This is a genomic window from Brevibacillus migulae, from assembly GCF_004521915.1.
GTDB lineage: Bacteria > Bacillota > Bacilli > Brevibacillales > Brevibacillaceae > Brevibacillus_F > Brevibacillus_F migulae.
In genome coordinates this window covers 1-114,537 of record NZ_SDKD01000015.1, presented here as the reverse complement: position 1 = coordinate 114,537, position 114,537 = coordinate 1, and the positions used below count along the sequence as shown (strand labels likewise).

General features: G+C 50.8%; 112 protein-coding genes, 1 other RNA gene and 1 riboswitch. Of the genes, 74 read left to right on the top strand and 39 right to left on the bottom strand.

What is annotated here, in order from left to right:
• Window positions 1-54: 54 nt before the first annotated feature.
• Entirely contained in the window at window positions 55-285 is a 231-nt protein-coding gene (locus EIZ37_RS17310) for a DUF1128 domain-containing protein (protein ID WP_134686015.1), read from the bottom strand.
• Window positions 286-311: 26 nt separating this feature from the next.
• Complete coding sequence (locus tag EIZ37_RS17305) at window positions 312-2,810, bottom strand: DUF3656 domain-containing U32 family peptidase (RefSeq protein ID WP_134686014.1); 2,499 nt, start codon at window positions 2,808-2,810, stop codon at window positions 312-314.
• A 496-nt stretch (window positions 2,811-3,306) separates the two neighbouring features.
• Between EIZ37_RS17305 and EIZ37_RS17300 the strand changes: the two genes are divergently transcribed.
• Window positions 3,307-4,107, top strand: a complete 801-nt coding sequence (locus EIZ37_RS17300) for an ATP-binding protein (protein ID WP_167568967.1) — start codon at window positions 3,307-3,309, stop codon at window positions 4,105-4,107.
• Window positions 4,108-4,138: 31 nt separating this feature from the next.
• Here the strand turns inward: EIZ37_RS17300 and EIZ37_RS17295 are convergent, their stop codons facing one another.
• Window positions 4,139-4,726: a TetR/AcrR family transcriptional regulator gene (locus EIZ37_RS17295; protein ID WP_134686047.1), complete on the bottom strand. Its 588-nt coding sequence runs from the start codon at window positions 4,724-4,726 to the stop codon at window positions 4,139-4,141.
• A gap of 147 nt (window positions 4,727-4,873) precedes the next feature.
• Between EIZ37_RS17295 and EIZ37_RS17290 the strand changes: the two genes are divergently transcribed.
• From EIZ37_RS17290 to EIZ37_RS17255, 8 genes are all read left to right on the top strand, one after another.
• Window positions 4,874-5,347, top strand: a complete 474-nt coding sequence (locus EIZ37_RS17290) for an N-acetyltransferase (protein ID WP_134686012.1) — start codon at window positions 4,874-4,876, stop codon at window positions 5,345-5,347.
• Window positions 5,348-6,132: 785 nt separating this feature from the next.
• The gene (locus tag EIZ37_RS17285; protein ID WP_134686011.1) at window positions 6,133-6,855 is read left to right on the top strand and encodes an ABC transporter ATP-binding protein; all 723 of its coding nucleotides are present in this window, start codon (window positions 6,133-6,135) and stop codon (window positions 6,853-6,855) included.
• A complete protein-coding gene (locus EIZ37_RS17280; RefSeq protein WP_134686010.1) occupies window positions 6,852-8,309 on the top strand; it encodes an ABC transporter permease in 1,458 nt (485 codons plus the stop codon). The genes EIZ37_RS17285 and EIZ37_RS17280 overlap by 4 nt, the downstream gene beginning before the upstream one ends.
• Before the next feature lie 37 nt (window positions 8,310-8,346).
• A complete protein-coding gene (locus EIZ37_RS17275) occupies window positions 8,347-9,921 on the top strand; it encodes an HlyD family efflux transporter periplasmic adaptor subunit (RefSeq protein WP_134686009.1) in 1,575 nt (524 codons plus the stop codon).
• A gap of 216 nt (window positions 9,922-10,137) precedes the next feature.
• A complete protein-coding gene (locus tag EIZ37_RS17270; protein ID WP_134686008.1) occupies window positions 10,138-10,860 on the top strand; it encodes a GTP pyrophosphokinase in 723 nt (240 codons plus the stop codon).
• Window positions 10,861-10,870: 10 nt separating this feature from the next.
• Window positions 10,871-12,304 carry a dipeptidase PepV gene (gene pepV / locus EIZ37_RS17265; RefSeq protein ID WP_134686046.1) on the top strand — a complete coding sequence of 478 codons (1,434 nt, stop codon included), beginning with the start codon at window positions 10,871-10,873 and terminating at the stop codon, window positions 12,302-12,304.
• Window positions 12,305-12,447: 143 nt separating this feature from the next.
• On the top strand, window positions 12,448-13,869 hold the full coding sequence (locus tag EIZ37_RS17260) for a DEAD/DEAH box helicase (RefSeq protein WP_134686045.1): 1,422 nt from the start codon (window positions 12,448-12,450) through the stop codon (window positions 13,867-13,869).
• A gap of 59 nt (window positions 13,870-13,928) precedes the next feature.
• Complete coding sequence (locus EIZ37_RS17255) at window positions 13,929-14,198, top strand: NAD/NADP transhydrogenase alpha subunit (RefSeq protein ID WP_134686044.1); 270 nt, start codon at window positions 13,929-13,931, stop codon at window positions 14,196-14,198.
• 67 nt (window positions 14,199-14,265) lie between these two features.
• Here EIZ37_RS17255 and EIZ37_RS17250 read toward each other — a convergent pair whose 3' ends face one another.
• The 4 genes from EIZ37_RS17250 to EIZ37_RS17235 form a co-directional block, all read right to left on the bottom strand.
• Window positions 14,266-15,747 (bottom strand): S-layer homology domain-containing protein, encoded by a 1,482-nt coding sequence (locus EIZ37_RS17250; protein WP_134686007.1) that lies wholly within the window; start codon window positions 15,745-15,747, stop codon window positions 14,266-14,268.
• Window positions 15,748-15,885: 138 nt separating this feature from the next.
• On the bottom strand, window positions 15,886-16,578 hold the full coding sequence (locus EIZ37_RS17245) for a response regulator transcription factor (RefSeq protein ID WP_134686006.1): 693 nt from the start codon (window positions 16,576-16,578) through the stop codon (window positions 15,886-15,888).
• On the bottom strand, window positions 16,556-18,055 hold the full coding sequence (locus EIZ37_RS17240; RefSeq protein ID WP_134686005.1) for a sensor histidine kinase: 1,500 nt from the start codon (window positions 18,053-18,055) through the stop codon (window positions 16,556-16,558). Before EIZ37_RS17240 ends, EIZ37_RS17245 begins: the two co-directional genes overlap by 23 nt.
• 666 nt (window positions 18,056-18,721) lie before the next feature.
• A complete protein-coding gene (locus tag EIZ37_RS17235) occupies window positions 18,722-19,981 on the bottom strand; it encodes an MFS transporter (protein ID WP_235828082.1) in 1,260 nt (419 codons plus the stop codon).
• Between the two features lie 288 nt (window positions 19,982-20,269).
• Between EIZ37_RS17235 and EIZ37_RS17230 the strand changes: the two genes are divergently transcribed.
• The gene (locus EIZ37_RS17230) at window positions 20,270-20,761 is read left to right on the top strand and encodes a GNAT family N-acetyltransferase (RefSeq protein ID WP_134686043.1); all 492 of its coding nucleotides are present in this window, start codon (window positions 20,270-20,272) and stop codon (window positions 20,759-20,761) included.
• Window positions 20,762-20,919: 158 nt separating this feature from the next.
• On the top strand, window positions 20,920-21,162 hold the full coding sequence (locus EIZ37_RS17225; RefSeq protein WP_134686003.1) for a zinc ribbon domain-containing protein: 243 nt from the start codon (window positions 20,920-20,922) through the stop codon (window positions 21,160-21,162).
• Window positions 21,163-21,230: 68 nt separating this feature from the next.
• Here the strand turns inward: EIZ37_RS17225 and EIZ37_RS17220 are convergent, their stop codons facing one another.
• Complete coding sequence (locus EIZ37_RS17220; protein ID WP_134686002.1) at window positions 21,231-22,661, bottom strand: RsmF rRNA methyltransferase first C-terminal domain-containing protein; 1,431 nt, start codon at window positions 22,659-22,661, stop codon at window positions 21,231-21,233.
• Between the two features lie 82 nt (window positions 22,662-22,743).
• Between EIZ37_RS17220 and EIZ37_RS17215 the strand changes: the two genes are divergently transcribed.
• Window positions 22,744-23,508 (top strand): hypothetical protein, encoded by a 765-nt coding sequence (locus EIZ37_RS17215; protein ID WP_407921149.1) that lies wholly within the window; start codon window positions 22,744-22,746, stop codon window positions 23,506-23,508.
• Between the two features lie 21 nt (window positions 23,509-23,529).
• Complete coding sequence (locus EIZ37_RS17210; RefSeq protein ID WP_134686001.1) at window positions 23,530-24,483, top strand: methyl-accepting chemotaxis protein; 954 nt, start codon at window positions 23,530-23,532, stop codon at window positions 24,481-24,483.
• Between the two features lie 189 nt (window positions 24,484-24,672).
• Here the strand turns inward: EIZ37_RS17210 and EIZ37_RS17205 are convergent, their stop codons facing one another.
• Complete coding sequence (locus EIZ37_RS17205; protein WP_134686000.1) at window positions 24,673-25,362, bottom strand: class I SAM-dependent methyltransferase; 690 nt, start codon at window positions 25,360-25,362, stop codon at window positions 24,673-24,675.
• A 100-nt stretch (window positions 25,363-25,462) separates the two neighbouring features.
• A complete protein-coding gene (locus EIZ37_RS17200; protein ID WP_134685999.1) occupies window positions 25,463-25,852 on the bottom strand; it encodes a hypothetical protein in 390 nt (129 codons plus the stop codon).
• Window positions 25,853-26,065: 213 nt separating this feature from the next.
• Here EIZ37_RS17200 and hppD point away from each other — a divergent pair, with 213 nt between their 5' ends.
• The 5 genes from hppD to EIZ37_RS17175 all read left to right on the top strand — a co-directional run bounded on the left by hppD (window position 26,066) and on the right by EIZ37_RS17175 (window position 32,245).
• Window positions 26,066-27,154, top strand: a complete 1,089-nt coding sequence (gene hppD, locus EIZ37_RS17195; protein ID WP_134685998.1) for a 4-hydroxyphenylpyruvate dioxygenase — start codon at window positions 26,066-26,068, stop codon at window positions 27,152-27,154.
• 142 nt (window positions 27,155-27,296) lie between these two features.
• On the top strand, window positions 27,297-29,030 hold the full coding sequence (locus EIZ37_RS17190) for a sensor histidine kinase (RefSeq protein ID WP_134685997.1): 1,734 nt from the start codon (window positions 27,297-27,299) through the stop codon (window positions 29,028-29,030).
• Window positions 29,005-29,787: a LytR/AlgR family response regulator transcription factor gene (locus EIZ37_RS17185; protein ID WP_134685996.1), complete on the top strand. Its 783-nt coding sequence runs from the start codon at window positions 29,005-29,007 to the stop codon at window positions 29,785-29,787. The genes EIZ37_RS17190 and EIZ37_RS17185 overlap by 26 nt, the downstream gene beginning before the upstream one ends.
• Window positions 29,788-29,939: 152 nt before the next feature.
• Complete coding sequence (locus EIZ37_RS17180) at window positions 29,940-32,036, top strand: carbon starvation CstA family protein (RefSeq protein WP_134685995.1); 2,097 nt, start codon at window positions 29,940-29,942, stop codon at window positions 32,034-32,036.
• Window positions 32,033-32,245 (top strand): CstA-like transporter-associated (seleno)protein, encoded by a 213-nt coding sequence (locus EIZ37_RS17175; RefSeq protein WP_134685994.1) that lies wholly within the window; start codon window positions 32,033-32,035, stop codon window positions 32,243-32,245. The genes EIZ37_RS17180 and EIZ37_RS17175 overlap by 4 nt, the downstream gene beginning before the upstream one ends.
• A gap of 618 nt (window positions 32,246-32,863) precedes the next feature.
• Here EIZ37_RS17175 and EIZ37_RS17170 read toward each other — a convergent pair.
• A complete protein-coding gene (locus EIZ37_RS17170) occupies window positions 32,864-34,471 on the bottom strand; it encodes an MDR family MFS transporter (RefSeq protein WP_134685993.1) in 1,608 nt (535 codons plus the stop codon).
• Between the two features lie 194 nt (window positions 34,472-34,665).
• Between EIZ37_RS17170 and EIZ37_RS17165 the strand changes: the two genes are divergently transcribed.
• The gene (locus EIZ37_RS17165; RefSeq protein ID WP_134686041.1) at window positions 34,666-35,439 is read left to right on the top strand and encodes an inositol monophosphatase family protein; all 774 of its coding nucleotides are present in this window, start codon (window positions 34,666-34,668) and stop codon (window positions 35,437-35,439) included.
• Window positions 35,440-35,890: 451 nt separating this feature from the next.
• On the opposite strand, the gene EIZ37_RS17160 is transcribed toward EIZ37_RS17165, so the two are convergent.
• The gene (locus tag EIZ37_RS17160; protein WP_134685992.1) at window positions 35,891-37,846 is read right to left on the bottom strand and encodes a glycoside hydrolase family 15 protein; all 1,956 of its coding nucleotides are present in this window, start codon (window positions 37,844-37,846) and stop codon (window positions 35,891-35,893) included.
• Between the two features lie 23 nt (window positions 37,847-37,869).
• A complete protein-coding gene (locus EIZ37_RS17155; RefSeq protein WP_134685991.1) occupies window positions 37,870-38,889 on the bottom strand; it encodes a LacI family DNA-binding transcriptional regulator in 1,020 nt (339 codons plus the stop codon).
• Between the two features lie 379 nt (window positions 38,890-39,268).
• Between EIZ37_RS17155 and EIZ37_RS17150 the strand changes: the two genes are divergently transcribed.
• The 3 genes from EIZ37_RS17150 (at window position 39,269) to EIZ37_RS17140 (ending at window position 42,450) form a co-directional block, all read left to right on the top strand.
• Window positions 39,269-40,546, top strand: a complete 1,278-nt coding sequence (locus tag EIZ37_RS17150) for an extracellular solute-binding protein (protein WP_134685990.1) — start codon at window positions 39,269-39,271, stop codon at window positions 40,544-40,546.
• A 154-nt stretch (window positions 40,547-40,700) separates the two neighbouring features.
• On the top strand, window positions 40,701-41,621 hold the full coding sequence (locus tag EIZ37_RS17145; protein ID WP_235828078.1) for a carbohydrate ABC transporter permease: 921 nt from the start codon (window positions 40,701-40,703) through the stop codon (window positions 41,619-41,621).
• Between the two features lies 1 nt (window position 41,622).
• Window positions 41,623-42,450 carry a carbohydrate ABC transporter permease gene (locus tag EIZ37_RS17140; RefSeq protein ID WP_235828076.1) on the top strand — a complete coding sequence of 276 codons (828 nt, stop codon included), beginning with the start codon at window positions 41,623-41,625 and terminating at the stop codon, window positions 42,448-42,450.
• 486 nt (window positions 42,451-42,936) lie between these two features.
• Here the strand turns inward: EIZ37_RS17140 and EIZ37_RS17135 are convergent, their stop codons facing one another.
• From EIZ37_RS17135 to EIZ37_RS17125, 3 genes are read right to left on the bottom strand one after another with little or no spacing between them, the layout of a single operon-like run.
• Window positions 42,937-43,674 carry an amino acid ABC transporter ATP-binding protein gene (locus EIZ37_RS17135; RefSeq protein ID WP_134685988.1) on the bottom strand — a complete coding sequence of 246 codons (738 nt, stop codon included), beginning with the start codon at window positions 43,672-43,674 and terminating at the stop codon, window positions 42,937-42,939.
• Between the two features lie 11 nt (window positions 43,675-43,685).
• Window positions 43,686-44,387 (bottom strand): amino acid ABC transporter permease, encoded by a 702-nt coding sequence (locus tag EIZ37_RS17130; RefSeq protein WP_134685987.1) that lies wholly within the window; start codon window positions 44,385-44,387, stop codon window positions 43,686-43,688.
• Window positions 44,374-45,210 carry an amino acid ABC transporter substrate-binding protein gene (locus EIZ37_RS17125; protein WP_134685986.1) on the bottom strand — a complete coding sequence of 279 codons (837 nt, stop codon included), beginning with the start codon at window positions 45,208-45,210 and terminating at the stop codon, window positions 44,374-44,376. The genes EIZ37_RS17130 and EIZ37_RS17125 overlap by 14 nt, the downstream gene beginning before the upstream one ends.
• Window positions 45,211-45,496: 286 nt before the next feature.
• On the opposite strand from EIZ37_RS17125, the gene queF reads away from it, so the two are divergent.
• From queF to abc-f, 6 genes are all read left to right on the top strand, one after another.
• Entirely contained in the window at window positions 45,497-45,919 is a 423-nt protein-coding gene (queF, locus tag EIZ37_RS17120; RefSeq protein WP_134685985.1) for a preQ(1) synthase, read from the top strand.
• A 91-nt stretch (window positions 45,920-46,010) separates the two neighbouring features.
• Window positions 46,011-46,409 carry a hypothetical protein gene (locus EIZ37_RS17115; RefSeq protein ID WP_134685984.1) on the top strand — a complete coding sequence of 133 codons (399 nt, stop codon included), beginning with the start codon at window positions 46,011-46,013 and terminating at the stop codon, window positions 46,407-46,409.
• Window positions 46,410-46,502: 93 nt separating this feature from the next.
• Window positions 46,503-47,444 carry an AEC family transporter gene (locus EIZ37_RS17110; RefSeq protein WP_134686039.1) on the top strand — a complete coding sequence of 314 codons (942 nt, stop codon included), beginning with the start codon at window positions 46,503-46,505 and terminating at the stop codon, window positions 47,442-47,444.
• A 79-nt stretch (window positions 47,445-47,523) separates the two neighbouring features.
• Complete coding sequence (locus EIZ37_RS17105) at window positions 47,524-48,273, top strand: stalk domain-containing protein (RefSeq protein ID WP_167568963.1); 750 nt, start codon at window positions 47,524-47,526, stop codon at window positions 48,271-48,273.
• A gap of 76 nt (window positions 48,274-48,349) precedes the next feature.
• Entirely contained in the window at window positions 48,350-48,487 is a 138-nt protein-coding gene (locus tag EIZ37_RS26040; protein ID WP_167568961.1) for a hypothetical protein, read from the top strand.
• Window positions 48,488-48,584: 97 nt separating this feature from the next.
• Window positions 48,585-50,510: a ribosomal protection-like ABC-F family protein gene (abc-f, locus tag EIZ37_RS17100; protein WP_134685982.1), complete on the top strand. Its 1,926-nt coding sequence runs from the start codon at window positions 48,585-48,587 to the stop codon at window positions 50,508-50,510.
• Window positions 50,511-50,561: 51 nt separating this feature from the next.
• Here the strand turns inward: abc-f and EIZ37_RS17095 are convergent, their stop codons facing one another.
• Window positions 50,562-51,632: a branched-chain amino acid aminotransferase gene (locus EIZ37_RS17095; RefSeq protein ID WP_134685981.1), complete on the bottom strand. Its 1,071-nt coding sequence runs from the start codon at window positions 51,630-51,632 to the stop codon at window positions 50,562-50,564.
• A gap of 706 nt (window positions 51,633-52,338) precedes the next feature.
• Window positions 52,339-53,508 carry an MFS transporter gene (locus EIZ37_RS17090; RefSeq protein WP_134685980.1) on the bottom strand — a complete coding sequence of 390 codons (1,170 nt, stop codon included), beginning with the start codon at window positions 53,506-53,508 and terminating at the stop codon, window positions 52,339-52,341.
• Window positions 53,509-53,710: 202 nt separating this feature from the next.
• On the opposite strand from EIZ37_RS17090, the gene EIZ37_RS17085 reads away from it, so the two are divergent.
• The 7 genes from EIZ37_RS17085 (at window position 53,711) to EIZ37_RS17055 (ending at window position 60,890) form a co-directional block, all read left to right on the top strand.
• Window positions 53,711-54,106, top strand: a complete 396-nt coding sequence (locus EIZ37_RS17085) for a hypothetical protein (protein ID WP_134685979.1) — start codon at window positions 53,711-53,713, stop codon at window positions 54,104-54,106.
• Window positions 54,107-54,322, top strand: a complete 216-nt coding sequence (locus EIZ37_RS17080) for a YqgQ family protein (RefSeq protein ID WP_134685978.1) — start codon at window positions 54,107-54,109, stop codon at window positions 54,320-54,322.
• Between the two features lie 105 nt (window positions 54,323-54,427).
• Window positions 54,428-56,437, top strand: a complete 2,010-nt coding sequence (gene tkt / locus EIZ37_RS17075) for a transketolase (protein WP_134685977.1) — start codon at window positions 54,428-54,430, stop codon at window positions 56,435-56,437.
• 146 nt (window positions 56,438-56,583) lie between these two features.
• Window positions 56,584-57,039: a ferritin family protein gene (locus EIZ37_RS17070; RefSeq protein WP_134685976.1), complete on the top strand. Its 456-nt coding sequence runs from the start codon at window positions 56,584-56,586 to the stop codon at window positions 57,037-57,039.
• A 175-nt stretch (window positions 57,040-57,214) separates the two neighbouring features.
• Window positions 57,215-59,806 (top strand): PBP1A family penicillin-binding protein, encoded by a 2,592-nt coding sequence (locus EIZ37_RS17065; RefSeq protein ID WP_167568959.1) that lies wholly within the window; start codon window positions 57,215-57,217, stop codon window positions 59,804-59,806.
• A 126-nt stretch (window positions 59,807-59,932) separates the two neighbouring features.
• Window positions 59,933-60,283: a hypothetical protein gene (locus EIZ37_RS17060; protein WP_134685974.1), complete on the top strand. Its 351-nt coding sequence runs from the start codon at window positions 59,933-59,935 to the stop codon at window positions 60,281-60,283.
• Between the two features lie 238 nt (window positions 60,284-60,521).
• Window positions 60,522-60,890, top strand: a complete 369-nt coding sequence (locus EIZ37_RS17055; RefSeq protein WP_134685973.1) for a winged helix-turn-helix transcriptional regulator — start codon at window positions 60,522-60,524, stop codon at window positions 60,888-60,890.
• Window positions 60,891-60,950: 60 nt separating this feature from the next.
• Here EIZ37_RS17055 and EIZ37_RS17050 read toward each other — a convergent pair whose 3' ends face one another.
• Window positions 60,951-61,511 (bottom strand): NAD(P)H-dependent oxidoreductase, encoded by a 561-nt coding sequence (locus EIZ37_RS17050; protein ID WP_134685972.1) that lies wholly within the window; start codon window positions 61,509-61,511, stop codon window positions 60,951-60,953.
• A gap of 299 nt (window positions 61,512-61,810) precedes the next feature.
• Here EIZ37_RS17050 and rnpB point away from each other — a divergent pair.
• Window positions 61,811-62,192: RNase P RNA component class B (rnpB, locus tag EIZ37_RS17045), an RNA gene on the top strand.
• 498 nt (window positions 62,193-62,690) lie between these two features.
• Here the strand turns inward: rnpB and EIZ37_RS17040 are convergent.
• Window positions 62,691-64,109, bottom strand: a complete 1,419-nt coding sequence (locus EIZ37_RS17040) for a L,D-transpeptidase family protein (protein WP_134685971.1) — start codon at window positions 64,107-64,109, stop codon at window positions 62,691-62,693.
• Window positions 64,110-64,192: 83 nt separating this feature from the next.
• Between EIZ37_RS17040 and EIZ37_RS17035 the strand changes: the two genes are divergently transcribed.
• Complete coding sequence (locus EIZ37_RS17035; RefSeq protein WP_134685970.1) at window positions 64,193-64,675, top strand: YbaK/EbsC family protein; 483 nt, start codon at window positions 64,193-64,195, stop codon at window positions 64,673-64,675.
• Between the two features lie 72 nt (window positions 64,676-64,747).
• Here the strand turns inward: EIZ37_RS17035 and trmB are convergent, their stop codons facing one another.
• Window positions 64,748-65,395: a tRNA (guanosine(46)-N7)-methyltransferase TrmB gene (trmB, locus tag EIZ37_RS17030; RefSeq protein WP_134685969.1), complete on the bottom strand. Its 648-nt coding sequence runs from the start codon at window positions 65,393-65,395 to the stop codon at window positions 64,748-64,750.
• Window positions 65,396-65,809: 414 nt separating this feature from the next.
• Here trmB and EIZ37_RS17025 point away from each other — a divergent pair, with 414 nt between their 5' ends.
• On the top strand, window positions 65,810-66,295 hold the full coding sequence (locus EIZ37_RS17025) for a C40 family peptidase (RefSeq protein WP_134685968.1): 486 nt from the start codon (window positions 65,810-65,812) through the stop codon (window positions 66,293-66,295).
• Between the two features lie 113 nt (window positions 66,296-66,408).
• Here EIZ37_RS17025 and ilvD read toward each other — a convergent pair whose 3' ends face one another.
• Window positions 66,409-68,085: a dihydroxy-acid dehydratase gene (ilvD, locus tag EIZ37_RS17020; protein ID WP_134685967.1), complete on the bottom strand. Its 1,677-nt coding sequence runs from the start codon at window positions 68,083-68,085 to the stop codon at window positions 66,409-66,411.
• 174 nt (window positions 68,086-68,259) lie between these two features.
• On the opposite strand from ilvD, the gene EIZ37_RS17015 reads away from it, so the two are divergent.
• A complete protein-coding gene (locus EIZ37_RS17015; RefSeq protein ID WP_134685966.1) occupies window positions 68,260-68,730 on the top strand; it encodes a PaaI family thioesterase in 471 nt (156 codons plus the stop codon).
• Between the two features lie 57 nt (window positions 68,731-68,787).
• Here the strand turns inward: EIZ37_RS17015 and EIZ37_RS17010 are convergent, their stop codons facing one another.
• Window positions 68,788-69,165, bottom strand: a complete 378-nt coding sequence (locus EIZ37_RS17010; RefSeq protein WP_134685965.1) for a hypothetical protein — start codon at window positions 69,163-69,165, stop codon at window positions 68,788-68,790.
• Window positions 69,166-69,337: 172 nt separating this feature from the next.
• Between EIZ37_RS17010 and EIZ37_RS17005 the strand changes: the two genes are divergently transcribed.
• The 6 genes from EIZ37_RS17005 to EIZ37_RS16980 all read left to right on the top strand — a co-directional run bounded on the left by EIZ37_RS17005 (window position 69,338) and on the right by EIZ37_RS16980 (window position 73,493).
• Window positions 69,338-70,111 carry an inositol monophosphatase family protein gene (locus EIZ37_RS17005; RefSeq protein WP_134685964.1) on the top strand — a complete coding sequence of 258 codons (774 nt, stop codon included), beginning with the start codon at window positions 69,338-69,340 and terminating at the stop codon, window positions 70,109-70,111.
• Window positions 70,112-70,184: 73 nt separating this feature from the next.
• The gene (locus EIZ37_RS17000; RefSeq protein ID WP_134685963.1) at window positions 70,185-70,634 is read left to right on the top strand and encodes a hypothetical protein; all 450 of its coding nucleotides are present in this window, start codon (window positions 70,185-70,187) and stop codon (window positions 70,632-70,634) included.
• A gap of 12 nt (window positions 70,635-70,646) precedes the next feature.
• On the top strand, window positions 70,647-70,883 hold the full coding sequence (locus EIZ37_RS16995; RefSeq protein ID WP_235828075.1) for a hypothetical protein: 237 nt from the start codon (window positions 70,647-70,649) through the stop codon (window positions 70,881-70,883).
• Window positions 70,883-72,133, top strand: a complete 1,251-nt coding sequence (locus tag EIZ37_RS16990; protein ID WP_407921150.1) for a glutathionylspermidine synthase family protein — start codon at window positions 70,883-70,885, stop codon at window positions 72,131-72,133. Before EIZ37_RS16995 ends, EIZ37_RS16990 begins: the two co-directional genes overlap by 1 nt.
• A gap of 15 nt (window positions 72,134-72,148) precedes the next feature.
• Complete coding sequence (locus tag EIZ37_RS16985; protein WP_134685961.1) at window positions 72,149-72,586, top strand: DUF350 domain-containing protein; 438 nt, start codon at window positions 72,149-72,151, stop codon at window positions 72,584-72,586.
• A 127-nt stretch (window positions 72,587-72,713) separates the two neighbouring features.
• Window positions 72,714-73,493 (top strand): ion transporter, encoded by a 780-nt coding sequence (locus tag EIZ37_RS16980; protein ID WP_134685960.1) that lies wholly within the window; start codon window positions 72,714-72,716, stop codon window positions 73,491-73,493.
• A 71-nt stretch (window positions 73,494-73,564) separates the two neighbouring features.
• Here EIZ37_RS16980 and EIZ37_RS16975 read toward each other — a convergent pair whose 3' ends face one another.
• Window positions 73,565-74,782 (bottom strand): hypothetical protein, encoded by a 1,218-nt coding sequence (locus tag EIZ37_RS16975; RefSeq protein ID WP_134685959.1) that lies wholly within the window; start codon window positions 74,780-74,782, stop codon window positions 73,565-73,567.
• Between the two features lie 183 nt (window positions 74,783-74,965).
• Between EIZ37_RS16975 and EIZ37_RS16970 the strand changes: the two genes are divergently transcribed.
• The 3 genes from EIZ37_RS16970 to EIZ37_RS16960 all read left to right on the top strand — a co-directional run bounded on the left by EIZ37_RS16970 (window position 74,966) and on the right by EIZ37_RS16960 (window position 78,986).
• Window positions 74,966-77,683, top strand: a complete 2,718-nt coding sequence (locus tag EIZ37_RS16970; RefSeq protein ID WP_134685958.1) for a DNA translocase FtsK — start codon at window positions 74,966-74,968, stop codon at window positions 77,681-77,683.
• A gap of 14 nt (window positions 77,684-77,697) precedes the next feature.
• Window positions 77,698-78,093, top strand: a complete 396-nt coding sequence (locus EIZ37_RS16965) for a hypothetical protein (RefSeq protein ID WP_134685957.1) — start codon at window positions 77,698-77,700, stop codon at window positions 78,091-78,093.
• A gap of 149 nt (window positions 78,094-78,242) precedes the next feature.
• The gene (locus EIZ37_RS16960) at window positions 78,243-78,986 is read left to right on the top strand and encodes an IclR family transcriptional regulator (protein ID WP_134685956.1); all 744 of its coding nucleotides are present in this window, start codon (window positions 78,243-78,245) and stop codon (window positions 78,984-78,986) included.
• Between the two features lie 175 nt (window positions 78,987-79,161).
• Here EIZ37_RS16960 and EIZ37_RS16955 read toward each other — a convergent pair whose 3' ends face one another.
• Complete coding sequence (locus EIZ37_RS16955) at window positions 79,162-79,620, bottom strand: hypothetical protein (protein ID WP_134685955.1); 459 nt, start codon at window positions 79,618-79,620, stop codon at window positions 79,162-79,164.
• Window positions 79,621-80,038: 418 nt separating this feature from the next.
• Here EIZ37_RS16955 and EIZ37_RS16950 point away from each other — a divergent pair, with 418 nt between their 5' ends.
• Window positions 80,039-80,233, top strand: coding sequence for a GNAT family N-acetyltransferase (locus EIZ37_RS16950; protein WP_134685954.1), 195 nt, complete (start codon window positions 80,039-80,041; stop codon window positions 80,231-80,233).
• 463 nt (window positions 80,234-80,696) lie between these two features.
• Here EIZ37_RS16950 and acnA read toward each other — a convergent pair whose 3' ends face one another.
• Both acnA and EIZ37_RS16940 read right to left on the bottom strand, forming a co-directional pair.
• Window positions 80,697-83,426 (bottom strand): aconitate hydratase AcnA, encoded by a 2,730-nt coding sequence (acnA, locus tag EIZ37_RS16945; protein WP_134685953.1) that lies wholly within the window; start codon window positions 83,424-83,426, stop codon window positions 80,697-80,699.
• 163 nt (window positions 83,427-83,589) lie between these two features.
• Window positions 83,590-84,615 carry a ThiF family adenylyltransferase gene (locus EIZ37_RS16940; RefSeq protein ID WP_134685952.1) on the bottom strand — a complete coding sequence of 342 codons (1,026 nt, stop codon included), beginning with the start codon at window positions 84,613-84,615 and terminating at the stop codon, window positions 83,590-83,592.
• A gap of 171 nt (window positions 84,616-84,786) precedes the next feature.
• Here EIZ37_RS16940 and moaC point away from each other — a divergent pair, with 171 nt between their 5' ends.
• From moaC to EIZ37_RS16925, 3 genes are all read left to right on the top strand, one after another.
• A complete protein-coding gene (moaC, locus tag EIZ37_RS16935) occupies window positions 84,787-85,266 on the top strand; it encodes a cyclic pyranopterin monophosphate synthase MoaC (RefSeq protein WP_134685951.1) in 480 nt (159 codons plus the stop codon).
• A 57-nt stretch (window positions 85,267-85,323) separates the two neighbouring features.
• Window positions 85,324-86,571 (top strand): MDR family MFS transporter, encoded by a 1,248-nt coding sequence (locus EIZ37_RS16930; RefSeq protein ID WP_134685950.1) that lies wholly within the window; start codon window positions 85,324-85,326, stop codon window positions 86,569-86,571.
• A gap of 36 nt (window positions 86,572-86,607) precedes the next feature.
• A riboswitch (SAM riboswitch) is annotated at window positions 86,608-86,735 on the top strand.
• A 68-nt stretch (window positions 86,736-86,803) separates the two neighbouring features.
• Window positions 86,804-87,979: a pyridoxal phosphate-dependent aminotransferase gene (locus tag EIZ37_RS16925; RefSeq protein ID WP_134685949.1), complete on the top strand. Its 1,176-nt coding sequence runs from the start codon at window positions 86,804-86,806 to the stop codon at window positions 87,977-87,979.
• Window positions 87,980-88,166: 187 nt separating this feature from the next.
• On the opposite strand, the gene EIZ37_RS16920 is transcribed toward EIZ37_RS16925, so the two are convergent.
• Window positions 88,167-88,376 (bottom strand): hypothetical protein, encoded by a 210-nt coding sequence (locus EIZ37_RS16920; RefSeq protein ID WP_134685948.1) that lies wholly within the window; start codon window positions 88,374-88,376, stop codon window positions 88,167-88,169.
• A 287-nt stretch (window positions 88,377-88,663) separates the two neighbouring features.
• On the opposite strand from EIZ37_RS16920, the gene EIZ37_RS16915 reads away from it, so the two are divergent.
• Window positions 88,664-88,945 (top strand): DUF2325 domain-containing protein, encoded by a 282-nt coding sequence (locus EIZ37_RS16915; protein ID WP_134686037.1) that lies wholly within the window; start codon window positions 88,664-88,666, stop codon window positions 88,943-88,945.
• Between the two features lie 67 nt (window positions 88,946-89,012).
• Window positions 89,013-89,156 (top strand): hypothetical protein, encoded by a 144-nt coding sequence (locus EIZ37_RS26035; protein ID WP_167568957.1) that lies wholly within the window; start codon window positions 89,013-89,015, stop codon window positions 89,154-89,156.
• Window positions 89,157-89,219: 63 nt separating this feature from the next.
• Here EIZ37_RS26035 and EIZ37_RS26580 read toward each other — a convergent pair whose 3' ends face one another.
• The gene (locus EIZ37_RS26580; protein ID WP_134685947.1) at window positions 89,220-89,507 is read right to left on the bottom strand and encodes a S1C family serine protease; all 288 of its coding nucleotides are present in this window, start codon (window positions 89,505-89,507) and stop codon (window positions 89,220-89,222) included.
• Window positions 89,508-91,064: a recombinase family protein gene (locus tag EIZ37_RS16905; protein ID WP_134685946.1), complete on the bottom strand. Its 1,557-nt coding sequence runs from the start codon at window positions 91,062-91,064 to the stop codon at window positions 89,508-89,510.
• A 142-nt stretch (window positions 91,065-91,206) separates the two neighbouring features.
• Between EIZ37_RS16905 and EIZ37_RS16900 the strand changes: the two genes are divergently transcribed.
• The 7 genes from EIZ37_RS16900 to spoVAE all read left to right on the top strand — a co-directional run bounded on the left by EIZ37_RS16900 (window position 91,207) and on the right by spoVAE (window position 95,308).
• On the top strand, window positions 91,207-91,893 hold the full coding sequence (locus tag EIZ37_RS16900; RefSeq protein ID WP_134686036.1) for an ArsR/SmtB family transcription factor: 687 nt from the start codon (window positions 91,207-91,209) through the stop codon (window positions 91,891-91,893).
• Window positions 91,894-91,947: 54 nt separating this feature from the next.
• The gene (locus tag EIZ37_RS26030) at window positions 91,948-92,112 is read left to right on the top strand and encodes a hypothetical protein (RefSeq protein ID WP_167568955.1); all 165 of its coding nucleotides are present in this window, start codon (window positions 91,948-91,950) and stop codon (window positions 92,110-92,112) included.
• A 158-nt stretch (window positions 92,113-92,270) separates the two neighbouring features.
• A complete protein-coding gene (locus EIZ37_RS16895) occupies window positions 92,271-92,477 on the top strand; it encodes a DUF1657 domain-containing protein (protein WP_134685945.1) in 207 nt (68 codons plus the stop codon).
• A gap of 109 nt (window positions 92,478-92,586) precedes the next feature.
• Complete coding sequence (locus EIZ37_RS16890; RefSeq protein ID WP_134685944.1) at window positions 92,587-93,447, top strand: DUF421 domain-containing protein; 861 nt, start codon at window positions 92,587-92,589, stop codon at window positions 93,445-93,447.
• A gap of 14 nt (window positions 93,448-93,461) precedes the next feature.
• Window positions 93,462-93,935, top strand: a complete 474-nt coding sequence (gene spoVAC / locus EIZ37_RS16885) for a stage V sporulation protein AC (RefSeq protein WP_134685943.1) — start codon at window positions 93,462-93,464, stop codon at window positions 93,933-93,935.
• A gap of 3 nt (window positions 93,936-93,938) precedes the next feature.
• On the top strand, window positions 93,939-94,943 hold the full coding sequence (spoVAD, locus tag EIZ37_RS16880) for a stage V sporulation protein AD (RefSeq protein WP_134685942.1): 1,005 nt from the start codon (window positions 93,939-93,941) through the stop codon (window positions 94,941-94,943).
• A 14-nt stretch (window positions 94,944-94,957) separates the two neighbouring features.
• Entirely contained in the window at window positions 94,958-95,308 is a 351-nt protein-coding gene (gene spoVAE / locus EIZ37_RS16875; protein ID WP_134685941.1) for a stage V sporulation protein AE, read from the top strand.
• 88 nt (window positions 95,309-95,396) lie between these two features.
• Here the strand turns inward: spoVAE and EIZ37_RS16870 are convergent, their stop codons facing one another.
• Both EIZ37_RS16870 and EIZ37_RS16865 read right to left on the bottom strand, forming a co-directional pair.
• A complete protein-coding gene (locus tag EIZ37_RS16870; RefSeq protein WP_134685940.1) occupies window positions 95,397-96,653 on the bottom strand; it encodes a recombinase family protein in 1,257 nt (418 codons plus the stop codon).
• A 137-nt stretch (window positions 96,654-96,790) separates the two neighbouring features.
• Entirely contained in the window at window positions 96,791-97,141 is a 351-nt protein-coding gene (locus EIZ37_RS16865) for a winged helix-turn-helix transcriptional regulator (RefSeq protein WP_134685939.1), read from the bottom strand.
• Window positions 97,142-97,304: 163 nt separating this feature from the next.
• Here EIZ37_RS16865 and EIZ37_RS16860 point away from each other — a divergent pair, with 163 nt between their 5' ends.
• Window positions 97,305-98,408, top strand: coding sequence for a YheC/YheD family endospore coat-associated protein (locus tag EIZ37_RS16860; RefSeq protein WP_134685938.1), 1,104 nt, complete (start codon window positions 97,305-97,307; stop codon window positions 98,406-98,408).
• Here the strand turns inward: EIZ37_RS16860 and EIZ37_RS16855 are convergent.
• Entirely contained in the window at window positions 98,361-98,897 is a 537-nt protein-coding gene (locus tag EIZ37_RS16855; RefSeq protein ID WP_134685937.1) for a trypsin-like peptidase domain-containing protein, read from the bottom strand. The two genes, EIZ37_RS16860 and EIZ37_RS16855, sit on opposite strands and share 48 nt — an antisense overlap.
• 233 nt (window positions 98,898-99,130) lie before the next feature.
• Between EIZ37_RS16855 and EIZ37_RS16850 the strand changes: the two genes are divergently transcribed.
• Window positions 99,131-99,649, top strand: a complete 519-nt coding sequence (locus EIZ37_RS16850; RefSeq protein ID WP_134685936.1) for a PadR family transcriptional regulator — start codon at window positions 99,131-99,133, stop codon at window positions 99,647-99,649.
• Between the two features lie 116 nt (window positions 99,650-99,765).
• On the opposite strand, the gene EIZ37_RS16845 is transcribed toward EIZ37_RS16850, so the two are convergent.
• The 3 genes from EIZ37_RS16845 to EIZ37_RS16835 form a co-directional block, all read right to left on the bottom strand.
• On the bottom strand, window positions 99,766-100,878 hold the full coding sequence (locus EIZ37_RS16845) for an aminopeptidase (RefSeq protein ID WP_134685935.1): 1,113 nt from the start codon (window positions 100,876-100,878) through the stop codon (window positions 99,766-99,768).
• A 158-nt stretch (window positions 100,879-101,036) separates the two neighbouring features.
• On the bottom strand, window positions 101,037-101,129 hold the full coding sequence (locus EIZ37_RS16840) for a YjcZ family sporulation protein (RefSeq protein WP_134685934.1): 93 nt from the start codon (window positions 101,127-101,129) through the stop codon (window positions 101,037-101,039).
• Between the two features lie 95 nt (window positions 101,130-101,224).
• Window positions 101,225-101,317, bottom strand: a complete 93-nt coding sequence (locus EIZ37_RS16835; protein WP_134685933.1) for a YjcZ family sporulation protein — start codon at window positions 101,315-101,317, stop codon at window positions 101,225-101,227.
• A 170-nt stretch (window positions 101,318-101,487) separates the two neighbouring features.
• On the opposite strand from EIZ37_RS16835, the gene EIZ37_RS16830 reads away from it, so the two are divergent.
• The 3 genes from EIZ37_RS16830 to ytxJ all read left to right on the top strand — a co-directional run bounded on the left by EIZ37_RS16830 (window position 101,488) and on the right by ytxJ (window position 102,731).
• The gene (locus EIZ37_RS16830; RefSeq protein WP_134685932.1) at window positions 101,488-101,721 is read left to right on the top strand and encodes a hypothetical protein; all 234 of its coding nucleotides are present in this window, start codon (window positions 101,488-101,490) and stop codon (window positions 101,719-101,721) included.
• A 164-nt stretch (window positions 101,722-101,885) separates the two neighbouring features.
• A complete protein-coding gene (locus EIZ37_RS16825; protein WP_134685931.1) occupies window positions 101,886-102,287 on the top strand; it encodes a hypothetical protein in 402 nt (133 codons plus the stop codon).
• Between the two features lie 114 nt (window positions 102,288-102,401).
• Window positions 102,402-102,731: a bacillithiol system redox-active protein YtxJ gene (ytxJ, locus tag EIZ37_RS16820; protein ID WP_134685930.1), complete on the top strand. Its 330-nt coding sequence runs from the start codon at window positions 102,402-102,404 to the stop codon at window positions 102,729-102,731.
• A gap of 77 nt (window positions 102,732-102,808) precedes the next feature.
• Here the strand turns inward: ytxJ and EIZ37_RS26025 are convergent, their stop codons facing one another.
• Complete coding sequence (locus EIZ37_RS26025) at window positions 102,809-102,961, bottom strand: hypothetical protein (protein WP_167568953.1); 153 nt, start codon at window positions 102,959-102,961, stop codon at window positions 102,809-102,811.
• Window positions 102,962-103,080: 119 nt separating this feature from the next.
• Window positions 103,081-104,244 carry a methyltransferase domain-containing protein gene (locus EIZ37_RS16815; protein ID WP_134685929.1) on the bottom strand — a complete coding sequence of 388 codons (1,164 nt, stop codon included), beginning with the start codon at window positions 104,242-104,244 and terminating at the stop codon, window positions 103,081-103,083.
• Window positions 104,245-104,482: 238 nt separating this feature from the next.
• Here EIZ37_RS16815 and EIZ37_RS16810 point away from each other — a divergent pair, with 238 nt between their 5' ends.
• From EIZ37_RS16810 to EIZ37_RS16800, 3 genes are all read left to right on the top strand, one after another.
• Window positions 104,483-105,736, top strand: coding sequence for an MFS transporter (locus tag EIZ37_RS16810; RefSeq protein WP_134685928.1), 1,254 nt, complete (start codon window positions 104,483-104,485; stop codon window positions 105,734-105,736).
• Window positions 105,737-106,009: 273 nt separating this feature from the next.
• Window positions 106,010-106,330 carry a DUF2325 domain-containing protein gene (locus tag EIZ37_RS16805; protein WP_134685927.1) on the top strand — a complete coding sequence of 107 codons (321 nt, stop codon included), beginning with the start codon at window positions 106,010-106,012 and terminating at the stop codon, window positions 106,328-106,330.
• A gap of 119 nt (window positions 106,331-106,449) precedes the next feature.
• Window positions 106,450-107,265, top strand: a complete 816-nt coding sequence (locus EIZ37_RS16800; RefSeq protein WP_134685926.1) for an alpha/beta hydrolase — start codon at window positions 106,450-106,452, stop codon at window positions 107,263-107,265.
• Between the two features lie 355 nt (window positions 107,266-107,620).
• On the opposite strand, the gene EIZ37_RS16795 is transcribed toward EIZ37_RS16800, so the two are convergent.
• Window positions 107,621-109,774, bottom strand: coding sequence for a cell division protein FtsA (locus EIZ37_RS16795; RefSeq protein WP_134686035.1), 2,154 nt, complete (start codon window positions 109,772-109,774; stop codon window positions 107,621-107,623).
• Window positions 109,775-110,113: 339 nt separating this feature from the next.
• Between EIZ37_RS16795 and EIZ37_RS16790 the strand changes: the two genes are divergently transcribed.
• From EIZ37_RS16790 to EIZ37_RS16775, 5 genes are all read left to right on the top strand, one after another.
• The gene (locus EIZ37_RS16790; RefSeq protein WP_134685925.1) at window positions 110,114-111,208 is read left to right on the top strand and encodes a bifunctional 3-deoxy-7-phosphoheptulonate synthase/chorismate mutase; all 1,095 of its coding nucleotides are present in this window, start codon (window positions 110,114-110,116) and stop codon (window positions 111,206-111,208) included.
• A gap of 179 nt (window positions 111,209-111,387) precedes the next feature.
• On the top strand, window positions 111,388-111,513 hold the full coding sequence (locus EIZ37_RS26575) for a hypothetical protein (RefSeq protein ID WP_268898757.1): 126 nt from the start codon (window positions 111,388-111,390) through the stop codon (window positions 111,511-111,513).
• Window positions 111,514-112,048: 535 nt separating this feature from the next.
• A complete protein-coding gene (locus EIZ37_RS16785) occupies window positions 112,049-112,327 on the top strand; it encodes a metal-sensitive transcriptional regulator (protein WP_235828084.1) in 279 nt (92 codons plus the stop codon).
• Window positions 112,328-112,498: 171 nt separating this feature from the next.
• Complete coding sequence (gene ccpA, locus EIZ37_RS16780) at window positions 112,499-113,503, top strand: catabolite control protein A (RefSeq protein ID WP_134685923.1); 1,005 nt, start codon at window positions 112,499-112,501, stop codon at window positions 113,501-113,503.
• Window positions 113,504-113,525: 22 nt separating this feature from the next.
• Window positions 113,526-114,446, top strand: coding sequence for a 5'-methylthioadenosine/adenosylhomocysteine nucleosidase (locus EIZ37_RS16775; protein ID WP_134685922.1), 921 nt, complete (start codon window positions 113,526-113,528; stop codon window positions 114,444-114,446).
• Window positions 114,447-114,537: the final 91 nt, after the last annotated feature.

Sequence of the window (114,537 nt, the reverse complement as noted above, 5' to 3'; positions counted from 1 at the left end):
ACCATGACAAAGAAAAACGCTGCACGGTTGTTCCCATGCAGCGTCCATTCATTCCTACGCTTGTTTTCTCATATTCCCCAATTCTTCTACAATCGCGGTCATTTCATTAATGCTGAAGGTCGTTTTTTTCTGCACCATGTTATACAAGTAGAGAAGGTCCTCATAGTGCTCGAGCGTAAAATCCTCCGGCCGCATCACAGCGGTGTTGGCCATATTCAGCTTCGTCTTGATTCCTTCGATCAGTGTTGCCAGATTTTCCAGCGTTGGTTGCGTCAAATCAGCCATTTCCTTCTCCCTCCATTACATGCTCCTTATTTGGTCAGTTGACCGCGGGTAACGCCCAATTGATTGGTTGCTTTCAACGTGCGCCATACGTGGGTGCCGCTTACTTCACCGCGCAGCGCTTTGCGATACAGCTGGATCACTTCTTGCACGCGCGCAGGCTCTTCTTCCAAAAATTCGATCCGGAAGCTGCCCACGCCTTGCTTGATAAATTCAGGCAAATACTCGGCTCCAGACTGGTCAATCGCATTGTAAACGGTATTGCGGCAGCCGGTATCCACCCGGACAGGATGGGAGAAGCCGACCCGATCCTTCAGGGAGATGCGGGATTCCTCACAAGGCGTGCCGCAGTTGGTATGATCCGTACCTTCGCTCAGGAACGTGCAGTATACGCAGTGCTCGGTATGGAACATCGGCAAGTGCTGATGAATCACCAATTCCATGCGGGACGTATCGGCATGCTCCAACAGGTCAAACATCTGCTGCACATTTAAATCATACGAGGGGGTCACCCGTTTCAGACCGCATTGCAAAAAGAGTTCAGCGGCTTTATGGTTCGCGATGTTCAGCGAAAAATCGCCGATCAGCGGAATGTTCAGCTCATCCTGACGAGCCATATAATAGTAAAGGGCACCCGTATTGCGCACCAGGATCGAGTCTGGCTGACTTTTGGCAATCAAGGCAAGAACACCGTTCTCATCCGGCATGTGGATGCGCATGGTGGCCAGGCCGATCTGTTTTCCATAGCGGCGTGCGATCTTGACCGCCTCCGGATACTGTTTCACAAATTCAAAGTCAGCGTACAGGTAATCTACATCTGTCTGTGCGGCTGCCTCCAATTGCTCCAGCGAGCGGCAGAGAGCGGTAAGCAGCGGTTTTTCCACAGGCTGCTTGGTCTTGGCTGCAGCATCACCGTATACGTCTACGTTGTATTTTTGGTAGACAGGCGGTTTTCTGCGCAGGTAGGTGAGCTGCTCAACCGCTTCGCGACGCATCCGATTCAGCTCGCTGACCGGCACGATCACATCACCTTCAAGATCCGCGACGAGACGGTCCTTTTCCAGATAGAAGAGAGTGCCGCCCAAGCGACTCAGCTGATCATGAAGCAGCTCCTGACTCAGCGGGCGTTTCAGCGCGGTCTCCAGGACCATTTCGGACTGGACCTTCACGGCGTTGTTCGCCTTCTCATCCATCCACGTGGTTTGCAACGGCTCGCCGGCCCGTCCGCTGACATGCACAGCAAGCGGGAAGGTCGTATATGGCTTGTCCGTTTCAAATGTCTTGCGCAAGCGCTTGTTCAGCTCCGGATCGTTTGTTTTCCATACTTTATCGCCGACATGGATCCGGCTGAGCTTCACATCGTTGCGGCCCATGACGATCTCGTATAGTCCTTTGGAGACTTCGCCTTCTACCTTTTCTCCTTTTAGGAGGATATCGTAGACGCGTCCCCCTTCCTCATCCTGGGTCGGATCGCCAGCGTCAAACACGATGCCGTCCCCGCGCTTCAAGGGGGATTGCAGCTCTACCAGCAGGGCATGCTTCAGTACCTTCTTCACACTGCCCAGATAGACTCCGCGGCTTTTCGGAAACGTTCCGTCCAGCAAGGTTTTGTTATTGGTGCCTTCCAGGAAGCCATGGGTAAAGCCGCGTGAAAAGCTTTGCTGCAGCTCACGCACCTCTACCTCGCTCGGCTTCGCATCCTGACCGGCAAAATAGCGATCGATCGCGGCACGGTATTTGCTGACCACATTGGCCACATATTCCGGCGATTTCAATCGCCCTTCGATTTTAAACGAGGTCACGCCAGCTTCGATCAGCTCCGGCACGATGTCGATCGCAGCCAAATCCTTCGGCGAGAGGAGATAGGCGATGTTGCCCATTTCTTTTTGTACGCCGTCGACGATCAGATCATAGGGGAGACGGCAGGCTTGCGCACACTCCCCGCGGTTGGCGGAACGGCCGCCCCACATCTCGGAGGTGAGGCATTGGCCGGAGTAGGAGACGCAGAGTGCGCCATGGACAAACACTTCCATCGGCAGCTTGGCCTTTTCTCCAATTTTCTGGATCTCCTTCAGGGAGTTTTCCCGTCCAAGCACGACACGCTCCAAATCAAACGGCTTGGTAAACTCGACCGCCTCCGGAGAGGTAATCGTCATCTGGGTGGAGCCATGAATCGGAAAGTCGGGGGAAAGCTCGCGAATCAGCTTCACCAGCCCCAGATCCTGCACGATCACGGCATCCACGCCAGCGTTGATACAGGCTTCAATCAATTCTTTCGCTTCCTGCAATTCGTTTTCAAAGACAAGAATGTTAAACGTTAAAAAACCCTTCACTCCGTACATATGGAGATAGGACATGATTTCAGGCAGCTCATCGGTGTGAAAGTTTTGGGCACGTGCCCGGGCATTAAACTTTTCGACACCAAAAAAGACAGCATTGGCTCCGTTGGCTACGGCAGCTTTCAAGCAATCCCAGTTTCCGGCAGGGGCCAACAGTTCGATATCTTCACGCTTGATGTTTGCTTGCACTCGATATACCTCCGAATCAATTGGAAAGCAATGGCGACGCGATTCATGCGGATCTGTGTCCGTGTCGCCTAAACTCCATCATAGGTAAAGTATAGGCGTGAAGCAAGGGGCAGATACAAATGAACAAAGGTTAAGGAAAAAAAACTTTTCAGAGGATGGGAAATAATGGTATTCTTTTGGAAAAGTGGAAATATATACAGCGAAAAAGTGAAGTGAGAACATACAATGATCGTAATGAAAGATATCTTGCTTCAGTTTTTTTTCATTACTTTTCCTGTTCTTTTTTGCGAAATCGGCTTGTTGACAAATAGGCAAAGCAGGCTGATCCCGACTCGTCTTTTTTTTGCCTTGACCAGCTCGCTGGCTGTCCTATTATGCATGAGCTTCCCGATTTCGATTGATGGCGGATTGCAATATGATCTGCGTTCGATCCCGATTGTTCTTTCCTGTTTGCCGTCATGCTGCTTTATCGAATGGTTTTGGGAGGAGATGGCTTGTGGGTCGTCGTATATGGCTCCTTGTATCTCGTGCTGCCCCTCTATCTCGCGATGGGATGGGAGGCTTGCTGCTTGCCGTGATTTTTGCCGGCTATTTGCGGGAGACCGCCTTGATGCGTATTCAGTTGCAAAATTCAGAAAAATTGACGTTGATCAGCGAGCTGGCTGCCAGTGTGGCTCATGAGGTCCGCAATCCGCTTACCGTTGTCCGCGGCTTTGTACAGCTCCTTCGTGACGGTGTTGACAAGGAAAGGAAAGAATATATCAAACTGGTGTTGGCTGAACTGGATCGAGCCGAATTCATCATTTCCGATTATCTCAATTTGGCCAGACCGCAGGACGAAATGATCGAAACGTTTGATGCAGCGGAGATGATGCGGGAAATCAAACAAGTCATGTTTTCCTATGCCTTGATGAATCGGGTGCAGCTGAAGGCTCATCTGGAAGAAGGAGCCCTGTACACTCGGGGCGATAAGCTGAAGTGCAAGCAAGCGTTGATGAACCTGATCAAAAATGGGATCGAGGCTATGCCAGGCGGAGGCACGATTGTACTGAGTGCGGAAAGGATTGCGCAGCAGGTGATGCTCCGAATCACGGATACCGGCCAGGGGATGAGCCCTGCACAGCTGAAGCAGATGGGTCAGCCATTTTTTACAACAAAAGAGAAAGGAACAGGGCTGGGGCTTCTCGTGAGCATCCGCATTGTCGAGGCGATGGGCGGAACCATTCATTTCGCGAGTGAGCTTGGGAAAGGCACAGAAGTAACGGTCATGCTTCCTCTGCATATGCAATCTGAATAAGAAAAAAGGAGGGAGAAAGCACCCTCCTTTTTTAATCATCCAGCCCTTCGAAAACGATGGATACCTTTTCCTCCATGATTTCCTCCAACGGCCATGCCCCGTCGCTGCGGATCCAGTCGTGCAAAGCGTTGTAGTAAATATTTTCAAGCATGTTGGCTGCAACGACCGGGTTGAATTTCCTTTTCAGCCGCCCTTTCTCTTGGGCTTCCTCAATGATGTCCGCAAAAATCTCGCGCAGCTCAAAATAAATGTTTTTCTCCGATTCGATGACCTTGCGATGCTTCATTGATTCAATCAGAACACGCATAAAATCACAATGTTGAATGTTGATTTCGTTTAAAATTTTATAAATTCGCAATACGCGTTGCTTGCAGCTGTCACCATAGTCCCACTCTTCCCGGCGCTCTTCAAGCTCCAGGATACGTTCATAGCCCCAGTTGGCCAAGATCGCTTCTTTGGAAGGGAAGTGTAGAAAAATTGTTCCTCGCGCCACATCCGCCTCTTCGGAAATCATATCAATCGTCGTGGATTCAAAGCCGTGCTCTTTGAATAGTTTAATGGCTCCATCAAATATCTTTTGCCGGGTCTCCCGCTTTTTCCGTTCGCGTCTTGTGGTCAACATAAACACCTCCAATCCACATTATAACATATTCGTGAACCGGCAAGAAAAAGGGATGGACTTCGCGATGACAAAAATGTATATTTATATATTATCATGAATATTTATTCTGAAAACAGGATAGAGCACGGAGTGGGGGAGTATACCATGAGCATCGCAAAAGCCATGACCATTCGGCAGGCAAAGATGAGTGATGTCGACCAAATGCTGGAAATTATTAACCAATATGCACTACAAGGGCTGATGTTGCCCCGTACGAAATTATCCGTATGCGAGAATTTGCAATCATTCGTAGTCGCTTTTGATGGCCAAGATGTTTTAGGGGTTGCCGGACTGCATATTTTATGGGAGGACTTGGCCGAAATCCGTTCGTTGGCCATATCCGAAAACGCCAAAGGGATGGGTGTCGGCAAGCGCCTGGTCCTGCACCTGGTGGAGCAATGCAAAAACCTCGGTATTAACCGGGTATTGGCGCTGACGTATCAAAAGGAATTTTTCGATAAATGCGGATTCCACATCGTAGCGAAGGAAACGCTCCCGCAGAAAGTGTGGAAGGACTGTATCAATTGTTCCAAGCTGCCGATGTGCGATGAGATTGCGATGATTCGGGAGAGCTTTTAAAAGATCGGGAAACCGGTCTTTTTTTATGCATGTTTATAGAAAGTGGCTGCGGTGGGATNTGCGATGATTCGGGAGAGCTTTTAAAAGATCGGGAAACCGGTCTTTTTTTATGCATGTTTATAGAAAGTGGCTGCGGTGGGATGAGCATGTTCCGAAACTCCGCTTCATTCTACGCCCCGCTGAGGGAAGGGACTGTCCGCTCCGCAGCAAATCGCGGGGGTGTGCAAAAAGTGGTAAACGCTCCGCAGCTTAGCCAAGTTTGCCCCCCTTTTTCCCGCGATTCGCTGCTCCGCTGGGGCGGGCTTCGCAGGCGCTCCGTTTCGGAACATGCTCACCAGCGTAGCAGAAGCTTTTTCAAATGCAAAAGACGAAATACAACAAAGCCCCGTGCAATACGGGGCTTTACGCTTTCGCTTACATCATCAACCGCAACGTAAAGAAGGGAAGACCGGGACGGGCGGAGTCTTTGCCACACCTACCGAGGTGGAGCTTGCAAAAACAGGACACGCTTGTCGCGCAACCGCTACGTATGAATATGCTTCCCCGAAACTTTTGTGCGACGTCCCGTTTTTGCGAGCGGAACCGGGCAGTCCACACTTCCCGCAGGTGTGGCAAGAACACAGCACGCCCGGTCTTCCCTTCCCCCACCGCTATGTTTGTACAAACGACCCCAGTTAAGGCTGCGGAGTAAATTTTTCCAAAAAGGCTGTTACGTCTCCATGCTGCCATCCGTCTAACAAGGGGAAAGAGAAAAGTGGTAACGATGGAAAGTGGAGGCAAATCAGATGGCGAATGGAATCGGCGAATTAACCGTGGAAGGAGTCAACCACAGCTATGGCACTGGGAAAATCAAAGTGCCTGTCCTGCATCAGATCAGCTTGCATATCAACAAAGGGGAGTTTATCGCGCTTTGCGGTACTTCGGGCTCTGGCAAGTCCACATTGCTTAATCTGTTGGCCGGCTTGACCAGACCAGACGAGGGGAGCGTATGGCTGAACGGAGAAGAAATCTCGCGTTTCAACGAAAATCAACTGTGCCTCTTTCGGAGAAAATGCATCGGCTTTATTTTTCAATCCTATAACCTGCTGCCGAATCTAACCGCCCTGGAGAATGTGGAGCTGCCCCTGATTTTCGCTGGCGAGGGAGTCAGGAAAAGGCGGGAGCGGGCCAAAGCAATCCTGCATCAGGTAGGGCTGGGAGAAAGGCTCGATCATAAGCCCAATGAGTTAAGCGGCGGTCAACAGCAGCGCGTGAGTATTGCCCGTGCCTTGGTGAACCAGCCGCAAATCGTACTGGCAGATGAGCCGACGGGAAATCTGGACAGTGCGACGGAAAAGGAAATTCTCGCCTTGATGAGACAGATGAATCGGGAAATCGGTACGACGTTCGTAGTCGTCACCCATGATCAGGAGGTCGCTCACCAGGCGGATCGCGTCATTTATCTGCAAGATGGGTGGATCAAGCGGATCGAAAACGCCCGCACAGCAAACGAGGTGCAGCTGACGTGAGAGGACTGGACAGTTTTCGCATCGTATGGCGCAACCTGTGGCGCATGAAGCTTCGCACAATCCTCACCTCTGTAGGCGTCATGATCGGTACCGCTGCGATCGTAGCGATGATTTCGCTTAGCCTGGGGCTGAAAGAAAATGCGGTGAAAAGCCTGGAGAGCTGGGGCAATTTGACGCAAATGGAGATCGCCCCTGCGTTCCGCTCGCCCGACGGAACCTTTATTCCCGACGAAGAACAGAGGAAGCTGGACAAGGAAGCGGTGCAGATCTTGAAGCAGATTCCGGAAATCACGCAAGTCATGCCGACCAAGCGTCTGCATGCCGACTCCAAGCTGAAAATCGGGCGAAGAGAGGGATATGTGGAGCTGATTGGTGTGGAACCGCGAGAATCCGCTGCAAGCAAAAAAGCGGATCTGGAAAAAGGCACATTCCTGAGCGGGGCTAAAAATGAGATCGTGGTCAGCTATGATGTGCTGCAGCAGCTCGTCGATGTGGAGAAGGAGCGGCGGGAAGCACGAAAAAGGAACGCCCAGCGGAACACGAGAGCGGCTGAGATGATGCCGCCTGAGATGGGCGAGGGCGGCGGAGAGCTGAAGCTCGACGTCGTGGGGAAAGCGGCGGTCATCGTCCTTACCCGGCAGTATACGGTAGATGATGAACCCAAATTCGAAAAGAGGGAAATCCGTGTTCGCGTAGTCGGTCAAGAGCATAAATTGGACAACCCCCGCTATGGCCCGGTTGCATATGTTCCGTTAGACATGATCACCGAATTGAACGAATGGGTGAATCAAGGAATGGAGGAGGAGCTTCAGGAGAGTGGCTCTTCCGTACGCAAGACCCGAACAAGAGCGAATGCAGACAAAAACAATACGATCTACGACGAGATTACGGTAAAGGCCGCCAGTCGCGAAGTGGTGGAAACCGTGGTCAAAAAGGTGCAGGAAAATGGCTTCGAGGTTTATTCCCCCGCGCGGGAACTGGAGCAGATCAATCAATTCTTTTTCGTCATCCAGATGATTCTGGGCGGCATTGCGGCGGTTTCCCTGCTGGTAGCCTCCATCGGCATCGTCAATACGATGATCATGTCGATTCTGGAACGCACGAGAGAGATAGGCATCATGAAAGTCATTGGCGCTACGGTCTACAACATTCGCTGGCTTTTTTTGATCGAGTCCGGCTTCATCGGGTTGATCGGCGGAGTCACGGGGCTGGGATTAGCCTATGGAGCGGTTGCCTTGATCAACACACTGGCGAAAAACAGCGGGGCGATGGAGCAGTTCGGCTTTCGCGGAGGACCCGGTCCCGAAGAGCAGCTGGCGCAGATCGCGGTTGTTCCGATATGGCTTGCGTTGTTTGCCATCGGATTCGCTTTCGTGATTGGGCTTCTAGCCGGCATTTTCCCAGCGTTTCGCGCTTCCCGCCTCAGTGCGCTGCAGGCGATTCGTTCTGATTAATGCATAGAAAGATAGGATGAAAAGAGAGGATACGGGGATGAACAAAAAATGGTTGATCATTTCGCTGGCTGTCGCATTGCTCTCAGGCGGCGGATACGGCGGTTGGAAATATTTTGGCGCAGAGGAGAAGGCCGCTGAGGAAACGATGAATGAAGCTCCCTCCTTCCCGACGGTTGCCGCCGATGTGGGAGAAGTGAAGAAAACCATCTACGCAACCGGAGAGATCGAAGCCAAGGACCGCGAAGAAATCAAGGCAGAGCTTTCTGGAAAAGTGGAACGGCTGTTGGTCGAAGATGGACAACGTGTCAGCAAAGGCGACGTCTTGTTTACCATGGACACCAGTGATGCGGCGCTCGAATTGCAAAAGCTCGACTTGACCATCATGCGGACAAAAAAGGAATTGGATGAACTGAAGAAACGAAAGCCGACGATCCTGTCAGACAAGGCCGGTAAAGTGAAGGAGGTCTTGGTGAAAGAAGGTGATCAAGTGTCCGAAGAGACGGTGGTCGCCACGATCGTCAACACCGAATTCCTGAAGATAACGGGGAGATTTTCTACCTTTGAAGCAGAGCATTTTACGGTAGGCCAAAAGGTCAAGGTGTTCCTGCCGAGTTCCCTATCCTATCTGGAAGGAACGGTATCAGAGGTGGACCTGATCGGAAAGGTGAAGCAAGAGGATACCAAGGGAACGTCGGAAACGTCCACAGAGGAGAATAAGCGAACCACCTCGGTCAGAATCAATGCACCGCAAAATGTGGAGGTGCTTGTGAAAAAGCAAGGCGCGCTGTATGTAGGGGAAAAAGGAGTCATCCAGTACATCGATCCCCAAGGCGTCTTGTATTCCAGCGCAACGCCTACCCCCTTCGAACTGCCGGACGAGATTGAGATCCGCGCAAATACGACGGGGAAAGTCAATAAAGTGGCGGTCGATGTGGATGATACCGTCAAGGCAGGACAGCTGCTGATGGAAATGGATACATCCATGAATGATCTGGAGCTGCGCGAGAAGGAGCTGGCTTTGCAGGAATCCATGCTCTCCCTGGAGCAAAAACGCAGAGATATTGCCAAAAAGCAAGTGACGGCCCCGATTAGCGGCGAGGTAACCAAGCTGGATATCAAGGAAGGGGAGACGATCGACCCCGGCAAAGTCGCGATGATCCTGATGGATACGTCCTCCTTTTCCTTCGTGGCTGCTGTCGATGAATTGGATATTCCTGACATAAAACCGGGCCAGACTGCGGATGTGTATGTCACAGCATTCGGCGATCAGGCGTTCACGGGAAAAGTTGTAGAAATCCCCAATGAAGGAACGAAAACGGATAAGAAGGTCAGCTTCGAAGTGGAAATCGCCGTAGAGAACAACGGAAAGCTGACTCACGGTATGACCGGAGATTGCGATATCCATATCCAAAAAATCGAGAACGTGACCCGATTGCCGGTATCAGCTGTGGAAATCATGGAAGCGGGGAAAGGCACGGTGATGGTCAAGGATCCGAAGAACGGAGAACCGGTCCCGAAAGAAGTGGAAGTGGGGGTCGAAGGGGCAGAATTTGTGGAGATCCGCAAAGGGCTGACCCCCGGTGAGGAAGTATTGATGATGAATGGCGTATAGAATGGGGTGAGGAGAAAAGACCGTCAAGCACGGTCTTTTTTCGTCAACAGGAATTTTAAATTTCCCATCGACATGCGTGCAGCTAAGGCTATGCAAAAGACTTGGCGCAGCTTAGTTTTCTGCTCGATAGGAAATCACATTGGCAGGATATTCTAAGTAAATTGTTGAATGATAAGGACGAGTGGATTCTAGCGGAGGGAGCGCATCGTACAGAAGATGGACTGGGATCTATATTTGCTGCCGTTTGAACAAGCGGTGGAAGAAATCAAGGTAAAGCTGAAAAATTTACGAAATGAGATGCGGAAACGAAAGGAGCACGCCCCCATCGAATTTGTCATGGGACGCGTCAAAACGGTCGCCAGCATCTATGCGAAAGCGAACCGCTTGCAATTTCCGATCAATGAGCAAATTGCCTGGGAAATTCGGGACATCGCAGGCATCCGGGTTATTTGCCAATTTATTGACGATATCCCTGCGGTCGTGGAAATGATCCGCCAGCGCAGCGACATGACGATATTTTTGGAGAAGGATTATGTGACAAAGCCAAAGGAAAGCGGCTATCGCGGCTATCACTTGGCGGTAAAATATCCGATGATGACTTCACGCGGACAGGTGACGATTCCGGTCGAGATTCAAATTCGGACGCTCGGCATGAATTTTTGGGCAACCATCGAGCATTCGCTTAACTATAAGTATGAAGGAATCATCCCGTCGAATATTCGCCAAAGATTGATCGAGGCGGCAAAGGCCTCCTCCAAGCTGGACAGCGAAATGAACAACATACGTGAGGAAATCAAGGAAGCGCAAAGGGCCTTCAAGAGTAAAAAAGAGCTGCCGATGGAATCGCTTTTGTCGATGGTCGAGCTTGATCTGGATGATGATGAGCAGAGCGAGAACGAGGCAATCGAAGGCAGCAAAGAGACAGAAGGGATGGAGTAAGATGAGTGAGATGACGATCGACTGGCGCGCAGAGGTGGAAAAACGCAAGGAGGAGCTGATCGCGACTACGCAGCAATTCCTGCGCATCAAAAGTGTGATGGACTTTTCCACGGCACGTGAAGGGGCTCCTTTTGGGGAAGACGTCAATAACGCCCTGCAGTTTGCGCTCGGGGTGTGCAGAGACGCCGGCATGGAGATCAAGGATGTGGATGGATACGCGGGTCATGCCGAATTTGGAACGGGCAAAGAGCTGATCGGCGTATTGAGCCACGTGGATGTCGTTCCGGAGGGGGATGGCTGGTCGACACCTCCTTATGCAGCAGAAATTGTCGGGGATCGAATCGTGGCGCGGGGGGCGATCGATGACAAGGGGCCTGGAATGGCGGCCATTTTTGCGGCCAAGATTGTGAAGGAATTGGGTCTGCCGCTCAGCAAAAGAGTGCGCCTGATTTTCGGAACGGATGAGGAAACGCTTTGGCGCTGCATGAAATATTATTTTGAACGGGAAGAAATGCCGACGATGGGCTTTACCCCGGATGCTGACTTCCCGCTGATCTATGCGGAGAAAGGGCTGACACATCTCGTCTGGCGGCAAACGAAGGAAGCCTTTGCCAAGCAAGGGCTTGCGCACAAGCAACAGATCGATGCGCGGCTGATCGAGCTGAAAGCGGGCCTGCGGATGAACATGGTGCCAGATCGGGCCCAAGCAGTCCTTGAGCCTGTCGGAAAAACAGCAGAGCAACTGGTCGCAATCTACCGTGATTATCTGCAGCAACAGGGCAAGACCGGAAATGCAGCCGTAGAAGGCAGCCGCGTCACATTATCCATGGAAGGCGTATCCGTGCACGGTATGGACCCTGCCAAAGGAGTAAATGCAGGCACGGAGCTGGTTCATTTCCTGAAAGAATTGTCCCTGGATGAGCGGGCTGAGCAATTCGCCTCGTTTACCGATACGTATCTCCACGAGCAGCATTATGGAGAAGCGCTCGGAATCGCGCAGGACGATCAAGAGATGGGGCCGTTGACGCTCAATACCGGAGTGATCTCCTACGAAGCGGAAGGAGACATCGCTTTCGACATCAACATCCGTTATCCGCACTCGACTACGTTTGAAGAGTGGCAGCCCATTGTGTTGAAACGCCTGGAGGAAGCCGCATTTGCGTTGGAAATCGAGGAGGTTCAGGTCCCTCATCGAGTCGATCCCAAGCATCCGCTCGTAACCACCTTGCAGCGAGTCTATACGGAGCAGACCGGAGAGGAAGCGGGCATCATGGCGATTGGCGGTGCATCCTATGGCCGTGCTCTGGATGTCGGTGTTGCTTTTGGTCCGCTCTTTCCGGGCCGACCGGACTGCGCGCATCAACGAGACGAATATATTTTGATCAAAGATTTGCTCAAGGCAACGGCGATTTACGCCCAAGCCATCTACGAATTGGCGAAATAGTGGGGAACGGGTGCCCTGGTGAAAGCCGGGTCGCCCGTTGTGTTTTTGGAAATACTATCTTACTATAGAGAGACGTGTTCAGGAAGGAAGTGAGAAGTTTGAGTCAACTATCGTTTGAAGCATTCGGTTTGCGAGCTGAAATCATGCAGGGGATTAAAGACCTTTATTATAAAGATCCGACTCCGATTCAAGCGGAAGCCATCCCGCTGATCCTGGAAGGCAAGGATGTCATTGGACAAGCGCAGACAGGTACGGGGAAAACAGCGGCCTTCGTGCTTCCGATCCTGCAAAAGCTGCAGACAGACAAGAAGGATATCCAGGCCTTGATCATGACGCCGACGCGGGAATTGTCCATTCAAATTGCGGCGGAGATCGAGAAGCTGGGGAAGCATCTGGATGTCAATGTACTCTCCTTGCACGGGGGTGCCGATATCGAGAAGCAGCTTAACAAGCTGAAGCAAAAGGTCCACATTGTCGTAGGTACGCCTGGACGGGTGCTGGATCATTTACAGCGCGGTTCCTTGCATTTTGGCCGGATTTCCACGCTTGTGCTGGATGAAGCCGACAAGATGCTGGAAATGGGATTTTTGGAGGATATGGAGAAAATCATCGTATCCACGCCAAGCAATCGTCAGGTTCTGCTTTTTTCAGCAACGATGCCGGATCAAGTGAAAAAGCTGTCTCAGCAATTTATGAAACAGCCGCCTCATATCAAGATTGAAAACAAGCAAAAGACCACGGAAAACATCGAGCAATTGTATTACGTGGTGAATCAGAGCGACAAGATGGATGCGTTGATGGACTTGCTGGAAACCACCAAGCCGTTTTTGGCGATCATATTTGCCAATACACAGCAGCGTGTGCAGGTGCTCACAGCAAAGCTGCAGGAAGAAGGATATGAAGCAAGAGCGCTTTACGGGGATCTTTCCCAAAACAAACGCGAGCAGCTGATGAAGCAATTCCGGGATATCAAATTCCAGATTCTTGTTGCGACAGATATCGCAGCGCGCGGGTTGGATGTCGAAGGGGTTTCCCACGTATTCAACTATGATTTGCCCAATGATGTGGAAAGCTACATCCACCGTGTAGGCCGGACTGGGCGGGCAGGACATAAGGGAACGTCGATCTCCCTCGTTTCACCGCGCCAGAAATCCATCATGCAACGCATTGAAAAAGCAACAAAAGCACAATTGGAAGAGAAGCTGCTTACAGCAGGAAGACATTTGGACGCAGGTCGCAAGGAACGGGCAAAGGAACGTGAAGTCCATTTTGCTGCCCTGCGTGAAGAAAAGGCGAAACAGGCAGCTACAGAAAAGAAGAAAAAGGAAGCGCCTTTGGCTTCCGCATTGAAAAAACAGACAAAAGTAAAGCCTGGCTATAAGAAAAAGCTGCAGCAGGATATGCAAGAGTGGCAATCCGCGTATGAGCAAAGACGGAAGCGCGACGAGGCGATTGCGGCCCGTAAAGCAGCGAAGAAAAACGGCGCGACTGCCGGTTCCAGACCAGCCGCGGCAAAACAAGCAGGCGGAAAAGGGAAGCCAGCTCCAAACAGAGGCAAAAAGTAGTACATGAGCCTGTATGGAATTGGTAACCCTATAATCAAGGAGGGTTTATTAACGTGTCCATGAAATGTATAACTGTCTACACCAAGAGCTATGAAACCTTTTCCGGCATCTATGAGGACGTACTGAACCAGCCTTTGTCCGAGTATGAAGAGAAAGAGATCGAGGGTGTCACCATCAGTGATGCGGGGGATGTGCCTTCCGACTACGTAGAGCGCATGAAAGCAAGACCGGAAGTAGCAGTGATGTCCATTCGCAAAAGAGGGATTACCATCCTGCAGCACGGTGATGTATTTGAGATTCTTATTCCAGAAGAGACACCTACGGTATAATACAGAAACAACCCGGAAGAAGCCCGGGTTGTTTTTTTTACGTTCATTTTGTTCCAGCAAAAGAGTATTATTTTACGGTCAATTGAACTACTGAATCGCCTGCCCAGTCTCCTACCGGACGGACCGAATACGTCGTCCCTTTGGTAAGCGTACCATTTTGCTGGATATCGAATATGCCTACCGCGCCTTTGCGACTGGAGTATTTATAGGTGGCAGTCAACTTCTCGCCGTTTTCAGCGGTCAACTCTACGCTGCGGCCGGAAAACAATTCATCGCCAGGATCGGAAGCCAAGGTGACGGAAATGGACGTTTCATTGATGGCGCCTGCCGCAGCAAGCTCCAGCGGCGCGATATTTTTCGCGACGAATGTAGGGGTGGCCATTTGCGCCCAATCGGATGATACGGTGTAGGTTACCCCAGGTGTCAAGGTTTGTCCGTCAGGCAGTCGGAATTTCGGTTCTTGTTTGCCGTCCGTCGATTGCGTAAAAGGAACATATTTGGCTATGATCGGTTGCCCGCCTTCTGGTGTGATCGTCACCTGTCTGCCCTGCATGGAAGAAATGACTTGATACGTTTTTCCGTCCGTCTGGTTGTTGTTATCCAGTACGAATGCATTGTCACCGCGACCTGCGCTGTAAGCAGAGATGATATAGCCATAGTCGACGACTCCCTCCGATTTCAGAGAAGCGATTTCAAACGTATCATTTGTGACTTGGCTTGGCTGGGTCATGGAGAGCTTTGTCGCATTGCCGACAAATGTGCCGGCATGTTTGCCTTTATACGTCAGGCTGTATGATGTGCCCGCTTTTTGCTCCGATGTCGGCACGATATACGTTGCGATGGAGCCGGTTTTCAAGCGCGGCATATTGGTCAAGGTCAATCCTTCGGTGAATGCGAAGTCTTCTTTCGCTTTGGCGAATGCTTCATTCGCGGATGTCAGCGGTGCATCAAAGGTGACGATCAGGGTGATGGCATTCAATGCTTTGATGTCGATTACGTTTGCCTTTTCGGATGGGATCGCTTTTTGCGCGGTATTCAGCAGATAGGCGACCTCTCCGCGAGTGGGTGCTTGCTTGGACGTGAATCGCTCCATCCAGTAATTTACCGTTTTTACATCGCGTTTCAGAGCTTTCGATACGATTTGCACGAGTTCGGCATTTGTCACGGTTGCGTGTGGATTGAATTGGCCGTTATCCGCTTGCATGATACCAAGCCCGACTAAGTCGGATGCGTATTTGTAGTACCAGGCGTTTGGAGCCACATCCGTGAAGCTGATGCGTGATGTGGCTTGATTTTCCAAGTGAAATGTTTTTGCCACCATTTTTGCCAATTCAGCACGGTTGATTTGATTATGAACGCCCATCGATTGGTTCTTGTAGCCTTCCAAAACGCCGAGGCGCGAAAGGACTCCGATCGCTTCTTGAATCTCTTGTGCGGTTACAGAAGCAGTTGTAGCTGCTTGCACATGCAAAGCCGGGAATGAAAGGGCTTGAGTCCCTAGTAACGTTGCGACCACCAAAGCGGCTGCTTTTTTTGAATGCGTGTTCAAAGTGATTCCTCCTCGTAACAGTTGTTGTTGCTCATACCTGTATGGTAGAGGAGAGAGTTAAACTGCAAAGAAACTGGTTATTAATAAATTCTAAACAAGTTCTTAAATCATTCTAAACACCAAAGCATGCTTGCATGATTACACGGTAAAACGATAGCCGGCCCCCCATACCGTTTCGATATACTGGGGGTTCGACGGATCGACTTCAATCTTTTCACGCAGCTTGCGTATGTGCACCGTCACGGTTGCGATATCGCCGCTCGAGTCCATGCCCCAGATCCGTTCAAACAAGTCTTCCTTGCTAAACACCCGGTTGGGATTGCTGGCCAAAAACTCAAGCAGACTGAATTCCCTAGTCGTAAACATGACCTCATGATTACGCACATATACTCTGCGGGACGCTTTGTCGATGACAATCCCGCGTATATGGATCTCATCTTTTTGAACAAGGTCTTGTTTTCCCAGCAGGCGTTCATATCTGGTCAAATGAGCTTTTGCTCTCGCCACTAATTCGCTCGGGCTAAACGGCTTTGTAATATAGTCATCCGCACCGAGATTAAATACGCGGATCTTATCGATTTCTTCTTTTTTGGCAGAGACAATTAAGATCGGAACTTCCTTTGCCTCCCGAATGCGTCGGCATAATTCAAAGCCATCCATGCCAGGAAGCTGCAAGTCAATGATGATGAGACTGTAATCGCCATGCAGGGAGAGGTGTAACCCCTCATTTCCTGTGCCGCAAATATCTACGGTGAAACCGTTTAGCTCAAAATAATCCCGTTCCAGTTGAGCGATGGTCGTTTCGTCTTCAATGATCAGGATTCGCGTCATCGGGATCATTGCCTCCTTGATTCTGCATTCGTTTTAACGTAAAGAACAGGCTCGTGCCCACACCTTGCTCGCTTTTCGCCCAAATGGTCCCACCGTGTCCTTCGATAATCTGGCGAGCGATCGACAGTCCCAGACCGCTGCCGCCTGTCGAGGAATTACGCGACCGTTCCGCGCGATAGAAGCGTTCAAAAATGTGAGGGACAGCTTCCGGAGGGATGCCCATCCCGTTATCCCGGATTTCGACCGTTACCCGATCGGAATCCGTATGCAGCAGGACATGGATTTGCTTTTGCGGCTTATCCATGTACTTCACTGCATTCCCGATAATATTTAGTACGGTACGCTTCAGCTTTTCCCGATCCGCTAGCACTGTTGCGTCATGGCAGGCATGATTCTTATAGTCGATGGCAATCTGCTTCTTTTCCAGGTCATAGCGCAGCTCGTCGATGCAGTCGTCGAGGAATTTGCTGACGTCCACATGCTCCCATGTAAAGGGTACTTGCTTCAGATCAAGCTTGGAGTAAAGGAACAGCTCATCCACCAATTTGTCCAGATCGACCGCTTTGGTATAAATGATATCGACATATTTCTGCATCTTCTCCGGCGTATCGGCGACACCATCTCGTATCCCTTCAATATAGCCTTTAATATTTGTGATCGGGGTACGCAGGTCATGAGAGATGTTCGAGAGCAGCTCCTTCCGATTCTCCTCATCGCGGAGTCGCAGGTCGACCGATGCTTGCAGTCGTTGCCGCATATTTTCAAAGGCTTTGTTCAACTGCCCGATCTCGTCCTTCGACTGCAGCTCCAGTGCGAATTGCAGGTTACCCTCCTGGATTTGTTCTGCCGAGTTGCGCAGCAGGTTGAGCGGTTTGACGACACTGCGTGTAATCCAGCGGTATAACAGGATATTGGCGATCACCAGCAATCCAATCAAAAGGATCGAAAGCATCGGCAGCAGCTTGCGTGCCAACTCTGCAAACGGGCTGCGCTCGCGGATGACGAATACGCTGCCTTTGGCACCATCCGAATAAGTGAAATCAAATTTTGCGTATGCATAAAAACGTTCACCGATGTTGAAGGTGTTGCGAATCTGACTGTTATTCAGATCGTAAGGCGGTAGGGCTGCTTCCAATTCCGGTTGATGAAACGTATTCGATTCAAAGATTTGGGTACTCTCGCGGCGAACATACAGACCGGCTCTCACCGTTTTGAGTTTAAAATCGTAGTCTTGCAGTAGTTTCTGATTTTGCAGTTGATCCGGTTCATTTTTGGCCAAGTATTTCAATTCAAGAAAGATCGATTCTTCCTCTTCGGTTAGCGGATTCAATTGATAGTGCACTTTATAAAAATCCCGAAAGCTGCTGATATCCCCGGTTGATGCAATCGTAAATAGGCTGGCGGTCAGGGCGAACATCAGCAGGCTGATCACGAGCATGCCGGTAAAGGAGAAGAGCAGTTTAAGCCGAATAGACATCATTTCACCTCTCTCGTGTTGTAGTAGCATGGAGAAAACCGTATACCTTTTTCTGCTCCATTATATACAAGTTGATAGAACAGTCTATAACATTGGCAGAGGAACTACATCTGACGAAATCGCATTTCCTAGTTGCAGACGTACTCCCTCGGCTCCAGTCATCATACAACCATTTCAATGAAAAATGGTCAGCCAGAAATTTCTGGTCTGACCAAATCATACGAAAGTGGTAGTAGCTATATTGATAGGGCAGGTTGCTCCTTTTTTCCTGTGATTCGCTGCTCCGCTAGATCTTGGAGGCGCTCCGTTTCGAAACATGCTCACCAGCGAAGCAGAAGAAATTTCAAAAGGGGGCGTGTATTCATGCTTTTTTTAAAAAATCCGATCGACTATATGCAAGTGCCACGTGAGGAAGGGAAGAGAGGGACGGGCGGAGTCTTTGTCACACCTGCTCAGGTGGAGCTTCCAAAAACGGTATAAGCTTGTCGCGCAATCACATCGGTTGAATATGCTTCTTCGAAACTTTTGCGCGACGCACCGTTTTTGGAAGCGGAACCGGACAGTTCTTACTCCCATGCGGGTGTGGCAAGAACGTAGCCCCCGCCCTCTCTTCCCTTCCCCCACCACCATGTTTGCACAATCGTTAATCACACGCTAGAGAACATGCTAAGACAACTCTGCCTGCGCCGATCTGTCTTTCCGAAACAAGAGATAAAACAAACAGGAAACCACACAGTAAATGATCGCGGTAATACAGAACGCATACGCATACCCCCAGTAAGACCCATACGTATACACCAGATAAGTGTTCACGGGCGCGACGAGGAACCAGCCAAGGTTGAAGGCTGCGTCTCCCATGCTGTTGGCCAAGCCGCGCAGGGAGCCATCCACTCTTGCCATTTTAATGGAGGTCTGAAACGGATTGGCAGCATTCATCAACGCTTGCCGGAACAAATACCCGCAGGAGGCGAGCATGAAGTCCATCGAAAAGGCGGTAATCAGCAGGAACGGAATGGAGGACATCTGTAAAACCACGACGGCCCGTACCTCTCCGATCCTATGGGCAATAGCAGGTCCGATCAGGTAAGCGATCGCGGTTGCCGCCTGACCAAGGGAGACAATGATCCCGATCGCTGTATGGGAGGCATCGAATCGATCCGCGAAATAAACATTCAGATAAGGAACGATCAGACCGCCAGCCGAGCTGGTCATGAGAGACAACAAGGTAAACCAGCCAATCACTTTGAGCGATTCCCGCTTGCTTTTCAGTTGTGCGCGCAGGGGCAGCTTTGGCTGTTTTTCAACGCTCTCCCCAGTGGATGGGCCAAACATCATGACGGGCACAAGTCCGACCGCTGCACAACCCACCCCGATCAAAAGCGTAATCCGCAGGCTGATCACCTCGGAATAGCCGAGGAACTCATGCCAGAAATCGGTAAGGGCTCCGCCGCCCACATTTCCAAGAAAATTGGCCAGCATCATCAAGGCCATATTGAAGCTGAACAGATGAACCCGTTGATCCATGGTGGAATTTTCAACGAGAAAGGGGATCCCCGTCACCTGCACCACAGCCAGAAAAAATCCACTGACGAAGGCAGCCGTCCCCAGATCAGGTGCGCTGGACATACAGGCACGAAAGCCAAGAGCAACGATGGCAAACAGCAATCCGATTTGCGCGACACGTTTCGGACCAAGCCGATCGCTTAACAACCCCGCTGGAATGAGACTGAGGGCAGACCCCAGCGCTGTCATCGCCACGACGTCACCAACTTCATCTTGTCCATACCCTAGAGATTTGATATACAAATTATAGATAACGCTAAACATCCCCAACCCGGTGTTCCACAGGAGATTAAACACGAAAAACAGCTTGATGTTGCGATTGTAGCTGTGAAACTGCTGATTCCACTCTGATAAAAATGACACGAGCCCACCACCGAATCGAATTCATTACGCTGAAAAATTTATTTTAGCGATCATTGCATTATTCTACTCCTATTATGAATCTTTTTACAATTCAGTTTCGTAAAAAGGAAAATGTTTCATGGTGTGGAAGGAGAGAGGATTTGAAATTGGCTGAGCGCCGGGATGCGATTTTGACTGCATCCAAAAAGGATTCATCTATGAAAACGGGGAATGGACTGATCATCGGGTATATGTAATCAATTCTCCGCAATTCCAATAAACAGGCATGGAGGCATGACGATGGGCGAGATGATCATTACCGAAATACAAGAATCTGATCGCACTTGGCTGCGGGAGTTCTGGATCAAGCATTGGGGAAGTCCCAAAATGGTCTATTCGCTGGGGGTACGCCATTGCGATCAGCTCCCTGGATTTGCAGCTTGGGACGGTCAGGAAGTCATCGGGTTGGTTACCTATGATGTACATGACGATCAAGTGGAGATTGTTTCTCTCGACAGTCTGCGGGAAGGCGCAGGCATTGGCTCGAGCCTGCTCGCAAAAGTGGAGGAGCGTGCCGCTCAGCTTGGCTGCAAGCGGCTGTGGCTGATTACGACCAACGATAATCTGCACGCCCTTCGCTTCTACCAAAAACGCGGGTATTTCATGACCAAGGTGTACCCGAATGCCGTAGAGAAGGCGAGACAGATCAAACCGGAGATTCCGCTGCTCGGCAATGACGGAATACCCATTCGGGATGAGCTTGAGCTGGAGAAATTGGTTAGGTCGAAAGGTGCATCATAATTGTGCAATATGAATGAAAAATATCAAAATCATGAAAAGAGTGGTTTCTCTTCACCGATAATATGGGTAAAATGATTGGTAGCAAAGATTCCAGGGAGAGGACATGCATCTTTAGACTCATCAATCGTCTGTTGCCCGGAAGGAGGAGAACCATTTTCATGAGTAAACAATGCCAATCATGCGGCATGCCAATCCGCCCGGAAGAGGAATTTTGCACGGATTGCTTTTCCTCGGAAATGGATGATTATCGGATTGTGAAAAATTACCTACGTGCCAATCCGAATTCAAATGCCATGCAGATTGCGAATGCTACAGGAGTATCGGTCTCGAAAATCATCAAATATATTCGTACAGGTTCGTTCACAGTGGTGGATTCCCCTGGCCAGCGCAGATCACGTTAAATAGAAACAGCCCTCCGTGAAAGGCAATCGCCTAGCATCACGGAGGGCTATTTATTTGCGGACCGCGGCTATAGCCAGCGCAGACCTTTTGGATAATGATTTTTCAATTGTCCGTCCACGCTTTTGGCCCAGCCGATCGGGAAACCGTCGACACAGATGAGTGTCCAGCCTTTTGCGGGAGTCACACTGTCCGTGGAAAGGGTAATCGTCTCCCCTCGTAAATACCGGAGCAGCTCTGGATCTTGCGCGGGGAAGTCCACCTTTCGCACTGCGGCATCGGCGGTAATCGAGAGCGCCAGCGCATGGGAAGGCTCAAACCGGTTTTTCTTGGCCGCCCCCAAATGCCATCCAGGACGGATAACCCGTAGTCCAGCAAGGTCCGGAGCAGCTTCTGGCAGATAATAGAGCTGATCGCCAAACAAGACAAAACGTTCCTGCTCCAAAGTGGCATCCTGCAAAGCAGGAAGTGTCTCGCGGACAAACTCATGCCAAGCGGTCAATGCCTCTTTCCATCCAGCTGGCCGCATATCTGCTTTTTTCGGCTTTCCTTGCTTTTTGTGGGTGATCGTGCCGTCCGAATCGGCTTCCTGCTTGATGAGCTTGGCGATATAGTGGCCTTCGCCACCCAGCTTATGCGGCCACAGGCGGGCAGTCTGCTTCAAGGCGTCGGCAAAGGGGGCCCCGTCTTGCGGCAAACCGGGGGAAAAGAACTCCGCATGCGGCAGCGGAGCGAGCGAGAACTCGGGATGCTTCTGCAAAAAGACAAGAATCGATTGTTCGTTTTCCAGCGGTGCAAAGGTACAGGTGGAATACACCAAGGTACCGCCCGGCTTCAACATATCGGCAGCGGCATCCAGGATATCGATCTGCATCCGGTGGCACTCCAGCACTTTTGCTTCGGACCAATCATCAATCGCTTCGGGAAGCTTGCGGAACATCCCTTCGCCCGAGCAAGGGGCATCGACAAGGATCCGGTCAAAATGCTGCGGGAAGCGTTCTGCTAGACGCTCAGGCGGTTCATTGGTGACGATCGCATTGCGAACGCCGAGACGCTCGATGTTTTCCGACAGTGCTTTTGCCCGCACCGGATGAATTTCGTTGGTGATCAGCATACCTGTGCCTTGCAGCGCCCCGGCGATCTGCGTGGATTTTCCGCCTGGCGCCGCGCAGAGGTCAAGCACCACCTCGCCGGGCTGCACATCAAGAGCGGCAGCGACTGCCATGGCGCTCGGCTCCTGTAAATAATAGAGACCCGCGGAATGATAGGGATGTTTTCCGGGGCGATCCTGCTCCTCGTAGGAAAACCCCTCCGCACACCAAGGAATCGGGGTAAGGGCAAAGGGACTCATGCCCAAAAAGGTGTGCGTCGAGAGCTTGAGCGTATTGACCCGCAGCCCTTGTTTGGGTTCTTTTTCATAGGTGGCGAGGAAAGCCGGGTACTCCTCTTTGAGAATGGTTTCCATGCGTTCTGTGAAAGGTGTCGGAAGTTGTCGTTCCATAGGATTGCCTCCCATTATTTTCTTTGCGTGTCAAGAGGAAAAAGGCGAATGATGGCGAATGATAGAGTCAGTGAGGTGGAAAATGTTGAAAGTATCCCGAACGGAAAAGCATCGCACGCGGCGGAGAATCGATGGCGACGTCAGCCGCTTTTGGGTTCTAGGGTTGCTCTTCTCACTGCTCGTCCTGGCCTTTGAATTTTTTATCCAGCTTCCTGCAGACAGAGAATGGTTGCAGGATATGGAGATGGCCTTGTTTAGTGCCAGTTTTACACTTTTAGCCTTCTATTTGCTTGGACTGACGTTTGTCTTTTCCAGGCAGCAAGAAGCGGGAAAAGTGAGCCATCAGGTAATCATTTATGTATGGCTGGGAGCGATCTTGTTTCATCTGTATCTGTTGATCAGCAATGTGGGCAACCAGCATGTGTATAAGGCAGGAATCATTCTGTTTTTGGGACCGTTATTCTTGACCATTTATCATTTTATCACGTACTTGTCCGCTTTGCGCGCGGCACGTCGGGAAGAACAGCAGGCAAGCGATGCTTCCTATGAACGGATGGCCTATCAGCTGATTCTCGAAGGCACGCGTGTGTATGGCGAAATTAACAGACTGAAGCAAGAGTACCCGGAAGTGGAACAAATGCTGCGGGCAAATGATTTCCACGCCAAGCAGGAGCGTTATCTGCTCGAGATGCAGCAGTATCTCCAGGCGCAAACATTTGGACGGAAGGACGTCGAGCTGTTGGAAGGGCACTATTACTTTTTGGAGAATCTTCTGACGCTTGCGAAACAACATCCCGGAGTCATGGAATCTCGCCTCTTTGCCCATCGAGAGGAACAATTGCCTTAAATCATGGAGGGGGAACAAATCATGTTTTGGAACAAGAAAAAAACGCAAGCAGTGCCAGCAGCAGATACGTTGAGCGCGGGGGGAGTAGCGCTGCAACCGCAGCAGCCAGACAAAGCGGACCTGGTTGCCGAAATTCAAGATCTGTACGAGCGTATGGGAGCTATCATTACCCAGCATAACGTCGTCAATGGACAGCATCGTGATCTGGCCAATCTGGCGAACCGGATGAAAAGTATTGTAGAGGATATCCAAGCGATCAGCGAGTCGTCCGATGTCTCTGCAGATCAACTGCAAGGGCGCGGAGAAAAGCTGACGCATATCTGTGAGCAGTCGGTTCAGCGCTCGGAGGAAGGCAAGAAGTCCATTTCCAATCTGGTTGAAGTCATGTCGCTGCTGGAAAAGGAATCGGCAAACACAGCGGCTTCCATGAGCCGGTTGGAAGAGCGGTCCTCGGAGATCACCAGCATCGTGCAGGTGATCAGTGACATCGCGAATCAGACCAATCTGCTGGCCTTGAATGCAGCCATCGAGGCAGCACGTGCCGGGGAGCAGGGACGAGGCTTTGCAGTGGTCGCTGATGAGGTGCGCAAGCTGGCAGAAATGACTGGCAACTCGACGAAAAACATCGCGACCTTGATTGAGAAGATTCAAGAAGAGACCAAAGAAGCGTTGGCCAATAGCGCGAAAAACACCGATGCGATTCGCAATGGTCTGGAAACAAGCAAGGACGCTTCGAAAAAGATGGACGGCATTGTGCATGCGTTCCATGAGGTAAGTGATGAGGTACACGGTGTCATGCAAACGATCCAGCAGCAAAAGCGTTTTGCGGATGATATTGCCGGCCAGGTGAACAAAGCCAAAAGCCTCCTGGATGAAATGCACGAGGAACTGGTTGCTCATGTGAAAGAAGCGAGCGTGGTTGATCAGGGGCTGGAAGGCACCTATCAGGATGTGCAAAAGTTGCTGAATCAATAAGAGACAAGCGAGCCGATATGATGGCTCGCTTTTTTCGTCGATAAGAATTTATAAAATTCTCATCGACATAAGAGCAACTAAGCTTAGCCAAAGACTTGGCGTAGCCAAGGTTTTTCTAAAACCTGCATCACTCTTCTTGTCGTAGGAACGAACAGGGAGGCATGATGGAATCAAGCTCCACAGCCGCGATTACCCCCGCTCTTTTTTCAACGCAAACAATGTGAGAAAACTAAGCGCTTGCCGCAATTCCTTGGCCAGTCCCTTCGTCAACTCCGCTTTGACACCATCCCGGTAAACCGGCTCCTCTGCGACTAATGTAAACCCATTCTCCGTCGCTAAATGTTTCGCTTCCCATGGCATCATGGTGTTTTGAATAACAGGTTCGCCATAGAGACGGCGGTAGCTGTAGGCCCGAGGGGCGGCAGTTGGACCAAGGATACCGAGCACCAGGACGCCATCTGGTTGCAGGACACGATACAATTCACGCAGTGTATGCAGTGGATCTTCAGTAAATTCAACCACATTGATCGCCAAGATGCCAGCGAAATGCTGATCGGGAAACGGCAACGCGGTGATCGAGCCTTGTTGAAAGCAGACCGCAAGCCCGGGATCTATTTGTTTGGTCGCAAGCTCAATCATCTCAGCGGAAAGATCGATGCCCTCCACTTGATAGCCCGCTTTTGCCAGTTTTCTGCTAGCGTATCCATCTCCGCAGCCAGCGTCCAAAATCGTTCCGGACTCCGGGGAGATCAATTGTGTCAAAAGGGGAAGGATGGTTTTGCGGCTGCCTTTCTCCCACATCTCCTCACTGCGCGAATGCCAGCCAGGGGCATTATCGTTCCAAGTCCGCTCGACGTAGCTGTTCCAGTTGTTGGTCATGAAAAGCCCTCCTTTTTTCCTCTCTCCATTCTACTCGCACTGGAAAAAAAGAAAAAGAAGCGCTTGGATGAGCGCTTCCGCATATGCCGTACCAATCTGATTACGTTTGGTTAAAAGGAGATTGCGGAGAAGTAGAGGAGACACCGCTGCCGAACAAGGAAGAAGCGGTCCCCCCGACGCCCACGGAAGAAGCTGACGACAAAGTGGATCCTACGTTTACGCTCGAACGCACGGGCTCAAAATTGGAAGGAGTCGTCGTCGTGTACGGATACGCAGTCTGCGCCGTACGAGCCGCTTCTGTCGCCAGCTGTGCGGTCATGGACTGGAGCTGCTGCAGCATGGCTGTGGCCTGTGTTTCTGTAGCGGCCAGATTCTGCAATTGACTTGCCAGACTGCGCAGCGTATTGGCATTATTCCGTTCGTTTTGTTGGAGCTGATTGATAAGACGCTGCACTTCGCTGACCAAATTATTCGTGTGATAGGGATACATCCAACGAATACCTCCCACGCATCTGTAGAATGTCTTTCACCAGATAATCTTTCTCCAGGAAAGGAAAATTATGCATGCTTTTTGCCACGTCGATCCATTGCTTTAACGTTGAACAGCGCTTATGCGGTGGTCGGTGTTCTTGCGAAAGAAAGCGCTGTCATAGTAATCTCGGTGGTAAGAAGTGGGAAAATTCAATCGTTGGAGGGGAAGGTTATGGGGAACGATTTCTTTCCGATTAAGGACTGGAATCATGTTGAGTTTTATGTAGGGAATGCCAAGCAAGCGATGCATTACTTTGTCAACGCATTTGGTTTTGAGGCAATCGCCTATGCCGGATTGGAAACAGGCTCGCGTGACAAGGTATCCTATGTATTGAAGCAAAACCATCTGACGTTCGTCCTCAGCGGTGCGTTGACCCCAGACAATCCAATCGCGGAATTCGTGAAAAAACATGGCGATGGGGTAAAGGACGTGGCAATGCTGGTAGAGGACTGTGAGCAGGCGTACCGGGAGGCGGTCTCTCGGGGGGCTATTCCCATCATGGAGCCTGCCGTCTACAGTGATGAGCATGGTTCTGTGAAGAAAGCAGCCATCGGCACCTACGGGGATAACATACACACCTTCATTGAGCGGCAAGACTACAAGGGTGTGTTTTTGCCAGGCTACGTACCGTTTGAGGCGCCGGTCAAGCATGAAAGCACAGGCCTGATTGGCATTGACCACATCGTCGGCAACGTCGAAGTCATGGACGAGTGGGTATCTTACTATGAAAAAGTGATGGGCTTTACCTCTGCGCAAAATTTCAGCGATGATGACATTTCCACAGAATACTCGGCGCTCATGTCCAAGGTGATGCAAAGCGGGACGGGACGGATCAAATTCCCGATCAACGAACCGGCAGAAGGCAAACGAAAATCGCAAATCCAGGAGTTTCTCGAGTTTTATCAGGGGCCGGGTGTCCAGCATATCGCCCTCTTGACCAATGATATCGTGACGACTGTAGCCAAGCTGCGGGAAAATGGCGTGGATTTTCTGCGGGTACCGGAAACCTATTATGACGATTTGAAGGAGCGGATCGGGGCGATTGACGAGGACATCGAGGAATTGCGCAAGCTGCACATTCTCGTTGACCGTGATGATGAAGGCTATCTGCTTCAATTGTTCAGCAAGCCGATCGTCGATAGACCGACCCTGTTTGTGGAAATCATCCAGCGTAAAGGGGCCCGTGGCTTTGGGAATGGAAACTTCAAAGCCTTGTTCGAAGCGCTGGAGCGAGAGCAGGCAAATCGCGGCAATCTGTAATGGATGAGAATGTACACCAAGCCTCCCCCAGACTGGGCGGGGGCTTTTTGGTGTGCGCAATACCGAATCTCTTGACCGCTGGCACTATCCCTAGTGATAATAGAAAGATACATAATATTCTTGCTACTCATGCTGGGGAGGGATGGGTGTGAGCCTGTTTCATCCGGTATTCATTGCACTGGCGGAACGGACCGCCTTGCTGGTTGTGGTTGCCTTTTTGCTGACGCGGGTGAAAGCTTTTCGCAGCATCTTGAATCAATGCGCATCTTTGAAAGAGCAGGCGTTGATGGTTCTCATTTTTTCGATGATCTCCATTTTGGGCACGTATATGGGGATCCCTTACCTGGACGCCATCGCCAATTCGCGGGTGATCGGAGCGGTTGTCGCTGGACTTTTGGCAGGACCCTGGGTGGGAGGAGCCACCGGGCTGATCGCAGGGGTTCACCGATATACGTTAGGCGGTTTTACCGACCTGGCCTGTGCCATTGCTACGATTCTGGAAGGTGTCATCGCAGGTCTGTTCTATCATTTTCGCCGGAACAAGGAGATTGGCTGGAGGACCGCTCTCTTGGTCGGATTTGTAGCTGAGTGGCTGCAGATGTCCATTATTTTGCTCGTTGCAAAGCCATATGAACAGGCGCTGGAGCTGGTGAAGGTGATCAGCATCCCCATGTCGCTGATCAATGCGCTCGGCATCGCGGTATTCATGATTATTATCAGCCTGGTGAAGCATGAAGAGGAGCGGATTGGTGCCCTGCAAGCACAGCGTACGCTCCAGGTAGCTGACAAAACCATTTCTCTGCTGCGCTCGGGGCTGAATCATGTCTCGTCGGAAAGAGTAGCACGCGAGATTCTACGCACGACGCGGGTGGCCGCTGTAGCGATTACCGACACCAACACGGTATTGGCCCATGTAGGGGCAGGAATCTCCCACCATATCGCCGGGCAGAGTATCATCACAAAAGCGACGCGAGAAGTGCTGGAGAAGAAAGAAATGCTCATCGCCGAGACAAAGGAAGAGATCGGCTGTCATGAACCGGCCTGTCCTTTGCGCTGCGCCATCTTGGTGCCGCTCATGCGCAAACGTGAAGTCGTCGGTGTATTGAAGCTGTACCAGGATCACTCGCGCAAGCTGTCCGCAGTCGACATGGAGCTGGTACGCGGTCTGGGCAATCTGATCTCGACGCAGCTCGAGATCGCGGAGCTGGAGAAGCAGTCGCGTCTTTTGCATGATGCCGAGATCAGGGCTCTCCACGCGCAAATCAACCCACACTTTCTGTTCAATGCGATCAATACGATTGTATCGTTTATCCGTTTTCGTCCCGAGCAAGCCCGTGAGCTGCTGATTAATTTGGGTGAATACTTCCGCAAAAATCTGCACGACAGCGGAGGTTATGTCACGCTGGCCGAGGAATTGCAGCATGTGGAAGCATATTTGTCGATTGAGCGCGCCCGCTTTGACGATCGCTTGCGGGTGGAATATGACATCGAGCCGGAAGTGGATAAATATGTAGTGCCCGGTCTTATCCTGCAGCCGCTCGTAGAAAATGCGATCAAGCATGGATTATTGCCAAGACGGGAAGGCGGCGTGGTGAGCATCACGGCGAGAAAGAAAAAACAGGGCACCCTGGAGCTGGTGGTAGCCGACAATGGCGTCGGAATGGCAGAAGAGCCGGTGACACGCCCTAGTGCTGGCCGTCATGAGAAAAGACGCTTGTCCGGGATCGGATTAAGCAATGTTCGCGGGCGCCTGCAATCCATCTACGGTCCCGAGTACGGAATCCAGATCGAGAGTGAAAAAGGAAAAGGAACGGTTTGCACCATTACCTTGCCTTTGGGAGTGAAACCATATGCTGAAAGTGTTCATCGTGGATGATGAGAGACCGGCACGCGCAGAGCTGCGCTATTTGTTGGAACAAATGGCTGAGGTCGAGGTGATCGGAGAGGCCGCAAGCGGGGAGGAAGCGCTGGAGCGGATCCCCGCCGTCGCTCCCGATGCGGTTTTCCTGGATATTCATCTGCATGATCTCGACGGGGTCAATGTCGGCCAGGAGCTGCTGGAGACCATGCAGAAGCCGCCGATGGTCATCTTTGCGAGCGCCTATGAAATCCATGCAGTGCGGGCCTTTGAAACGGAAGCCGTCGATTATATCGTGAAGCCGTTCAGCACTCATCGTTTGGAGAAAACGGTATGCCGCATTCGCAAATGGATGGCGCAGCGAAATGGGGAAGACAGCCAGCCATCAGCGATTGAGCAGAAATTGGCTGCTCTTTTGCAAAATGCACTGACGATGAAGCAGCCAAAGCGCATACCGGTCGAGAAAAACGGAAAGATCCTGCTGATCGATCCGAGCGACATCATATTCGCTACCCTTGAAGGCCGCTACGCCTCCATCTACACCGAAAACGAGCAGTTTGCGACATCGTTTACCCTGCAGGAGCTGGAAGCAAGACTGCCGGAAGAGCTGTTTTTCCGTACACACCGGGCCTATATTGTCAATCTGGCCAAAACATCCGAGCTGGTTCCCTGGTTTAAGGGAGCGGTTCACCTTGTCATGGCGGACCGCGAGAAAACAGAAGTTCCGGTCAGCCGTACCGCAGTGAAGGAAGTAAAACGCCGTTTAGGATTTTAGGTAAACGCTTTCATTCATGTCGCTATTTTTTCCGCTCGCGCTTATTTTTCTACAGTTCAGACAATTCTCGTTTTTGCGCGCTGATCCGTTCGCTATTCTATGGATGGGGTAAAATCTTCATGCCCTACTCTATCAGAAGGAGGAGTTCTCACATGCAAAAGTGGTTTTTGTCTGCATTGATCTGGGGCGCAGTGGCAGCCTTAGGGGCCGTGGGCTTCGGTATGCTGGCGCTTTCACGTGGGGAATCGGTCAACTCTTTTTGGCTGTTGACGGCGGCTTTTTGTACTTATGCGGTTGCTTATCGTTTTTACAGCCGTTTTATCGCCAAAAAAGTCCTGGGGTTGGATGACAACCGTGCGACACCAGCGGAAGTAAACGACGATGGAAAGGATTTCGTTCCAACCAACAAATGGGTGGTGTTCGGCCATCACTTTGCTGCCATTGCCGGAGCAGGTCCGCTGGTCGGTCCGACTTTGGCCGCGCAAATGGGCTACTTGCCGGGAACGATCTGGATTATCGTCGGGGTCGTACTTGGCGGAGCGGTCCAGGATTTTGTCATTTTGTTTGGCTCCATGCGACGCAACGGAAAAAGTCTCGGACAGATCGCCAAGGAAGAAATCGGCCCATTCGGCGGCGTGTTGGCGTTGATCGGCATTCTGGCCATTATGCTGATTTTGATCGCGGTGCTTGCGATGGTTGTCGTCAACGCACTGGCGGATTCGCCGTGGGGGACCTTTACGATTGCCATGACGCTGCCAATCGCGTTATTTATGGGCGTCTACATGCGTTATATCCGGCCGGGGCGCGTGATGGAGGGCTCCCTGATCGGATTGGTCCTGCTGTTTGTTGCGCTTTATCTCGGACAAGTGGTGGCTGCGTCGCCTACCTGGGGACCGGCTTTTACGTTCTCCAAGCCTGCACTGGCCTGGATGATGATCATCTATGGCTTTATCGCTTCGGTGCTGCCTGTATGGCTGCTATTGGCGCCGCGCGATTATCTCAGCTCCTTTTTGAAAATCGGAACAATCGGTCTGCTTGCGGTAGGGATCATCTTTACGCTGCCGCCGCTGCAAATGCCAGCATTGACCCGCTTTATTGACGGTACGGGTCCTGTATTTGCCGGAGATCTGTTCCCGTTCCTGTTTATCACGATCGCCTGCGGAGCGGTTTCCGGATTCCACGCGCTGATTTCCTCGGGCACCACACCGAAGCTGATTGCCAAGGAATCGCATGCCACGGTCATCGGCTATGGCGGCATGCTGATGGAGTCGGCCGTTGCGATTATGGCCATGATCGCTGCGTGCGTGCTGACACCCGGCTTGTATTTTGCGGTTAACTCGCCGGCAGCGGTCATCGGGACAGATGCGATCGCCGCGGCTGCGAAAATCACGACAGACTTTGGCTTTACGATCACGCCAGATCAGATCACGACGCTGTCCAATGACATCGGCGAGAAGACCATCCTCTCACGTACAGGAGGTGCTCCGTCATTGGCGATCGGGATGGCGACCATCTTTGCGGATATTCTCGGCGGGAAGGCGCTCATGGCTTTCTGGTATCACTTTGCAATTCTCTTTGAAGCAGTTTTCATCCTGACCACGGTCGATGCAGGCACGCGTGTCGGACGTTTCATGGTCCAGGATATGCTGGGCAACATCCATCCAAAATTGAAGCAAGTCGACTGGCTGCCTGGCAACCTGATCGGCTCCGGCTTGGTCACCCTCGGCTGGGGGTACTTCCTGCTGCAAGGGGTATACGACCCGCTCGGCGGCATTTACACGCTATGGCCGCTCTTTGGCATCGCGAACCAGATGTTGGCGGCGATCGCCTTCACCGTAGGTACGACGATCATTTTCAAAATGGGGAAAGCCCGCTATGCCTGGGTCACCCTGCTGCCGATGGCCTGGTTGAGCATCTCCACCCTGTATGCGGCTTGGCAAAAGCTGTTCCATGAAAAAGCATCCATCAGCTTCCTGACTCATGCGGAATCTTTCAAAAAAGCGCTCGCTGAAGGAAAGCTGCCCAATGGCGTAAAATCCGTGGAAGCAGCGGAAAAAATGATCCTCAACGATCAGATCGATGCGGCCGTATGCGCGATTTTTATCGTCATCACCGTAGGGATTATCGCGGATGGCATCCGCCTGTGGATCAACATCTTGCGCGGCAAACAGTATGAATTGCATGAATCGCCGTATGTCCAATCCAAAGGCGATGATTACTACGATCCGAAGGGACACAGCGTGGCATGAGACGCAAGCTGAGAACGATTCGCCGCTCCCTACGGAAAGTATCTTCCACCATCAAGTTCATTTTCGGGATGCCGGACTACGATCGCTATCTGAAGCATTGGTATGCCAACCACGCTGCGCCAGGTATTTTTCCCCTGTCAGAGCGGGAGTACTATATGCGTGCCCTCCATGATCGCTACGAGCGTGGCGGGATGTCGCGCTGCTGTTAAAGAATGTGCAAAAGCTTGCAAGACGACATGGTTCGTTTTTGCAAGCTTTTTTAACTTTATAAAGGGACTGCGGTGAGGAGAGCATATTTCGCAACTCCGCTTCATTCTACGCCCTGCTGTAAGTGGAGACTGTCCGCTCCGCAATGAATCGCAGGGGTCCGCAAAAGTAGCAGACGCTGGCGCAGCTAGGGCAGGTTGCGGCCCTTTTACCTGCGATTCACTGCTCCGCTTGGTCGGGCTCCGCAGGCGCTCCGTTGCGAAACATGCTCTCCTGCGTAGCAGAAGCTAATTTAAAAAAGAGAAAGAGGAGAGGAAGCGCACTCAATCCAGCTTTGAATCTTTTAATACGTTCGATTTTTATACAAACGCCACGTGAGGAAGGGAAGAGAGGGACGAGCGGAGTCTTTGTCACACCTGCTGAGGTGGAGCTTCCAAAAACGGTACACGCTTGTCGCGCAATCTCTAAGCATGAATAGGCTTCCTCGAAACTTTTGCGTGACGTACCGTTTTTGGAAGCGGAACCGGACAGTCCTGACTCCTTCGCGGGTGTGGCAAGAACGCAGCTCCGCCCTCTCTTCCCTTCCCCCACCACCATGTTTGCATAAGCATACGTATTCCTTACTGTTCCTCAGCAGGCTTGTCCGAAATCGTCACTTTTCCTACGAAAAAAGCGAGCAAGATGCCCAAGCCGACAAAGAGCAAGCCATACAAAAATACGCTGTGCAAGGCTGTCACCAAGGTCGATTGCAGGATCGGAAGCAATGAGCTGCGGATCTCCTGTGGAATTTGTGCGAGCGCTTCCGGGCTTAACAGCATGGAGTACAGTCCTTGGGGATTATGGGTCACCATATCTTCAAATGTATCCACCATATCATGCGCTTGCGGCGGCAGGTTTTCGAGATAGGGGATGAGCTGGTCCACGAGAAGTACACTGGATTGGTGATTCATGATCGCCCCGAGCACAGTCATCCCAAACGTTCCGCCAATCTGTCGGAAAAATTGGCTGGAGGAGGTCACGACGCCCAGCTGCTCCTTTGGAAAGCTTTCCTGCAGCGCCAGTGTAATGACGGGCATGACGAACCCCAGCCCAAGGCCAAGGACAGCCAAAAAACTCATGGCAACCAGCATGGTCGTTTCCATGGTCATGGTGGAAAGCAGGTAGAAGCCGGCAGACATCAGCGCCATGCCGAGGATGATTTGCGAGCGTACCCCAATGCTTCGCACGAGTCGTCCGCCGAGGACACTGGCGATCATCATCGAGACCATCATCGGCAGCATCATGGTACCGGACTGGGAAGGAGTCATGCCGATAATGCCTTGCATGAAAAATGGAATGAACGTTATGGCGCCAAACATGCCAATCGACATGAGAAAAGCAACACCGTTTAGCATCGTAAATGTCCGGTTCTGGAATAAATACATGGGAAAAATCGGTTCCGCTGTCTTCCTTTCGATCCGGACAAAGGCAACAAGAGCAACAACGGCGATCACAAACAAGGAGAGGATCTGCCATGAGTCCCAAGCGAAGTCCTTCCCACCAAAGGTGAGGGCCAGAAGCAAGGCGACGACGCCAATGATCATGGTAAACATCCCGCCAAGGTCAAGCCGGATCGGGCCTTCCAGACGATGATTATGGAGGCCGATGCTGATTAAAACCGTCGCTAGAATGCCGACGGGGAGATTAATGTAAAAGACCCAGCGCCAGTTGGCAGAATCCACAATCCAGCCGCCCACCTGCGGACCGATGAGTGAGGCGAGACCGAAAATCGCGCCAAACACGCCCTGCCATTTGGCACGCTGCGCACCTGTAAAAATATCACCGATGACAATCATCGCCATCGGCATCATGATCCCCCCGCCAATACCCTGGAGTGCCCGGTAATAAATTAGCTGGGTCATGGTGGTGGCCATGCCGCACAGTGCAGATCCTACCATAAACACGATCAGGCCGGTTACATAGATCGATTTTCTGCCGAGCATATCGGCGAGCTTTCCTGCGATGGGCACGACTGCTGTTGAACTGAGCATATAAGCGGTGGTCAGCCATGTCATCACACCCAAGCCGCCTAATTCCCCGACGATCCGCGGCATGGCGGTCCCGACGATCGTTCCTTCCAAGGCGGAAAACAGCATGGCGACAAGAAGACCGGTGATCAGCAAGCCGTGATTCGCCTGTTCGCGATTCACCGGGAGGGAAAGAGAGGATTTTTCTTTGGTCTTGAACATCGAATCACCCCTTTTCTTAGGAAAATGATCCCCTAAAGTCTGCCGCTTCACCCAAGCCAAATTTTGTTCAGCAGATCTGTTTGGAAGCACACCCAGGTTTATCTTTTCAGGAAAAAGTATGGTAAACTAAGTAAAAGTCCATGAGGTAGGTGGCGATTTGTTTGCAGCCAGTTCAAATTGAAGCGCTCAAAAAAATGGCAATTCATTGTGCGAAAACAGCGGGAGCGCTAAGCCTGGAACGATTGAAACAGCCAATTCTGGTTGAGTATAAGACCTCTGCTTCCGATCTGGTCACGGCAGTGGATAAAGAAGTGGAAAAACACGTGATCCAAGCCATAATAAAGGAATTTCCAGATCATGGCATTCTCGGCGAAGAGAGCATGTTCGAGGGGAATCCCGCTGATTATGAGACATTGTGGATTATTGACCCGATTGATGGCACGACCAACTTCGTCCATCAACAAATCAATTTTTCCGTCTCAATCGCTGTGTACCATAAAGGGGAAGGGCTTGTCGGGGTTGTGTACGACCCGTCTAGGGATGAGCTGTTCTATGCGGTAAAAGGGCAAGGGGCATACCTCAACGATCGCCGATTAGGCTTGACCAAACAAGTCAAGCTGGAGGAAGCCTTACTTTGCACGAGCGTATTTTGGAACAAGCGGGCGGAGCAGATCGGGATCGACCAGATTGTGAAAAGGCTGGCCGGCAAGGTACGGGGCATGCGTTTATTGGGCAGCGCAGCGCTGGAAATCTCCTACGTAGCGGCAGGCAGGCTTGACGGCTACGTCAGCATGTCTTTGAATGCATGGGATTTCGGCGCAGCCCGCATCATCGTGGAAGAAGCGGGTGGCGTGGCAACAAAAATGAACGGAGAGCCGCTCCCCTTCGATCAAAAGAGCAGCGTGATGGCCTGCAATCCGGCTTTTTATGAAGAGCTGCGGCAATTCTTGAATTTAGAGGGCAAGTAACGACAAAGGATCCAAGCTCGAAGAAGAGCGTGGATCCTTTTTGTTTTATTGATTATCTGCACAGCGGGGGAGAGGTGCTCCGTAGGGAGAGCGTGTTTCTTAAGTTATTACATCCGTAGTGCTACAAGCGGATTCATGCTTTTCTTTATCATGCTTTTGACTATACGCTACAGCCACGTGAGGAAGGGAAGAGAGGGACGGGTGGAGTCTTTGTCACACCTACTCAGGTGGAGCTTACAAAAATGGTACACGCTTGTCGCGCAACCTCTACGTATGAATAGGCTTCCTCGAACCTTTTGCGTGACGTACCATTTTTGTAAGCGGAACCGGACAGAATATACTCCCATGCGGGTGGGGCAAGAACGCAGCACCGCCCTCTCTTCCCTTCCATCACCACCATGTTTGCACAAACGAAAAAGCCCCACCAAAAATGTGGTGGAGCAAGGTCACCTTACAATTGTCCAGCCTCTTGAAGCATGTGGACCGTCAGCACAAACATCGCATGGGACCAGGTGAGCGGGATGACCCATGCAGCCTCTCCAGTCTCTTGGTCAACCTGCTCAGGCAAAAGCGCGAGCGAAGTGGCGTGGGAAACTGCCCAGTCCAGATGCTTTTTCGCTTCTTCATAACGCCCCTGCCGGATACGGTACTGGGCCAGCCAAAGCGTCGTCAGAATCCACGGATTTCCGCCGATATAATGGTCGTCTTCATAACGGCGAATCCCGCCAACTACGGGAGAGGTGCATGTGCGTTCGATGGCATCGGCAGTGGCTGCAATCCGCGGATCATTCGCATCCAGCACCGCAAAGGGGACGGACAGGCCGAGCAGCGAAATGTCCATGATCTCGTCATGGATTTGCAGATGAGTGACATACCCTTTTTGATCGGTAATCTGAGCAACCGCTTTGCCAGCTTCCTTTGCTTGCTGATAGGCAGCTTGATTCACGCTGAGCTTCACCCCGCGATAAAACAAGCCGGTTTCAGGGTTGACGGTTTGCTGAAGGATCGCCTCTTGGAGCTGATCAGCAGCACTGCCCCATTGGCTGGCTTGTTCTACTTTCGCCAACTGTTTGGCGATTTCGGCAGCTGCCCGGATACCCCCATAGACGGCCGCTGCCGAATACGTATGCTCCGCGACGCGCTCCTCCCACAGATCACGGCTGGGGAGAGGAAGCCCGGTCTCTGCATCCAAAAACGACAGCAAAAAGGCAGTTCCCTTTTCTACCGCAGGCCACATTTCCTGCAGGAAGGACAGATCCTGCGTCGCGAGAAAATGCTGATACATGCCCCAAAGAATGGAGCCGCCTTCATCGATTTGCAACCCCCACGAAGGAGCCAATCTTCCATCGTGATAATGGCGCTGCTGCCAAGACCCGTCTGCCGATTGGGCAGTCAAGGTCCAACGATAAAAGTGGCGGGATAAATCCGTCAATCCTGCCCGGTCAAAAGCGGTAGTGATGTAAGCAGCGTCGCGTCCCCAGCAATAGGCATAGCCGCCGCAGCGGGTAAACGCTTCGTCAAACTCAGGCGCAGCGATGACGCTGCCGGTCGCTTTGTCCGCCATCAACGGGAAGACGAGCAAGGAGCGCTCATAGACACGGCGGATGCGTTCATCCTGGGTAGGCAGCTGTGGTAAAGCGGCGAGATATTGCTGCCAATAGGCGAGCGTCTTCTGCCGCCAGCTATCCGCAGTCTGCGATTTCGCAGCTTTCATTTTGGACACAGCTTCATCGATCGTGTCGGCAGCAGTCAGATAGACAGGAACTTCTGCAGTCTCTCCGGGTTGGATTTCCATCAGCCAGCCTAGTGCTCCGTCCGGCACCATCGCAATTTCGTTGCCAGGAAGATACCCCGCAGCAGCGTGAGGCAAAGCATCCGAAGCGGTGTACTCCGTGCAATCGTTTGCACCAGCGAGCGCAAAAGCATAGTTATGGCGGAAATACAACAACCCATCGACAGCCGGTTCATAGGCTACCGTATTGTACAGCTTGTTTTCCGTGATACTCAGGGAGGCATGATAATAAAAGCGCAGGCGAAGCGGCTGTTGTCCGTTATTCACTATGCGGTAGTGACGGACAAGCAGATCTTCATCAGGCACGACAAAATCGAGGGATTCCACGATCACAGGAATCTTCTTGGCGGTTGCCGTAGTCCGCAGAATATTGCTTTTTGGCAGATAACCTTGGGCATAGTTCCATGCCTCAAGCTCATTCAACCATAGCGTTTCCTTGCTGTGTCCTTCGACAAAGATGCCTGCTTGCATCTTCTCAATATGCTGCGCCATATCCTGATGCGGCCACCAGAGACGATAGATTTCGCCGTGGAAGCCAAGTGCTGCGAGCATCGAGGAGTTGCCGATGATCGCATCGTTCAAATATGGTTTATGTGTAACGGGTGAAAGCTTCATAAGGGTGACTCCTTTCAAGCGTTCTACGTACGAGGATGCAGGGAGGAGCCGCGCACCACAAGACGATGCGGCAGTACCAGTTGGTTCTGGACAATCGGCTCTCCCGATATTTTGCGGATCAGCAGCTGCGCTGTCATGTAGCCAAGATGATAAATGCCGATATCAACCGTACTGATCGGCGGATTACTGAGTTCTGTCAGCATGATGTTGTTGAAGCTCACAATGGAGACGTCATCCGGGACTTTGAAACCAGCTTCATAGAGCTGGCGAATAAAGCCAAAGGCGATGACATCGTCGATCACAACGAAAGCGGTGGGCCTCTCCGGCTGTGTCAGCATCAGGGAGAGCGCGTGAAATCCGCCAGCTTGCAGCATTTCTTCTCCGATGATCCAGTCTTTCCGGTACGGCAGAGAAGCGCCTACCAAAGCCTGACGATATCCTTCCAACCGGTCCTCGGTGACGACCATGTCTGGCGAGCCGCTGACAAAGCCAATGCGTTTATGGCCAAGCGAAATCAGATGATTGGTAGCATCGAAGGCGGCTTTAATATTGTCATTATTCACACAGAGCAAATCCTCATGTTCCAAGGAACGCCCCAGCAGCACAAAAGGAAAATCATGCTGCAGCAGCTGCTCGATGACCGGATCCTTTTTTCGGGGAGCCATCATAATGATGCCGTCGACCCGTCTGCCCAGGATCATGCGGTTCATCGCTTCCAGCTCCTCCTGCCGACTGTTGGCAGCAGACATCAGCACATCATACTGTGCCTGATTGGCGAAAGCAAAGATCCCGCGCATGACCTCGGAAAAGAATGGATTCAAAAACTCCTCGACCGAGCGCGGCAGCACCAGACCGATTGTCTGCGTGCTTTTGGATACCAGGCTTTTCGCCATGATATTCGGATGATAGCCCAGTTCCACCATAGCTTCCCTTACCTTGCGCACAGTGGCCGGGCTGATTTTGGGATGGTTCGATAGCACGCGCGATACGGTGGACGGTGAAACGCCAGCGATGCGGGCTACATCCTTAATGGTGACAGACATAACAAAAGACCCTCCAAACAACTCGTGCAAACGTTTGATTTCCCCCATCGTATCGAAAAAGAGGGAACTTGTAAACGGATCGCACTTACAAAATTTTCTGAGGTGAAAAGTAGTGAAAAAAGGCGTAATCAGAAAGAAACGGGAGATTTTATCAATGTAAACGGTAAAAATACCGGATTTTGGTCAAAACAAGCATTTTGCAAACGTTTTCTTTGGATAATTTCATGTTGTAGGATGTAGGTACACATATGGTGTCAGGCATGATCATCCAAACCAAACGTTGATTTTCGCATTTTGTGCAACCGTTTGCACTAATTGTTCAAATGGTACTTATGAAGTTTCTTCGCAATTCCAAGGGAAAAGAGAAAGGGGTAAATCGATGAAACGCGTTTTCAGTATCTTTACCACATTCGCACTGTTTGGATCTCTCTTAGCCGGCTGCGGCGGCGGCTCCACAGCACCTGCCGGCCAAGAGGGGCAAGCTCAGCAGCAAGCAGGTCCGCAAAACATCACTTTCTGGACCACCATGCGTGAATCCGAAACGGTACCATTGAAGGAATTGATCACCCAATTCGAGGAACAAAACAAAGACATCAAAGTAACCTTGGAGATCGTTCCCTTTAACGAAGCGCAAAACAAATTCCGCACCGCGGCGCAAGCGGGCAATGGACCGGATGTGATCCGTTCCGAGGTGGCGTGGACACCGGAGTTCGCAAAAATGGGCTTGCTCGAACCGCTTGACAACTACTTCAAGGATCAGGACGACTTCCTGGAAGCGCCGCTCAATTACAGCAAATGGAATGGAAAAACATGGAGTGTGCCGGAAGTAACGGATGGACTTGCTCTCCTTTACAACAAAAAGCTGTTGGCGGATGCAGGCTTTACGGAAGCGCCAAAAACTATGGACGAGTTCGCTGCTGTGGCGAAAAAACTCACCAATGGCACGGACAAATGGGGATTCTATCACCGGCAGACGGAAGCATACTTCACCCTGCCTTTCGTATGGGCGTTTGGCGGCGGTTTGATCGATGAAAACAAACAAATCTTGATCAACACGCCAGGAGCTGTTCAAGGCGTTGAGTTTGCGGTGAAACTCGGGAAAGAAGACAAGGTCTATCCGAAAGATATCGATGCTGCGAACAACTATCAAAATATGAACGAGGCCTTCAAGAAAGGGACCGCTGCGATGATCTTCAACGGTCCGTGGGCATTGAGCGACATATTGACAGGCGATCAATTTAAAGATCCAAACAATCTGGGAATCGCTCCAATCCCGGCGGGGCCAAATGGCGATACCGGTTCTCCGGTTGGCGGACACAGCTTGGCAATCTATGCTGGGTCCAAGTCCAAGGATGCCGCATACAAGCTGATTGCCTTCTTGTCGACAAAGGAAAGCCAGGCGAAAATGGCAGCCACAAACGGCACGTTGCCTACGCGCAAATCCGCTTATGACATGCCGGAAGTGAAAGCAAATCGCATGATCTCCGACTTTAAAGCCGTGATGGAAAAAGCAAAAAACCGTCCCGTGATTCCAGAAGGCGGCCAAATCTTCGCTTCCTTTGATCCAGAGATTCAAGCGATCTACAAAGGAGATAAAGCTCCGAAAGACGGCCTGGATACGGTAGCGAATGCATGGAAAGGTTTGCTTGGTCAATAAGCGAACATGAGACGGAAAAAAGTGTAGTCGGCTCGCGCGGCATATCCGCAGAGCAAGGTGAAGAACAAGGGGAAGCTGCCTGAGGGCGCTCCCCTTCCGCTATTATGAATTGGATTGGTCGATCGCAGTGCTTTTGCAAAAGGGAGGCGTGATTGTGGGCGCTCGTAAGAACACGTGGATTGCATATGTATTTCTCGCTCCTGCGTTGGCGGTGTTGGCTGTGCTTGTGTTTTATCCGCTTGTGCAAGGGATATCGTACAGCTTTACGGATATGAGCCAGTACAACATGGGGAGTAAATTCGCTCCGCCAAGCTATGAATTCATCGGCTTCAAAAACTATTCCGACTTGTTTGCGTCGATTTTTCAGCCGGAGTCTGTGTTCCGTGACGTGATCGTGCAGACATTGATCTGGACATTTACCAACGTATTTTTTCACTTTACGCTCGGGCTGATCCTGGCGCTGCTGCTCAACCGCAATATCAAAGGCAAAGGCATCTACCGCATGCTGTTGATCGTGCCTTGGGCGGTACCTTCGTTCATTGCGGCATTCTCCTGGACGTGGATGTATAACGAGACCTACGGCGTCCTCAATCTCGTGCTGCAAAAGCTGGGCATCGGAGCGATTCCGTGGCTGGGCGACAGCTTCTGGGCGATGTTTTCTGTCATCCTGGTCAACGTCTGGCTGGGGGTGCCGTTTATGATGATTACGCTCTTGGGCGGCATGCAGAGCATTCCCCAATCGCTGTACGAGGCTGCTCGTGTCGATGGGGCGAGCGCTTGGCGGCAGTTTTGGACAATCACGCTGCCGCTGCTCAAGCCGGTGGCGGCTACGTCGACCGTCTTGGGTGTCATCTGGACGTTCAATTTGTTTAACGTGATTTTCCTCGTGACGAGGGGAGGACCGGTTCGAGCGACCGAGATTTTGGTGACGTATGCGTATCGGGAAGCGTTCCTCAACTGGAATTTTGGCATGGCCGCTACTTACGGCGTGGTCATCTTGAGCTTTTTGCTGGCCTTTACCATCATCTATCAACGGATGCTGAAGACCGGCAGCAATGAGGGGGTGTACTACTAAAATGAAAAAATCAAATTGGTGGGTACACCTGCTGCTGATCATCTCCTCATTCTTTGCCGTTTTTCCTGTGCTGTGGATCCTGTCTACGAGCTTTAAACCCAAGTCAGAGGTATTTTCGACCGAGCTGCATTTTATACCCGAGACCTTTACGCTGGAAAATTACATCCACGTGCTGACACGTGCGGATGGCGTGTTCCTGCAATGGATGGGCAACAGCTTCCTGATCGCGCTCTTGACCGCTTTGATCTCGCTGTTTCTTTCCACCACGGCTGCGTACGCGATTTCGCGGTTCAAATTCAAGGGAAGAGGTGCGATCAACTATCTCTTTTTTCTGACGCAAATGTTTCCGGGGGCATTGCTGGTCATTCCGCTGTATAAAATCATCAATGGTCTCGGCTTATTGAACAGCTACTTCGGTCTTGTCCTGGCGTATGCGACGGTAGCCATCCCGTTTTGCGTCATGATGATGAAGAACTTCTTTGATACCATTCCGTACGAGCTGGAAGAGGCGGCCCGTGTAGACGGACTGTCCCACTTCGGCACGTTTTACCGGATCGTGCTGCCGCTTGCCTTGCCAGGGGTGGCGGTCACCGGCTTTTATTCGTTCATCACGGCCTGGAATGAATTTTTGTTCGCCCTGACCTTTTTGTCTGAGCAAAAAATGTATACGCTGCCGATCGGTTTGCAGCAATTCGTCAACCAGTTCAATACGGACTGGCATTACCTGGCGGCTGGTGCGATTATCGTGACCGTGCCGGTGCTGATCATTTTCCTCTGGGTGCAGCGTTATTTGATCGCAGGACTCACTTCGGGCGGAACGAAAGGGTAAGAGAGAGGCGGCGACTGGGGCCATTGGGGCAAAAAAAGGCCACCGGCAGAAGGGGGTCCAAACTAACCAGTGGCAAAATGAGGACGCATATGTCCATCGTAGGGTCTGACCTCTTTCAGCTTACTCGAATGATATTAAGAGAACATGTAGGTTTGGTATAAATACCATTAACATTGTGTTAACAATGCTCGGATGTCTACCCAAATTTCCGGGGAGTAGACGAGGGTACAAGCGGAGCAGTTCCTTCCACATACAATGTCTTGCAGGCAGGTAATTCGACCTCATCCTCGGTTGAATGATCTGTCTTCAGCACGGTATAAGGGGGGAACATGGATGAGCGGATTTAAACATGACGGAGGCTTTTTTTGGATAATCATCATTCTCCTCCTGTTTTTCTTCTTGTTTGACGACTAGTTTTCAATAGGCAAAAAGAAAAGGACCCTGCTCTATAGTGGCAGCAGGTCCTTTTCCTTTGCTTATTTTCACTTATGATTGGATCAATTGTAAAAATTGCCGGGTCCGTTCCTCGCGTGGGTTAACAAATAGCTGCTGCGGAGGGCCTTGTTCCACAATGACTCCCTGATCCATGAAGATCACCTCGTCGGCGACTTCGCGCGCGAAGCTCATCTCATGGGTGACGACAATCATCGTCATGCCTTCCTTGGCCAGCTCCTTCATCACCTTCAGCACTTCCCCGACGAGCTCCGGATCGAGTGCGGATGTTGGCTCATCGAACAGCATGACGAGTGGGTCCATCGCCAGTGCGCGAGCGATCCCGACCCGTTGCTGCTGACCGCCCGAAAGCTGGAACGGATACTCATCGATTTTCTCCGCAAGACCGACTTTGCCCAAGAGCGTTTTTCCTTTGGCGCGAGCCACTTCTTTGCTTTCCTTTTTGACGGTAACGGGGCCTTCCATGACATTTTCCAAGGCCGTCATATGAGGGAACAGATTGTAGTTTTGAAAAACCATCCCGGTTTGTTTGCGCAATTTCGCAATCTGTGCTTTGTCTACTTTTTTACTGAAATCAAGCTGTACATCCCCGATCCGGATCTGGCCTTGATCCGGCGTTTCCAGCAGATTGAGGCAGCGCAGGAGGGTCGTCTTCCCGGAACCGGATGGACCGACGATGACCAGCACTTTCCCTTTTTCGATGTTCAGGGAGATGCCGCGCAATACGGTCAGCCCGCCAAATTGTTTATGCAGATTTTTCAATTCGATCATGGTGGATCCTCCTATTTCGACACATAGCGATCCAAGCGATGCTCCAGCTTATCCTGCAGGAAGGACAGGAACATGCAGATGATCCAATAAATGAGCGCTGCTTCAATATAGACGAGCAGCGGTTCAAAAGTGCGCGCGGCAATCTCCTGCGCCTTGCGAAACATCTCGGCTACGAGAATCGATGCCGCGAGCGAGGTATCCTTCACCAAGCTGATGAAGGAATTGGAGAGCGGCGGCACCGAGACGCGAGCGGCTTGCGGCAGGATGATTCGCAAGAGCGCCTGAGGATACGACATGCCGATGGAATAGGCAGCCTCCCACTGGCCCTTGGGAATCGATAGAATCGCCGCGCGCACGATCTCGGAGCAGTACGCACCCACATTCAGCGAAAAGCCGATAATCGCGGAGGGAAACGGATCGATGGTGATCCCGATGCTGGGCATCCCGTAAAAGATAATGAATAATTGCACGAGAAGCGGGGTTCCGCGAATGATCGATACATAAAAGCGGGCGATGCCCTGCAGCACTTTCACTCCCGAAATGCGTGCAAGCGCAGTAAGAATCGCCAGGATCAGGCCAAGGACAAAGGAGATCACTGTGAGACTGAGCGTATACGTGAAGGCTCCTTTCACCAATGGGAGAAAGGAGCTTTGAGCGATCTCGATGAGTCGAGCAGCGCGTTCTGGATTGTCAAACAGATTACTTAGAAACATCGGCACCGAACCACTTCTCGGAGATTTTCGCGAGTGTACCGTCTTGGCGCATCTCATCCAACGCTTTGTTGAAGGCTTCTACCAGCTCATTGCTGCCTTTGCGGAACATGAAGCCGTTTTGGGCGGCATCTGCATGGTTTGCTACGATTTTCACAGGAGTTTCCGGTTTTTGCTTCAGAAATTCAAGGAAGGAGAGACGGTCACCGACAGTGACTTCGACGCGTTTGGAAACCAAGAGGTCGATCGCTTGGTTAAACCCTTCAACACCAACGATTTCCGCACCGTTTTCTCTCGCGATATCAGTCAGGTTGCTGGTCAGCGTTTGCGCCGCTTTCAAGCCTTTGATGTCTTTGAAATCTGTAACAGTCGTATTATCTTTGTGAACCGCCAACACAGCAGTAGAAACGGTGTATGGGGAAGAGAAATCGTATTTTTCCTGACGGTCAGGGCGAATGCCAACTTGGTTGGCAATGACGTCAAAACGCTCAGAATCAAGACCAGCAAACATGGAATCCCATTGGGTTTCCATAAATTCAGGTTCAACGCCAATGCGCTTCGCTACTTCGGTAATCACTTCCACATCATAGCCGGTCAGCTTGCCGGACTCATCGTGGAACGTAAATGGAGAATAAGTTCCTTCCGTACCAACGCGAATTTTGCCTTCTGCCTTGATTTTTTCCAGCAGGTTAGCGGGCTGCGCATTTTCGGTTGGCGCTTTCTCGGCAGGAGCAGATGGAGCAGCCTGATTGCCGGAAGTGCCGCACCCGGCGAGGACCAGAACCAAAGAAGATAGGACAGCAATCGACGAAAAGATTTTTTTCATAAATTTAAACCCCCAGTAAACCGATATGATTTATCGTTTGATGAGTGTAACTCTAGCCCCGTTTTGTTTTTTTGTCAATATACTTCTCAAGCTTGCCTCGGTTTGGTATGATTCTATACGGTAATAACCGAGAGTTCGTAACCCCCTCCTCTCGCAAATCAAAACTAGGGGAGAGCCGAGTATGAAACGATGCCACTCTCCGCCCTTGCTTATCCTGTCAGGTGCGCGTGAAGTGGCTTTTTTTTGGTCGTTACCAACCCAACCATTATTAGGAGGTATCATTAGTATGGCCCACACAGAGCACAATCACAGCAAGTACAACAACATTCGTTTCGACACACAAGACGAGACCGCGATCATGGTTGATATTTTGGAAACGATCCCTTATGAATATGTAGGCAAAAAAACAGAGATCATGATGCCAACCAACGAATTTACTTCGGTTTGCCCGTGGTCCGGCCTGCCTGATTTTGCGGACTTGCGCATCCATATCATTCCGGATCAAAAGCTGATCGAGATGAAATCGCTCAAATATTATCTGACTTCCTACCGTAATGTCGGGATTTATCAAGAGCATGCGACCAACCGGATCCTGAATGACCTGGTAGCCTGCTGCGATCCTCTCTATATGCGCATTGAAGCCAACTGGAATGCGCGTGGCGGTCTCGGCACAGAGGTTGTAGTTGAGTATAAGAGAGAAGAAGCTTAATATAGAACTGGTACCTTCCCCCTTTGGCTCGGACTAAAGGGGGTTATTTCTAGCCTTCTGTCATGGAATGGGGAGCAAAGGGGTTATACGGATGAATGATTGGCGGATGTATACAGACGCGTCTGGACAAGAAGTAGAATCAGCCGGGTGGGCCCGCGTACTGAGGGAAATCGCCCAGCTGAATGGAACCACCCATACGCTGGTGCATGCGGCTTATGGCGAGCATGTGGATCTGGTTGTCGCAGGCGGGAACAATGGAAAGGTATTGGTGCAGTGGAAAGAGCATGAGCCTATCGAAAAGCATTTTGTACTGGCTTCCTCACAGCCGGATGGGGTCATGTGCAATCTCAACATAGAAGGGGCCGAAGTTGCCTTTCCGTTTGCATGGTGCATTTCCATCGAGCAAGCGGTGCCCATCTGCGGGGATATTTTGCGGACTTGTGAAATGGGACAGTATCCGGGCTTGACCTGGATTGCTGTCGAGATGTAGCCATAGAGATTGTTTCGTCCGCTTCAAGAAAGGGTTCCACCTCTTTTGTTGAAGCGGGCGATTGATCCGATAGGGAGGGAAACAGACGTGGAAATGGCACCCGTGCTCTCATCCATTCTCGTGATGGGAGTCATCGTAGGGATTGGAGCAATCATCGGAAAAAAGCTCCCGCTCACGGCCGATTCGCGTAAGCTGATGATCATGCTGATCGTGAATGTGGCGATGCCCTGCATCATCTTGGATGGAATCTTTCAATTGCCGATTGACCGCACGTTATTAACGCAAATTTTTGTAATTTTCGCGATTGCCGTACTCTTTACTTGCATGGGGATCCTGCTCGGCTGGATCGGAGCAAAGGCTTGCAAGGTGCCAGACAAGGAGGCCAGACAGCTGGCGATTCTGGCAGGCTGCGGGAATACGGGCTTCATCGGGCTGCCGTTGTGCGCAGCGCTGTTTGGAGCCAAGGGCGCTTTGTTGGCCGCCGTTTTTGATGCTGGTCTCGATTTTACGATCTGGACGGTCGGGGTCATGCTGCTGCAGGAAAAACGCAAGCTGACGCTGGGAGGACTCAAAGAATTGGTCAACATCCCGATGTTTGCCATCGCGGGAGGACTCTTCGTCGCTGTTCTAGGGCTGGAACCGCCTGACATCGTGAAGCAGCTGACGGGCAGCCTGGCCAAGCTGGCTTCACCTCTTGCGATGATGTATATCGGGATGCTGATTCCGGTGCTTTTGCACAACAAGAAAAGGGTACCTTTGCCCATGCTGGGACTTCCGCTGGCCATGAAGCTGATCGTGTTTCCGCTGGTGACGGCAGGACTGCTCTTCTTCTTTTCGATCGATCAGGAGCTGGCGCATGTTACCCTGATTCAGACCGCGATGCCCACAATCGCGATGGCGTCTATTCTTTTCGCCCGATACGCTGCCGATGAGGAAATGGGAGCGATGACGACGGTGTTTTCCACCTTGCTGGGTTTGCTGACGATCCCTGCTGTGATTGCGATGGGCAACTTGATTTTGCAGCACTCTCCATAGCTGTTGTGAAAGGGTGAAACGTTTTTGCCTTTGCCAGCGTCCATGTTGGCAGAAAGCAAATGCGAAAGGAATGTTGAAGATGAACAGACAGACAGCGATAGCATTGGTGCTGAGCGGGCTTTTTTTCGTCAATGCCCCCGCGAACGCGGCAACACCCATACAGATAACGGTACAGCAACAGCCCGTCACCTTCCAATACAAACCGATCCTTCTCCATGGCCGCACGCTGATCGCCGGAGAAGATTTGGCCCGCATGCTCCAAGGTACGTGGACCACGCAGCAGGGCTTGGGCAAGCTGACAATCAATCGGATCAGCTTAACATTTAAACCCGGCACGAATGAAGTCATGACCAACAGCTGGCAAAAAATCGATCAGGGCGCAGTTGTACAGGGGAAAACGATCTACGTGCCGCTGCGTTGGGTGACCGAGCAGCTTGGGATTCCGCTCACGTGGAAAAACGGGAAGATCGACCTCGGAAAAGCAGGCGAGCCTGATTCCTTCTCCTTGTTGACTTCTGCGGCGTTAACTGCGCAGGACAAGGCGTTTATTGAGGAAAGGAAACAGGCAAAAGGGGTTCATCAGCAAGGAAACCTTTATGTGATCTCCAGAGGGGAAGTGCCAAATCCGGGATACGGCATTGAATTTGTGAAGCAGGAACTGAGCTGGGAGCAGGTCTCTGTCTACGTTCGGATGACCTCTCCTGAGCCAGGCAGAATGTACCCGCAAGTGATTTCGTATCCATACATGGCAGGGAAGATCGATTTGTCGCCATATACAACCATCCAGTTTATTGATATCGATACAGGAGAGCCGCTGTTTCAAGAATAGTCCTTTTCAAACCATTTCCAAATGTGGTATGATGTTCTGCAAGTGATTTGATTCTTGGATGAGGAGGTGCAGGTACATGTTTGGAACATTTCATGCTTGGTTTGTGGTAGAAGTTACCAGCATGACACATGATTTTTCGCGCAAAGGGACCAGTATGCCCTTTTTTGGAAAATCTAGTGAAACGTTTCAGACAGAGCGTGCCATGCATCGATAAGCAGTAGGGCTTATTTTCGTACACGATGCCGCAGGATCTGCCTGCGGCTTTTTGTTTGCCCAAAAATGGCTTTGCCACATCCAAGGAGGAAAAACAAATGATCATGATTGCCACAAAACAAGTAGCGAAATCATACGGATACAATCCGGTTTTGGAAAATATTACGATTGAAGTCAAAGCAGGGGAACGGATCGGCATCGTAGGTCCGAATGGAGCGGGCAAAACAACCTTCTTCCGATTGCTCGCGGGCCTGGAAACGCCGGATGCAGGCGAAGTTTTTCGCGCGAAAGGCAGCAGGCTGGCGTATTTGCCGCAGTCGCCTAGCTATCCCGATGGCTGGTCAGGTCGAAAGGTGATTGAGAGCGCGTTTGCAGAAGTACTTGCCCTGCAAGCGCAGATGCGCCAGCTGGAAGAGGAGATGGCGGAATCGGCACATGATGCTTCCCGATTGGAAAGGCTGATGCACTGGTATCAGGAGGCGCAAGAGCGGTTCGAGCATCTAAATGGCTACCAGTCTGAAGCGACGATTGCACAGGTAGTGACCGGGCTTGGCATTCCCGGGATGATGCTGGATACGCCTTTTGCCCAGTTAAGCGGTGGAGAGCAGACCAAGATCGGTCTGGCGAAGCTGCTGTGCGAGCGCTGCGATGTCTTGCTGCTGGACGAACCGACCAACCACCTCGATGTCGAAGCGATGGAATGGCTGGAATCCTTTTTGTGTGACTACCCTGGAACCGTACTGATCATCTCCCATGACCGTTATTTTCTGGACGCGGTCGTGACAGACATCTATGAAGTCGATGGCGGAGAGATTACGACCTACCTGGGCAATTATTCGTTTTTCGTGAAAGAAAAAGAGGAACGCTTGCTGCGCCAATTTGCCGAATACGAGGAGCAGCAGAAGAAGATCAAGAAGATGCAAGAGACCATCAAGCGCTTGAAAGAGTGGGGAAATCGGTCCAATCCGCCCAATGAAGCTTTTCATCGCCGAGCGAAAAGCATGGAGAAAGCATTGGCGAGGATTGAGCGGATCGAAAAACCGAAACTGGAAGCCGATCGGATGGACCTCGTATTTCGCCAGAGCGACCGCAGCGGGGAGGAAGTGCTGATCGCAGAGGATGTGCACAAATCGTTTGGAGATAAGCCGTTGTTCAGACAGGCTCAGCTCCGTCTGCGCTACGGGGAACGAAAAGCGCTTTTGGGACCGAATGGCTGTGGCAAATCGACAATGATCAAGATGCTTTTGGGGGAGCAGGCGCCCGACCAAGGAACCGTCAAGCTTGGCAGCAGTGTAAAGGTCGGCTATTTGTCCCAGCATGCGTTTACCGGTGAACCGAAACGCCGCGTCATTGATCTGTTCCGGGATACCGTCGCAGTTTCCGAGGGAGAAGCCAGACATCGCTTGGCTCGCTTTCTCTTTTACGGCGAGCAGGTATTCAAAAAGCTGGAACACTTAAGCGGCGGGGAACGGATGCGGCTTCGCCTCGCGCAGTTGATGCATCAGGAGATCAACCTGCTTATTCTCGATGAGCCCACGAACCATCTGGACATTGAGGCCAGGGAAACATTGGAGGAGGCGCTGGCAGATTTCCAAGGCTCGCTGTTGATCGTATCGCATGACCGCTATTTCCTGCAAAAAACGGTGGATGGTGTGTTTTGGATCGACCAAGGTGCGATCGTTCATTATGAAGGAACGTATGAAGAGGCGAGGGAGAAGCGCAAGCAAACGCTGATGATCGCTCCTGTGCAGACAGCTAAAGTTCAGCAGCCGGAAAAGGCAGCACCATACCTTGTGGCAGCTGAAAAGCAGGAGCGGCAAGGAAAACGGGTCAATCCATACAAGCTGGCCGAGCTGGAGAGAAAAATCGCCGAACGCGAACAGGAAAAAGCACGTTTGCAGTCAAAGATGGCAGAGCCGCATACGGCATATGAAGTCCTGATCGGATGGCAAAAGGAGCTTGATTGCTGTCAGCAAGAGCTGGATATGTTGATGGAAAGCTGGATGGAGCTTCAGGAAGATTAAATCAAAAAAAGAAAGCGGCTGTCGATTGCTCGATAGCCGCTTTTGTTTTGCTTATTTTACTTCTACGGTCCAACCAAATGTGTCCTCGATTTTTCCACTTTGGATTCCCGTGATCGTATCATAGATTTTGCGAGACAGCTCACCGGTAACGCCTTGGTTAATCACCATGACGTGGTCCTCCCAGCGCAATTCCCCGATCGGAGAAATGACAGCAGCGGTACCCGTACCGAATGCTTCTTCCAGCGTGCCGTTGTTGGAGGCTTCCAGCAATTCTTCCATGGAGATCCGTTTTTCCGATACCGGTACTCCCCATGCTTTCAACAATTCAATGGTGGAGCTGCGTGTGACCCCTTCCAGGATGCTGCCGTTCAGCGCAGGAGTAATGACTTCTCCGTTGATTTTGAAGAAGACGTTCATGCTGCCGACTTCTTCAATGTATTTCTTTTCGACCCCGTCGAGCCAGAGAACCTGCGTATAGCCTTTATCTTTTGCCTCGACTTGTGCTTTCAGGCTGGCTGCATAGTTGCCGGAGGTTTTGGCATAGCCGGTACCACCGCTGACCGCGCGGACATATTTGTTCTCCACGTTAATTTTAACGGGGTTGATCCCTTCCGGATAATAAGCGCCCACTGGCGAAAGGATGATCATAAAGGTGTAATGGTCGGCTGACCGCACTCCCAAGAATGGCTCGGTCGCGATGATGAATGGGCGTACATAGAGGGAAGTGCCCTCTTCGACTGGAATCCAGTCCTTCTCGACCTGCACCAACTGCTGCAGCGCGTCGAGAAACAGTTCCTCATCGATCGGAGGCATGCTTAGACGGTCGTTGGAAATATTCATGCGCTGTACGTTTTTTTGCGGGCGGAACAAGAGGACGCGGCCATCTGCTGCTTTGTAAGCTTTCAAGCCTTCAAATACCGCTTGACCATAATGGAATACCATGGCGGCCGGATCGAGACTCAATGGGGCGTAGGGAACAATGCGCTCATTGTGCCAGCCTTTTCCTGTCTCATACTCCATGATGAACATATGATCCGTAAAATGAATCCCAAACCCAAGGTTGCGTTGATCCGGTTTTTCCTTTGGCGTACTGGTTTTCTCGATTTTGATCTGTCTACTCATATGGTTTCGATCTCCTTCTCTGTGTACAGACCCGCTTTTCTTTGCTGCAGGTCCTATTGCAATTATTATACAAATTTTTTGAAAAGTAAATTTAAAGTTTTTTCTTCTTTCGTAGCTGTTGTGGGGGGAGCATGTTCCGAAACTCCGCTTCATTCTTCGCCCCGCTGTGGGTGGGGCGCAGCGAATCACGGGGGTGTGCAAAAAGTGGGATCGCTTCGCAGCTTACCGGGTTTGCACCCCTGTTTCCCGCGTTTCGCTGCTCCGCTGGGACGGGCTACGCAGGCGCTCCGTTTCGGAACATGCTCACCTGCGTATCGGAAGCTTTAAACAATCCGAAGATCAGGAAGCAGGACAGGAAGAAGGAAATGCTTAATAGCCCCGTAAAATTCGAGGCATCTATGCTTTCACTTGTAATGGTGCAATCGTTACGTGAGGAAGGAAAGGCCGGGACGGGCGGAGTTTTTTGCCACACCGACCAAGGTGGAGCTTGCGAAAACGGGACACGCTTGTCGCGCAATCGCTACGGGTGAATCCACTTCCATGAACCCTTTTGCGCGACGTCCCGTTTTTGCAAGCGGAACCGGACAGTCTTCGCTTCTAAGGGGTGTGGCAACTTCGTAGCCCTGCCCGGTCTTTCCTTCCCCCACCACAATGTTTGCACAAAAAGGAAGGCAACGCCCGAAGCTAGGCGCTGCCAATAATAAATTCACTGTGTTTCCGTTTGCTTGACCGTATACAGCTGCCGGCTGCGGAAAAGAATCAGCATGATCACAATCAGTACAAAGCCGGTCAGGAACGGACCGCTCGCATGCCACGCATACAAAGCGCCGCCAAGCAAAGGTCCGAGAATGCGCCCGAGGCTGTCCATGGAGCTCATGTTTCCGGAAGTAACGCCTTGCCCTTGGGTTGTCCGCTGCGTGATCAAGGACGTCGCGGAGGCTCGAATCATGCCCTGCCCTGCACCAAATAAGGATAGGTTCAAAGCAAAGCCCCAGAAGGAATCGGCCATCAGAATGGAAATAAAGCCGATCGCATAGAGCAGGAGTCCGATGGAGAGCACCGTAGCTTCTCCCCATTTTTTCACCATCCGCCCGATCATGCCACCCTGAACGATCGCGGCGATCACGCCCATGACCAGAAACATATAGCCAAGCTCTTTCGACGTCAGGCCATACAGGTCGTTGATATACAAGGCAAAGGTGGTTTCCAGGCCGGAAAAGGTAAGAGATACAATAAAGACAATGTTATACAGCAACGCCATCGGACCGAACATAGCCGTCAGCGGATTGTCACGTTTTTCACGTCTGACATCGGCACGTTTTTCCGGGGGTAAGCTCTCCGGCAAGGATATGCCCACAAACAGGAAGGTGAGCAGAGCAACGATCCCGGAAGCGAAAAACGGATAGCTCGGATCTACCTCGCCAAGGAGTCCGCCGATGGCAGGACCAAAGACAAAGCTCAGACCGATGCCTGCACCGATGACGCCCATCCCTTTCGCTCGTTCGTCGGGAGGGAAGAGGTCGGCTACCATCGCCGTTACAGTCGGAATGGCTGCTGCAGAGACGATCCCGCCAAACAAGCGGTAGATGAGCATCTCTGTATAGCTGCCCGATAAGCCAAAAAGGATGAATGTGATGGAAAAGCCAAGCAGGCCGACCAAGATCAGCGGTTTGCGGCCGATGCGATCAGACAAGCTTCCCCAAATCGGAGCAAAAATGAACTGCATGATATTGTAAATCGCAAACAAGAGTCCGATTTCGAAGGATGAAGCCCCCATGCTTTCGGCAAAGTAAGGTAGGATCGGAATAATAATACCGAAGCCAAGCATCATCAAAAACATGATGATAAACAAGAGGCCAAGATACTTTTTGTGCACGAAAAAAACCTCTTTCTATATGGTTGGGAATGAGCGTTAGAGAAACCGAGCGGGCTTGTACCACGCGGACACTTTCAACCTTACGTGAAGCGAAGTGGGAAGTCAAGCAAGCCGTGCGCCCGACGTATCTTGCCTGTCTTTTCCATGCTATAATGAAGCGGCGTAACAAGTTTATGGAAAAGACACGGGGTGGATGGAAAGAATGACAGTACAGATGATTTATTATTTGGCCTGGCAAGAGGATGACTGGCTGGATGAAATATTAGATTTTTTCCCGCAGGTAAATGCGGTGGTCCCAACGGCCAAAGTGCTGGAACAAATCAAAGCGCGGCATGAGCAGGGCGAGGCGGACAAGCTGCTTTTTGTGGTAAATGTGGCGGACGAACAGGAAAAGAGCAAGGAGTTTCTGCAGTCGCTGCAAAAAGACGAGAAGCTGTCCAAGATGCCGCTCTATCTGGTGGGCGTAGATGCTGCGGAGGAGGAAAGCTGGAAACAGGCTTTTCCGCAAGCCAACGTAATCGTCATCCGGGTACATCCTTTTGAATTCGATTATGAGGCCGTATTCCGCCAGATGAAGTCCGAGTGGGAGGGAGCGTAGGTGAGTCAGCGTGGATCCGACTTCGATTTGAAGGCGTTTTTGCGACGATGGGGGCTCCTGTTTTACACAGGCGATCGGGAAGGCGACTTTTTTCTGATTGAGGACGAGATTCGTGAGCTTCGCCAGCTTGGATTGATCGAGACGGAGGAGTATCTGGAGGCGATCAGCGCGCTTGCGGCAGAAAAGAAAAAACTGTCTGGCGGTCCTTTGCAATAATCACGATTTCGCCTCGTGCCTGTACGAGGAAAACTATGGTATAATCACACTGGCTTTTCTTCTTACCTTTTTTCGACAACACTATTCGCAGGGAGGATCTTGATTATGACCACTCAGCAAGTATCGATTGACCAGCTTGCGATCAATACGCTGCGTACGTTGGCAATTGACGCAATCGAAAAGGCAAATTCCGGCCATCCGGGGATGCCGATGGGTGCCGCACCGATGGCACACGTACTGTGGAGCCGTTACATGAAAGTCAATCCGCAAAATCCGGGCTGGATCAATCGCGACCGTTTCGTCCTGTCCGCTGGCCATGGCTCGATGCTGTTGTATGCCATGCTGCACCTGATGAAGTACGATGTGAGCATCGAGGATCTGTACAATTTCCGTCAATGGGGCAGTAAAACGCCTGGACATCCGGAATATGGTCATACGCCAGGGGTAGATGCGACAACAGGCCCGCTTGGACAAGGGATTGCGACTGCTGTTGGTATGGCCATGGCAGAGCGTCATCTCGCTGCGACCTACAACCGCGATGGCTATGACATCGTGAACCACTATACATACGTGATCTGCGGCGACGGCGATCTGATGGAGGGCGTATCGGGTGAAGCTTCCTCACTCGCAGCCCACCTGAAATTGGGCAAGCTGGTCGTCCTGTACGATTCCAACGATATTTCCCTGGATGGCGAATTGAGCCGCTCCTTCTCGGAAAATGTGGCTCAGCGCTACCAAGCATACGGCTGGCAATACCTCCGTGTGGAAGATGGAAACGACCTGAAAGCGATCGAGGCGGCACTCGCAGAAGCACGCGGTGATCTTGACCGCCCAACATTGATCGAAGTGAAAACCACCATTGGCTACGGCAGCCCGAACAAAGGCGGAAGCTCCGCATCCCACGGTGCACCGCTCGGAAAAGACGAAGTGAAGCTGACTAAGCAAAATTATGCTTGGAACTATGAGCAAGAATTCCATGTGCCAGACGAAGTATCTGCCTATTACCAAGGATTGGCGGAAGCTGGTTCCAAGCACGAGGCAGAATGGAAAGAGCTGTTTGCGGCTTATGCCAAAGCTTATCCGGAGCTGGCGCAGCAATTCGAGACAGCGGCCAGCGGCAAATTGCCAGACGGCTGGGATGCAGACTTGCCGAAGTATGAAGCAGGTACAAAGCTCGCTACACGTGCAGCTTCCGGCAATGCGATCAATGGTCTCGCAGGCAAGGTTCCGTATCTGTTCGGCGGATCCGCTGACCTGGCGCATTCCAACAATACGGTTATCAAAAACGCGGGCAACTTCCTGCCAGGCAGCTATGAAGGACGCAACATCTGGTTCGGTGTTCGCGAATTCGCAATGGGCGCTGCTTTGAACGGGATGGCGCTGCACGGCGGCTTGAAGGTGTATGGCGGAACCTTCTTCGTGTTCTCCGATTATGTGCGCCCGGCGATTCGTCTTTCTGCGCTGATGAAGCTGCCTGTCACCTACGTATTTACGCACGATTCGATCGCCGTTGGTGAAGACGGACCTACGCACGAGCCCATCGAACATCTTCCGGCTCTGCGCGCAATGCCTGGTCTTACCGTCATTCGCCCTGCAGATGCAGTAGAAACCAATGAAGCATGGCGCTATGCGGTAAGCTCGACCGATGAGCCGGTAGTACTCGTGCTGACTCGTCAAAATCTGCCTGTGATGGCGGAAACCATCGAGAAAGCAAGCGAGGGTCTCGTTCGCGGCGCTTATGTACTGAAGGACGCGGCAAACGGAAATCCGGATCTGATTCTCTTGGCGACCGGTTCCGAAGTATCTCTCGTGATGGAAGCGGCGAACGTGCTGTCCGAGCGCGGCGTAGCTGTACGTGTCGTGAGCATGCCTAGCTGGGAGCTGTTTGAGCGTCAGCCGCAAGAATACAAGGAAGCGGTGATCCCATCTCATGTAAAAGCCCGTCTCGGTGTGGAAATGGCCATGCCGCTTGGCTGGGAGCGTTACGTGGGAGATGGCGGCCGCGTGATCGGCATCAATCAGTTCGGTGCATCCGCTCCTGGAGAGCGCATCATGAAGGAATACGGATTTAGCGTGGAAAATGTGGTAGCTGAAGCTGAAAAACTGTTGAAATAAGATTTCGTGATGAGGAATCCCTGTCTCTTTCCTTAGGAAGAGCAGGGATTCTTTTCCTTTTTAGGCGATTTACTCAGGACAGGTAACCAGTCAGGGGATAGGTCTATGACATAGGATATCGGAGACACCTGAAGGGAGTGCAAGCCATGTTTTCTCCTTCGAGTTCTTTTGGCTCGACTAATGATAACGGAGTTTCCAGAAAGTTTATCGACTTGCTGGTTGAAGCGATCAATGGGGAAGCGACTGCTATCGGGTTTTATGCGGAAATCCTAACCCAGGTCCACGGCGATCAGGTTGCCTATGATAACGTGAAACACGCGTATGATGACGAGCGCAAGCATTTTCGGCAATTCAGCCGCCTCTACATGAAGTTGACCGGTCAAGAACCGAGGGTGCGGCCTAAGCGGGTAGCATATGGTTCCTTGCGGGAGGCGTATCGCCTTGCCTTTTTTGACGAATTGGAAGCCCAGGAACTGTACAACAAAATGTATTTGATGGCGAAGGACCGGAAAATCCGAGATATTTTTTATGGAGCAAGAAACGATGAATCCGAGCATTCCCAGCGTTTTCAATATTTGTACCACCGTGAGGAAAGGAAATAAGAGGGGATCGTCCGTGCCGGGAAAATGGTACGGATTTTTTACCTTCATGCTCCAAACTCCTGTTTCTATGCTAAGATGGTAGCTTAGGACGCCCTTTTGCCAAGAAAAACAGAAACTTTTCCGGGTAAGGATGCGTCTTAGACTGTGGGAGAGGAAAGAAATCAGGAGGTACATCATGGCAAAAGCCAAGAAAACCAACAAGAAGAAGAATCGATGGCTCATGTTGGTCGTTTCATTTGCAGCTTGCTTGCTGCTGAGTGTGGTAGGCGGTTATTTCGCCTTGCTGTATGCAGGCGCGCAAATGATCGACATGTCAAAGCTGGATGAATTGAAAAAGGATGCCTCGGTCGTGTACGACAAAGATGGCAATCCGGTGTTCACCTTGCACATGAAAGAAGATCGCAATTACGTTCCTTATAATAAAATTCCGAAGCACGTGATTGAAGCATTTGTCGCGATTGAAGACAAACGGTTTTTTGAGCACAATGGCGTGGATTTTGTCCGGATCGCCGGGGCAATTTTGAAAGATATTCAAACAGGCTCCGCCAAGGAAGGCGGAAGTACGATTACCCAACAATTGGCAAGACAGGTATTCCTCTCCGATGAAAAGACATTTTGGCGGAAAACCAAGGAAGTGAGCATTGCCATCAACCTGGATCGTACATATACCAAAGAACAGATCCTGGAGATGTATTTGAACAAAATCTATATGGGCGAAGGGGCTTACGGGATTGAAGCTGCCTCTAAGGTTTACTTCGATAAATCGATTATGGAAGGAGACCAGCTTACAATTGCCGAAGCAGCGGCATTGGCAGCTACCCCGAAAGCACCTTCCTACTACGGTCCCTTTGGTGACAAAAATGGGGATCAAACATTGGCAAAAGAGCGCCGGGATACCATTATCCGTGTCATGTACGAGCAAAAGCTGATCACGCTGGAAGAAAAGGAAGCTGCCCAGAAGGAGCCAATGCCTGAACCGAGAGAGGTCGCGGATCAACAGAACAATGCGGCATACCGCGCCTACATGGACTATGTGATCAGCGAAGCCGAGGAAAAATACGGCATTGATGAAGCCATGCTGTACAAGGGCGGCTGGAAAATTTACACCGCCATGGATAAGCAAATGCAAGACGCGATGGTCACAGCTTTCAACAATCCAAAGAACTTCCCGAAAGACGGAGCGAAATATCCGGCACAAGCCGCGATGATCGCCGTTGATCCGAAAACGGGCGGAATCGCCGGGATGATGGGCGGACGCAACTACGTGGCCAAAGGCTTCAACTATGCGGTCGATGCCAAGCGCCAGCCCGGCTCATCCTTCAAGCCGATTGTGGCTTATGCACCGGCATTGGATAGCGATGACAAATATCATCCGTACTATCCATTAAGCAACCAATTGCAGGATTTCAACGGATATAAACCACGCAACTACAACAATAAATACAGCGACTCGATTCCGATGACGGAAGCGTTGAAGCAATCCCTGAACGTACCGACAGTCTGGCTGTTGGATCAGATCGGCGTGAAGACAGGCATGAATTACGTAGAGCGTTTTGGCATCAAGCTGGATCCAGAGGACCGCAACCTGGCAATCGCGCTCGGCGGGCTGCATACCGGAACCTCTCCCCTGAAAATGGCCCAAGCATATACGGCCTTCGCTAATGGCGGAATCATGTCGGAAGCGCATGCCATTGTCAGCATCAAGGAAGATAAGCTGGGCATTCAGGAGACGGTACAGTTGAAGCAGACCCCAGTAATCAAGCCGCAAACGGCATGGGACGTGCATACTATGATGCGCGCTGCCGTGGAACAGGGTACGGGGAAAGCGGCGAGAATGAACCGCCCAGTATCAGGAAAAACGGGAACGACCCAATCCGGTATCAGCAACAGCACAAAGGATAACAAGGATGTCTGGTTTGTCGGCTATACCCCGGAATACGTCGGGGCAGTGTGGATGGGGTTCGAAAAAGAGGATAAGCAGCATATTTTGCGCAACGGCAGCGACTTGCCTGCCAAACTGTTTAAAACGGTCTTCACCGAAGGACTGAAAGGCCGGAAGGTGACCGAATTCGAGAAGCCGCAAGGGGTAGAAGAGGTTAAGAAAAAAGAAGAGGAAGCAAAGAATCCTCTTACCTTGACGGCGGATATGACCATGGTAGATGGCGAGCTGAAAGTCATGCTTAGCTGGATTGGCGGCGAGGAGGACTATGTCAGCTACGATATCTACCGCTACAAGGATTCGATCGATAACAAGGAACTGATCCAAGGCGGGTGGACCGATACCGTATTCATGGACTCGATCAATGAACCGATTCCATACAAGTATTTGATCATTCCGCGAAAAGAAAATGGCGAGGAAGGAACACCTTCCGAACCGAAGGATGTCAATATGTCCCAGCTTGAAAATCTGCTGCAGGACGGCGCTTTGCATAACGATGAAAACGTTCCGGGGGATGACGGGGAGCTTCCGCCAGATGGGGAAGACGCTGGGCAAGGAGATAACCCGGATCAACAAGGCGATGGCCAAAATCCTGAAGAAGGTCAGCCAGCAGAGCCTGTAGATGGCGATGGATCGGGCGATGGCAATGGGGAAACCGACGGCAATGGAGAATCGGATGGCAATGGCTCATCAGACAATCCAGGCGATAACAATGCAACGCCGCCATGGCTTGATACCGATCAACCTCCCGCAGATGAGCAAAATTCCGAGGGTGGGAATGGCCATGGTAACGGAAACGGCAATGGAAATAGGAATGGCAACGGATAACATCCAGTTTTTCTACAACATTGACAAGTTTTCAACTATTTATGAATAACGATGCTCATGGTACAATAGGTCACAAGAAGTGCTGCTGAATGGTTTTAGAGAGAACAGCCACGGGAGGGAAGAAGGATGTCAAATATCGCGAAAAAAGAGTTAGAAACGTTTTTCCTGCAAAAAGTGGAAGCGGCCAAGGTCTCTTTCGAACGGGCTCTCGATTGCAAGCACACCGAATTTGACGACTTGTACCCATATATGAATGAGCAGCCACAATTTTTTTGGTATAAGCGCTACGTGGCTTGGTCAGAGCTATTGACTGTGGTGAAATTGGCGACAGAACTGGAGATTGACTGGACACCCGCTTTTACGGAGCAACAGGTAGAATTCATTGAAGGCAAGGTCTTGCAGGGCAAGGTTCTGGATTATTGGTATCCAGAAGGAGATAACCAGCAAGAAGAAACCTTGAGCCAAATGGAAGAATAACAGAAACATCCTAGCAGTGAGCCAATTCGGTTCACTGCTTTTTTGTTTCGATGAAGTGACCGAGAAAGGCTCCTGTAGGTTGATTAACAAAAAGCCGTTCCCTAAGTTACAGAAAACGACCTCCCCATTGAGATATTTTTTGTGTCCATTTACATCTTTTCAATAAGGTTCCATAATGGGAATTATTGTGGAGTATATATATTTGTATCATATACTTATCAAAAGGAGAGTGTAGACTTTGGATGATACCTGTGTTCCGACTGGTGTGGAACTAAAAGAAACCGGCTTTGGATACACCTTGTCCTTAATTGGCGGTAAATATAAGATGATCGTCCTGTATTGGCTGTCCGAAAAAAAGGTTATGCGGTTTAATGAGCTGAAGCGGTGTATCGGAACCATTTCCTTTAAGACGCTAAGCATTATGTTAAAAGAGCTGGAGGCAGATGGTCTTATCATACGTCAGGAATATCCCCAAATCCCACCAAAAGTCGAATATTCATTGTCTGAAAGAGGGATTTCTCTCATTCCTGTGCTGAATATGATGTGCGAGTGGGGGGAGAAAAACCGTTTACCAGCTCAGGAAGCTGTAAAGCGGCAGGCACAGTAATGTTGGTTCAATCAAAAAGAAGTATCTCCTGAACTAGGAAATACTTCTTTTTCTTTACCTTTACAAATTATCGATAAAATGAATATAATCCTGTGCACTTTTTTCCAGTTCGGTTGCAGGTCCTTCATTTTCCGACCCAGGCACATTTTCACCAGGTGCTTTTTCTGTGCCATAAAACGCAAAAACGGAACGATAATCAGCATTGCAGTAGAGGAAGGTCGTTTCAAAAGGGGCTAATAAATGTTCAAGTGTATAGCGATACCTTCCCTCTGGACGATAATCTTCTTTTCTAATTCCGGCAGATACGGCCAAAGCAACTTTACGATTCTTGATTGCATCCCCTTTTGAACCGTAGGCCCATCCATAAGCTAAAACATCGTCAAGCCATTTTTTAAGGAGAGGCGGACAGTTAAACCAATATATCGGGAACTGCAAAACCAGATTACCATGCGATTCAACCAATTTTTGCTCTTTTTCCACGTCTATGTTTCCATCAGGATATGCCTTATGCAATTCGTGTACGGTATACTTTTCCGGATATTTTTTGAGTTCTTCTACCCATCGCTTATTGATGACGGATGTATCTATGGTTGGGTGTGTGACGATAACAAGAGTTTTCAAAGATTTGTCCTCCTTTAGGAATCGTAATGAGTATCTTGAGTATAAAAATTGCAACGCGATTTTGTAAGTATGCACTTTTATTACAGGTACTTACATAAAGGTGAGGGTCAAGTGCATGTAAGCCCCGTACGATGTTCTGTGCCGGAATGCTTTAATGTTGCTGAAACGTGAGCTGTAGTACACACAGCCATTTACATAAATTTGGCCATTGATTTAAAAGTTCATTATCTGCTATATTGTTAATCCGGCCATCAACCGGTGGTCAAGAATGAAAAGACATTGAAGCGTAGTACAAAGTTAAACGAAGAGAATCGCAGGAACGATTGTTCTTGAGGAAAGTCCACGCTCGTCCAAGCTGAGATGCTTGGAGTATGGAGGCTAGGGCTAATAACCCTAGGAAGCTTGTTTAAAAGCTTACGCCAGGGAAAAGGGCTAAGTCCTTTGGATATGTCCTGAATACCTTGAAAGTGCCACAGTGACGTAGTTCCCATGGAAACATGGGAAGTGGAACGAGGTAAACGCCCTCTGCGAGAAACCCAAATTTGGTAGGGGAACTACTCCAATGGAAAATGAACGGAGGAGTAGCACACCAGAGCTGGTGTGAGACAGATGATTCTCCTTCGTTGTGCGAGGATGGCTTCCGTGATCAGCACAATGGAGAACAGAACGTGGCTTACGGAGACTTTGTACGTGCCTATTATTTATGTCAAACAGTTGGATACACAAAGATATCCTGAGATGCGCGTGATGGCTGTTATGTAGCCAAACGGCAGATTTGGGACATCTTACGTACATACTAGACTTAGGGAAACTGCTCCCTAGGTCTTTTTTAACTTTATCTAGAAAGAGAAAGAAGGATATAAAGAAAGCCTGCATTTCAGCAGACCTTCCTTCCATTATTCGATTTTGAGCGTTAGTTTTGTTGATAAATAAAAGAGCCACTGGCAAATCCACGAGTTTGTATGGAAATTCTTGTTTTGAAGCCTGAGGAAAATATGCCAATTCTGGCGATGCTATAGGGATTAACCGAAAACTCCTTTACTCCATCCAGAATGATTGTGCTTGGGTAGAAGTCCGATGGGTATTGCCTATTTTCTGGAAAATGCTAAAAAGCACCCTGAAGCAATTCATTCACACAGGGTGCTTTTGCTTTTGATTACGGTAAAGCGGATAGTCGATTTACTGCAGCCAGTGATAGACAATGCTGGGTGTCTCTTCCTCCGGGCCAGCTGGCAGAACGAATCGCTGGGGGTTGGACCAGGCAGGAAATGCGGCAGGTTTGCCGGATATGATCACATCGGTACCAGGGGTGACGAATGAATACAATTCCTCGACATCCGGGTTGAGCAAGCGTATGCAGCCAAGCGACATGGCGGCTCCGATGCTTTTCGGAGCATTTGTGCCGTGAATCGCATAGTCCCCTGCGTGGAAAATCATGCCCCGCGTGCCGTAAATGTGATCATGTCCGCGTGGTTGATTGATTTTTTGCTGAATCTGAAAGTAGCCTTCAGGCGTCGAGGACTGTTTGCCAATGCCAATCGGATAGCTTCTGACCGGTTGGGAACCACTCATCAGCGTCATCCGGTAAGAGGAAAGATTGACGACGATCTGCAAGGGCTCCAACGGGGTAGCAGGCTCAGGATAACCGGGGACAGGCAAGACGTTTGACAGACTGTCCCAAGGATTTTCGGGTTGAAAGGCTGTAGGCGTATACGTCCAACCGTTGTTTTCGGCCTTGGGAGTGTGAACGGGCAATGCGGGCAATGAGTTGGCTGGGTAAGAGCCTGCGAGTGCCGAGAGTGTGTCGGGCAAGCGGCCGGTGCGTTGGTAATGGTGATAGAGCGCATTGCGTAAAATCAACGTCTGTTCAAGGGTATGCTGTTCTTCTCTATGTGTTTGCTTCGCTGCGAGGATAGCGGGATCATTTTCGCATTTGCAGTTCAGCGGGTACCATTTTTGCGTCAGAAAAGACTGGGTCGCCGGATCATAGCGGAGCACACCTTTCACCTGTTGTGGCCTGTAAAAGGTCAGCGGGGTAAACAAAGGGGTTCCAACGGATTCGGGAACGATGAGCAATGAAAATGGTTGCTTTGGTGTAGGTCTTTGGGCGAGCAAGTATTTTTTGATATGCGCTCTCGCTTGTTCGCTGGTCATATTTGCAGGGACGGCGATCACTTCCGTATGGTTACGATGTTTCGTGGTTTGACTAGCCGAAACGGTTGGCTTCGTTGCCGGGCTTCCAGGTCCTCCTGCGGGATTGGGCAGACTCAGCAGGCCGAACAGAAGCAGCAGTAAAGAGGCGATTCCACGGCGCGTACGTTGCCGGCGCAAAAGGCGCTTTTCAGAACGTAATAGCACATGGTAAGCTTCGCGGGCTTCCTCCTGATACGAATCCGGCTTGCAGCGCAGAGCCTGACGATAGGCTTCCAAAGCCAATTCCGGCTTTCCGCGCTGCTCCCACTCGCGGGCGAGATGCAGCCAGCCTACTGCCTCTTTGGGATGCTTTTCGGTAAAGAAACGGTAGAAAGCCAGATCATTTTGCTGGGAATGTATATGTAAATAGGCGATTTTTTCTTGCAGAAATTGAGCGTTGTCCATGATTGCCCCTCCTACAAGTGATATCGGAAAAGAATGGAAAACATGTTAGAATGAACGTAAAAGATTGCGGGGAGTGAGTTCGTATGATCGCACCGGAGCAGGTCCAACGTGTCCGAACCGCTGTACAAGCCTTCGATGCACAGCTGGAACCGATCCTTTTTTCTGAACAAATGAAAACGACCGAAGAGGCTGCTGCCGTCTTGGGTGTGGAAACCGGGCAGATTGCCAAGACACTCCTGTTTCGCACAAGCCAGGGCTATGGGCTGTTTGTAACAGCGGGTGACATGCGGATCCGCAACGCACAGGTCAAAGAGCTCCTGGGCGGAGGCAATGTGAAAATGGCAACGCCGCAGGAAGTAGAGGAGATTACCGGGTTTCAGGTAGGAGCGGTTTGTCCCTTCGCTTTGCGACAAGAAGTGCCGATCTTTATTGATGCATCCTTGTCACGCTTTGATCGAGTCTATACCGCAGCAGGCATCGCCGAAAGCCTTTTGCCCGTATCGTTTGTGCAGCTTGTGGGGATAACAGGCGGAAAGGTAATCGAGCTTGTCAGCGTTTCATCCTAGCGTACGAATATGCGCCAAAAACCCCCGTTATACGAATATAGCGGGGGTTTTTGTATGGAGATGCCGTGTCGATCAACCAAGCGGGATATTGATCGCTTCTGTGCGGTAGATACGCTGTCCACGCTTGGAAAAGCGCTCCTCGTATTCAGTCATGACATTACCTTCCGCAAATTCGGATTGATGCAGATCGAAGGTAATATGGCGCAGCTGGAATCGCTCATTGGCAAACTGATTCAGCGAGAATTCAAACAGCTTTTCGTTGTCTGTTTTCTGATGGATTTCGCCATTCTCTTTCAATACTTGACGGTAGGTGTCCAAAAAGCTCTTGTAGGTCAGGCGACGTTTGTAGTGCCGTTTTTTCGGCCACGGATCGCTGAAGTTCAAATAGATGCGATCGATTTCACCCGGCGAAAACAGTTCTGTCAGAAGTTCCGCATTATATTGAACAAAAGCGAGATTCGGAATTTCACGCATCTCGGTGCGTTGAGCGGCGCGAAAAACCACTTCTGCTTTCAATTCGATAGCGATAAAATTAATCTCAGGGTGCTTGGCCGCCAGGGTGGTAATGAATCTTCCTTTCCCACAGCCGATCTCGATGTGGATGGGATGGTGATTCCCGAAATATTCGTGCCAGCGCCCTTTGTATTCCAAGGGCTTCTCGATGAACGTCGGATATTGCAGCAGGGCTTGTTCGACGCCCGGAATATTGCGTAAACGCATGATAACCTCCTGTTTGATGCGCGATAGATGATAGATAAAGAAAAAAGAAAAGCTTCTTCTACTGTATATGGGACATGCCTTTGTTTCAAGTCATTCCTTTGAAAATGCAGCTGAATGGATAGATTTACTTGCAGACAGGAGTAAAAAACGCATGAGTATCAAAAAATCGCCTTTTTTTCATAGCAAGATTTAGTAGATTGCATTAGTAATTACTGGGTGGAATATTATCAGAAAATTTGCCGGAATCCCTGATTTTATGGGAAAGAACGTGTCAATGGCCATTATTATCCAATGGAAAAAAGGAAGATTGGAAAAAGTTTGGGAATGTAAAGGACTACAAAACTCATGGTAGAGTTATGGACGAGAGAGAGACACAGCCAATCATAATGGCGAAAAAGGGAGGAGCTATCTACCATGACTTTGAAAAAGAGAATTCTGAATGTTTCTTTAGCTGTAGCCTTTGTATTTACAGGAGTGACCGTTACCGGTCAAGACCAAGCGGCATACGCGTACTCTGCTAGCAAAGCGGACAAGGTTATTGAAGAAGGTAAGGATTATCTCCATACTCCATATAAGTTTGGGGCAAGCTCCAGCACGACAAAGTATTTTGATTGCTCATCATTTGTACAGCGTGTGTATAAGTCAGTAGGAGTGAAATTGCTGCGTTCATCCCGTCAGCAAGCTACGCAAGGAACGAAAGTGTTGAAGAGCCAGCTGAAAAAAGGGGATTTGATTTTCATGCGTTCCTCAGGCAGTTCTTCTAACCGAATCACCCACGTAGCCATCTACGCAGGAAATAACAAGATTCTTCATACGTATGGCAAACCAGGCGTTACCTTCAGCACATTCAAGGGCAGCAACTGGGAAAAACGAATGGTAACTGCAAGACGGGTTCTCTAGTCTGCAAACAGATTGAATATTGAAAATAAAGAGGAATCTCTCACATAGCGAAAGAGCACCCAGCATTGACGGGTGCTCTTTCTTATCGAAAAACGGATCACGTTGCGAATCCCTTAAATCTTGAGAATACCGCCCATGCTGGCATTGGTGACCAGCTTGGAGTAACGGGCCAGATAGCCGGTTTTGACTTTCGGCTCAAAGCCGGGGAAGCCCGCTTGGCGTTTGGCCATTTCTTCCGGAGAAATATGGAGTTCAAGCGAGCGTTCTTCGATGTCGATACTGATGATGTCGCCATCTTGAATAAAAGCGATCGGACCGCCTTCAGCCGCTTCAGGAGAAATATGACCGACAGAAATGCCGCGGGAAGCGCCGGAGAAACGACCGTCCGTAATAAGCGCTACCTTGGTGCCGAGCCCCATTCCGACGATCTGTGAAGTAGGTGCCAGCATTTCCGGCATGCCAGGTCCTCCTTTTGGACCTTCGTAACGAATGACGACGACATGGCCTTCTTTGATTTTTCCGTTAGCGATCGCTTCGAGCACTTCCTCTTGGGAGTCGAAGCAGATGGCCGGACCTTCATGACGTTTGATGGATGGATCAACGCCGCCTGTTTTGATAATGGAGCCCATCGGTGCGAGATTGCCGAAAAGCACAGCAAGTCCGCCTTTTTGTGTATATGGATTATCCAGACGACGAATCACATTGTCATTGGTGATTTCCGCGTCGGCAATATTTTCACCCAATGTTTTGCCCGTAACCGTGATGCGGTCCAGATGAAGCGTGCCTTCTTTCTTGGACAGCTCTTTCAGGATAGCAGACACACCGCCTGCATCGTGGCAGTCTTCAATGTGGTAATCGGAAGCCGGTGCGAGCTTGCACAAGTATGGCACGCGCTCAGCGACCTGATTGATGCGGTCGATTGGATAATCGATGCCAGCCTCATGAGCGATCGCCAGTGTATGAAGAACGGTGTTGGTTGACCCGCCCATCGCCATATCCAGGGCAAATGCGTCGTCGATCGCGTCGAGGGTGACGATATCGCGCGGTTTGATATCTTTTTCGATCAGATGCATCAGCTTTTGCGCGGATGCTTTGACCAGCTCGCGGCGTTCTTCCGATACTGCCAATATCGTACCGTTGCCAGGCAGGGCAATACCGAGCACCTCTGCCAGACAGTTCATGGAGTTGGCGGTGAACATACCGGAGCAGGACCCACAGGTCGGGCAGCCATATTGCTCCAGCTCCGTCAGCTGCTTCTCGTCAATGCGTCCGGATTGATATGCGCCGACACCCTCGAAAACGGAGGAGAGGGAAATGGAACGGCCGTCGCTCGTTTTTCCCGCCTTCATCGGACCGCCTGTGACAAACACGGTTGGGATATTGACCCGCAAAGCACCCATAATCATACCTGGAGTGATTTTGTCACAGTTCGGAATACAGATCATGCCGTCAAACCAGTGTGCAGCGACAACGGTTTCCAGACTGTCTGCGATGATTTCGCGGCTGGGCAGGGAATAACGCATCCCGATATGGCCCATCGCGATGCCATCATCGACACCGATCGTATTGAATTCAAATGGAACGCCGCCCGCAGCGATGACCGCTTCTTTTACGAGCTTTCCGAATTCCTGAAGATGTACGTGTCCAGGAATAATATCTATATATGAATTGCAGATCGCGATAAACGGTTTGTCAAAATCCTCTTCTTTCACGCCGGCAGCGCGCAACAAACTGCGGTGCGGCGCACGGTCAAAACCTTTCTTGATCATATCACTTCGCATTCTTGCCATGGTCCCAGCTTCCTCCCTCTTGAATCTTATATGTTTGAATTATCTTACCATTGTCCGGCAAACAGAAACAACCTTAAAACTCTGAACATTCGCTCAGATTGAATCGTCGAAGGGGTATGATAAAATGAGTTCATTCATGTTTGGCGTTCATCGCGAGTAAGAAGGGTGAGGTACATGAGGGAAGAGCTGTTGGAGATTTGCGAAACGGGAAATGCGGAGGAACAAGAAATTCTCAGGCTGGCCATGCAAGCGATCAAGCAAAAAAGGGAGCGAAACAGTGCATTTCTCTCCGGCTTTATGGGACTTACGGGACAGTTTTTGGATGAAAGGACGTACCAGTTCATCGTACCCATCACTCCCTTTATGCACAATCCGCTCGGGGTTGTTCATGGGGGCATTCTCGCCACCTTGATCGATTCGACGATGGGGTCGCTGGTCAATCGTTCGCTGCCGGAAAACCAGTTCGGTGTGACGACGGAGCTTAAAGTCAATTACCTGCGTTCGAGCAGGGAGGGGACACTCCGCTCGGAAGCCACCATTCTTCACCGCGGGCAGACCCTGATCGTCCTGCAAGGCAGCGTGTTTGACGAGCGGGACCGGCTGCTGGCACATGGAACCGCGACGTTTATGATTTTACATAAGTAAAAAGAAAAAAGCCTCTGTTCGTTTCGGATCGATATCCAAAGCAACAGAGACTTTTTCTTATTTAATCACGACAAGGCCGGAATACTGAGCGATATACTGCAGCATTTTATCTGTCAAGGGAACGATAAACTCCATGTTTTCTCTTTCGATGACACCGGAGCGGGTTACGATCCGTGCCCACTTTACCGTAACTTTATAATAATCAGAGCCAAACTCTGAGCGGATCATTTCATGCTTCTGGCGGAACATTACGACTTGGGAATCGAGTGAATATGGAACGATGCTGACAATGTCCTCGAGGAACAAGTGGTAAGTCATGTGGGGCTTATGAAACACCAATTCCTTGTTGGTGACGGACGTTCCAAGGCTTCTATTCATTTGAGTCAGCTTCAGTTCTCCCTCAAGGTTCTTCAGCCGGATAAAATCATTGTTCACGTCTAAAACCTCCTTTAGGATAAGCCGAGTGATTTCTTTATCATAGTCACTTGCTAATTGGAACGCAATGTAAATATATTGAAAAATGTAAGCGAGGTGGATTGAACTTGCCAGTGATGTTGGTTACCATTCGAAAATGATGAAATCTTGACTGTAAAAGGAGACTTGATTGATGATCGACATCGCCATTCAGGCAGCGAAGGAAGCAGGCGCTTACCTCAAAGAGCGGTTTACGCAGCAGCTGTTTCCTGATCTAGAATCCCATAACGATGTAAAGCTGCCGGAAGATAAGGAAAGCGAACGGAGAATTATTGAAGTGCTGCATCGTCATTTTCCGACGCATACCATTATCTCGGAAGAAGTTGGCCTGGTGAAGCGCGAAGACGAATATCTGTGGATTGTTGATCCGTTGGACGGCACAAATAACTACTTCATTGGCTATCCTTATTTTTCGGTCTCCATCGCCTTGCAATATAAAGGTGAAATTGTGTTGGGGGTCGTCTATAACCCCGTTTCCGAGCAGCTGTTCTGGGCGGAAAAAGGAAAGGGCGCTTTTTTAAACGGGAAAAAACTAGCGGTCAATACACGCAAGGAACGAAAGAAGGCAGTTGGCACCTATGTCCGTGGCCGTGAATCCATTTCCAAGGAAGACGAATACGAATTTACGAAGCCGTTCTTCCTGGAAACAAAACGATTGATGCGCAATATCGGGCCTGCGTTGGATTTTTGTCTGCTGGCACATGGCTGGATCGATTACATTGTCTTCCACAAATCGGGCATCATGGATGTGGCTGCAGGACTTCTTATTGCACAGGAAGCGGGGGCGGTCATCACGTATTGGGATAGCAGTCCGTATGAGCAGGAGCCTTACGATGAGGCGAAGCTGCCAAGCTTTCTTGTCACAAATGGAGTCATCCACGAGGACATACGCCGTCTGCTCAGATGAGCGGGCGGCGAAACCTTTTTTTCCCTGAATCGTAAAAGATTATGCTGCCATATATGAAAAGGAGGGTTGCGGATTGGCGCGTTTGGAGTACCGAAAACTGGATGAAGCAAATCACTTCCCGGTCCTGTACTATTATGACCATATCGACAAAGACGAAATATCGTTGCGGTTTGCTTGCGATTATTTTGTCAAGGGCAGGGAGGTCTACGAAAAGACCTCCACGGCAATTGAACCGCATGCTTACGTGATCTATGTGAAACGCTCGGAAGAAGAGCAAGCGGTAACATACACAGATGCAGCTGGCTTGCGCTGGGGACGCGTGCAGATTGAAGTGCGCGAATACCGCGAAAATACCGCTCATTATCCCTTGGTGCATCTCTATCAGTTTACAGAGGATGATGATGCACTTTTGCTCCTGCAAAGCGATTACATCACGCTGGGCGGAAAAGAGTGGGAGAAAACATCAACAGAGGTAGACGAAGATCGCAAGGTGTACGTCTACTATGCGAAACCAACCGGGTAGGAGGGAAAGTGTGTGGGCAGTAAAACGGCAAAGGTGACCATCATGTTTGTCGCGGCAGCCATGATCGCGTCGGGATGTGCGTCCGATGATTCCGAATATGAGGATGATGCCTATTACGAAGAAGAAGATGACGACGGCGGTTCCGGCGGCGGCAGCACGTATGTGAGCTCAGGCGGCAAGAAATACGTTTCAAGCGGAAAAAGCAGCCCGAAAAGCGGGATCGGCAGCTCCGGTTCGTCCAGCTCATGATGCGAAAAGAAGAGTACCGTGAACGACGGGAGCACATCTATCGGCCGCTGCGTGAAGCCGGCATTTTTACATGGGACTATTTATATGAGGAAGAGTATGCGCTGGCGGATATCCATTTGATTCCTTCCGCTTTGCGTCATGAAATCGCCGCAGCGACAGCTCAGCTTGGGCGGATTTTTCAACGGGTGGTGCCCGTCTTGCAGCAAGCAGACGATCGGTTGCTTCACGAGCTGGGGATTCCCGAGGAAGCATGGGGGGCCGTTCGGCTTCGCTCAAAGCTATCCTATCCGACCGTGATCGGCCGCTTTGATTTTGCCCAGACGCTGGAAGGTTTGAAGATGCTCGAATTTAACAGCGATACGCCGACGGGGATCGTGGAAGCATTTTATGTGAATGAGCATCTGTGCCGTTACTATGGCGTAAAAAATCCCAACCAAGGGCATGAGCATGATCTGCATCAGGCGTTTCAGCAAGCTGTGGAGGAGTATAAAAAAGCGAATATTCCCACAGAACATGTGGTTTTTAGCTCACTGGATTGGCATGAAGAGGATGCAGGGACAACCCGCTATCTGCTGGAGAACTCCGGATTGGAAGGGCGTTTTGTCCCTTTAGCGGATTTGCGTGTCTGGCAGGATCGGCTGTATGCCAAGGTGGGGGAGGAACTTATACCCGTTGATCTGCTTTACCGCCTGCACGCATTGGAAAAGCTGGCCGCCGAGCAAGACGAGGAAGGGTATCCGACTGGTGCGCACGTACTGGATCTGATCGCGCGCAGGCGACTGACGGTGATCAATCCGCCCACTGGATTTCTGATGCAGACCAAAGCATTGCAAGCACTAATCTGGAGCCTGCATGAAGAGGGGCAGTTTTGGAGTGAAGAGGAACACGCCATCATCGATGCTTATATGCTTCCCACCTATTTTGAAAATCGCTTTGCAGGTTCGACAGCTTATGTGACCAAGCCGATATTTGGACGCGAAGGGGGAGGAGTCACCCTGTATTCACAGGAGGGGGAGACCATTGCCCGGGACATGGAGCAGGAATACTGGGAGCAGCCCATGATTTATCAACAGCTGGTGAAGCTACCCCAGGTCTCGGTACATACGCTCAAAGGCAGATACGAAGGCCATTTGCTTTGGGGCAGTTTTTTGCTGGGAGGAAAGCCTTCTGCGATCATCGCCAGAGTGGGTGGGAAAATTACGAGCAATCTGTCTTATTATCTTCCAATCGGACTGATACCAAATGAATAGAAAGGGGAGAGCAGCATGGGCTCTCAATGGCCATCCATTTTAAATTTCTTGACCTATCTGGCAGTAACGATTCCGATCTTCGCCTTTGGCATTTTCGTCTTTTTATATACGACGCCGTATAAAGAATATCAGCTCATTGCAGATGGCGCGAACACGGATGATCCGCAAAAGGTAGCAGCGGCAAAAGCGGCCGCGCATGACCTGGGGGGGAAAATCCTCGGGTTAACGATCGTGCTGGCTTCCGCGGTTTACAATTCAGTCGGTCTGCTTGATCTCGTCGTGTGGGGCATTCTCGGCACGGTTTTCCAGGTGCTGATTTTCTATCTGTTTGAGCTTGTGACGCCGTTTCGTGTCGTATCCGAAATCCCCAAAGGAAATGTTTCCGTAGGTATCTTCGCATCCCGTCTCAGTATTGCAGCTGGGTTGCTGATGGCCGCGTTAATCAGTTACTAGTTGTCAGAGCCCCTGCAGGATGGCACAATAGTGCTTGCACTGTAGGGGTTTTTAAGAGCGACTAAGCTCCGCCAAAGACTTGGCGTAGCCAAGTTTTTTTAATTGGTTAGGGAAGAGGGACCCGGAAATGTATGCACGCATCTTGTATGAATTGTTTGTCATGCTCCTCGTCATCACGTACGCCCTTTTGATTTTTGCCGATCCCGCGAATCATCCTGAATTGACGGAGGAGCTGCTGCAACAGATTGATCTCTTTTTGCTCATCTTTTTGTTTGCAGAGTTCATCATGCGTCTCTGGAGGGCAAAGGAAAAGCGCCGGTTCCTGAAAGAAAACTGGTTTGACATCATTGCCATGATACCGTTTGATCAATTCTTTTATCTGGCCAGGTTCATGCGGGTGATCCGGTTGATCCGTATTTTGCGTGCCTCTCCTTTTATGTGGAGTCTTCTGCATTCGCCTTCGATTCGCTGGATTTTTACCATCGCAGGGATGATCATGCTCTGGAGTTCCATCGGCATCTACTTTTTGGAAAAGGGCGTCAACGAAAATGTGCAGACGTTCTCCGATGCTCTCTGGTGGTCGATCGTGACGACTACGACTGTAGGGTATGGGGACATTTCGCCCGTCACCGGAAGCGGACGCACGATCGCGGCCTTTTTGATGCTGACGGGGATCGGACTGTTGGGGGCATTGACCGCGAACTTCGCCAATCATTGGTCGGATTATTTTATGAGCAAGCAGGGGGATCGATCCAATCGCGTCCATCATGAACTGAAAAACAATGCGCTCAAACAGGTGCAGCAGATTGAGACATTAAGCCAGGAAGAGTTTGCGACGCTGGTCTCTACATTGGAATTGCTGCATAAACCGCCTCAACATGAAAAGAATCACTTCCCTAAACCTTGATCCTCCCATCTAGCGAGAAAAAAAGAGATGTCCTCCGAAACAGGAGCGACATCTCTTTTGCTATTTCCGTTCTATGGAAGGATCATGGAACCGAGGTCGGCCTCATAGCCCTGTTCTTCTAAAGAAAAATCAATGATCGCTCGCAGGAAGCCGTTTTCGTCGAATGCTTCCAACGCTTTATCATCCTTCTTGAGATCCTCATAGTTTACGACGTCCGCTGCTTTTGGCACGTTAATCGCGGTCGCCTTGCCATAGTTCCAGGCAAGTGTATCTGCCGCAAAGCCAAATGTAACCGGCTTCGCGTCAAGAGTCTCATCATTTACGGTGATGGAGAAATCACTGACTTGCTTCACCGTCAGCTTGTTTTGGTCGATGTAGTAATCCAGCGTCAGATTGAGGCCATCAATGCCTTCTTCTTTCGCGAGCTCAACGATTTTTTCCGGGGTATACTCTTTACCCTCGGTCTCCAGCCATTGCTTCAGCTCCTGCAAGCCCAAAGTCACCATGGCTTCTGCTTGCGTACGGCGCTCGGCAGGAGTCATTTTCATGGTCGGATCATTTTTCTCTGCGATTTCACCAGTCATGACGAGGAAGTCGACAGCGAAATTTTTCACTTCCGCATTGGTGGTTGCATCTTCTGCGATATAGCGGAGCAATTGGATGATTTCTTTCATATCCAGGGTAATGGACAGATGAGTGGTCTCTACGCTCTCGCCATTTGGCAGTTTAACAGTTTCTTTGCCATGGTTCTTTACTTGGCTGAGCTTATACCCAAATTTCGGGATGTATTTTTTCAAGAAGGAAAGGGTCAGCTTCTGAGCTTTTTCTTGAAAATCCTTCATTTCTTCTGCTGAAATGGATGTATCGATATTGTTGGAAAGCTGCAAGTACTTTTGATCGAGAGGCGTCTTCACATACACATCGTTGGTATCGACCAGCACTTCGAGAGAAGCCTTTTGATCGCCGCTCCACAGCTTTTGATCGCGCAGTACTTGTTCATCGTTCATTTCAATAACCATTTTTGCCTTTTGCAGGTCCTGCTGGGAGCCAGTCAGCTTGAATCCAGCTTCCAACGCTTTCAGGATAGCTGTCAACTCCGGATCGTTTTCTTCCTCTGCCAGCTTGAACAATTTGTCCTTGTCTCCGGAAAGCTTAAACGTGGTTTGGTAATCGTAGTTGGGGTGATCCAGCGATGCGACAACCGTATCCCTTACAAGCGATGCTTGACCGGAGCAACCAGCCAATAACAGCATGAGCGCAAGGAATAGAACGCTCCATTTTTTCATCATGCTTTTTCCTCCTCAAATTTCTCCTCATCAACCAGATGGGCAAAAACACTCTCTATTAATAACGTTTGAATTGGAAAAATGTTTCAGTGGATAACAAAAAAACGCAAAAATACCGCAAAACCGCATTTTCTGGTAAGATGATAAGAAGTAACGCTGAAGGTCAAGCAGAGAGGACGAAGCAACATGTGGTCGTGGTTACTGAAGCTGATGCAATTTTTTCGAGATGAGGAAGAAGAAGGACTCGACAAGCCTGAGACAAAGGCTAGGGAAAGCCGGTCTGTCTATCCTTCCAGTCAGCTGCAGGCAAAAACGAAAAATATTTATCCGCGGGAACGAGAGGGTTCGAATACACCGAGACGCAGCCGTGAAAAAGAACGGCACTTCCGCTTTCCTGTTATTCCGGACCAGCCAAAAGAGAAGCGGCAGCGTCCGGAGCCGGCACAGCGGGATTATCCAAGCGCACCCAGGGCAGAGCACTTCCAGCCAAAGCCGGAACAACCAAAGAAAAGTTCACATACATATACACCAGAAAAAAGGCAGTATACGCCAACTGAGGTCGTATCGCCGATCTATGGCCGGTTGAAGCCGGAACGGGAGCAAAGAAACGAAAGTGAACGCGCGGACCATGAAAAACCGGCTGGGATGAACCAGCAGCTCTCGGAGCGGGAGAATATTCCGGATCTGTCTAAACAGCTGCCGGAGCCGAACTGGACGAAGCTTTTGCTGGCCATGGATCGGGCTGGCGAGCGCAATGCGGAAGAACGGTCCCAACAGCTGTCAGGCGCAATGGAGACGGGCAGCGAAAATGCGGCTCCACAGGTGATTCCTGCTGCAGCGAAACTGGCTGGACCGCAGGCAGCTGAAGCTATGCAAACAGAGTTAACTGCTGCTGTAGCCGAAACGGCAGCCGCATCAGCGGCGGACAGTGAAGCTCCATCCGTGATGACGTTCCCTGCAAAAGACTGGCCAATGCCTTCTATGCCGGTGATGGAGCGACAAGAGAGTGAAGAACTTGAAGAGCTTGAAGTTAGTAAGGATAGCGAAGGAACCTCCGGATTAGAGCAAGAGCTTTCAGTCTTACCGAAAGAGAGTGAGATTGCCTTTCGGGAAGAAGAAGAGGAAATCGTGCCTGTTCAGGTGCGCGAGGAGCCAACACCTTCTCCAGCACTGTCGGAAGAAGAGCTTCCAGTAAATGAGGGGCATCGGACTGAGGAAGCACAGGCGGAAGCACTGGAAAACGGGACACAGATGGAAGAAACATCTGCTGCTGCGTGGGTAGAGCCGACGAAAGTGGAAGAAGCGCCTGCTGCTGCGTGGGTAGAGCCGACGAAAGCGGAAGAAGCGCCTGCTGCTGCGTGGGCAGTGCCGACGCGTGTGGAAGAAGCGGTAAGTGGGGCCACTCCAGCTGCGGCTTCACATGTTGATATCCCGGAAACGGCTGCCGCACCGATTGCCCATGAAAGCTTGGCGCCGGTGGAGAACGATAACTCTGGCTATCTCTTTCCGGACGTCTCCTTATTAGACCCTTCTCCGCAAGCAACGCGGGTTGACGATGAACATACGGAGATCCAACGGATGCTGCTGGAGGATACGTTGAGCAACTTCAATGTCAGCGCACAGGTCATCGGGATCGTCAAGGGGCCGTCGGTCACACGCTTTGAGCTGCAGCCTGCCCCAGGGGTGAAGGTGAACAAGATCACCGGTTTGATAGATGATATCAAACTGAATCTGGCTGCCAAGGATATCCGGATTGAAGCGCCAATCCCGGGGCGCAACGCGGTAGGGATTGAAGTGCCGAACCTGAAAAGCGAACCGATTTTCATTCGCCGCATCATCGAATCGGAAAAATTCCGCAATCATCCATCGCCGCTTGCCATCGCACTGGGGATGGACATTGGCGGCGAACCGATTGTCACTGATATCAAAAAAATGCCGCATGGATTGATCGCAGGGTCGACAGGCTCCGGAAAAAGCGTCTGCATCAACTCGATTATCGTCAGCCTTCTCTACAAGGCAACGCCGGAGCAGGTACGCCTGCTGCTGATAGATCCGAAGATGGTGGAGCTCGCTCCTTACAATCATCTGCCGCATCTGGTCACACCGGTAGTGACGGATGCCAAACAGGCGACAGCCGCTTTGAAATGGGCGGTAGAGGAGATGGAGCGACGCTATACGCTGTTTGTGGATGCGGGAGCACGGGATATAGAACGCTACAATCAGACAACGAACGATCCGCTTCCCTATATTGTGATCATCATTGACGAGCTGGCTGACCTGATGATGGTTTCCCCGCAGGATGTGGAAGAATGCATTATCCGGATTGCCCAAAAAGCGCGTGCCTGTGGAATCCATTTGCTGTTGGCCACCCAGCGTCCTTCTGTGGATGTCATCACGGGCAACATTAAGGCGAACGTGCCGACTCGCCTTGCTTTTGCAGTATTTTCACAGATCGACTCGCGGACGATTCTCGACCAGTCCGGGGCGGAGCGACTGCTGGGCCGCGGCGACATGCTCTTTTTGGAAAGCGGCGCGACACCGCTGCGCTTGCAAGGGAACTATGTCTCTGACGATGAGATTGAGCGCGTCACGAATCGGATTAAAAAGCAGCGCAAGCCGGAATATTTGTTTAGCAAAGAGGACTTGGAACAATCGGTTCAATCCTTTGACATGGGAGATGACCCGCTGTATCTTGAAGCACTCATCCATGTGGCTGAGCAGGGCCAGGCATCGGCTTCAGCCCTGCAGCGCCGTTTCCGTATCGGATATAACCGGGCCGCCCGTCTCATCGATATGATGGAGGCAGAAGGACATGTGTCTGGACAAAGCGGAGGAAAAGCGCGGACCGTACTGATCACCCGGGAAGATGCACAGGCACTAATGGATGGAAGTACATTGGTCTAAAAAAGGAGGAGGCAATGGAGCATCAGCAACGAAAGTACCAGGTAATCAACGAGCAAGTGGTATTGTTTGATGAAGAGTATTATCTGCGCGTGTTTCGCTTACCAATCGAGTCATTGGCGGTGGACCAACGCACGGAGCTTTTTGATCAGCTGTATGCCTTCGAACATCACGATGTCCAGTTGGAGATCGACGTCTCGGAAGAACACCTAGGAGTATGGTATTTACAGTTGCTTGTTCCACACATGCTGACGTTACCTGAAGCCGCGATACGGCGTATGGATGCGGGGATACAGGTCTTGGAAGCATATTTGTCCGCATCCCGCATCAAGGTGAGCGAGCTCAGTCTGCGAGGGGAGCAGATCTACCAGTATGTCAAAAGGTACAATCCCCATCTCATCATTACGTCCTAACACAGAAGCAGCCGCTTCCCTTGGGGGAGCTGGCTGCTTCTTTTCCTCTTCCCATCGGGAAAAGCACTTTTCCTCATCCTGACAATGAGTTATACTGTATAGCAGAACACAATTTCACCTAATGAAACCTGAAAAGTAGGTGTCGGGATTTGGACGAACAAAAATCAACCGTTCGTGCTGTCGAACGTGCGTTGGATATCCTGTTATGCTTTACGGACGAAAAAGAATTGGGACTAACGGAGATTGCCAGCCGCATTTCCCTGCATAAAAGCACGGTTCATCGCTTGCTCGCCACGCTGGAAAGCAGGGGCTTTGTGCTGCGGGATGCCGATACGGACAAATATCGCTTGGGCTTCCGGCTCTGGGAGCTTTCCGCCAACCTCGGACATTCCGATGACCTGCCAACCGTGCTGCTGCCGGAGATGGAGCGCTTGCGTGATCTGCTAGAAGAGACCATCAGCTTGTATGTACGTGATGGAAAAGAGCGGATTCGCATCCAGGCTGTTCAGAGCAACCAGCCGGTGCGCAGGGTAGCGCCAATCGGGGCGCGTATGCCGCTTGCCGTAGGGGCTTCCAGCAAGGTGTTGGTAGCGTATGCCGATCATAGCTTTCTCCAGGAGCTGCTCCATGATTCATCGTGGCCGGAGACGGTGGATCGAGACTCCTTTCTCGAACAGCTGGAGCAAATCCGGGAGCACGGCTATGCGACCAGTGTGGAGGAACGCGAGATCGGCGCGGCTGCAATCGCCGCACCCATTTTCAACCGCAGCGGCAAGCTGGTGGCGGCTTTGGCGGTATCGGGGCCGTCTAACCGTTTGACAGAAGAGCAGATGCAAAAGTTTGCCGCTCCGATCATCGAGGCGGCCAAACGAATGGGAAAAATGGTGAAGTAATGGTTGGGAGAACGAGATAAAGAGTGATAAAGAGGAAAGGTCCTGATGACAGGATCCTTTCCTTTTGCTTTTACTGTATCAGAAAGGATAGACTTCACGACGAACCAGCCTGATCAGCATGATAAACTTCCGCTAAGAAGGACAGCTTCATCGAGAGGGCCACTATTGATTTTTTTTATTGGAGGGCAAAATGAATGCGCAACGGATATTGGTCATTTGCGAGTACCGTTACACAGAGACTCTGCAGATCAGGAGCAGTGGCCGGCTCGGGATACACGCTGTCAAATAGAGCAACTCGGGTAAAATCGACAGGCAGGCCCAACGATTGATATCCCGTAATGGCATGACCTTTTACCATATCGCCAAATTCAGTAAGCACGCTTTGCTTCATGCTCTCGTCTATCATTTCTGCAGGCACATTGAACGATTCGAGCAGCTTGGTTACGGTGTCCTCAGGCATTCCAATGATAATGTCGCCCTGAGTCGCGCCGGATAATTGCGAGACAATTAATGCGGTTTCATCCGTATAGGGGGATTTCTCTAGCTGCAAATCATGGCGCTGTATGTCCATTCCTAAAGGGCCCAAAACGGAGATCAAGCCCCTCAGATAGGTGTTTATTAGTTGTGCGTCCACTGGAATTCATCCTTTTTTCAGTTGATAGTTAGAAAGTTCCTCTGTATGTTGCGAGGGAATGCGTAACGAAGGGATTGTACCATGGAATGATCAGATAAACCAGTTGCAATCATGGACAAGAACCCTTAAGGATATGAGGCCACTTGAGGTGGTTGAGGAATATATACCCCTGATACTTGCTGATCAAACCGATGGAAGAGAAAATGGAAAGGAAAAATTCGTCGGCAGCAGCGTAACCAGAACGGATTCACATAACAGCCCAGGTCCATAATACCGGGCGCACGAAGCGCATCAAACGCGAATGATGAGTACATGCCAAAGAGATAAGCCGGATCAACGGATTCACGGCTTCCTCAACCGCACTGGCAATGATGACAGAAGAGTTGCAACTCTTGAAACAACGTTTTAAAGTGTAAGAGTGAAGCGGATAAATCTGGTGGACTTCAATCTCGAAAAAGGAGAAGCTGAGATTGGCTATCGGGTGGGAGAATCCTGTGTCGGAAAAGGAGTTGCCTCGCGGGGCCTGGAGCTTCTTCTACAAAAAGCGGTATGTGACTATGGCGTTTCCCGGCTATTTGCGAAGACCACGAGTGCAAATGTCGGCTCACAGTAAGTATTGGAGAAAAATGGATTTATCCTACAGTCGGTAGAGCACAATGGAATCCAGATTAGTGGGGAAGGGCAAGACTTTTACCATTATCGATGGAGTCCGTGCTAAGCAAGAACCAAAGGCCAGTGACGGTATCTCGTCATTGGCCGTTTTTTTGGTTTTACAAAAAAGCCACGTGAGGAAGGGAAGAGAGGGACGGGCGGAGTCTTTGTCACACCTGCTGAGGTGGAGCTTCCAAAAACGGTACACGCTTGTCGCGCAACCTCTACGCATGAATATGCTTCCTCGAAACTTTTGCGCGACGTACCGTTTTTGGAAGCGGAACCGGACAGTTTCCACTCCCATGCAGGTGTGGCAAGAACGATGCTCCGCCCTCTCTTCCCTTCCCCCACCACCATGTTTGCACGACAACAACCAAAATAAAAAGAAAGACGCCCAATTGGACGTCTTTCTGACTAAAATCTATTTATGCGTTTACTGGTTGACCTTCATCAAGCAGCTGGCGCAGAACGGTTTGCAGAATACCGCTGTTACGGTAGTAGTCTACATCCACCAAGCTGTCCAGACGTAAGATGGTGTCGAATTCAAATGTGCTGCCATCGGTGCGAGTCGCTTTCACCTTCACGCGTTGACCTGGTTGTACTTGATCGCTCAAGCCCAGGATATCGAAGGTTTCCGTACCGTCGATGCCCAGCTCTCTCCAGCCTTTACCGTCAGCAAATTGCAGCGGCAGTACGCCCATACCAACCAGGTTGGAACGGTGGATACGCTCGAAGCTTTCTGCGATAACGGCTTTTACGCCGAGGAGGAAGGTACCTTTTGCCGCCCAGTCACGGGAGCTTCCTGTACCGTACTCTTTACCCGCGATGACCACGAGGTTGGTGCCGTCTGCTTGATACTTCATGGAAGCATCATAGATGGACATCACTTCGCCAGTTGGCAGGTATTTGGTTACGCCGCCTTCAGTGCCAGGAGCCACTTGGTTGCGGATGCGGATGTTCGCGAAGGTACCGCGCATCATCACGTCATGGCTACCACGGCGAGCACCGTAGGAGTTGAAGTCTTTGCGTTCTACGCCATGCTCTTGCAGATAGATACCTGCAGGGCTGGTTGGCGAGATGTTACCCGCTGGGGAGATGTGGTCAGTTGTGACGGAATCACCCATGAGCGCGAGTGTGCGAGCGCCTTTGATTTCTTCGATATGACCCACATCGCCTGTGATGTTTTTGAAGAATGGCGGCTCTTGGATATAAGTGGAGTTGAGATCCCAGTCGTACAGATCGCCTGTAGGAGCGTCGATCTCGTTCCAAGCTTTGTTTGCAGTGAACACGTGCTCGTACTCCGCGCGGAACAGAGCCGGGTTCATTGCTTTTTTGGTTGCTTCCATGATTTCTTGTGGAGTTGGCCAAATGTCTTTCAGGTAAACAGGTTGACCGTCGCTGCCAGTTCCGATCGGATCTTTGGTCAGGTCGATGTTCACGGTTCCTGCCAATGCATACGCGATTACGAGCGGCGGAGAAGCCAGGTAGTTTGCTTTTACTTGCGCATGGATACGACCTTCGAAGTTACGGTTACCGGAAAGTACCGCAGCCACGGTCAGATCGTTGTCCGCGATCGCTTTGCTTGTTTCTTCAGGCAATGGACCGGAGTTACCGATACAGGTCGTGCAACCATAGCCGACTACGTTGAAGCCGATAGCATTGAGGGAATCAAGCAGGCCAGCATCGATCAGGTATTGGGTAACGACACGAGATCCTGGAGCCAGAGAGCTCTTCACGAATGGAGGCTTTTTCAGACCTTTTTCCACCGCTTTTTTCGCTACGAGACCAGCGCCGAGCATTACGCTTGGGTTGGATGTGTTCGTGCAAGAGGTGATCGCTGCGATTACCACGGAACCGGTTTTCAGTTCAGCTGTTTCACCGTTTGGATAAGTTACGCTAGCTTTTGCTGCGATTTTCTCTTCGGACAGACCGAAGCCGCCTTTTTCGATTGGCGCACGCAGGCTTTCATTGAAGGAGTCCTTCATGTTGGTCAGCTCTACGCGGTCTTGTGGACGCTTAGGACCAGCCAAGCTAGGCACTACGGTAGAGAGATCCAGTTCCAGTGTTTCGGAGAATACCGGGTCTGGAGTATCGTCTGTACGGAACAGACCTTGTGCTTTGGTATAGGTTTCAACCAGGCTAACCAGCTCTTCATCACGGCCGGTTTGACGCATGTAGTTGAGCGTTTCCGCATCCACTGGGAAGAAGCCCATTGTCGCGCCGTATTCAGGAGCCATGTTGGCAACGGTCGCACGGTCAGCCAGCGAGATGTTGGAGAGGCCGGAGCCATAGAACTCTACAAATTTCCCTACAACGCCTTTTTTACGCAGCATTTGCGTGACAGTCAGCGCGAGGTCTGTCGCAGTAGCGCCTTCGGACAGTGTACCAGTCAGTTTGAAACCGACTACCTCAGGAGTTACGAAGTACAGAGGTTGACCGAGCATACCAGCTTCTGCCTCGATACCGCCAACGCCCCAACCAAGTACGCCAAGACCGTTGATCATGGTGGTGTGGGAGTCAGTACCTACGAGAGAGTCAGGGAATGCAGTCAATTCGCCATCTACTTCACGGCTTGCTACCACTGTTGCGAGGTATTCCAGGTTCACTTGGTGAACGATACCAGTCGCTGGCGGTACTGCACGGAAGTTATCGAAAGCGGTTTGTGCCCAACGCAGGAAGCGGTAACGCTCTTGGTTGCGCTCAAACTCAAGCTTCATGTTGTTTTCGAGAGCTTTGTCGTTTCCGAAATCGTCAACCATGACGGAGTGGTCAATGACGAGATCCACTGGAACGAGCGGGTTGATTCGTTTTGGATCGCCGCCCGCGTTTTTCATCGCGATACGCATAGCAGCCAAGTCAACAACGGCAGGTACGCCGGTGAAGTCTTGCAGTACGATGCGTGCAGGCATGAGCGGAACTTCTTGGTTCTCGTCACGGCCTTTGTTCCAAGTAGCTAATTGTTGCACATGTTCTTTGGTAATGGCGCGGCCGTCAAATTGACGAACAGCTGCCTCCAAGAGAACTTTAATCGAGAAAGGAAGCTTGGAGATTTCACCAATGCCTTGTTCTTCCAAGCCTTGCAGTCGATAGTAAGCATACGATTTGCTGCCTACCTGCAAAGAGGACTTGACATTGTAAGCATCTTTCTTTGCCATTCGATTGACCTCCTTGTGTTCTTACGTATAAGTTTCATTAGATGAAACCACGTTTCGTTTTTTGTTTTTACGGTCTTATTATACTTCAAATGCTTCCGGCCTTCTAGCACTTTTTCATAAAATGTTCAAAAAATGTCATACGTGTAAAGTGATTATGAAACATCTATGCACCAATGTATTTCGCGTGCAGGGAACGGGCCAGTCCGATATCGTTCGTTCCTTGGACAAGCACGCGTCCGTCCGGGAAAACCACGAGCGTGTAGGGATCATGATGAAACCGCAGCAGGAACTTGTTTTGCTCGATGGTTCCAAGGGGAGCCAGGGTCTGAGCAAGGCGATCGAGATCGAGCCTCATCTGTTCACCGGGATTGATTTGCACGGTGTCACGTCCGCACAGGGATACCGCCAGTCCCTCAGGGGAGTCCGGAGAAAGAAAAGCGTATTCTCCTTTTCCGCACGCTGGGCAATCCTTTCGCCGCGTATGGCTGACTTTGATCTGCTGATGCTGATTTTCCCAGAGATCAAAGTGCTCGAGATGCGGATTGAAAGCATCGCTTGCTCCTACGAGTATCTTCAAAGCCTCTGTCGCCTGATAGGAGGCGATGATATGTATGATCGGACCGATCACGCCGGCCGTATCACAAGTCGGTGCATCTCCTGCTTTGGGTGCTTCCGGAAACAAGCAGCGCATACAAGGAGTTTCCCCCGGACGGATGGTGGTAAACATGCCTTTCGCGCTAACCGCACCTCCGTATACCCAAGGGATGCCGTGCTTGACGCATACGTCGTTAATCAAATATCTTGTCTGGAAATTATCCGTGGCATCCAGCACCACATCGACATCGGCCAGCAATTCCTCGGCATTGTAGGGGGTCAAATCGGTTACATGTGGATCCAGGCGGACGCTGGAATTGATTTTTGCCAGCTTCTCGGCAGCCGCCACCGCTTTGGGAAGCGCCTGTTTCGCATCGTCCTCATCATAGAGCATCTGCCGCTGCAAGTTGCTTGGCTCGACAAAGTCACGATCGATGAACCGGACAAAGCCGACTCCCGCACGCACCATATGATTGGCCAGCACCGTGCCCAATGCCCCCATCCCGACAATAGCCACACGACTGGCCAGCAAGCGCTCCTGACCTTGTTTGCCGATTCCATGGAACAGAACTTGTCTGGAATAACGAGTATTCATGAAAAGTTTTCCCCTCTTTGCTTAATTTCCATCCTCGTGCCCACGATATCATAACCGGGTATCGCTGCCAATGATGCTTGGCCGTAATTCACACTTTTCACCGATTGATTTATTTTGATCGCGGGTTTATCGTAGGAATAGTGTGGCAACACCCGGACAATGGAGGATGACATGAGCGATCAATTGACGCATTTTAATGAACAAAATCGCGCGCAAATGGTGGATATTTCGGAAAAAGGCACGACCAAGCGTGTCGCCGTTGCGAGCAGCAGAGTACAAATGCAGCCGGAAACGCTGATACGTATTAAGGAAGGAAAAATCAGCAAAGGGGATGTGCTGGCTGTGGCGCAAGTAGCCGGCATCATGGCTGCGAAAAAGACATGGGAGATCATCCCGATGTGTCACCCGATTCCGTTATCGGGGGTAGACATTCACTTTTCTTTTGAAGGGGAGGACACGCTGCTGGTCGAAGCTACGGCCAAAACGACCGGACAGACGGGCGTCGAAATGGAGGCGCTGACCGCTGCGAGCGTGGCTGTACTGACGGTGTACGATATGTGCAAGGCCATGGATAAAGGCATGATCCTGGGGCCGACCTATCTCGTCAGCAAAACGGGCGGAAAAAGCGGAGACTTTGCCAGAGAGACTTAATGGCCGACCGATTCTCGGCAGCAGTAGATATATAATAGGGAAGAAAGAGGAATCGGAATGAAGCTGCGCACGAATGCGTATCCAGGTATCATGTGGCTGCTTTTTGCAGCGGCGGTCGTCTTTGCGACCGGTATGGCTTTTTTGTGGCCTTTGACTACGCTTTACATTCGCGATGTGTTAGGGAAATCATTAACGACCGCAGGCGTAGTCCTCTTCTTTAACCAGGGAGGCTTTCTCGTCGGAAGTCTCATCGGCGGCGTCTTATTCGACCGGTGGGGGAAACGGCGAACACTGCTTACGTTCACGGTGCTTGCCCTGCTTGCTGCCTTCGGGATGGGACTGTGGCAGGATCTCTGGATTTACGGGGTGCTGCTTACGGTGACTGGCTTATGCTCCGGGGTCATTTATCCGGGGATGTATGCATTGGCAAGCGTGTTCTGGCCGGAAGGTGGCAGAAAAGGCATTAATCTGGTCTATGTGGCGGTGAATGTCGGGGTAGCGCTTGGTTCTGCTTTAGGCGGTCTGGTCGCGACGCTTTCTTTTCAATGGACCTTTTATGGAAATGGATTCGTGCAAGTGGCTGTGCTGCTGCTGTTCTCGCTCATGCTGACGAAAAAGCATTTGCAAGCCGCAAGCCTGCCAGCCGGAAGCCAAGAGGAAAGCAGACCAGTGGATACGGGCGGCACTGTGCAGGTCAGCAGCAGAAAAGGTCATTTGCCGATTATCATGCTCTGCACGGGCTTGTTGATTCTCTGGGTGGTCTATGTGCAATGGCAAAGCAATCTGGCGCCATATATCCAGAGCTTCGGACTGACCCTGGCTGATTACAGCACGCTGTGGACGTTGAACGGCGCGATGATCTTGTGCGGCCAGCCTGTCATTAGCTGGGTGATCAAGCGATTCGCCCGCACCCTGCATGCGCAAATTCTTCTGGGCTCGTACATTTTTGTTTGCTCGATGCTCATACTGTCGCAGGCGTCCACCTACGCGGCATTTTTTACCGCGATGATGGTGATGACCCTAGGGGAAATGCTCGTCTGGCCAGGAGTGCCGACGATCGCAGCGGAATTGGCTCCAGCGGGCAGGGAAGGCTGGTATCAAGGCATGGTATCCGGAGCTTCCTCAGCGGGCAGGATGATTGGCCCTTTGCTGGGGGCCATCCTGATGGAATCGTTGTCCCCGATGTGGATGATCGTCATCATGGCGGCCTGCTGTCTGATCGCCGTATTTTTCTTCAGCCAGTACAAGCGTTTTGCAAAAGCAGGTTCAGGGCTGGGGATTGACAGATCTGCACTGACTCGCTAGGATAAAGGAAGTTTATTTTAATGAAAAAAGCATAAGTACTTATCCAGAGAGGTGGAGGGACTGGCCCGATGAAGCCCGGCAGCGGATCGGCAGCGTGCAGCTTTTGCGATGCACGATGCAGATGCTGTGCCAATTCCAGCAGGATGATTCCTGGCAGATAAGGTGCGGATATCGAACCCCTTTTTCTGTATGGAAAAGGGGTTTTACTTTTGATTGGAAAGGAAGAACAGACATGCGTATTCAACCGTCCTCCATGGTGGAGCGACTGCCCGTACAGTTTTTCTCCACGCTGGTTGCCAAAACCAATAAAGCGATTGCCGCCGGACACGATATTATCAATCTGGGACAAGGAAATCCGGATTTGCCTACCCCGCAGCATATCGTCGAAGAGCTGCAGCAGCAAGCGGCCAATCCGCTGCATCATAAATATCCTCCGTTTCAAGGACGCCGTGAATTAAAGGAAGCAGTGGCCTACTGGTATAAGCAGGAATTTGATGTCGACCTCGATCCGGAAGAAGAGGTAGCGATTCTTTTCGGCAGCAAGACGGGGCTGGTCGAGATCTGCCAAGTCCTGATGAATCCCGGCGATGTCGCGCTTGTGCCGGATCCCGGATATCCGGACTATTGGTCGGGTGTCGCGGTTGTGGACGGACGGATGGTCATGATGCCGCTTCGTGCGGAAAACGACTTTTTGCCTGATTATGGCCAGCTGGCTGCGAGCGATCTGGAACGGGCCAAGCTGATGTTTCTCAATTATCCAAATAACCCGACTGCTGTGAATGCACCGGTTTCCTTTTATGAAGAAACGATTCAATTTGCCCGCAAGCATGAGATTGTGGTCTGCCATGATTTTGCCTATGGGGCGATCAGCTTCGACGGCAAAAAGCCGGTCAGCTTCATGCAGGTGCCTGGGGCAAAAGAGGTAGGGGTCGAGTTTTACACCTTGTCCAAGACCTACAATATGGCTGGCTGGCGCGTAGGCGCGATGGTAGGGAATCGCGAGCTGGTCCGCCTGATCAATTTGATCCAGGATCACTACTTCGTCAGCCTGTTCGGCGCTGTTCAAATGGCGGCAGTACGTGCGATGACCGATTCGCAGGCTTCGGTGCGTGATCTGGTCGCTATCTATGAAAGCAGGAGAAATGTGCTGTTCGACAGTCTTCATGAGATCGGCTGGAAGGCGAAGCCGTCGCAGGGCTCCTTCTTTGCGTGGCTGCCGATTCCGTCGGGATATGATTCCGTCCAGTTTTCCGATTTGCTGCTGGAAAAAGCGCATGTCGTGGTCGCACCGGGCGTGGGCTTTGGTCCGACGGGCGAGGGCTATGTGCGAGTCGCGCTGCTTTCCGAAGAGGCACGACTGCGGGAAGCGGTGCAGCGCATTGCCAAGCTCAACCTTTTTAAGAAATAGAATTCGATCTGAAAGAACCTGGTCCAGTGACTGGGTTCTTTTTTGTATACAAGTGGGATGAGGGTAAGCTCATAGCGTGAAAACATGGATGATGTAAAAAAAGATTCGAGGTTCACCTTCGAATCTTTTTCTGGCCAAGAATGATTGTTTTCACCGCTGCCTCCGGGAGGTTCAGCACGAGTGACATTCACGCACCTACAGGGGGATCATTCAACCCACCATTCGTAAAAGCATAAATGCCTGTACCGTCTGGTGGATCGTTTACCCCTCCATGTATGAAAGCAAGGATATCGCCCCCATCAGGATGCAACGGATCAACTAGTTCGATTGCATCGAGCAAAAACAATCCTCCACCTAACAGTACCATCATCAAGAAAGCTACAGCCAACTTCGGCATCGTTTTCACCTCCCTGTTACCCCATTTCCCTCATTGTAGCGCCAGCACATTCCCAAGCATAAGGGAAGCGAGGGCTGGAAAACCGGGAAATACGCAAGGAAGTCAACGGGAATAAAAACGACGATTATGTAAATTTACCAAAAGGTTACAAGAAGAGTATTGCCAATTATAATTGGGAATGATAATATTTATCAATGAGAATGGTTTTCATTATTAGTACTTACACTCAAGTGAACTGCCTACATAGAAAATGACAAACAAACAATCAATCAAGGAGGATTTTCATGATGCAGACGATTTTAGTAGTTGGTGGAGATAGGTTGGGTAATATTGTAGAGTTGCTGCAAGAGCAAGGATTCCGCGATGTTCACCATGTCAGCGGGCGCAAAAGCTCCCAGACCGGTATTAAAATTCCAAGCGGTGTGCATTTGATTCTGGTTCTCACTGATTTTATCAATCATAATTTGGCAAAAACAATCAAAGCGCAAGCCAAGGACAGACAGCTGCCTATTCTTTTTTGCAAGCGTTCTTGTGCAGCCATTTCCAAGGCTTTGCACCAGGTTGCGTAGCATACTGGGAAACGTCTCGGGGGACTCTAACAGTAGCTTGTGAAAGCATTCCCGGGAGGTTTTTTGAATGGAAAAACAAAACCATTTGGATGAACTGGCCATCGCCGAGCTGAATGAGCAGCAGCTGCAGCAATTAAAAGAGGCAGAAGCACAATTGAACCAAGGCGGCGATGATGTCTACCTGATTGCGTTTCAAAAGAGCGCCAAATGATGTCCTGTAAACTGCATAAAAAAGAAACATGGACCCCGCCTGCTGACGGGGTTTTGCTGTTTTTTAATAACCCATGAGTTCCTCCAAATACGGCTTCAACGCATTTATGCCAATGGCAAAGCCAAGGCATTGGCTGGACTGAATGATAAAGGCATTCACCCCGATAACTTCCCCATGGAGATTAATCAAAGGTCCGCCGCTATTTCCCGGATTGATGGCTGCATCCGTCTGAAAAATCTCTTCGTATACACGTCGCGACACTTGCAGGCTGCGGTTTTTGGCACTGATGATTCCAGCTGTGACAGAGGATACGGGTGAAGTGCCAAAGACAACGAGGGAAGTGAATGGCATTTACGTCGTAAGCGGCAAGTCATCTGGAAAGCGATAGAAGATGTGCAGGGAAAACGGAGTAATGCGCTGTCCCTTGCGCTTATCCCAACGCTCCAAGTGAACGGATGCGATGAGCAAGTGCAGCAGACGGTTTTTCAGCTCGGGCCGGGGAAGTTTTCGATAGGCTTGGGCAAAGGTGTGATAAGGCTTCGACCCATGCTCCATTCTCGCCAATAATGCAGCGTGAAGGGCTTTCTGATCTTGAAGCTGTTCCAGCTCTTGGGACCACGCAGCGAGGGCAGCCAATTTATCCTGAATCAGTGTACGCCTTTTTGCAAATTCGTCGGCGGTATACAGGCCGGACTCATAGCTGGCATACACCGTGCTCAGCTGCTTTTCCAGCTCACTGTGCTGCCGCATGCGCAAGGCCTTGTGCTGGTCGGGTTCGTGTTGGCGGGTGGAAAGCGGGAGATCTGCTAAAGAAGGGCAAGGGATCGCTGCGAGAAACGTCAGCAGCATTTGTTCCACCGCGCGATATTTGACATACGTACAGCCGGGTGTAGTGCACCATAGCATCTCTTTTTCGTACTGGCTATTGCTTCCGTCCTTCTTCCGATAGGAGGTGCGGGTGGTTTGGCGGACCATTTTTTTGCCGCAGCGGGCACAGCGAATCAACCCGGTCAGCTCGTGAAGGGAATGATCACTGCGCAGCGAGGGAGCTTGTGGGCGGCTTTTTTGCCGGACCTTTTGAAAGTCATGGGGAGAAATAATGGCAGGATGTGCATCGGGAACAATGATGGTCTCGCCGGCTTCTTTCTTGCGGTAATGAATTTCGCCGATATACACAGGGTTATGGAGGATTTTTTTGATGGTAGTGGGATTCCACCCGTCCCTGCCAGAGGGAGACGGAATGCCGCGATTCGTCAATCGGGCGGCAATGGCACGGTAGCCCAGTGGTCTGCCGCCTTCCCCATGCAAATAGGAGGCGAAAATCAGACGCACCACTTCTGCCTCGGCAGGGACGATCAGCAGGCGCTGTGTGCGCTGGTCAGTCCGGTAACCATAGGCGGGAGTCGAGCCCATGAATCGGCCGGAGCGGGCGTATGTATGCTTGGCACTCTGCAGCCGTTCGCGGATCGTTTCGAATTCTTCACGGGAAAGAAACATCTCAAAGCGAATCTGCCGCAAATCATTGACATTCAGCGGATCGTACAAGCGATAGGGTGTCAGGATGTATATGCGTTTAAGACGGATCAGTTCATACACGCGGCCATAATCGCGAAAGTCGCCGCGCGTCAGACGTGAAATTTCCTTTACCGCAATGCAGTTGTATTTTTCCTGCTCGAGATCGTGAAGCACCTGTTGAAATATCGGCCGGGTACGGATCTTATCGCCGCTGCCGATCTCGATGACCATATCATAGGGCAGGTCATATTCCTGCAGCACGCGTTCCATCACGGCTCGCTGCATGGCGATCGTGTCTTCGCCCGTACGTTTTTCCCGCTCGACATCTTCGCGTGATCGGCGCAAATAACTGATGATCCGATGGATGCGGACGCTCTTTGGCAGACTGATCATCCTGGCACCTCCAAGCAAAATGGGGCTTGAGAGTCACAGCGTTCTCTCTTTGTCATTGTATGGGCGGATGGGGAGAATAGCACGGCAGAAGACGTTCCATTTTCCCATTGTCAAGCAAGCATCATTCGTCTACTATCGAAGTATGAGTACATATCCAAATTTTGCTTATATTGCTGGATTGATTGGTGACCCTACCCGTGCTGCGATCCTGAATAGTCTCTTGGATGGTCGAGCTTTGCCGGCCAGTGAGCTTGCTTATATGGCGCGTGTCTCACCCCAGACGGCAAGCGCTCACCTCGCCAAGCTGGTGGAGGGAGGGCTTTTGGGGGTAGAGACACAAGGCCGACACCGCTATTATCGGTTAGCGAGCGCCCAAGTCGCTCATGTTCTGGAGATGCTGTCCACGATGTCCCCGCCTGTGCAGGTTCGTTCTTTGCGCCAGTCTGATCAATTAAAGGAAGTGCGGCATGCGCGGACCTGCTACGACCATTTGGCTGGCCAGCTCGGTGTGGAAGTCACCAAGCGGCTCCTGGAACGAAATATACTCAAGGAGGCCGATGGCGAGTATCAGGTGACCGCCGAGGGAGAAGCGTGGTTTCAGCGCTTCGGCATCGATGTCGAGGCGGCCAGGCAGAAGCGACGGGCCCTGGCCAGGCCATGTCTGGATTGGAGCGAGCGTCGATACCATCTGGCAGGAACGTTGGGTACGGTTTTTACGAAGCGGCTGTTCGAGCTGGATCTGATCACGAGGGCTTCCGCCACTCGTGCGGTTCATGTGACTGAAAAAGGAAAGGAGGCTTTTCGCGAGTATCTGGGCATTGAGCTCTAGTATGGGACAATTCCCGCTCCTCATACCTTTAGCAAAAAGGAGAGGAAGGATACCGTGGGGAAAGAGCTTTTGCAGAGCATACAGGGAGAGTATGGCGAGATACGTGTGAGTCCGATGGCCGCTTCAGGAAAAGAGGCCGAGTTACAAGATTTGTACGCATTTTTGCTGGAAGCCTACCTGATAGTGGAAAAGAAAAATGCGGAAAAACCTGCTGATTGATAGCAGGTTTTTTCTTTTATCGATTTTTTTGCTCCGTTTCCACTTTCTTACTTGCGGGAAAGAAGTATAAATCCCTTTTCTGGAACAATTCTATACTTGTCATGCTCCTCACGGCAGAGAATCTGACAGGAGGGGCAGAGGAAAGCGAGGTGAAAGCAATGACAGTATCCACACAAGTGAAACAGACTTTAGCTAGCCTGAAAAGCGCCCAAGCCAATCTGGAAACGTTCGCCCTGAATACGCAAAACAAGCAAGCGAAAAAGATGTACTCTCAGGCAGCGCAAACTGCACAAAGCATTTGCGATACGCTTTCGCAGCGTGTGACTGAACTGGAAAATGAAGAGCCTCAATACAAAGGCTTCTAAGGCTGCCATGCTTGCGTTGCTTTCGCCGAAGATCTGGGTTGGAACACTGTTTGCTTGACGAGAGGAGGGAACTCCTCCTCTCTTTTTCCAGGCAAAGGGAGGTACATAGATGCCGGGATGGCTTTCCATTATCGTTAGTTCGTTTGTTTCCCTCGCTTATCTTTTTGTTCTTTCCCGTTTGATTGGGAAACGGCAAATTTCCCAGCTTACGTTTATCGATTTTATCGTTGCGATTACCATCGGGTCGTTGGCAGCGGAAATGGCGAGCAACATAGATGGCCCGATTATCCATGGACTTTTGGCGATGAGTATTTTTGGCTTGTTTCCGATCGTGAGCGGTTGGCTTTCCATGAAAAGCAAAGTCATGCGCAATTTCTTTGATGGAAATGCAACGATTCTCATCAAGGATGGAAAGATTTTGGAGGATAACCTCAAGCAAGAGAGGCTCACGACCGAAGACCTGCTGGAAATGCTGCGGGCCCGTAGCGTTTTCAAAGCGGCAGACGTGGAATTCGCCGTCATGGAATCCAGCGGGAAGCTTAGTGTATTGCTCAAATCGGAACAACAACCGATCACTCCCAAAATGCTGAAAATGGCGGTCAGTCCGGCAGAGGAGCCGCAGACGGTCATCATGGACGGGGAAATCATGGACGAGCCGCTGGCGACCATCGGCTTAAACCGAGCCTGGTTGAAGGCAGAGCTGGAAAAGACAGGCGTGGCCCTTGAAAACGTATTTCTCGGTCAGGTGGACAAGGGTGGAGGGCTTTACGTCGATCTGTACGATGACAAAATCAAGGTGCCTGAACCGACCGCTACCAAGCTGACCTATGCCACGTTGAAAAAATGCCAGGCGGATCTGGAGCTGTATGCGCTCTCGACCAAAAGCGCGAAGATGAAACAACAGTACAGCCAGGAAGCACAGCGCTTGCAGGATGTATTGAATCAAGTGGAACCGTTACTGATGCGGTAAAGGAGTTGGGAGACTTGGCCAACGAAAAGAAAAAGATGTTCACTCCGACACAGCTGGACTATCAGGCGTTTGCAAAGCAGCATGAGCCTCCGCGGCCGCTCTTGAGAAATTTTACGAGAGCTTTTCTGGTCGGCGGCTTCATTTGTGTGGTAGGTCAGGCGCTGCAGGAGTTTTTCATGCGCTATTTTGATTTCACGGAAAAAACGGCGGGCAATCCTACCACAGCGGTACTGATTTTTTGCTCCGTATTGTTGACGGGCTTTGGCGTGTATGACCGTATTGCCCAATGGGCGGGGGCCGGCACAGCGGTACCCGTGACCGGCTTCGCCAACTCGATCGCGTCAGCGGCGATTGAACATCGTTCGGAAGGATATGTGCTCGGAGTCGGGGGCAACATCTTCAAGCTGGCTGGATCTGTGATCGTTTTCGGTGTGGTTTCTGCCTTTTTCATCGGGATCATCAAAACGGTATGGAAAATGGGGTGGTAGTGCGTGTTAGTCGGACATCAAACCTGGGTGTTTGAATCAAAACCCGTCATACTGGGTTCGTCTGCCATCGGAGGGCCATTTGAGGCAAAGGGTCCGCTTGCGGATGATTTCGATACGCTGCATGGAGATTTGCTGCTCGGGCAGGATAGCTGGGAAAAGGCGGAAAGAACGCTGTTTGAGGAGGCTGCGGACAAAGCGATCGAAAAAGCGGGATTGACCAAGGAAAAGATCACTTTCATGCTCGGAGGGGATCTGATGAACCAGACGATCTCAGCCAACTTTGCCGCACGTACCTTGGGTATCCCGTTTCTCGGCCTCTTCGGGGCTTGCTCTACGGCGATGGAAGGACTGGCGTTGGCTGCTCAGCTGGTCGATTCGAAGGCTGCCGAATACGCCTTGGCCGTTACAGGCAGTCATAATGCTGCTGCCGAAAAACAGTATCGGTACCCAACCGAGTACGGCTCGCAAAAGCCCCCGACAGCGCAATGGACCGTGACGGGGGCTGGTGCTGCCGTAGTATCCGCAAGCGGAAAAGGGCCGCGCATCACCTCAGCGACGATCGGCAGGATCGTGGATATGGGACTGTCCGATCCCTTCAATATGGGAGCAGCGATGGCTCCTGCTGCCCTTAGCACCATCGAGGCCCATTTCCGCGATCAACGGCTCGATTTTTCCCATTATGATCTGATCGTCACCGGTGACTTGGCCCGTGTCGGACATACCATCCTATCGGAGCTGTTGCCTAAGCATAATGTCCACATCCCATTGGATCGTTACAAGGACTGCGGCATGCTGATTTACGGAGACAATCCCAATGTATGGGCAGGCGGGAGCGGATGCGGATGCTGCGCAACCGTTACCTATGGTCATTTGCTCAACCGGATGAAAGAAGGAAAGTGGCGGCGGATGCTGGTGGTGGCGACAGGAGCGTTGCTGTCCCCGATCTCTTTTCAACAGGGAGAAAGCATTCCGTGCATCGCTCACGCCGTATCGATTGAGAACGAATGAGGGGGCCGTTCACCATGACATTTTTGTGGGCGTTTCTGGTCGGGGGATTGATTTGCCTGATTGGACAATTTTTAATGGACGTGATGAAGCTGACACCTGCCCATACGATGTCTACACTGGTCGTGGCAGGAGCGGTCCTGGATGGATTGGGGCTGTATGAGCCATTGATCAGCTTTGCAGGAGCGGGAGCCACCGTGCCGATCACCAGCTTTGGCAATGCCTTGGTTCACGGGGCGATGGCCGAAGCCGAGCAGCATGGTTTGATTGGTGTCGTAACCGGCATTTTTGAAGTGACAAGTGCAGGGATATCGGCAGCGATCGTGTTTGGATTTTTCGCTTCTTTGTTTTTCCGGGCGAAAGGATGACGTTTTTGGTATGAACGTCTGTACGCGGCTGTGACGGAGTTTTCCAAACCAAGCGGGGAACCGACTGCTGCGGCAGGGGTAAACGGCTTTATAGAAATTCCAGGCGGTGAATGGTGAGTGGGCGTCCAGACACGACCAGCCGCTGCACCAGGACGGCGATCCATTGCTTTTTTTCCATCACATCTGCATATGACCACAGCCTGGGGATATCTCGTAGGAGCATTTCCAGGTTTTTTGGCAAGGCGATGCCATTTTCTTCGTAATAGATCCTCTGTATGAGGGAAGCGGGGGCGCTGAGGCGGGATGCATGGGAAAGGAACAGCTCTTCCAGAGCGGTCTCGCGGATGGCAGGGGCATTACATTCCTTTTGTCGCTGCTTTTTACACAAGTAATATCGGTTAAGGTAATATTCGCCTTCCTTTTTCTTGGTCCGGATCGTTTTTCCATACATCAGCTCTCCACACCGCGCGCAGATCACTTTTCCGGCAAAAAGGAAGTCGGAGGCCAGCGCTCGCCCATGCTGTTGCCGACGTGCTTCCAGTAGTCTTTGTGCGGTTAGAAAGGTCATCTTGTCAATAATCGGCGGATGCGTTCCTTCCCGGATGATCCAGGTGTCGGGGCTGTTTTTTTTCTGGCCGCCCTCGGCGTAGTTCCAGCGCAATGCGCCATAATACACGTGGTTTTGCAGCATATGGGAAAGCGTGGTCGCACTCCAGCGAGCTCCGGTTCGGCTGGGAAGCTGCTGATCATTCAGCACCTGAGCGATATCGCTGAGACTTTTGCCGATTTCATGCAGGGAAAAAATCTTCCGGACGACCTCAGCTTCCTGGGGATTGATCCGCAGACTGCCTTCATGCAGGCGATAGCCATAAGGCGGCGGTCCCCCCGGTCGCTTTTCCTCCAGCGCCATCTGTTCCATCCCCAGCTTTACCCGCTCCGCCAGGTTTTCCCGTTCCCACTGGGCAAGGGCTGCTACCAGCGTGATAAACAAGCGGCCGATCGCAGTCGTCGTATCATACACCTCGGTACAGCTGCGGAAGCTTACCTGCACACGCTCCCATTCCTCCAATAATTGATAGAGGTCCAATACCGATCGGGTGAGCCGGTCAAGCCGATAGACCAGGACGATGTCAATTTTTTGCCGGCGTATGTCATGAAGCATTCGCTGCAGGGCTGGACGATCCAGATCCTTGGCACTGTAGCCTTCATCGATATAGTGATCGACAATCAACCAGTCCTGGGAAGACGCATACCAGCTCAGTTTTTCGCGCTGCGCCGCGATGGAGAACCCATCCTTTGCTTGTTCCTCCGTACTGACACGGATGTACAGAGCGGCTCGTTTCACCGTATCTCCCGCCTCCCTCGACTAGAAAGTGAACACGCTAGATCTTATCGCGGGGGAAAGGAAGATATGCCAAAAAGGCCTCCCCATCCGTCAGGTAACAGAATGGGTCAGGCCTATGTGTATGAGTCGTATGCGTGTCATTCCTTACAGGTATCCTCGGGTTTGATCTCTACCCAATCATGGCTCCAATGCTCAATGGATTCAATAACCGGGCGAAGATCGGCTCCTTTTTCCGTCAGCTCGTATTCAATCCGCACCGGCATTTCCGGATACACCTTGCGCTCAAGAATGCCTTCTTCTTCCAATTCCTTCAATCGTTCCGACAGCATTTTATCGCTCAGCTGCGGCACAATCTCGCGAATATCCTTAAAACGAACAGGCCCGTTCAACATTACGCGAATAATCAGTCCTGTCCACCGTTTGCCTAAAATGCTGATCGCATGCTCGTATTTGGGACACATCTGGGTCAACGGATTCGAATGTTCCATCTGGGTCACACCCCTGTATATCTGATTCTTTTCTACTGTATCATACTTACTTGAGAAAAGTAAGTGCAGGAGCAAACACCCATATTTTACCTATCCATGACGAAGAACACAGTATGGCTCCGCCAACATAGACTACCGCATGAGCAAATGCAAAGAGGGTGGAGTGATGAGTCAAGCCGTAATCGGAATTTTAACGTGGCGAAGCGGCACCCGGTTTTCCGAACCTGCCTACCTTCGCAAGCTGGTGAAAGCGGGTCGGGAGATGGGCGCAATCGTTTATTTGTTTTCCTATCAGGATGCTTATCCGGCCAAGAAGCAAATCCATGGTTTTGTCCCCGGAAAAAACGGGGGATGGGTGCGCCGCTGGTTTCCCTGGCCCGATATGGTGATTGACCGCTACCGGAAGCGGGTTCCGGGCTATATCCGGTTTCGCCATCGCAGCCATTTTCCGTATGCCAACAGCACGTTCAGCAAAAAATGGAAAATCACCAAACTGCTTACGGATGAAATCGCGACCAGACAGTGGATACCGGAAACGGTTGATTACAGCAAGCCTCGTCTGCTGCACATGCTGAAGCGGCACCAGCTGCTGTATGTAAAACCCGGAAATGGCACAGGCGGCAGGAGCATCCTGAAGGTAGCGGCCACTGCCAGAGGCTACCATCTGCAGGGGCGCGACAAGTATCAACGGATGCGTATGGCCCGCTTTGCCACGGAAGCTGCGACGGCCGCCTATGTAGAAAGATGGGTGCATGAGCAGAAGATCCAGGACGGCCCTTTTATGGTACAGCAAGGGCTGCAGCTGTCTTTATTGCCCAATCGGGTGGCGGATGTCCGGCTGCTCATTCAAAAGGATGAGCGCGGCGAGTGGGATGTAACGGGACTGGGGGTCCGCGTAGGAGCAGCCAACAGCTCTACCTCCAATTTGCATGGGGGAGGGCGCGGCATTCCGTTTGAGAAGTTTATGCAGGAGCGCTTTGGGGAAAGGGCAGAAGAGATTCGGCGCGAATGCTGTGAGCTTGCCCATCAGACGGCGGGCACACTGGAAAAGCATTTTGGGCGGATGATCGAGTTTGGACTGGACATCGGGATTGATGTGGACGGAAAGGTCTGGTTAATCGAAGTCAATCCCAAGCCTGGCCGGGAGATTTTTCGCGAAATGGGACAGCTCAAGACCTATCGTCTGGCAATCAGGCGGCCCGTCGAATACGCGATCCGCTTAGCACAGGAAACAAAGCGGCGAACCGTCCGGGTGCATCACCGATGATTTTACCCCTGTGCCCAAAGGCGGGGAACCGATGCTCAGTACCCATTCGCCGACTTTCGTTTCCGCGGAATCACCCAGCGGGAGCGGACGCAATTTCCCGTGGGGTTTGATTTTGATGACAGCATAGTCCCGGGTCCGGTCGCTGGCGATGCGTTCCGCTTCATACACGCGGCCATTATAATGTTTGACCAGGATGGTCTTTGATTTTCCAATGACGTGTTCGCTTGTTAAAATATAGCCATCGGGGTGAAAAATAAAGCCCGAGCCGTAGCTGCGTTCCGAATGCGTATCAAAGGGCTGCTGCTGCGTGACAAGAAATTCCTGCAAAAGCTGATCGATACTGCTGTTTGTAGAGCGATCTTCGGTGACAATGGAGACAACCCCTTCTTTCACTTGTTCCACAAGTGGCACGAAAAAGTTATAGGGGTGTAAGCTGCTTTTTACAGGATAATCTTTATTTGCGTATGCCGACCATTTACGGCGTTTCATCCGCTGATCCCCCCACTTGCCGTTCGATATGGTTCATAGTATGGCAATCGCGGAGGGGAGGGAAGCCCATTTATTCACTGATGGAATGAAGACAAAAATTGATATAATGTAAAAATAGTATTAGTATAGTAAAAAGGCAGTTATTTATCATAGTATTCATATAAGAATACCTTATCGTTTGACCGAATTTCAATAGGTGAGAATGCAACGAGAGAAGAGTCTGGAGGACAGTCATGGATGTAAAAACGATCATTTTAGGGTTTTTGAGCGAGGGGGAAATGAGCGGCTATGATATCAAGCAGGCTTTTTCCAACTCAATCGGTTTTTTTTACGATGCCAGTTTTGGGGCCATCTACCCTGCATTGCGTAAGTTAGAAGAGGAAGGGCTTGTAACCAAGCAAGAAATTATCCAGTCCGGAAAACCTAATAAAATTCTCTATCAAATTACGGACAGCGGGAAAGATCTTTTTTACCAGGAAATGGCTTCCCCCATCGTACCGCCCATTCTGCGTTCCGATATGCTCGTGAAGATCTTTTTCGCGGGAAATCGTACTGTGGAGGAGCGGGAAGAGCTTTTCGCGAATGGCTTGCAGATGCAGAAGAAGTTGTTGGAGAATACAAAAAAAGCGTTCGCGAAAATGGCAGACTCGCTGGATCCTTATCAAACCTTTTGCTGGAAGTATACGATGAATCATTTGGAAATGACCATCAAGTTCATTGAAGATCAAGCTCCGCACCTGTTGAAACAATAGAGGGGACATTCCCTGCGGCAAAAGAAAAGCGAAACGGCCTTCTGGCTCGTTTCGCTTTTTTTCACATAGTGCAGCTAAGGCTCCGCCAAAGGTGTGGCGAAGCCAAGATTTTTACATTATTTCAGGTTCTCGGGGTTAAGTGCTTCCAGCTCAGGAATGACAAAGCGTCCGTCTTTGCGAATCAATTTGTCATCGAAGTAAATTTCGCCTCCGCCCCATTCCGGACGCTGAATGCATACGAGATCCCAGTGAATGGCGGATTTGTTGCCATTCGGCGCTTCATCATAAGATTGGCCAGGCGTAAAGTGGAAGCTGCCGTCGATCTTCTCGTCAAACAAGATATCTTTCATCGGATTTTGAATGTAAGGGTTGACCCCGATTGCAAATTCGCCGACATAACGAGCGCCTTCATCTGTATCGAAAACTTCATTAATCCGTGCGGTATCGTTGGACGTTGCCTCGATAATTTTCCCGTCCTTGAAGGTCAGCTTCACATTATCGAACGTAAAGCCCTGATAAGGCGATTGCGTATTATACGTGATCGTTCCATTGACGGAGTCTTTGACCGGGGCTGTAAACACTTCGCCATCCGGAATGTTGTACGTTCCTGCACATTTGATGGCTGGGATGCCTTTGATCGAGAAAGTGAGATCGGTACCTGGACCGGTGATCCGCACTTTATCCGTTTTTTCCATTAGTTCAACCAGGCTGTCCATCGCTTTGTCCATTTTGCTGTAATCGACCGTACAAACCTTGAAGTAAAAATCTTCAAAGGCTTCGGTGCTCATGCTGGCGAGCTGGGCCATCGAAGGGCTTGGGTAACGCAAAATGACCCATCTTGTCTCGGGGACGCGTACATCCAGCACCGGACGCTGCAGCTGACTGGTGTACAGCTTCATCTTGTCGCCAGGCACGTCGGATTGTTCATTGATGTTATCGCCGCTGCGAATGCCGATATAGCAGTCCATTTTTTTCATGAAGGAAACCTCGGCCTCACGCATGACCGCCAGTTGCTCTTCGTTGGTTTGCCAAATCAGCTCTCTCTGGATGGAAGGGTTGATCAACTGAACGTAAGGGTTGCCGCCAGCCGCGTACACTTTTTTTATCGTGGCTTTCACCAATTCGGTCACTTCACCAATTGCATAAATTAAAACATTCTCACCCTTTTGCACACGGGTGGAATAATTGACCAACACGTCTGCGAGTTGGTCCAGTCTGGGATCTCTCATTTGAATATGTACCTCTCTTTCGATGACGTTCGTACTTATTGTACACAAAAACGGAAAAGACAACCACCTGCGCGGATAAAGCGCCCGAAAGCGAAAAAAGCAGAAAAAAGCAAGAAAGACTCCGCCAGCATGGCGAAGTCTTTGCAAATTCGATCCGATTAGTCTTCCGCTGCACCTACGATCACCAACAGGATAAAGAGAACCAGGATCAACGCAAAATCGTCAAAATCACCTTTGAAAATGCTGCTCATACAATCTTCCTCCTTTTATTTAGGGACATTGATTTTGGGGTGAGGGTTGCCCCCGCCCGGGCCCCATCAGGCGTTGCGCCGGACGGGTATCTCCATTAATCTTCCGAAGCGCCCACGATTACGAGTAGAATGAACAGGACGAGAATCAGTACAAAGTCGTCAAAGTCGCCGCTGAAAATGCTGCTCATGTTTGACATCCTCCTCCGTTTGTTAGTCTCTTGTGCTTACATCCATAACATATGGGGATATTTACTATGCGGTAACGGCATATGCCTATATGACGACAATGTTTATTATTCAGAAAACATGGAAAAGCTAGAGGATAGGAAAGACTACGCATCGCGAAAGGATGTTATTCATGCGCAAGGCAATGATCATACCACAAAACGAACAGCTCTCGATTACGATCAGTGTGGGGGAGGAGTTCAAATCCATCGTCTGGAAGGCACAGTTCGATATGGATTTCAACACGGAGTGCTTATTCTGCTATTCGGATCAGATTACCGGTTACCGGGTGGAGGATGAGTTTGGGAAAGCTGGGAAGGTAGCGGTATGTCCGCATTGTGAGAAGGTCAATGCGATATATGCATAGGTGACGAATGAGACGCTGGTTGAGCCCCTGACTCTTTACGGGGGCTCTTTTTTGCTTTCGTACTGGCACTTCACCCACCATGTACCACTGAGAGTTCAGCAGGACTTTTCAATCGCTTCACGAATTTTAGTATATGTAAAAAACGTGGAGAGTGAGGTGAACCCATGCAAAAGCATTGCAACCGCTGCGGCCATGAAATGAGTATCATGCTGCGCAATGTCGTTTATCGCAATCGTGTGAAGATAAATAATGTACCTGTCTATGTGTGTTTGGATGAAGACTGCTCACACTCCCAGGTTGTTGATATGGTGAAGGATGATTTGAAAAACCTGATGAACGAGCTTGGCAATCATCCACCGAAGCAAGCCGTTGAATTCGAGGAGATCTCCGAGTTTTCGAATCTGCTTGTTTTGGTTGCCGATCAGGAGGAAGAGATTCCGACCAAGCTTTTGATTGAAGAGCGAATCAATGAACTATTGGATATATTCCTGCTCGCGCAATCACTTGGCGACGAGAAGTGGATGGGAGAGGTCCGTAAACGTCTCATGCAGCTCATGCACATATAAGGGAATCGCATACATTCTCAAGGGCAAAGTGCATTTTCACGGGGGATTTGCTGGTATCTCTTCGCTTTTTTCCTTATACTAAGTGGAGAACGATAAAGTGAGGAGAATACTAACATGTCGACCTATCAGGAACTGCATTCGATTGAGGAATTGAATGGATTTCTGGAGACCCCAGGAAAAAAATTGCTCTTCAAGCATAGCACCGTCTGCCCGATCAGTACGGCAGCGTATGAAGAGTTTCAGGCATATCTGAAAGAGCAAGCGGTACAAGCAGCCGTGATTCTCGTTCGCGAAGATCGCCCGGTATCCAACGAGGTAGCCGAGCGGTATGGGATCAAGCACGAATCTCCGCAAATTTTCCTGCTCGATGGCAACGATGTAAAATGGCATACCTCCCATTGGAAGATCACCAAAGCATCCATTGGAGAAGCGGTTGCCCAATAAAGCCAAAAAGAACCAGTGTGTACCGGTCTCATGCCGGATATGCACTGGTTCTTTTCTTGGATGGGGGCGGGATTGTATCAGATGGCGGCTTGGGAAGATTGAGGGGATCGGGCCATCAAGCGGTCGAGCAGCTGCTTTTCATAGTAGGCAAACGAGCTGTCCTTTTCACGTGGCCGAGGCAGGTTGATCCGGGTGTCGGCCAAAATGCGGTCATCCTCGATAAGCAGCACGCCATCCGCCCATGTGAATTCGGGTAAGAATGTCGAGAATGTCGACTGAGTTAGTCGAGATTCACCTATCAAGAAACGATTGACCTTGTTAGTCAGTCTAATCAGCCAATTCCTACCTGTCATTGCTTCGCTTCAGGATAAGTGGCTACGATGAGCCAAGCATAGTTATTGAGCTGCGAAAAAGAAACATCCATGCCGTTCTTTTGAAAAACGGTTCGCAGGTCCTCATGCAGCTCATAGTACTCGGTCAGCAAATCATGCAGCACATTGTGCTGATGGTTTCGTTTGGCCCGTTCGATCATCTTTTGTTTGCTCGCTTCGTCGATGAAACAGGTATCCGCGATGATGATTCTTCCGCTGCGATCAGACAAATGGCTTTGGAGCAGTCGTATGGCCTCCCTTTTCTCCTCCAGCGGCAAATGGTGAAAGGCAAAGGTGCTCACCACTGCGTCTACCTTTTCATGCTTGAGCAAAGGCAAGCTGAGAAAATGACCGTCTCTCAGGTCGATTTCGATGCCTTTTCGTTTCAATTGCTCCCGCATCAGTGGGGAAGGCTCAACCCCGATGACATGATACCCGCCTCGTGTAAGAAGTCTGGATAGATTCCCTGTCCCCGGTCCGATCTCCAGCACGGTACGGCTGCCCAGGGGGATCTGCCCGACCACAGCTGCCAAGATGCGATCATAGCCTGCGAAGACCTCCTGATATTCCCCCTGGCTGTCATAGACAGTCTCATCATACGAGGAAGCCCATTGGTCAAACAGCTCGTTGAACCTGGCATTCTTCACCCTGTCCGCTTCTTTTTGCGCGGGCTCCTCCGGGGCGTATTGCTGACAGGCGGCCAGTGGAGGAGTGTACACATTCAGGGTGACGACTCTCTTCTTCGTGGCATTCTCAATGGCATGGATTTGATCTTTCGGCACATACACCAGGCTGTTTGATGGATATACCTCTTTTCCCGCGTCATGCAAGCGCCCATCATCTCCGGTTTGGTAAAGCAGATTGGTCAATTCTCCTTCGACGACGATTTCGCAGCCAAAAGAATCCCCGTGATTATGCGGCAGGGATTTGGCGCCGGCTGGCAAATGGATCAGCACCACCTCTACATCATCCGTGCGGAGCAGGACATTTCGCCCATACGGAATGCAACCATCAGGCTCCACCAGATGCGGCGCAACCTCGGAGGGATTCGCCTGCAGTGCTTCCAGTGCAAGCTTGAGCTGCTCCTCCTGCGGATTGACAAGGGGGGCAAAGAGCTTGTGCAAACGATCAATGAAATTCACAACATCACCTCTTTTATTGATTCATCATGAGGATAGCGGCTGAACGGGTCGACATTCAGCTGAAATGAAAGTGGTTGCACAGTAGCCTATTCCGCCGTTTTATCAGAAGTGCGGAAAGAGCGGATAGGCAATCGCCCAAAAAAACGACGAGGCAAAGGTTGGTGAGGTATTAAAATAAAGCCTATGGGGATACTTGGGATTGGAGAGCGAAAGATCCTGAAAGGAAGAGAATAACCATATGCAGGCCGATAAAAAATGGGATTTGATTTCTGTTGCTTCGATTCCGCTGATTATGACCCTCGGGAACTCGATGATGATTCCGATTTTGCCCGATTTGAGCAAGAGGCTGGATGTCACCTCGTTTGAGATCAGCATGGTGATTACCGTGTATTCGCTGCTTGCTATTCCTCTGATTCCGGTTGCGGGTTACTTGTCTGACCGCATCGGCAGAAAAAATGTCATTATTCCCAGCCTGATCATTGCGGCAGCAGGTGGACTGATTTCCGGTCTCGCCTGCTGGTTCATGAAGGATCCGTACTGGATCGTTTTGCTGGGGCGGCTTTTGCAAGGAGTGGGAGCGGCGGGAGCGTTTCCGATTGTACTGCCGCTCATCGGGGACATGTTTCAGAGGGAGGATGATGTCAGCCAAGGGCTAGGGCTAGTTGAGACCGCAAATACATTCGGCAAAGTACTGAGTCCCATTTTGGGAGCGTTTCTGGCGGGGATTCTCTGGTATCTCCCGTTTTTAACCATTCCTGTTTTTTGCTTGATCTCGATTTTGCTCGTTGCCTTTTTGGTGAAATCCCCGAAGGAAAAAAAGGAGCCAAAGGAGTTTCGCGCATTCCTGGGGTCCATCAAAGCGATTTTCCGGCAAAAGGGGCGCTGGCTGTACGCCATATTCGTAATAGGCGGGATTTGTATGTTTGTTGTGTTCGGCTTGCTTTTTTATCTCTCCTCGCGTTTGGAGGATCAGTACGGGATAGATGGGGTCAAAAAGGGACTGATCCTGGCGATCCCGCTTGCATCCCTTTGTTTGGCATCTTATTTGACTGGCAAGAAGATCGGGCAAAATAAAATCCTGATGAAGTGGATCACGTTTCTGGGATTGCTGCTGCTGGCGGGAGCTGTATTCATTGCCGGTTATATGCGCAGCATGACCTTCATTACGATTGCTTTGTTTATCAGCGGCATCGGAATCGGCGTCACCTTGCCTTGTCTGGATGCGTTTATTACGGAGGGAATCAAAAAGGAGGAACGGGGCACCATTTCCTCCATCTACAGCAGCATGAGGTTTATCGGGGTGGCAGCTGGCCCCCCTGTGGTTTCCGTGTTAATGAAAACGACACAAATGACACTGTTTTGGACGATGACCGGCTTGAGTGTGCTTTCAGCTTTGTTGGCGTTATTGGCATTGCGGCCGTCCCAAGGCAAAGGGGGAGCGGGAGATACGAAACGGCTTGGCAGCAATCGCCACCACTACGAGCGGACATAGAGTGGGCCAAAAGCTGTAAAAGAAAAAGGCTGTTCCCTGGCAACGCGCATTTGCTGGAACGGCCTTTTTGTTTCGATCGAAAATCAAGCTGAATGCCAGATACCGAACACAGGCGATCCGGCATGCGGGGGAACTGCGGAAATTATCTCCAAGACCTGACGTGTTGTTAAGTTTTTGTTTTGCTTGACAAAAGGCAGCATATGCTCAATAATAACCGTAATTCCAAGTAAGTAAGTATGAATACTAAGGAATAAATGGTGAGGTGACGAAGCAATGCCATCCGTGCTTGTGATTGGCGGTGATCGTTTGGGGAACATACGGACACTGCTTACCAGTATGGGCTTTACCGAGATCATTCATGTGACGGGCCGCAAACCGTCCGACTGCAGGCTGACTCTCCCTGTGCAGACAAAAATGATTCTGGTGTTTACGGATTTCATCAATCACAACCTTGCCAAGCATATAAAAGTACAAGCGAAACAGCATCAATTGCCCGTTTACTTTTGCAAACGATCCTGTTCGGCGATTACATCCTCCATCACTTCTTTGCCGTCCAGCGTATTTGCAAATGAAGCGGAAGCGGTTACCGCATAGGAGTCGTTATGGAGGTATGAACCATATGAAGCCGATCAGAAAGCTGAAGGCCCCTTTCGTCTGCGAGTAAATTCGCGAAGATGAGAAGGGGCTTACATTTTTTAAGGAGGCTCGATGAAATGGAAAAACACGTACAAATTCCTGTGACGATTGGATCTCTGGCAGCGACGCTTCATGTGCCGGATCGACAAGGCTCCGTTCACCATAAATGGCCGCTGATCATCATTTGCCATGGGTTTGTCGGGTCGAGAATCGGCGTGGACCGACTTTTTGTACAGGCAGGACGCAGCTTTTCTGCCCAGGACTTTATGGTGTTGCGATTCGATTATGCAGGCTGCGGGGAAAGCGAAGGGGACTACGGAACCTATCCGTTCCCCGATCTCGTGGAACAGACGATTCAAGTCATTGATTTCGCCGAACAGCTGCCGGAGGTTGATCCGGATCAAATCTTCCTGATCGGACACAGCCTGGGCGGGGCGGTGGCCACCTACGCGGCAGCAAGGGATAGCAGGGTGAAATCGTTGGTGCTATGGTCACCGGTCGCATATCCGTTTCGTGATATCGTACAGATCGTAGGGGAGGACATTCTCCAGCAAGTGCAAAAGCATCGTGCTGCCGACTATCTGGGCTATGCATTATCGCCCGTATTTTTCCAATCGCTTTCCGAAGCCCAGCCGCTAACGGAAACGAAGGATGTAGCGGGAGATGTTCTGGTGGTGCACGGCAGCAACGACGAAGAGATTCCACCGAAATACTGCTTCTATTATCAGAAGGCGTTTCGTTTTCGACCGAGGGGAGTATGCGATAAGGAAATTATCGTGGGAGCCAATCATACATTTTCACATGGGGCCCATAAGCGGGAACTGTTCGCATGCACGAGTGCGTGGATTTCTCAAAGAGCCAGCATCGGTGCGAAACGGATTTCCTTGCCCTAAGGCACCGCGCAGTTTTGCTTGCCGAATCTGTATGTGAAGAAGAAGGCGTATCCCCACAGGGGCCTTCAAAGCGAGTGGAGCTGCCGTCGGGGTATCCCATGCCCGGGAGCCGGGGATCAAGTATTTCGCGATGCCGATCCGTGCAAGCGTATGGCTGGGCGAGGAGGCGCTGCTGGTTGCCATCAATACAGGGACCGGCTTGAAGTATCCAGAGTCGGTGGATGTGGCAGTGCCACGCTTCAACCGGAGGATGATCTTCCTCCAGTGGTTAGACATGGGTAACATGGCTGATCATAAAGAAAGGATAGACAATCGGAATAGTTCCGAACCGTCTATCCTTTTTATTATACGACGATTATTCCCAAAACAATTCCAGGCGATCGCCGTTTTGCAGCTCGGTCTGGAAAGATGCAGGCTCTCCGTTCACCAAGGTGGTCAGGCGTGTAACGCCGCCTGCCGCTGGCTTTTCGAGGGACACCTCCACATAGCGGAACACATCATTAAAGATCGGATTTTTGCCAGGAGCGGCTTTCACCGTTATGAAGGAACCGTCTTCGATCGGTTCATCTGCGGAAACCGCAGCCCCATTTACTGTGATGGTCACATCGGCCATCGGGATTTTCACCGGTTTGCCGTTAAACGTCACTTTCATTTCCTCCTGGACCCATTCCTCAGGGGGAACCACATCTTTAATGGCAGGCAGCGGGAGGCTTTCTACCAGATAAGTCAGCTCATCCCCGATTGTTATCCGATCGGTCAGGGCAGCGGGCCGGCCGTTTAACAGAAGCGTTGTTTGGTGACGCGGCAAAGCGTACTCCTGTCCATTCAAGGTGAATCGGATACGCCCTTGCTCCTCGCTCTCTTCGGCATGATCCGCTTGCAAAATGCCGGTATGCTGCAGCACCTCCTGAATCGTACGCGGCATGCGAATTTCCACCTCATCGCGATCATTGAGCGCTGAATCGAGCGGGCAGGATTCGCCATTTCGATAGGCGATCACAGAGAGGCTGTGCGTTTCGCCATTGATGACGAAGGAAAAGGATTCATCCGTGTTCAGCAGATCCTTGATGCTGGCTTTGGCTTCTGCTCCGTCCTGGCCGGGGATGACATGAATGATATCGTCATTGGCCAGCGGGGCATCCAGCCCGGCAGGCTCCCCGTTTTTCGTGATGATCGGTGCCGTGCCGTGACCACCGGGGATGATTTTCATCCGCCCATTCACGGTGATGGTCATCGCGAGACCCGGACGGCCGAACAGGCGGCGAATATCCATCCCCGCGGTAATCAAGGCGTCTCCCAGCGTCATTTTGCGCAGATCAAAAATACGCACGGACAGATCATTCACTTTGACCGTCACATATTTGATCGGGTGACGACGCGCTGCAACCGCAATCCCGACAGGCGTGACGAATTCAGGCCCATTGATCAACGGATGGCTGCCTACAAATTGAGAAACGGCATCTGCTCCGCGTACGGCTACCCGGTTGGCAGGGATTTCGAGCATGCCGGCGACTTTTTCAGTAAGCTTCGGTGTCAAGCTGCCGCCGCCGATCAGCATGACTGCCTGAGGTGCTTTTCCGTTTAGTTCGAGGATCTTTTCTGCGATTTTTAATGCAAGCTGATTGATTTCGCCGTCAATCGCTGCCACGACTTCCGCGCAAGGAAGCGTATGCTCGATGCCCAAAATATCCTGGAACGTGACCGTTTCACTGGAGGCAAGCGATCTCTTCACCTCTTCCGCCATGGGAAAATCGAGCAAAAATGCGTTCATCAGCGCGTCGGTAATCTCGTCACCCGCGACTGGCACCATACCATAAGCGGTGATGGCGCCTTCCTCTGTCAGCGCGATGTCGGATGTGCCTGCGCCAATGTCCACAAGCGCAATGTTCAACCGCCGCATGGTGACGGGGATCAAGACGTTGATGGCCGCAATCGGTTCCAAGGTCAATGCCTGCATGGACAGACCGCATCGCTGCAGGGCCGCCAACAGGGAGTCTACGACGACGCGCGGGAGGAACGTAGCGATCACATCGATTCCGGCTTTGTCTCCACGCTGATCGATCAGATTCCCGATCAGCTCGCCATCGAGAAAATAATGGACAACGCTGTAGCCGACACAGTAATATCGGGTGAAATCCTGCTCATTCAGCTCTTGGGCAAGCTGTGCCTGCGCTTCCTGTACGGCGGAGAATTCCAGGGCGAGCACATCATCGCGGGAGAATGCCTGCTGCTGGGAAATCTCCATTTCCATCCGCACTCGTCGTGTACGGAGGGAACGGCCCGCAGCCGCAACCGCCACTTGTGTGAGCGGTCCGTGCTTTTCTTCCAGACGCTCTTTAATTTGGCTGATAACTTTGGCGACAGCGACTACATCATGGATCTGACCGTCGAGCATCGAGCGTTCACTATGCTCCTGGACAACGCAGTCAATCACCCGAAATTGGTCATCGACCGGCTCCACGATGAGTCCGACCACGCTGCGAGTGCCGATATCTAACGCAAAGATCATTTCTTGCGAGGATGTATGTGCATCATGTGACAAACGCGTCACTCCTAACAATAGGGGAGCTAGCCCTTATTTTTTCCACATTATGCATTCGACGCAAATAAGCAAGAATCCTGTCGAATAAGAGAGAATGATTACATATAGAAAACGCTTACAATTTCTTAACAAAATACTTTCGCGCTTTTTAGCGCTAAAATGCTGACAAAGGGACTCTGATCTATTATAATGATTCAAAATTCGGTTGGTCGATAGGAATAGATCGACGTAATCGGCAGTAAAGAATCTGTATCGCAAAAATTTGGCAATGCCAGGTTTTTAAAGACTAGAGAGGTGGAGAACGAGATGAGCCATGATCCAATTGAAAGCTTGCGCAAGCAGGTAGATGAAGTGAACCTGCAGATCCTAGCACTGATCAACAAACGAGCCGAGTTGATTCAAGAGGTAGGGAAAGAAAAACTGAAGCAAGGCATTAACCGCTTCGATCCAGAACGTGAACGCGAAATGCTGAATCTCTTGGTAGAAAACAACAAAGGTCCTTTTACTGACAATACAATTCGTCACCTTTTCAAACAAATTTTCCAAGCGTCGCTTGATCTGCAAAAGGATGACAACAAAAAAGTATTGCTCGTCAGCCGCAAGAAAAAGGCAGAGGACACCGTTATTTCGATCAAAGGTGTGGAATTTGGCGGAAGCGCTCCGATCTTGATCGCTGGACCATGCTCTGTTGAAAGCTACGAGCAAGTGAAAGCAGTAGCTGAAAACCATGTGAAGCAAGGGCTGCGCGTGATCCGCGGCGGCGCTTACAAACCTCGTACCTCTCCATACGATTTCCAAGGCCTTGGCGTTGAAGGTCTGGAGATCCTGAAACGGATTGGCGACGAATACAATCTCGTCACCATCAGTGAAATTGTAACGCCTGCTGATCTCGAGCTGGCGACTCAATACATCGACGTGATCCAGATCGGTGCACGCAACATGCAAAACTTCGAGCTGCTGAAAGCAGCAGGCCGCTTGAACCATCCGATTCTGCTCAAGCGCGGTCTGTCCGCAACGATCGAAGAATTCATCTACGCAGCTGAGTACATCATGTCCGAAGGCAACACGCAAGTCATGCTGTGCGAACGCGGTATCCGTACGTATGAAAAAGCTACCCGCAATACGCTGGACATCTCTGCAGTACCATTGCTGAAGCAAGAAACCCACTTGCCTGTTTTCGTGGATGTAACTCACTCTACTGGCCGTCGCGATCTCCTTCTTCCTACTGCGAAAGCAGGCTTGGCAGTGGGCTCTGACGGGGTCATGGTTGAAGTTCACCCGGATCCAGATGTGGCTCTCTCCGATGCGAAGCAGCAGTTGAACATCCCGGATTTCAACAACTTCCTGGAGGAATTGCTCAAATCCGGCTTGTACAAAGCGGAAGTGCTTTCCGGCAAATAAAAATTCCAGATCCTGAAAAGGGATCATCACGCAGGCTTTCTCTTTTTGGAGAAAGCCTGTTTTTTGTGCTTGTATAGTTGCTGTGGTAGGGAGAGCATGTTTCGCAACTCCTCTTCATTCTTCGCCCCGCTGTGGGCAGGGACTGTCCGCTCCGCAGCGAATCGATGGGGGCCGCAAAAGTGGTAGCCGCTACGAAGCTGATGCAGGTTGCGGCCCTTTTTCCTGCGATTCACTGCTCCGCTCGGTCGGGCTTCGCAGGCGCTCCGTTGCGAAACATGCTCTCCAGCGTAGCAGCAACGATTTGAAAGAAAAAACATCTAAATACGTAAATCATAAAAGAACGACACCAAGAATCTAGATGCCCTATGCATTTGTTGTATTGCAACGAGTGCATTGCTTTCATCATTTAACCATCCGGGCTATTGTACAGAGCTGCGAGAGGAAGGAAAAAACGGGAGGGGCGGAGTCTGTGCCATACATACAGAGGTGGAGCTTCCAAAAACGGTACACGCTTGTCGCGCAACCTCGTCGGTTGAATACGCTTCTTTGAACCCTTTTGCGCGACGTACCGTTTTTGGAAGCGGAACCGGACAGTCTTCACTCCCTTGCGGGTGTGGCAAGAACGCAGCCCCGCCCGTTTTTTCCTTCCCCGACCACAATGTTTGCACACAAACAAACAAACAAACAATGAGCACTTTCTATTCCGGTAAAGACCTGTTATACTAGAGGGGGGTATATTTGAGATCAAAACTTTCTTAATATAAAGGAGAAATTCAAATGGAAAATGAACAAGTGCTTGAGCAAGATCAACTGGAAGAGTGCGGTCATTGCGGCACGCATATGAAATCGACGCCGCATTCCGAGAAGCTGAAAAGCAATCTGGGATCCCGGTTAAATCGCATCGAAGGCCAGATTCGCGGCATCAAAGGGATGATTGAAAAGGATGTTTACTGCGACGATATTTTGAACCAAATCGCAGCCGTGCAATCGGCCTTGAACTCCGTAGGGAAAATGCTGTTGGAAGGACATATGAAAAGCTGTGTGGTCGAACGGATTCAGCAAGGAGACCACGAAGTGATTGAAGAATTGATGAAGACCATGAACAAATTGCTGAAATAATGGATGCCCTTTCTATCTTTTCTGGTAGAAAGGGCATTCTATATATGAACGTTCTTGAAAGTTTTCAGAAAAACGATTGCAAGTGCGAAAAGCTTGTCGTATCATATGTGCATACAATTTATGAAAATAGTATTGAAAGCCAAAAAATGGGAGAAAGCGAGGAATATCGCGATGCCAGTAACAATCTATGATGTGGCAAGAGAAGCGGGCGTCTCCATGGCGACAGTATCTCGTGTAGTCAACGGAAACCCGAATGTAAAACCGACAACCCGAAAAAAGGTAATGTCAGCAATTGAGCGTCTCGGGTATCGTCCCAATGCAGTAGCACGGGGATTAGCCAGCAAAAAGACAACAACGGTCGGGGTAATCATCCCTGACGTATCGAGCATGTTATACTCCGAATTGGCACGCGGGATCGAGGATATCGCGACCATGTACAAATATAATATTATCTTGTGCGACTCCGACCAGCGCTTGGAGAAGGAACTGCAGTTGATCAATACGCTGCTGGAGAAGCAGGTGGACGGGCTGCTCTTTATGGGCGCAGAGATCAAGGAGGATCATTTGCATGCCTTCTCGACAGCCGCAGTCCCTACCGTATTGGCAGCGACTCGCGACCCGGACAATATTTTGCCGGCGGTCTCGATCGATCATATGCAAGCGGCATATGATGCGACGAAGGAATTGCTGGATCGCGGACACAAGCGGATTGCGCTGATCGGCAGCCCGGCAAGCGACCCATTAGGCGGTCTGATGCGCTTGGAGGGCTATAAAAAAGCGCTGTTGGACGCAGGCATTACACCTGATGAGCAGCTGATTGCCAGTGGAAATTACCGTTATGATTCCGGGCTGAAGTCCATGAATGACTTTTTGCAGGTGAAGGAACCGCCTACCGCTGTTTTCGCGGCGAGCGACGAAATGGCGATTGGTGCCATTCACGCTATCCAGGATGCAGGGCTGAAGGTACCTGGTGACATTGAGGTAATGGGGTATGACAACATTCGCTTGGCGGAAATGGTGCGTCCTCGTCTCACCACCGTCGTCCAGCCGATCTATGATATCGGAGCCGTAGCAATGCGACTTTTGACCAAATACATGAACAATGAGCATGTGGAAGAACACGTCGTCCTGCTGCCGCACCGCATCCATTACCGCGAGAGCACGCGAAAAGAGTAGGCAAGACAAGGAGGCAATTGTGATGCGTGTGGGGATTATCGGCGCAATGGATGAAGAAATTGCGCTTTATTTGGAAGCCATGCAAGAAACCAAAACCACCACCAAGGCTGGGATTACGTACTATGAAGGCACATTTTCAGGACGTCAGGTTGTCCTGTGCAAATCGGGTGTAGGAAAAGTAAACGCCAGCGTCTGCACGCAGATTCTGATCGATGCATTCGGTGTGGATCAGGTGATCTTTACCGGGGTAGCCGGAGCGGTGCACCCTGAGCTCAATATTGGGGATATCGTCGTTTCCACCGATTGTGTGCAGCATGACATGGATGTGACGCCGCTCGGTTTCAAACCTGGGCAGATCCCATTCACGGAGAAGTGGATTTGGGAAGCTGATCAGCATCTCGTGCAGCTGGCAGTGGAGGCAGGGCAACAGCTGGGTGAGGACATTCATGTGGTGACAGGGCGGATTCTATCGGGTGATCAATTTGTCGCAGACCGCGAAAAAGTGAAAGCACTCTATGAGGAATTTGCAGCTTCCTGCACGGAAATGGAGGGAGCCGCAGTCGCTCAGGTGTGCGCGATGAATGAGAAGCCTTTTGTAGTGGTTCGTTCCATGTCTGACAAGGCGGACGGCTCTGCCCATGTGAATTTTGTGGAATTCACAAAGCTGGCTTCACAGCGCTCTTACGCAATCGTCGAGCAAATGCTGAGCAAGCTGTCGCCAAAAGCCATCGTGTATTCGACGAAGGGTTGTGTCGATTGTGAATTGGTGAAGCAGTGGCTGACAGCGAAGGGCATTGAGTTTGAAGTGCGTGATGTCATGACCAGCCGCGCTTACCAGGAAGAAGTGGAACGCTTTGGCTTCATGGGTGTGCCTGTGACCGTAGCAGGGGACAAGGCGTTTAAGGGCTTCCATCCGGACGAACTGGAGAAGCTGTTTTCGTAAGAAGCATAGAGTTGAGGAAGAAGAGGGACTCCCGTACAGAAACGGGAGTCTTTTTTGTGCGCCCAGCATGGGCGATAGCTATAGGGTGAAA

What these genes read in the sequence shown, in the direction of transcription:
- EIZ37_RS17310 (WP_134686015.1), bottom strand. Translation starts at nt 285, where the DNA reads ATGGCTGATTTGACGCAACCAACGCTGGAAAATCTGGCAACACTGATC.
- EIZ37_RS17290 (WP_134686012.1), top strand. Translation starts at nt 4,874, where the DNA reads ATGAGCATCGCAAAAGCCATGACCATTCGGCAGGCAAAGATGAGTGAT.
- EIZ37_RS17285 (WP_134686011.1), top strand. Translation starts at nt 6,133, where the DNA reads ATGGCGAATGGAATCGGCGAATTAACCGTGGAAGGAGTCAACCACAGC.
- EIZ37_RS17275 (WP_134686009.1), top strand. Translation starts at nt 8,347, where the DNA reads ATGAACAAAAAATGGTTGATCATTTCGCTGGCTGTCGCATTGCTCTCA.
- EIZ37_RS17270 (WP_134686008.1), top strand. Translation starts at nt 10,138, where the DNA reads ATGGACTGGGATCTATATTTGCTGCCGTTTGAACAAGCGGTGGAAGAA.
- pepV (WP_134686046.1), top strand. Translation starts at nt 10,871, where the DNA reads ATGACGATCGACTGGCGCGCAGAGGTGGAAAAACGCAAGGAGGAGCTG.
- EIZ37_RS17260 (WP_134686045.1), top strand. Translation starts at nt 12,448, where the DNA reads ATGCAGGGGATTAAAGACCTTTATTATAAAGATCCGACTCCGATTCAA.
- EIZ37_RS17255 (WP_134686044.1), top strand. Translation starts at nt 13,929, where the DNA reads ATGAAATGTATAACTGTCTACACCAAGAGCTATGAAACCTTTTCCGGC.
- EIZ37_RS17245 (WP_134686006.1), bottom strand. Translation starts at nt 16,578, where the DNA reads ATGACGCGAATCCTGATCATTGAAGACGAAACGACCATCGCTCAACTG.
- EIZ37_RS17240 (WP_134686005.1), bottom strand. Translation starts at nt 18,055, where the DNA reads ATGTCTATTCGGCTTAAACTGCTCTTCTCCTTTACCGGCATGCTCGTG.
- EIZ37_RS17230 (WP_134686043.1), top strand. Translation starts at nt 20,270, where the DNA reads ATGATCATTACCGAAATACAAGAATCTGATCGCACTTGGCTGCGGGAG.
- EIZ37_RS17225 (WP_134686003.1), top strand. Translation starts at nt 20,920, where the DNA reads ATGAGTAAACAATGCCAATCATGCGGCATGCCAATCCGCCCGGAAGAG.
- EIZ37_RS17220 (WP_134686002.1), bottom strand. Translation starts at nt 22,661, where the DNA reads ATGGAACGACAACTTCCGACACCTTTCACAGAACGCATGGAAACCATT.
- EIZ37_RS17215 (WP_407921149.1), top strand. Translation starts at nt 22,744, where the DNA reads ATGTTGAAAGTATCCCGAACGGAAAAGCATCGCACGCGGCGGAGAATC.
- EIZ37_RS17210 (WP_134686001.1), top strand. Translation starts at nt 23,530, where the DNA reads ATGTTTTGGAACAAGAAAAAAACGCAAGCAGTGCCAGCAGCAGATACG.
- EIZ37_RS17205 (WP_134686000.1), bottom strand. Translation starts at nt 25,362, where the DNA reads ATGACCAACAACTGGAACAGCTACGTCGAGCGGACTTGGAACGATAAT.
- EIZ37_RS17200 (WP_134685999.1), bottom strand. Translation starts at nt 25,852, where the DNA reads ATGTATCCCTATCACACGAATAATTTGGTCAGCGAAGTGCAGCGTCTT.
- hppD (WP_134685998.1), top strand. Translation starts at nt 26,066, where the DNA reads ATGGGGAACGATTTCTTTCCGATTAAGGACTGGAATCATGTTGAGTTT.
- EIZ37_RS17190 (WP_134685997.1), top strand. Translation starts at nt 27,297, where the DNA reads ATGGGTGTGAGCCTGTTTCATCCGGTATTCATTGCACTGGCGGAACGG.
- EIZ37_RS17185 (WP_134685996.1), top strand. Translation starts at nt 29,005, where the DNA reads ATGCTGAAAGTGTTCATCGTGGATGATGAGAGACCGGCACGCGCAGAG.
- EIZ37_RS17180 (WP_134685995.1), top strand. Translation starts at nt 29,940, where the DNA reads ATGCAAAAGTGGTTTTTGTCTGCATTGATCTGGGGCGCAGTGGCAGCC.
- EIZ37_RS17175 (WP_134685994.1), top strand. Translation starts at nt 32,033, where the DNA reads ATGAGACGCAAGCTGAGAACGATTCGCCGCTCCCTACGGAAAGTATCT.
- EIZ37_RS17170 (WP_134685993.1), bottom strand. Translation starts at nt 34,471, where the DNA reads ATGTTCAAGACCAAAGAAAAATCCTCTCTTTCCCTCCCGGTGAATCGC.
- EIZ37_RS17165 (WP_134686041.1), top strand. Translation starts at nt 34,666, where the DNA reads ATGGCAATTCATTGTGCGAAAACAGCGGGAGCGCTAAGCCTGGAACGA.
- EIZ37_RS17160 (WP_134685992.1), bottom strand. Translation starts at nt 37,846, where the DNA reads ATGAAGCTTTCACCCGTTACACATAAACCATATTTGAACGATGCGATC.
- EIZ37_RS17155 (WP_134685991.1), bottom strand. Translation starts at nt 38,889, where the DNA reads ATGTCTGTCACCATTAAGGATGTAGCCCGCATCGCTGGCGTTTCACCG.
- EIZ37_RS17150 (WP_134685990.1), top strand. Translation starts at nt 39,269, where the DNA reads ATGAAACGCGTTTTCAGTATCTTTACCACATTCGCACTGTTTGGATCT.
- EIZ37_RS17140 (WP_235828076.1), top strand. Translation starts at nt 41,623, where the DNA reads ATGAAAAAATCAAATTGGTGGGTACACCTGCTGCTGATCATCTCCTCA.
- EIZ37_RS17135 (WP_134685988.1), bottom strand. Translation starts at nt 43,674, where the DNA reads ATGATCGAATTGAAAAATCTGCATAAACAATTTGGCGGGCTGACCGTA.
- EIZ37_RS17130 (WP_134685987.1), bottom strand. Translation starts at nt 44,387, where the DNA reads ATGTTTCTAAGTAATCTGTTTGACAATCCAGAACGCGCTGCTCGACTC.
- EIZ37_RS17125 (WP_134685986.1), bottom strand. Translation starts at nt 45,210, where the DNA reads ATGAAAAAAATCTTTTCGTCGATTGCTGTCCTATCTTCTTTGGTTCTG.
- queF (WP_134685985.1), top strand. Translation starts at nt 45,497, where the DNA reads ATGGCCCACACAGAGCACAATCACAGCAAGTACAACAACATTCGTTTC.
- EIZ37_RS17115 (WP_134685984.1), top strand. Translation starts at nt 46,011, where the DNA reads ATGAATGATTGGCGGATGTATACAGACGCGTCTGGACAAGAAGTAGAA.
- EIZ37_RS17110 (WP_134686039.1), top strand. Translation starts at nt 46,503, where the DNA reads ATGGCACCCGTGCTCTCATCCATTCTCGTGATGGGAGTCATCGTAGGG.
- EIZ37_RS17105 (WP_167568963.1), top strand. Translation starts at nt 47,524, where the DNA reads ATGAACAGACAGACAGCGATAGCATTGGTGCTGAGCGGGCTTTTTTTC.
- EIZ37_RS26040 (WP_167568961.1), top strand. Translation starts at nt 48,350, where the DNA reads ATGTTTGGAACATTTCATGCTTGGTTTGTGGTAGAAGTTACCAGCATG.
- abc-f (WP_134685982.1), top strand. Translation starts at nt 48,585, where the DNA reads ATGATCATGATTGCCACAAAACAAGTAGCGAAATCATACGGATACAAT.
- EIZ37_RS17095 (WP_134685981.1), bottom strand. Translation starts at nt 51,632, where the DNA reads ATGAGTAGACAGATCAAAATCGAGAAAACCAGTACGCCAAAGGAAAAA.
- EIZ37_RS17085 (WP_134685979.1), top strand. Translation starts at nt 53,711, where the DNA reads ATGACAGTACAGATGATTTATTATTTGGCCTGGCAAGAGGATGACTGG.
- tkt (WP_134685977.1), top strand. Translation starts at nt 54,428, where the DNA reads ATGACCACTCAGCAAGTATCGATTGACCAGCTTGCGATCAATACGCTG.
- EIZ37_RS17070 (WP_134685976.1), top strand. Translation starts at nt 56,584, where the DNA reads ATGTTTTCTCCTTCGAGTTCTTTTGGCTCGACTAATGATAACGGAGTT.
- EIZ37_RS17065 (WP_167568959.1), top strand. Translation starts at nt 57,215, where the DNA reads ATGGCAAAAGCCAAGAAAACCAACAAGAAGAAGAATCGATGGCTCATG.
- EIZ37_RS17060 (WP_134685974.1), top strand. Translation starts at nt 59,933, where the DNA reads ATGTCAAATATCGCGAAAAAAGAGTTAGAAACGTTTTTCCTGCAAAAA.
- EIZ37_RS17040 (WP_134685971.1), bottom strand. Translation starts at nt 64,109, where the DNA reads ATGGACAACGCTCAATTTCTGCAAGAAAAAATCGCCTATTTACATATA.
- EIZ37_RS17035 (WP_134685970.1), top strand. Translation starts at nt 64,193, where the DNA reads ATGATCGCACCGGAGCAGGTCCAACGTGTCCGAACCGCTGTACAAGCC.
- trmB (WP_134685969.1), bottom strand. Translation starts at nt 65,395, where the DNA reads ATGCGTTTACGCAATATTCCGGGCGTCGAACAAGCCCTGCTGCAATAT.
- EIZ37_RS17025 (WP_134685968.1), top strand. Translation starts at nt 65,810, where the DNA reads ATGACTTTGAAAAAGAGAATTCTGAATGTTTCTTTAGCTGTAGCCTTT.
- ilvD (WP_134685967.1), bottom strand. Translation starts at nt 68,085, where the DNA reads ATGGCAAGAATGCGAAGTGATATGATCAAGAAAGGTTTTGACCGTGCG.
- EIZ37_RS17015 (WP_134685966.1), top strand. Translation starts at nt 68,260, where the DNA reads ATGAGGGAAGAGCTGTTGGAGATTTGCGAAACGGGAAATGCGGAGGAA.
- EIZ37_RS17005 (WP_134685964.1), top strand. Translation starts at nt 69,338, where the DNA reads ATGATCGACATCGCCATTCAGGCAGCGAAGGAAGCAGGCGCTTACCTC.
- EIZ37_RS16990 (WP_407921150.1), top strand. Translation starts at nt 70,883, where the DNA reads ATGCGAAAAGAAGAGTACCGTGAACGACGGGAGCACATCTATCGGCCG.
- EIZ37_RS16985 (WP_134685961.1), top strand. Translation starts at nt 72,149, where the DNA reads ATGGGCTCTCAATGGCCATCCATTTTAAATTTCTTGACCTATCTGGCA.
- EIZ37_RS16980 (WP_134685960.1), top strand. Translation starts at nt 72,714, where the DNA reads ATGTATGCACGCATCTTGTATGAATTGTTTGTCATGCTCCTCGTCATC.
- EIZ37_RS16975 (WP_134685959.1), bottom strand. Translation starts at nt 74,782, where the DNA reads ATGATGAAAAAATGGAGCGTTCTATTCCTTGCGCTCATGCTGTTATTG.
- EIZ37_RS16970 (WP_134685958.1), top strand. Translation starts at nt 74,966, where the DNA reads ATGTGGTCGTGGTTACTGAAGCTGATGCAATTTTTTCGAGATGAGGAA.
- EIZ37_RS16965 (WP_134685957.1), top strand. Translation starts at nt 77,698, where the DNA reads ATGGAGCATCAGCAACGAAAGTACCAGGTAATCAACGAGCAAGTGGTA.
- acnA (WP_134685953.1), bottom strand. Translation starts at nt 83,426, where the DNA reads ATGGCAAAGAAAGATGCTTACAATGTCAAGTCCTCTTTGCAGGTAGGC.
- EIZ37_RS16940 (WP_134685952.1), bottom strand. Translation starts at nt 84,615, where the DNA reads ATGAATACTCGTTATTCCAGACAAGTTCTGTTCCATGGAATCGGCAAA.
- moaC (WP_134685951.1), top strand. Translation starts at nt 84,787, where the DNA reads ATGAGCGATCAATTGACGCATTTTAATGAACAAAATCGCGCGCAAATG.
- EIZ37_RS16930 (WP_134685950.1), top strand. Translation starts at nt 85,324, where the DNA reads ATGAAGCTGCGCACGAATGCGTATCCAGGTATCATGTGGCTGCTTTTT.
- EIZ37_RS16925 (WP_134685949.1), top strand. Translation starts at nt 86,804, where the DNA reads ATGCGTATTCAACCGTCCTCCATGGTGGAGCGACTGCCCGTACAGTTT.
- EIZ37_RS16920 (WP_134685948.1), bottom strand. Translation starts at nt 88,376, where the DNA reads ATGCCGAAGTTGGCTGTAGCTTTCTTGATGATGGTACTGTTAGGTGGA.
- EIZ37_RS16915 (WP_134686037.1), top strand. Translation starts at nt 88,664, where the DNA reads ATGCAGACGATTTTAGTAGTTGGTGGAGATAGGTTGGGTAATATTGTA.
- EIZ37_RS26035 (WP_167568957.1), top strand. Translation starts at nt 89,013, where the DNA reads ATGGAAAAACAAAACCATTTGGATGAACTGGCCATCGCCGAGCTGAAT.
- EIZ37_RS26580 (WP_134685947.1), bottom strand. Translation starts at nt 89,507, where the DNA reads ATGCCATTCACTTCCCTCGTTGTCTTTGGCACTTCACCCGTATCCTCT.
- EIZ37_RS16905 (WP_134685946.1), bottom strand. Translation starts at nt 91,064, where the DNA reads ATGATCAGTCTGCCAAAGAGCGTCCGCATCCATCGGATCATCAGTTAT.
- EIZ37_RS16900 (WP_134686036.1), top strand. Translation starts at nt 91,207, where the DNA reads ATGAGTACATATCCAAATTTTGCTTATATTGCTGGATTGATTGGTGAC.
- EIZ37_RS16895 (WP_134685945.1), top strand. Translation starts at nt 92,271, where the DNA reads ATGACAGTATCCACACAAGTGAAACAGACTTTAGCTAGCCTGAAAAGC.
- EIZ37_RS16890 (WP_134685944.1), top strand. Translation starts at nt 92,587, where the DNA reads ATGCCGGGATGGCTTTCCATTATCGTTAGTTCGTTTGTTTCCCTCGCT.
- spoVAE (WP_134685941.1), top strand. Translation starts at nt 94,958, where the DNA reads ATGACATTTTTGTGGGCGTTTCTGGTCGGGGGATTGATTTGCCTGATT.
- EIZ37_RS16865 (WP_134685939.1), bottom strand. Translation starts at nt 97,141, where the DNA reads ATGGAACATTCGAATCCGTTGACCCAGATGTGTCCCAAATACGAGCAT.
- EIZ37_RS16855 (WP_134685937.1), bottom strand. Translation starts at nt 98,897, where the DNA reads ATGAAACGCCGTAAATGGTCGGCATACGCAAATAAAGATTATCCTGTA.
- EIZ37_RS16850 (WP_134685936.1), top strand. Translation starts at nt 99,131, where the DNA reads ATGGATGTAAAAACGATCATTTTAGGGTTTTTGAGCGAGGGGGAAATG.
- EIZ37_RS16845 (WP_134685935.1), bottom strand. Translation starts at nt 100,878, where the DNA reads ATGAGAGATCCCAGACTGGACCAACTCGCAGACGTGTTGGTCAATTAT.
- EIZ37_RS16840 (WP_134685934.1), bottom strand. Translation starts at nt 101,129, where the DNA reads ATGAGCAGCATTTTCAAAGGTGATTTTGACGATTTTGCGTTGATCCTG.
- EIZ37_RS16835 (WP_134685933.1), bottom strand. Translation starts at nt 101,317, where the DNA reads ATGAGCAGCATTTTCAGCGGCGACTTTGACGACTTTGTACTGATTCTC.
- EIZ37_RS16830 (WP_134685932.1), top strand. Translation starts at nt 101,488, where the DNA reads ATGCGCAAGGCAATGATCATACCACAAAACGAACAGCTCTCGATTACG.
- EIZ37_RS16825 (WP_134685931.1), top strand. Translation starts at nt 101,886, where the DNA reads ATGCAAAAGCATTGCAACCGCTGCGGCCATGAAATGAGTATCATGCTG.
- ytxJ (WP_134685930.1), top strand. Translation starts at nt 102,402, where the DNA reads ATGTCGACCTATCAGGAACTGCATTCGATTGAGGAATTGAATGGATTT.
- EIZ37_RS16810 (WP_134685928.1), top strand. Translation starts at nt 104,483, where the DNA reads ATGCAGGCCGATAAAAAATGGGATTTGATTTCTGTTGCTTCGATTCCG.
- EIZ37_RS16805 (WP_134685927.1), top strand. Translation starts at nt 106,010, where the DNA reads ATGCCATCCGTGCTTGTGATTGGCGGTGATCGTTTGGGGAACATACGG.
- EIZ37_RS16800 (WP_134685926.1), top strand. Translation starts at nt 106,450, where the DNA reads ATGGAAAAACACGTACAAATTCCTGTGACGATTGGATCTCTGGCAGCG.
- EIZ37_RS16795 (WP_134686035.1), bottom strand. Translation starts at nt 109,774, where the DNA reads ATGATCTTTGCGTTAGATATCGGCACTCGCAGCGTGGTCGGACTCATC.
- EIZ37_RS16790 (WP_134685925.1), top strand. Translation starts at nt 110,114, where the DNA reads ATGAGCCATGATCCAATTGAAAGCTTGCGCAAGCAGGTAGATGAAGTG.
- EIZ37_RS16785 (WP_235828084.1), top strand. Translation starts at nt 112,049, where the DNA reads ATGAAATCGACGCCGCATTCCGAGAAGCTGAAAAGCAATCTGGGATCC.
- ccpA (WP_134685923.1), top strand. Translation starts at nt 112,499, where the DNA reads ATGCCAGTAACAATCTATGATGTGGCAAGAGAAGCGGGCGTCTCCATG.
- EIZ37_RS16775 (WP_134685922.1), top strand. Translation starts at nt 113,526, where the DNA reads ATGCGTGTGGGGATTATCGGCGCAATGGATGAAGAAATTGCGCTTTAT.